The sequence below is a fragment of the Priestia sp. YIM B13491 genome, from assembly GCF_042787605.1.
Lineage (GTDB): Bacteria > Bacillota > Bacilli > Bacillales > Bacillaceae_H > Priestia > Priestia megaterium_E.
The window spans coordinates 228,933-344,275 of sequence record NZ_JBHZOR010000005.1; the positions used below are offsets into that span (position 1 = coordinate 228,933).

General features: G+C 38.3%; 105 protein-coding genes and 4 tRNA genes (2 of these 109 cut by a window edge). 31 read left to right on the forward strand and 78 right to left on the reverse strand.

Going from position 1 to position 115,343, the window contains the following annotated elements:
* The 21 genes from ACFX4E_RS19685 to ACFX4E_RS19785 all read right to left on the reverse strand — a co-directional run.
* Window positions 1-529, reverse strand: partial view of a S8 family serine peptidase gene (locus ACFX4E_RS19685; protein WP_377259152.1) — the start only. Its footprint begins 1,664 nt before the window's first position; only the first 529 of its 2,193 coding nucleotides appear in the window; the start codon lies at window positions 527-529; its stop codon lies off the left edge, out of view.
* Between the two features lie 67 nt (window positions 530-596).
* Window positions 597-1,748, reverse strand: coding sequence for a non-hydrolyzing UDP-N-acetylglucosamine 2-epimerase (gene wecB / locus ACFX4E_RS19690; protein ID WP_016765923.1), 1,152 nt, complete (start codon window positions 1,746-1,748; stop codon window positions 597-599).
* 22 nt (window positions 1,749-1,770) lie between these two features.
* Window positions 1,771-2,400, reverse strand: coding sequence for a uracil phosphoribosyltransferase (upp, locus tag ACFX4E_RS19695; RefSeq protein ID WP_013059810.1), 630 nt, complete (start codon window positions 2,398-2,400; stop codon window positions 1,771-1,773).
* A 213-nt stretch (window positions 2,401-2,613) separates the two neighbouring features.
* A complete protein-coding gene (locus ACFX4E_RS19700) occupies window positions 2,614-3,858 on the reverse strand; it encodes a serine hydroxymethyltransferase (protein WP_013059811.1) in 1,245 nt (414 codons plus the stop codon).
* A 117-nt stretch (window positions 3,859-3,975) separates the two neighbouring features.
* The gene (locus ACFX4E_RS19705) at window positions 3,976-4,527 is read right to left on the reverse strand and encodes a TIGR01440 family protein (RefSeq protein ID WP_028409699.1); all 552 of its coding nucleotides are present in this window, start codon (window positions 4,525-4,527) and stop codon (window positions 3,976-3,978) included.
* Between the two features lie 35 nt (window positions 4,528-4,562).
* Window positions 4,563-5,024, reverse strand: a complete 462-nt coding sequence (gene rpiB / locus ACFX4E_RS19710) for a ribose 5-phosphate isomerase B (protein ID WP_013085468.1) — start codon at window positions 5,022-5,024, stop codon at window positions 4,563-4,565.
* 80 nt (window positions 5,025-5,104) lie between these two features.
* Window positions 5,105-5,533 carry a low molecular weight protein arginine phosphatase gene (locus ACFX4E_RS19715; RefSeq protein ID WP_377259149.1) on the reverse strand — a complete coding sequence of 143 codons (429 nt, stop codon included), beginning with the start codon at window positions 5,531-5,533 and terminating at the stop codon, window positions 5,105-5,107.
* 50 nt (window positions 5,534-5,583) lie between these two features.
* Window positions 5,584-5,739, reverse strand: a complete 156-nt coding sequence (locus tag ACFX4E_RS19720) for a hypothetical protein (RefSeq protein WP_155660731.1) — start codon at window positions 5,737-5,739, stop codon at window positions 5,584-5,586.
* A gap of 22 nt (window positions 5,740-5,761) precedes the next feature.
* The gene (locus tag ACFX4E_RS19725; protein WP_013059815.1) at window positions 5,762-6,322 is read right to left on the reverse strand and encodes a manganese efflux pump MntP; all 561 of its coding nucleotides are present in this window, start codon (window positions 6,320-6,322) and stop codon (window positions 5,762-5,764) included.
* A 67-nt stretch (window positions 6,323-6,389) separates the two neighbouring features.
* Window positions 6,390-7,430: an L-threonylcarbamoyladenylate synthase gene (locus tag ACFX4E_RS19730; protein ID WP_098333907.1), complete on the reverse strand. Its 1,041-nt coding sequence runs from the start codon at window positions 7,428-7,430 to the stop codon at window positions 6,390-6,392.
* Between the two features lie 192 nt (window positions 7,431-7,622).
* The gene (locus tag ACFX4E_RS19735) at window positions 7,623-8,069 is read right to left on the reverse strand and encodes a GNAT family N-acetyltransferase (RefSeq protein WP_013059817.1); all 447 of its coding nucleotides are present in this window, start codon (window positions 8,067-8,069) and stop codon (window positions 7,623-7,625) included.
* 85 nt (window positions 8,070-8,154) lie between these two features.
* Window positions 8,155-9,048 (reverse strand): stage II sporulation protein R, encoded by an 894-nt coding sequence (spoIIR, locus tag ACFX4E_RS19740; RefSeq protein ID WP_028409702.1) that lies wholly within the window; start codon window positions 9,046-9,048, stop codon window positions 8,155-8,157.
* A gap of 121 nt (window positions 9,049-9,169) precedes the next feature.
* Window positions 9,170-10,021: a peptide chain release factor N(5)-glutamine methyltransferase gene (prmC, locus tag ACFX4E_RS19745; RefSeq protein ID WP_060745874.1), complete on the reverse strand. Its 852-nt coding sequence runs from the start codon at window positions 10,019-10,021 to the stop codon at window positions 9,170-9,172.
* The gene (gene prfA, locus ACFX4E_RS19750; protein WP_013059820.1) at window positions 10,021-11,088 is read right to left on the reverse strand and encodes a peptide chain release factor 1; all 1,068 of its coding nucleotides are present in this window, start codon (window positions 11,086-11,088) and stop codon (window positions 10,021-10,023) included. The genes prmC and prfA overlap by 1 nt, the downstream gene beginning before the upstream one ends.
* 138 nt (window positions 11,089-11,226) lie before the next feature.
* Window positions 11,227-11,841: a thymidine kinase gene (locus ACFX4E_RS19755; protein ID WP_226897604.1), complete on the reverse strand. Its 615-nt coding sequence runs from the start codon at window positions 11,839-11,841 to the stop codon at window positions 11,227-11,229.
* 204 nt (window positions 11,842-12,045) lie between these two features.
* On the reverse strand, window positions 12,046-12,246 hold the full coding sequence (gene rpmE, locus ACFX4E_RS19760; protein ID WP_013085477.1) for a 50S ribosomal protein L31: 201 nt from the start codon (window positions 12,244-12,246) through the stop codon (window positions 12,046-12,048).
* A gap of 154 nt (window positions 12,247-12,400) precedes the next feature.
* Complete coding sequence (rho, locus tag ACFX4E_RS19765; protein WP_013059823.1) at window positions 12,401-13,675, reverse strand: transcription termination factor Rho; 1,275 nt, start codon at window positions 13,673-13,675, stop codon at window positions 12,401-12,403.
* A gap of 525 nt (window positions 13,676-14,200) precedes the next feature.
* A complete protein-coding gene (locus ACFX4E_RS19770; RefSeq protein ID WP_013059824.1) occupies window positions 14,201-15,487 on the reverse strand; it encodes a UDP-N-acetylglucosamine 1-carboxyvinyltransferase in 1,287 nt (428 codons plus the stop codon).
* A 207-nt stretch (window positions 15,488-15,694) separates the two neighbouring features.
* Complete coding sequence (gene fsa / locus ACFX4E_RS19775; RefSeq protein ID WP_028409704.1) at window positions 15,695-16,339, reverse strand: fructose-6-phosphate aldolase; 645 nt, start codon at window positions 16,337-16,339, stop codon at window positions 15,695-15,697.
* Between the two features lie 137 nt (window positions 16,340-16,476).
* The gene (locus tag ACFX4E_RS19780) at window positions 16,477-17,334 is read right to left on the reverse strand and encodes a class II fructose-bisphosphate aldolase (protein WP_013059826.1); all 858 of its coding nucleotides are present in this window, start codon (window positions 17,332-17,334) and stop codon (window positions 16,477-16,479) included.
* Window positions 17,335-17,558: 224 nt separating this feature from the next.
* A complete protein-coding gene (locus ACFX4E_RS19785; RefSeq protein ID WP_087944205.1) occupies window positions 17,559-17,933 on the reverse strand; it encodes a response regulator in 375 nt (124 codons plus the stop codon).
* Between the two features lie 237 nt (window positions 17,934-18,170).
* On the opposite strand from ACFX4E_RS19785, the gene ACFX4E_RS19790 reads away from it, so the two are divergent.
* On the forward strand, window positions 18,171-18,701 hold the full coding sequence (locus ACFX4E_RS19790; RefSeq protein WP_060745875.1) for a DUF2529 family protein: 531 nt from the start codon (window positions 18,171-18,173) through the stop codon (window positions 18,699-18,701).
* A 39-nt stretch (window positions 18,702-18,740) separates the two neighbouring features.
* Here ACFX4E_RS19790 and ACFX4E_RS19795 read toward each other — a convergent pair whose 3' ends face one another.
* The 9 genes from ACFX4E_RS19795 to ACFX4E_RS19835 form a co-directional block, all read right to left on the reverse strand.
* Window positions 18,741-20,348, reverse strand: coding sequence for a CTP synthase (locus ACFX4E_RS19795; protein WP_060745876.1), 1,608 nt, complete (start codon window positions 20,346-20,348; stop codon window positions 18,741-18,743).
* A 320-nt stretch (window positions 20,349-20,668) separates the two neighbouring features.
* Complete coding sequence (rpoE, locus tag ACFX4E_RS19800; RefSeq protein ID WP_028409707.1) at window positions 20,669-21,205, reverse strand: DNA-directed RNA polymerase subunit delta; 537 nt, start codon at window positions 21,203-21,205, stop codon at window positions 20,669-20,671.
* 350 nt (window positions 21,206-21,555) lie between these two features.
* Complete coding sequence (icmF, locus tag ACFX4E_RS19805; RefSeq protein WP_028409708.1) at window positions 21,556-24,798, reverse strand: fused isobutyryl-CoA mutase/GTPase IcmF; 3,243 nt, start codon at window positions 24,796-24,798, stop codon at window positions 21,556-21,558.
* Window positions 24,795-25,439 (reverse strand): TetR/AcrR family transcriptional regulator, encoded by a 645-nt coding sequence (locus ACFX4E_RS19810; protein ID WP_014457745.1) that lies wholly within the window; start codon window positions 25,437-25,439, stop codon window positions 24,795-24,797. The genes icmF and ACFX4E_RS19810 overlap by 4 nt, the downstream gene beginning before the upstream one ends.
* Window positions 25,440-25,466: 27 nt before the next feature.
* Window positions 25,467-26,600 (reverse strand): acyl-CoA dehydrogenase, encoded by a 1,134-nt coding sequence (locus tag ACFX4E_RS19815; protein WP_028409709.1) that lies wholly within the window; start codon window positions 26,598-26,600, stop codon window positions 25,467-25,469.
* Between the two features lie 11 nt (window positions 26,601-26,611).
* Window positions 26,612-27,739 carry an acyl-CoA dehydrogenase gene (locus ACFX4E_RS19820; RefSeq protein ID WP_028409710.1) on the reverse strand — a complete coding sequence of 376 codons (1,128 nt, stop codon included), beginning with the start codon at window positions 27,737-27,739 and terminating at the stop codon, window positions 26,612-26,614.
* Window positions 27,740-27,751: 12 nt separating this feature from the next.
* Window positions 27,752-28,606 carry a 3-hydroxybutyryl-CoA dehydrogenase gene (locus ACFX4E_RS19825; RefSeq protein WP_377238082.1) on the reverse strand — a complete coding sequence of 285 codons (855 nt, stop codon included), beginning with the start codon at window positions 28,604-28,606 and terminating at the stop codon, window positions 27,752-27,754.
* Window positions 28,607-28,621: 15 nt separating this feature from the next.
* Window positions 28,622-29,785 (reverse strand): acetyl-CoA C-acetyltransferase, encoded by a 1,164-nt coding sequence (locus ACFX4E_RS19830; protein ID WP_028409712.1) that lies wholly within the window; start codon window positions 29,783-29,785, stop codon window positions 28,622-28,624.
* A 102-nt stretch (window positions 29,786-29,887) separates the two neighbouring features.
* Window positions 29,888-31,999 (reverse strand): (Fe-S)-binding protein, encoded by a 2,112-nt coding sequence (locus ACFX4E_RS19835; protein WP_098332544.1) that lies wholly within the window; start codon window positions 31,997-31,999, stop codon window positions 29,888-29,890.
* A gap of 197 nt (window positions 32,000-32,196) precedes the next feature.
* On the opposite strand from ACFX4E_RS19835, the gene cls reads away from it, so the two are divergent.
* Together cls and uvsE are read left to right on the forward strand one after the other, a co-directional pair.
* The gene (gene cls / locus ACFX4E_RS19840) at window positions 32,197-33,390 is read left to right on the forward strand and encodes a cardiolipin synthase (protein ID WP_051421112.1); all 1,194 of its coding nucleotides are present in this window, start codon (window positions 32,197-32,199) and stop codon (window positions 33,388-33,390) included.
* A 24-nt stretch (window positions 33,391-33,414) separates the two neighbouring features.
* A complete protein-coding gene (gene uvsE, locus ACFX4E_RS19845; RefSeq protein ID WP_043977511.1) occupies window positions 33,415-34,368 on the forward strand; it encodes a UV DNA damage repair endonuclease UvsE in 954 nt (317 codons plus the stop codon).
* 31 nt (window positions 34,369-34,399) lie between these two features.
* Here uvsE and argS read toward each other — a convergent pair whose 3' ends face one another.
* The 4 genes from argS to speE form a co-directional block, all read right to left on the reverse strand.
* A complete protein-coding gene (gene argS / locus ACFX4E_RS19850) occupies window positions 34,400-36,070 on the reverse strand; it encodes an arginine--tRNA ligase (protein WP_014457737.1) in 1,671 nt (556 codons plus the stop codon).
* The gene (locus tag ACFX4E_RS19855) at window positions 36,067-36,507 is read right to left on the reverse strand and encodes a YwiB family protein (RefSeq protein WP_225049788.1); all 441 of its coding nucleotides are present in this window, start codon (window positions 36,505-36,507) and stop codon (window positions 36,067-36,069) included. Before ACFX4E_RS19855 ends, argS begins: the two co-directional genes overlap by 4 nt.
* Window positions 36,508-36,694: 187 nt before the next feature.
* Window positions 36,695-37,573 carry an agmatinase gene (gene speB / locus ACFX4E_RS19860; RefSeq protein ID WP_013059842.1) on the reverse strand — a complete coding sequence of 293 codons (879 nt, stop codon included), beginning with the start codon at window positions 37,571-37,573 and terminating at the stop codon, window positions 36,695-36,697.
* A gap of 75 nt (window positions 37,574-37,648) precedes the next feature.
* On the reverse strand, window positions 37,649-38,476 hold the full coding sequence (speE, locus tag ACFX4E_RS19865; RefSeq protein ID WP_377238083.1) for a spermidine synthase: 828 nt from the start codon (window positions 38,474-38,476) through the stop codon (window positions 37,649-37,651).
* A 266-nt stretch (window positions 38,477-38,742) separates the two neighbouring features.
* On the opposite strand from speE, the gene ACFX4E_RS19870 reads away from it, so the two are divergent.
* Window positions 38,743-40,809, forward strand: a complete 2,067-nt coding sequence (locus ACFX4E_RS19870) for a transglycosylase domain-containing protein (RefSeq protein WP_098333902.1) — start codon at window positions 38,743-38,745, stop codon at window positions 40,807-40,809.
* Window positions 40,810-40,849: 40 nt separating this feature from the next.
* Here the strand turns inward: ACFX4E_RS19870 and ACFX4E_RS19875 are convergent, their stop codons facing one another.
* Together ACFX4E_RS19875 and ACFX4E_RS19880 are read right to left on the reverse strand one after the other, a co-directional pair.
* Entirely contained in the window at window positions 40,850-41,362 is a 513-nt protein-coding gene (locus tag ACFX4E_RS19875) for a YwhD family protein (RefSeq protein WP_025752469.1), read from the reverse strand.
* Window positions 41,363-41,381: 19 nt separating this feature from the next.
* The gene (locus tag ACFX4E_RS19880) at window positions 41,382-42,026 is read right to left on the reverse strand and encodes a site-2 protease family protein (protein WP_016765944.1); all 645 of its coding nucleotides are present in this window, start codon (window positions 42,024-42,026) and stop codon (window positions 41,382-41,384) included.
* A gap of 273 nt (window positions 42,027-42,299) precedes the next feature.
* On the opposite strand from ACFX4E_RS19880, the gene ACFX4E_RS19885 reads away from it, so the two are divergent.
* Complete coding sequence (locus tag ACFX4E_RS19885; protein ID WP_025752468.1) at window positions 42,300-42,485, forward strand: 2-hydroxymuconate tautomerase; 186 nt, start codon at window positions 42,300-42,302, stop codon at window positions 42,483-42,485.
* 46 nt (window positions 42,486-42,531) lie between these two features.
* On the opposite strand, the gene ACFX4E_RS19890 is transcribed toward ACFX4E_RS19885, so the two are convergent.
* The 3 genes from ACFX4E_RS19890 to ACFX4E_RS19900 all read right to left on the reverse strand — a co-directional run bounded on the left by ACFX4E_RS19890 (window position 42,532) and on the right by ACFX4E_RS19900 (window position 44,790).
* A complete protein-coding gene (locus ACFX4E_RS19890) occupies window positions 42,532-43,041 on the reverse strand; it encodes a YwgA family protein (protein ID WP_013059848.1) in 510 nt (169 codons plus the stop codon).
* A 23-nt stretch (window positions 43,042-43,064) separates the two neighbouring features.
* The gene (locus ACFX4E_RS19895) at window positions 43,065-44,372 is read right to left on the reverse strand and encodes an HD domain-containing protein (RefSeq protein WP_013059849.1); all 1,308 of its coding nucleotides are present in this window, start codon (window positions 44,370-44,372) and stop codon (window positions 43,065-43,067) included.
* Between the two features lie 193 nt (window positions 44,373-44,565).
* Window positions 44,566-44,790, reverse strand: coding sequence for a YuzB family protein (locus ACFX4E_RS19900; protein ID WP_013059850.1), 225 nt, complete (start codon window positions 44,788-44,790; stop codon window positions 44,566-44,568).
* A gap of 201 nt (window positions 44,791-44,991) precedes the next feature.
* Between ACFX4E_RS19900 and ACFX4E_RS19905 the strand changes: the two genes are divergently transcribed.
* Window positions 44,992-45,666 (forward strand): RsfA family transcriptional regulator, encoded by a 675-nt coding sequence (locus ACFX4E_RS19905; protein ID WP_028409719.1) that lies wholly within the window; start codon window positions 44,992-44,994, stop codon window positions 45,664-45,666.
* A gap of 127 nt (window positions 45,667-45,793) precedes the next feature.
* Window positions 45,794-46,645 carry an octanoyl-[GcvH]:protein N-octanoyltransferase gene (gene lipL, locus ACFX4E_RS19910; RefSeq protein ID WP_028409720.1) on the forward strand — a complete coding sequence of 284 codons (852 nt, stop codon included), beginning with the start codon at window positions 45,794-45,796 and terminating at the stop codon, window positions 46,643-46,645.
* 31 nt (window positions 46,646-46,676) lie between these two features.
* On the opposite strand, the gene pta is transcribed toward lipL, so the two are convergent.
* Window positions 46,677-47,648, reverse strand: a complete 972-nt coding sequence (gene pta, locus ACFX4E_RS19915; RefSeq protein WP_013059853.1) for a phosphate acetyltransferase — start codon at window positions 47,646-47,648, stop codon at window positions 46,677-46,679.
* A 276-nt stretch (window positions 47,649-47,924) separates the two neighbouring features.
* Between pta and hemQ the strand changes: the two genes are divergently transcribed.
* The 3 genes from hemQ (at window position 47,925) to gerQ (ending at window position 49,774) form a co-directional block, all read left to right on the forward strand.
* Window positions 47,925-48,668: a hydrogen peroxide-dependent heme synthase gene (gene hemQ, locus ACFX4E_RS19920; protein ID WP_013059854.1), complete on the forward strand. Its 744-nt coding sequence runs from the start codon at window positions 47,925-47,927 to the stop codon at window positions 48,666-48,668.
* Between the two features lie 177 nt (window positions 48,669-48,845).
* Window positions 48,846-49,268 (forward strand): cell wall hydrolase, encoded by a 423-nt coding sequence (locus ACFX4E_RS19925; protein ID WP_016765947.1) that lies wholly within the window; start codon window positions 48,846-48,848, stop codon window positions 49,266-49,268.
* Window positions 49,269-49,294: 26 nt separating this feature from the next.
* On the forward strand, window positions 49,295-49,774 hold the full coding sequence (gene gerQ / locus ACFX4E_RS19930; RefSeq protein ID WP_013059855.1) for a spore coat protein GerQ: 480 nt from the start codon (window positions 49,295-49,297) through the stop codon (window positions 49,772-49,774).
* 24 nt (window positions 49,775-49,798) lie between these two features.
* On the opposite strand, the gene ACFX4E_RS19935 is transcribed toward gerQ, so the two are convergent.
* The 3 genes from ACFX4E_RS19935 to ACFX4E_RS19945 form a co-directional block, all read right to left on the reverse strand.
* Window positions 49,799-50,170 (reverse strand): DUF423 domain-containing protein, encoded by a 372-nt coding sequence (locus ACFX4E_RS19935; protein ID WP_013059856.1) that lies wholly within the window; start codon window positions 50,168-50,170, stop codon window positions 49,799-49,801.
* 15 nt (window positions 50,171-50,185) lie between these two features.
* Window positions 50,186-50,503 carry a YwdI family protein gene (locus tag ACFX4E_RS19940; protein WP_028409722.1) on the reverse strand — a complete coding sequence of 106 codons (318 nt, stop codon included), beginning with the start codon at window positions 50,501-50,503 and terminating at the stop codon, window positions 50,186-50,188.
* 103 nt (window positions 50,504-50,606) lie between these two features.
* Window positions 50,607-51,281: a uracil-DNA glycosylase gene (locus ACFX4E_RS19945; protein WP_028409723.1), complete on the reverse strand. Its 675-nt coding sequence runs from the start codon at window positions 51,279-51,281 to the stop codon at window positions 50,607-50,609.
* A 177-nt stretch (window positions 51,282-51,458) separates the two neighbouring features.
* Between ACFX4E_RS19945 and ACFX4E_RS19950 the strand changes: the two genes are divergently transcribed.
* Window positions 51,459-51,905, forward strand: coding sequence for a staygreen family protein (locus ACFX4E_RS19950; RefSeq protein ID WP_060745884.1), 447 nt, complete (start codon window positions 51,459-51,461; stop codon window positions 51,903-51,905).
* Between the two features lie 305 nt (window positions 51,906-52,210).
* Window positions 52,211-53,713 (forward strand): glucose-6-phosphate dehydrogenase, encoded by a 1,503-nt coding sequence (gene zwf, locus ACFX4E_RS19955; RefSeq protein WP_013059860.1) that lies wholly within the window; start codon window positions 52,211-52,213, stop codon window positions 53,711-53,713.
* Window positions 53,714-53,755: 42 nt separating this feature from the next.
* Here zwf and gndA read toward each other — a convergent pair whose 3' ends face one another.
* Window positions 53,756-55,168: an NADP-dependent phosphogluconate dehydrogenase gene (gndA, locus tag ACFX4E_RS19960; RefSeq protein ID WP_028409726.1), complete on the reverse strand. Its 1,413-nt coding sequence runs from the start codon at window positions 55,166-55,168 to the stop codon at window positions 53,756-53,758.
* 396 nt (window positions 55,169-55,564) lie between these two features.
* Here gndA and ACFX4E_RS19965 point away from each other — a divergent pair, with 396 nt between their 5' ends.
* Complete coding sequence (locus ACFX4E_RS19965) at window positions 55,565-56,800, forward strand: PucR family transcriptional regulator (RefSeq protein ID WP_028409727.1); 1,236 nt, start codon at window positions 55,565-55,567, stop codon at window positions 56,798-56,800.
* 252 nt (window positions 56,801-57,052) lie between these two features.
* Window positions 57,053-58,186 carry an alanine dehydrogenase gene (ald, locus tag ACFX4E_RS19970; protein WP_013059863.1) on the forward strand — a complete coding sequence of 378 codons (1,134 nt, stop codon included), beginning with the start codon at window positions 57,053-57,055 and terminating at the stop codon, window positions 58,184-58,186.
* A gap of 62 nt (window positions 58,187-58,248) precedes the next feature.
* Here ald and ACFX4E_RS19975 read toward each other — a convergent pair whose 3' ends face one another.
* The gene (locus ACFX4E_RS19975) at window positions 58,249-58,938 is read right to left on the reverse strand and encodes a hypothetical protein (protein WP_225049787.1); all 690 of its coding nucleotides are present in this window, start codon (window positions 58,936-58,938) and stop codon (window positions 58,249-58,251) included.
* A gap of 357 nt (window positions 58,939-59,295) precedes the next feature.
* Here ACFX4E_RS19975 and pdxK point away from each other — a divergent pair, with 357 nt between their 5' ends.
* Window positions 59,296-60,120, forward strand: coding sequence for a pyridoxine/pyridoxal/pyridoxamine kinase (gene pdxK / locus ACFX4E_RS19980; RefSeq protein WP_028409729.1), 825 nt, complete (start codon window positions 59,296-59,298; stop codon window positions 60,118-60,120).
* A 33-nt stretch (window positions 60,121-60,153) separates the two neighbouring features.
* Here the strand turns inward: pdxK and ACFX4E_RS19985 are convergent, their stop codons facing one another.
* Together ACFX4E_RS19985 and pgmB are read right to left on the reverse strand one after the other, a co-directional pair.
* Window positions 60,154-61,023 carry a Cof-type HAD-IIB family hydrolase gene (locus ACFX4E_RS19985; RefSeq protein ID WP_014457719.1) on the reverse strand — a complete coding sequence of 290 codons (870 nt, stop codon included), beginning with the start codon at window positions 61,021-61,023 and terminating at the stop codon, window positions 60,154-60,156.
* Between the two features lie 88 nt (window positions 61,024-61,111).
* Window positions 61,112-61,819, reverse strand: coding sequence for a beta-phosphoglucomutase (gene pgmB, locus ACFX4E_RS19990; protein WP_098333899.1), 708 nt, complete (start codon window positions 61,817-61,819; stop codon window positions 61,112-61,114).
* 275 nt (window positions 61,820-62,094) lie between these two features.
* Here pgmB and ACFX4E_RS19995 point away from each other — a divergent pair, with 275 nt between their 5' ends.
* From ACFX4E_RS19995 to ACFX4E_RS20035, 9 genes are all read left to right on the forward strand, one after another.
* Window positions 62,095-63,732 (forward strand): PTS transporter subunit IIBC, encoded by a 1,638-nt coding sequence (locus ACFX4E_RS19995; protein ID WP_060745888.1) that lies wholly within the window; start codon window positions 62,095-62,097, stop codon window positions 63,730-63,732.
* Between the two features lie 4 nt (window positions 63,733-63,736).
* The gene (locus ACFX4E_RS20000) at window positions 63,737-64,522 is read left to right on the forward strand and encodes an endonuclease/exonuclease/phosphatase family protein (RefSeq protein ID WP_060745889.1); all 786 of its coding nucleotides are present in this window, start codon (window positions 63,737-63,739) and stop codon (window positions 64,520-64,522) included.
* A 292-nt stretch (window positions 64,523-64,814) separates the two neighbouring features.
* Complete coding sequence (locus tag ACFX4E_RS20005; protein WP_060745890.1) at window positions 64,815-65,915, forward strand: glycosyltransferase family 4 protein; 1,101 nt, start codon at window positions 64,815-64,817, stop codon at window positions 65,913-65,915.
* Entirely contained in the window at window positions 65,912-66,850 is a 939-nt protein-coding gene (locus tag ACFX4E_RS20010) for a glycosyltransferase family 2 protein (RefSeq protein WP_013059871.1), read from the forward strand. Before ACFX4E_RS20005 ends, ACFX4E_RS20010 begins: the two co-directional genes overlap by 4 nt.
* Before the next feature lie 2 nt (window positions 66,851-66,852).
* Window positions 66,853-68,571 (forward strand): DUF6020 family protein, encoded by a 1,719-nt coding sequence (locus ACFX4E_RS20015; RefSeq protein ID WP_098526038.1) that lies wholly within the window; start codon window positions 66,853-66,855, stop codon window positions 68,569-68,571.
* Window positions 68,571-68,906 carry an EamA family transporter gene (locus ACFX4E_RS20020; protein WP_013059873.1) on the forward strand — a complete coding sequence of 112 codons (336 nt, stop codon included), beginning with the start codon at window positions 68,571-68,573 and terminating at the stop codon, window positions 68,904-68,906. The genes ACFX4E_RS20015 and ACFX4E_RS20020 overlap by 1 nt, the downstream gene beginning before the upstream one ends.
* Complete coding sequence (locus tag ACFX4E_RS20025) at window positions 68,899-69,231, forward strand: EamA family transporter (RefSeq protein WP_060745892.1); 333 nt, start codon at window positions 68,899-68,901, stop codon at window positions 69,229-69,231. Before ACFX4E_RS20020 ends, ACFX4E_RS20025 begins: the two co-directional genes overlap by 8 nt.
* Window positions 69,232-69,261: 30 nt before the next feature.
* Complete coding sequence (gene murJ, locus ACFX4E_RS20030) at window positions 69,262-70,764, forward strand: murein biosynthesis integral membrane protein MurJ (protein WP_016765962.1); 1,503 nt, start codon at window positions 69,262-69,264, stop codon at window positions 70,762-70,764.
* A 25-nt stretch (window positions 70,765-70,789) separates the two neighbouring features.
* The gene (locus ACFX4E_RS20035; protein ID WP_098332536.1) at window positions 70,790-72,166 is read left to right on the forward strand and encodes an O-antigen ligase family protein; all 1,377 of its coding nucleotides are present in this window, start codon (window positions 70,790-70,792) and stop codon (window positions 72,164-72,166) included.
* 29 nt (window positions 72,167-72,195) lie between these two features.
* Here ACFX4E_RS20035 and ACFX4E_RS20040 read toward each other — a convergent pair whose 3' ends face one another.
* From ACFX4E_RS20040 to proB, 12 genes are all read right to left on the reverse strand, one after another.
* A complete protein-coding gene (locus tag ACFX4E_RS20040; RefSeq protein WP_060745895.1) occupies window positions 72,196-73,995 on the reverse strand; it encodes a cation:proton antiporter in 1,800 nt (599 codons plus the stop codon).
* 226 nt (window positions 73,996-74,221) lie between these two features.
* Complete coding sequence (cydC, locus tag ACFX4E_RS20045; protein ID WP_377238087.1) at window positions 74,222-75,967, reverse strand: thiol reductant ABC exporter subunit CydC; 1,746 nt, start codon at window positions 75,965-75,967, stop codon at window positions 74,222-74,224.
* The gene (gene cydD / locus ACFX4E_RS20050) at window positions 75,967-77,679 is read right to left on the reverse strand and encodes a thiol reductant ABC exporter subunit CydD (RefSeq protein ID WP_377238088.1); all 1,713 of its coding nucleotides are present in this window, start codon (window positions 77,677-77,679) and stop codon (window positions 75,967-75,969) included. The genes cydC and cydD overlap by 1 nt, the downstream gene beginning before the upstream one ends.
* On the reverse strand, window positions 77,679-78,695 hold the full coding sequence (gene cydB, locus ACFX4E_RS20055; RefSeq protein WP_098333893.1) for a cytochrome d ubiquinol oxidase subunit II: 1,017 nt from the start codon (window positions 78,693-78,695) through the stop codon (window positions 77,679-77,681). Before cydB ends, cydD begins: the two co-directional genes overlap by 1 nt.
* Window positions 78,682-80,088 (reverse strand): cytochrome ubiquinol oxidase subunit I, encoded by a 1,407-nt coding sequence (locus tag ACFX4E_RS20060; RefSeq protein WP_279620069.1) that lies wholly within the window; start codon window positions 80,086-80,088, stop codon window positions 78,682-78,684. The genes cydB and ACFX4E_RS20060 overlap by 14 nt, the downstream gene beginning before the upstream one ends.
* A 301-nt stretch (window positions 80,089-80,389) precedes the next feature.
* Window positions 80,390-80,845, reverse strand: a complete 456-nt coding sequence (locus ACFX4E_RS20065) for a threonine/serine exporter family protein (protein ID WP_013059882.1) — start codon at window positions 80,843-80,845, stop codon at window positions 80,390-80,392.
* A 14-nt stretch (window positions 80,846-80,859) separates the two neighbouring features.
* Window positions 80,860-81,621, reverse strand: coding sequence for a threonine/serine exporter family protein (locus ACFX4E_RS20070; protein ID WP_013085528.1), 762 nt, complete (start codon window positions 81,619-81,621; stop codon window positions 80,860-80,862).
* Window positions 81,622-81,765: 144 nt separating this feature from the next.
* A complete protein-coding gene (locus ACFX4E_RS20075; protein ID WP_028409738.1) occupies window positions 81,766-82,776 on the reverse strand; it encodes a substrate-binding domain-containing protein in 1,011 nt (336 codons plus the stop codon).
* A gap of 87 nt (window positions 82,777-82,863) precedes the next feature.
* The gene (locus ACFX4E_RS20080; RefSeq protein ID WP_028409739.1) at window positions 82,864-83,649 is read right to left on the reverse strand and encodes an alpha/beta hydrolase; all 786 of its coding nucleotides are present in this window, start codon (window positions 83,647-83,649) and stop codon (window positions 82,864-82,866) included.
* A gap of 257 nt (window positions 83,650-83,906) precedes the next feature.
* A complete protein-coding gene (locus tag ACFX4E_RS20085; protein ID WP_180229530.1) occupies window positions 83,907-84,044 on the reverse strand; it encodes a hypothetical protein in 138 nt (45 codons plus the stop codon).
* A gap of 128 nt (window positions 84,045-84,172) precedes the next feature.
* Window positions 84,173-85,417 carry a glutamate-5-semialdehyde dehydrogenase gene (locus tag ACFX4E_RS20090; RefSeq protein WP_098333890.1) on the reverse strand — a complete coding sequence of 415 codons (1,245 nt, stop codon included), beginning with the start codon at window positions 85,415-85,417 and terminating at the stop codon, window positions 84,173-84,175.
* The gene (gene proB / locus ACFX4E_RS20095; protein WP_014457700.1) at window positions 85,414-86,247 is read right to left on the reverse strand and encodes a glutamate 5-kinase; all 834 of its coding nucleotides are present in this window, start codon (window positions 86,245-86,247) and stop codon (window positions 85,414-85,416) included. The genes ACFX4E_RS20090 and proB overlap by 4 nt, the downstream gene beginning before the upstream one ends.
* Window positions 86,248-86,491: 244 nt before the next feature.
* Between proB and cstA the strand changes: the two genes are divergently transcribed.
* Both cstA and katA read left to right on the forward strand, forming a co-directional pair.
* Entirely contained in the window at window positions 86,492-88,300 is a 1,809-nt protein-coding gene (cstA, locus tag ACFX4E_RS20100) for a carbon starvation protein CstA (RefSeq protein WP_043977578.1), read from the forward strand.
* Between the two features lie 275 nt (window positions 88,301-88,575).
* Window positions 88,576-90,036, forward strand: coding sequence for a catalase KatA (gene katA, locus ACFX4E_RS20105; protein WP_098333889.1), 1,461 nt, complete (start codon window positions 88,576-88,578; stop codon window positions 90,034-90,036).
* Window positions 90,037-90,361: 325 nt separating this feature from the next.
* Here the strand turns inward: katA and ACFX4E_RS20110 are convergent, their stop codons facing one another.
* Entirely contained in the window at window positions 90,362-92,611 is a 2,250-nt protein-coding gene (locus tag ACFX4E_RS20110; protein ID WP_098526034.1) for a sensor histidine kinase, read from the reverse strand.
* Window positions 92,589-93,278 carry a response regulator transcription factor gene (locus tag ACFX4E_RS20115; protein WP_098333887.1) on the reverse strand — a complete coding sequence of 230 codons (690 nt, stop codon included), beginning with the start codon at window positions 93,276-93,278 and terminating at the stop codon, window positions 92,589-92,591. The genes ACFX4E_RS20110 and ACFX4E_RS20115 overlap by 23 nt, the downstream gene beginning before the upstream one ends.
* A 250-nt stretch (window positions 93,279-93,528) precedes the next feature.
* On the opposite strand from ACFX4E_RS20115, the gene ACFX4E_RS20120 reads away from it, so the two are divergent.
* A complete protein-coding gene (locus ACFX4E_RS20120; RefSeq protein ID WP_098333886.1) occupies window positions 93,529-94,980 on the forward strand; it encodes an alpha-amylase in 1,452 nt (483 codons plus the stop codon).
* A gap of 29 nt (window positions 94,981-95,009) precedes the next feature.
* On the opposite strand, the gene ACFX4E_RS20125 is transcribed toward ACFX4E_RS20120, so the two are convergent.
* From ACFX4E_RS20125 to ACFX4E_RS20135, 3 genes are all read right to left on the reverse strand, one after another.
* Window positions 95,010-96,443: an anion permease gene (locus ACFX4E_RS20125; protein WP_028411930.1), complete on the reverse strand. Its 1,434-nt coding sequence runs from the start codon at window positions 96,441-96,443 to the stop codon at window positions 95,010-95,012.
* Window positions 96,444-96,718: 275 nt separating this feature from the next.
* A complete protein-coding gene (locus tag ACFX4E_RS20130; protein WP_098333885.1) occupies window positions 96,719-97,918 on the reverse strand; it encodes a class I SAM-dependent rRNA methyltransferase in 1,200 nt (399 codons plus the stop codon).
* Between the two features lie 192 nt (window positions 97,919-98,110).
* The gene (locus tag ACFX4E_RS20135; RefSeq protein WP_098333884.1) at window positions 98,111-99,148 is read right to left on the reverse strand and encodes a PepSY domain-containing protein; all 1,038 of its coding nucleotides are present in this window, start codon (window positions 99,146-99,148) and stop codon (window positions 98,111-98,113) included.
* Between the two features lie 228 nt (window positions 99,149-99,376).
* On the opposite strand from ACFX4E_RS20135, the gene ACFX4E_RS20140 reads away from it, so the two are divergent.
* Together ACFX4E_RS20140 and ACFX4E_RS20145 are read left to right on the forward strand one after the other, a co-directional pair.
* Complete coding sequence (locus ACFX4E_RS20140; RefSeq protein ID WP_028409748.1) at window positions 99,377-100,060, forward strand: response regulator transcription factor; 684 nt, start codon at window positions 99,377-99,379, stop codon at window positions 100,058-100,060.
* Window positions 100,057-101,505 (forward strand): sensor histidine kinase, encoded by a 1,449-nt coding sequence (locus ACFX4E_RS20145; protein ID WP_377238089.1) that lies wholly within the window; start codon window positions 100,057-100,059, stop codon window positions 101,503-101,505. The genes ACFX4E_RS20140 and ACFX4E_RS20145 overlap by 4 nt, the downstream gene beginning before the upstream one ends.
* A gap of 41 nt (window positions 101,506-101,546) precedes the next feature.
* Here the strand turns inward: ACFX4E_RS20145 and ACFX4E_RS20150 are convergent, their stop codons facing one another.
* Window positions 101,547-102,389, reverse strand: a complete 843-nt coding sequence (locus tag ACFX4E_RS20150) for a PepSY domain-containing protein (RefSeq protein ID WP_098333882.1) — start codon at window positions 102,387-102,389, stop codon at window positions 101,547-101,549.
* 381 nt (window positions 102,390-102,770) lie between these two features.
* Here ACFX4E_RS20150 and ACFX4E_RS20155 point away from each other — a divergent pair, with 381 nt between their 5' ends.
* Together ACFX4E_RS20155 and ACFX4E_RS20160 are read left to right on the forward strand one after the other, a co-directional pair.
* On the forward strand, window positions 102,771-104,669 hold the full coding sequence (locus ACFX4E_RS20155) for a PhoX family protein (protein WP_098333881.1): 1,899 nt from the start codon (window positions 102,771-102,773) through the stop codon (window positions 104,667-104,669).
* A gap of 409 nt (window positions 104,670-105,078) precedes the next feature.
* Complete coding sequence (locus ACFX4E_RS20160) at window positions 105,079-106,077, forward strand: tRNA dihydrouridine synthase (RefSeq protein WP_028409752.1); 999 nt, start codon at window positions 105,079-105,081, stop codon at window positions 106,075-106,077.
* A gap of 169 nt (window positions 106,078-106,246) precedes the next feature.
* On the opposite strand, the gene rlmH is transcribed toward ACFX4E_RS20160, so the two are convergent.
* The 13 genes from rlmH to ACFX4E_RS20225 all read right to left on the reverse strand — a co-directional run.
* Window positions 106,247-106,726, reverse strand: coding sequence for a 23S rRNA (pseudouridine(1915)-N(3))-methyltransferase RlmH (gene rlmH / locus ACFX4E_RS20165; protein WP_016765982.1), 480 nt, complete (start codon window positions 106,724-106,726; stop codon window positions 106,247-106,249).
* 83 nt (window positions 106,727-106,809) lie between these two features.
* Window positions 106,810-106,968: a CxxH/CxxC protein gene (locus ACFX4E_RS20170; protein ID WP_063611556.1), complete on the reverse strand. Its 159-nt coding sequence runs from the start codon at window positions 106,966-106,968 to the stop codon at window positions 106,810-106,812.
* Window positions 106,969-107,040: 72 nt separating this feature from the next.
* Window positions 107,041-108,273 (reverse strand): S1C family serine protease, encoded by a 1,233-nt coding sequence (locus tag ACFX4E_RS20175; RefSeq protein ID WP_377238090.1) that lies wholly within the window; start codon window positions 108,271-108,273, stop codon window positions 107,041-107,043.
* A 57-nt stretch (window positions 108,274-108,330) separates the two neighbouring features.
* Entirely contained in the window at window positions 108,331-109,125 is a 795-nt protein-coding gene (locus tag ACFX4E_RS20180; protein WP_028409754.1) for an MBL fold metallo-hydrolase, read from the reverse strand.
* 18 nt (window positions 109,126-109,143) lie between these two features.
* Window positions 109,144-109,923, reverse strand: coding sequence for a two-component system regulatory protein YycI (locus ACFX4E_RS20185; RefSeq protein ID WP_098333880.1), 780 nt, complete (start codon window positions 109,921-109,923; stop codon window positions 109,144-109,146).
* Entirely contained in the window at window positions 109,910-111,271 is a 1,362-nt protein-coding gene (locus ACFX4E_RS20190; protein WP_225049784.1) for a YycH family regulatory protein, read from the reverse strand. The genes ACFX4E_RS20185 and ACFX4E_RS20190 overlap by 14 nt, the downstream gene beginning before the upstream one ends.
* Window positions 111,268-113,175 (reverse strand): cell wall metabolism sensor histidine kinase WalK, encoded by a 1,908-nt coding sequence (gene walK / locus ACFX4E_RS20195; protein WP_097824955.1) that lies wholly within the window; start codon window positions 113,173-113,175, stop codon window positions 111,268-111,270. Before walK ends, ACFX4E_RS20190 begins: the two co-directional genes overlap by 4 nt.
* Window positions 113,176-113,181: 6 nt before the next feature.
* Window positions 113,182-113,889: a response regulator YycF gene (yycF, locus tag ACFX4E_RS20200; RefSeq protein ID WP_013085552.1), complete on the reverse strand. Its 708-nt coding sequence runs from the start codon at window positions 113,887-113,889 to the stop codon at window positions 113,182-113,184.
* Window positions 113,890-114,151: 262 nt separating this feature from the next.
* Window positions 114,152-114,224: transfer RNA gene (locus ACFX4E_RS20205), tRNA-Phe, on the reverse strand.
* Window positions 114,225-114,228: 4 nt separating this feature from the next.
* Window positions 114,229-114,304, reverse strand: a tRNA-Asp gene (locus tag ACFX4E_RS20210).
* A gap of 35 nt (window positions 114,305-114,339) precedes the next feature.
* Window positions 114,340-114,411: transfer RNA gene (locus tag ACFX4E_RS20215), tRNA-Glu, on the reverse strand.
* A gap of 15 nt (window positions 114,412-114,426) precedes the next feature.
* Window positions 114,427-114,499 (reverse strand) — tRNA-Lys (locus ACFX4E_RS20220).
* 168 nt (window positions 114,500-114,667) lie between these two features.
* Window positions 114,668-115,343: the 3' portion of an adenylosuccinate synthase gene (locus tag ACFX4E_RS20225; protein ID WP_028409757.1), read on the reverse strand. The gene runs 611 nt beyond the window's last position; only the last 676 of its 1,287 coding nucleotides appear in the window; its start codon lies beyond the right edge, outside the window; its stop codon occupies window positions 114,668-114,670.

Sequence of the window (115,343 nt, forward strand, 5' to 3'; positions counted from 1 at the left end):
GCTCTCCTTGCTCCCGAGTGGTTTCCATCGGCTCATAATCTTTATCTATTACATCATACCCTCCCCTGTAGGTTTGTTTTAAATCGGGATGAGAATAATCAACACCGGTATCGATGACGCCTACTTTGATCCCTTTTCCTGTTAAGCGCTGATTATGAGTATCAAATAAGCCTCTTACCTGTTCTGAGCCAATGAAGGTTACACTATTTTCTTCTGCAACCTGGTAGTTTTTAATAGAATGTGAACCAATAATAGAAGGATTATGAGATAGTTTTTCCAAATCCGAGATGGAGCCATTTAATGAAAGTCCTGTAAATACCGTGTGAAATTCGCTCTTAATCTTTATATTAGGATAATTTTTTTGTAGCTGACTTTTAAATTCCGCGAATTTTTCTTTTTCAACCATGACAATTATTGATTTTTCCTGATGATTCATTTCTTGTTTTATAGAAGGAAATGTCGGATTGAGCGACATTTGCCCTCCCCCGCTCCCTAATATAAAACTAAGCATTAACCATTTAATCCACATAAAAAAACACCTCTCACACTATCGTGTCTCAAAGAGACACTTTTCATGTGAAAGGTGTTTAGAAATCTTACGAAAGCGGATTAAAAGCTTCCGGTCTGTTTTCCCGGCGGTTGAAATAGTAGCTAATAGCATCACAAATACGTTTAGAAGCTAAGCCATCTCCGTAAGGATTCGATGCTTGTGACATTTGCTTATATACGTCTTCATCTATTAACAGCTCTTTTGCTAGCGTATAAATTGTTTCTTCTTCCGTTCCTGCTAGTTTGAGCGTTCCTGCTTCAATTCCTTCCGGTCGCTCTGTTGTATCACGAAGTACCAATACAGGTACGCCTAATGAAGGAGCTTCTTCTTGAACACCGCCCGAATCTGTCAAAATAATATGAGCGCGCTCAGCGAAGTTATGGAAGTCAATTACATCTAACGGTTCAATTAAATGAATGCGTGGGTCATTTCCTAAGATATCGTTTGCTGTTTCTCTAACTACCGGATTCAAATGAACAGGATACACAACTTGCACATCTTCATGTTCATCCACAATACGTTTAACAGCACGGAACATGTTTTTCATTGGTTCGCCTAAATTTTCGCGGCGATGCGCCGTTAATAAAATGAGACGATCATCTCCCAATTTCGTTAACACTTCATGCTCATATGTCTCTTTTACTGTCGTTTTTAACGCATCGATAGCTGTGTTTCCAGTCACAAAGATCCGCTCTTCTTTTTTATTCTCTGCTTGCAAATTAGCTGCAGACTTATCGGTTGGAGCAAAGTGCAAATCAGCGAGAACGCCTGTAAGCTGACGGTTCATTTCTTCCGGATATGGAGAATATTTATTCCATGTGCGCAAACCTGCTTCAACATGTCCCACCTGAATTTGATTATAAAAAGCTGCTAGTCCGGCAATAAACGTCGTAGTTGTATCGCCGTGTACAAGTACGATGTCCGGCTTTACTTTTTTCATTACGTCGTCCAAACCTTCTAATCCTCTGGTCGTTACGTCCATAAGAGTTTGGCGATCTTTCATAATGTTAAGGTCATAGTCAGGCTGAATGTCAAAAATGCTCAATACTTGGTCTAACATTTCACGGTGCTGAGCCGTTACCGTAACAATCGCTTCGAACTCCTCCGGTCGCTTTTTAAGCTCTAGAACTAGAGGGGCCATTTTAATTGCTTCTGGTCTTGTCCCGAATATCGTCATTACTTTAATTGGCTGCTTCATGTTCATCACCCGAATCTACAAATTATTTTGTACCGAATAAACGATCCCCTGCATCACCTAAACCTGGAACAATATATCCATGGTCATTTAATTTTTCATCTAATGCCGCAATGTAAATATCTACGTCAGGGTGTGCTTCTTTTACGATTTCCACGCCTTCAGGAGCAGCAATTAAACACATAAATTTAATGTTTTTAGCGCCTCTTTTTTTAAGAGAGTTGATTGCTTCTACAGCTGACCCTCCTGTTGCAAGCATAGGATCTACTACAATAAAGTCACGCTCTTCTACATCATTAGGCAGCTTTACATAATATTCAACAGGCTGTAATGTTTCTGGATCACGATATAAGCCAACGTGTCCAACTTTAGCAGCTGGCATTAGTTTTAAAAATCCATCTACCATGCCGATACCAGCACGAAGAATTGGAACGATACCAAGCTTTTTCCCTGCAATAACTTTTGACTTTGTTTTGCAAACCGGTGTTTCAATTTCAACGTCTTCTAGCGGTAAATCACGTGTCGCTTCAAAAGCCATTAAGCTCGCCACTTCATCAACTAATTCACGAAACTCTTTCGTTCCCGTTTTTACATCGCGTATGTAAGTTAATTTGTGTTGAATAAGCGGGTGATCAAATACGTATACTTTGCCCATTGATATCTCTCCTTATATATAAAGATGTACACATTAAAATACCATTCAACGAATTGAATGGTACGTACTAGTAAAAACATATCTCTTGCTAATTAAATTTATACATTGCATTCATTTTACAGAAAAAAGTTTTTGAGTTCAAGCATTATTCAAAAAATGATTGAATTGCTACCACTTTCTCCATAAAAAAACAGGCACAAAGGCCTGTCTCTCTTAAAGTGATTTATACATTTCAAACTTGCTTGTTAAAGCTTCAACGCGTGTTTTAGCTTCAGCTAGCTTTTCTTCATCTTCAATATTTTTAAGCGTTAATCCGATGATAGAAGCAATTTCATCCATCTCTTCTAAGCCAAATCCGCGAGTTGTAACCGCAGCTGTACCAATACGGATACCGCTTGTTACAAATGGGCTTTGCTCATCGTAAGGAATTGTATTTTTGTTTGTTGTAATACCTACATCATCAAGTGCTTTTTCAGCTACTTTACCTGTCAAATTCATTGAACTTACGTCGATTAACACAAGGTGATTGTCTGTTCCTTCAGATACAAGAGCAAATCCTTCTTTCTTTAATCCTTCTGCTAAACGATTAGCATTGTCGATGATATTTTGAGCATAGTGCTTAAATTCATCTTGTAGTGCTTCACCAAATGCTACTGCTTTTGCAGCGATAACGTGCATCAATGGGCCACCTTGAATACCAGGGAAGATTGACTTATCAATCTTTTTCGCAAATTCTTCTTTACATAAAATCATACCGCCGCGTGGTCCGCGCAGTGTTTTATGTGTTGTAGTTGTAACGAAATGAGCATGTGGCACAGGATTTTGATGAAGTCCTGCAGCTACTAGACCAGCAATATGAGCCATGTCTACCATTAAATAAGCGCCTACTTCATCAGCGATTTCACGGAAACGCTTGAAGTCGATTGCGCGTGGATATGCGCTTGCACCAGCCACAATTAATTTTGGCTTATGTGTACGCGCTTTTTCTAATACATCATCGTAGTTAATACGATGTGTTTCACGATCTACGCCATATTCGATGAAATTGTACTGAACACCACTAAAGTTAACAGGACTTCCGTGCGTTAAGTGACCGCCGTGCGATAAATTCATACCAAGTACTGTGTCTCCAGCCTCTAAAACAGTGAAGTATACAGCCATGTTTGCTTGTGCACCTGAGTGAGGTTGAACATTCACATGCTCTGCTCCGAAAATTTCTTTTGCACGATCACGAGCTAAGTCTTCTACTACGTCTACGTGTTCACAGCCGCCGTAGTAACGTTTAGCTGGATAGCCTTCAGCATATTTATTTGTTAAAACTGAACCTTGTGCTTCCATTACCGCTGTTGTTACAAAGTTTTCTGAAGCAATTAGCTCAATCTTAGTACGTTGTCTTTGTAACTCATCCTTGATCGCATTATAAACTGCTGGATCTTGTTGCATTAGTTGTTTCTCCATCAAAATCCTCTCCTCATTTCGTATTCGCAATGTTCGTTATTTGTTGATTCAACTACATTGTAACATGATTTATTTAGAATAAAAAAGAAAAAATGTGTATTATTTTAATATATTTAATTACGAAAGTTCGTAAAACGCTCTCATTCCACCAATTAGTTTTGGACGCGTCTTTGCTACAGTAACATGAGCGTGTCCAACTGCGTTTAACGTACAACGAACGGGTACTGCGACATGCTTTAAATGCATACCAATGAATGTATCTCCAATATCAATACCGGCATCAGCTTTAATAAACTCTACCAAAACGGGATCTTTAAGCTGGCCATAGGCCTGTGTAGCCATCGCTCCGCCTGCTTTATGAATAGGCACAACACTAACCATTTCTAAACGCTCTTTGCGAGCTAATTCTCTTTCTACTACCAGTGCTCGATTGAGATGTTCACAGCATTGAAATGCTAAGTGAACACCCGTTTTTTTTCGAAAATCTGATAGCGCATCAAAAATCATTTCTGCGACTTCCATTGCGCCTGCAGTTCCTATTTTTTCACCAATTACCTCGCTTGTACTGCATCCAATGACAAGTGTATGTTCTGAAGACAACTGCACTTGTGCTAAAAAATCAGATAAAACTGTTTCCAACTGCTCTTTCCATTTCGTAAGTTCAGACACGTTTTTCTTCCTTTCTTTCATTGAATACGTTCACATTATACAGTTAATGTTGCATCACTTTGCTGCTCATACTGTTTAATTTTATTCACGCGATTTTCATGTCGGCCGCCTTCAAATTCTGTCATTAACCAAATTTTCGCAATTTCACGTGCAAGTCCCGGCCCAATGACACGTTCACCCATTGCCAAAATGTTGCTATCATTATGTTCTCTTGTCGCTTTTGCACTGAACGTATCATGCACTAGAGCACAGCGAATTCCTTTTACTTTATTAGCTGCTATACTCATACCGATGCCTGTTCCACAAATAAGAATGCCTCGACTTACTTCTTGGCTTGCCACTTTTTGAGCAACGGGAAGTGCATAATCCGGATAGTCTACGGACGCTGTGCATTCACACCCTAAATCCACATATTCAATATTTAATTCTTCCATTAAAGAGATAATTTCCTGTCGCAAATTTATACCGCCGTGGTCAGATGCAATAGCTACTTTCATCTTTGTTTCCTCCTCATACGTACCTTCGTCTTATATTAAATTTCTGTTCATTTTAAGTCAGCAAAAATTTATGGGACCTTTTATAATTTGTCGACTATTTTGTTAATCATACGCTCTAACTCTTCTAAAGTCTGTTCGTACGTCTGTAATGATCCGCCAAACGGATCAGACACTTCACCTTGCTCGTCGGCAAATTCTTTTAGCGTAAATAATTTATCACTTACGTATGGAGCTTGGTTCAAAATCAGCATTTTATGCTGCTCCGTCATCGTAAAAATATAAGTAGCCCACATCAATTGTTCTTCCGTTAATGCTGCCGAAGCATGAGAACAAGCTATGCCTTTCTGGTAAAGGGCAACTTGTGCATGAACAGAAGCTTCACTTCCATTTGAAGCGAATACGCCTGCAGACTTCACGTTTATTCCATCTATCTCTTTAGCTTTGAGCAACGCTTCTGCCATAGGGCTGCGGCACGTGTTTCCTGTACATACAAATAAGATGTTTTTCAAGATACATCCTCCCTTGCTTTCACTATGTTCGACTATGTTGATATTCCACCCTATTGTATCTCTATTGCCTGCATAAATCCAGTTAGCTTTTCCGGGTATTTTTTATCCATTACCGCTTCATCCATCTCGAAAAAACGACTTCGCTTTCCTTCTTTTATCGCTGCAATCCAAAAGAAGCAAAAAAAGACCATAACCTGAATGGTCATGATCCTTTACCTATTTATATAGTTAAAAAGGTAGTAACAATTTGATTCCAAAAGCTAATAAAATGCTTCCGCCCAGTGCCTCACTATATGAACCAAGCCAGCCTTGTACTCTTCTGCCTAGCAGCAGTCCTAACCAAGTTAATAGCATACTTACTACGCCAAAAACAATAATGGTCAAAAACGTTCTTGCTCCAAAAATACCTAAGCTAAGTCCAACAGAAAAACTATCTAGACTCACGCTGAGCGCAAAAAATAACAGTCCAAAGCCAACTGGTTTGATAAACGGCGTATCGTCATGCTTAAAGGAGGAATAAATCATCTGCGCCCCAAGAATCAGCAATAAAATTCCACCGCCATAGGTAGCAAACATTCCAAGTTTATCAGACAAAAGTCGTCCAATAAACATGCCTAACAGCGGCATCCAAATATGAAATACACCGATAACAACACCAATGTAGAAAATTTGGCGAAAGCGTAAACGAATTAATCCCATTCCCAAACCAACTGAGAAAGCATCCATTCCTAAGGCAAACGCCATAATGACTAACGTGATCATTTCACTAATTAACTGAGATACATTCATCTTTACCCTCCTCGGACGTGCTCCTATTTCAAAATATGCACATTCGAAAAGGTTTAGAAGATGAATTTTATTGCTTAATCACGTGATGTCCTGCAGCTTTCATTAATCGGTTCATAACGGCATGACCGACTCCTTCTTCAGAAAAACTTTCACTAACGATAACATCTACGTCGCACTCATTAAATGAACGAAGCGACTCGTATAAGTGGCTAGCAACCGTCTCTAAATTTGAACGAGACCCACATGTGATAACCGCATCGGCTTTATACGCATCTTCATGTTCAGATGTCGTTAATACCCCCACTCGCTTACCCTGATCTTTATAGCGATTGATAATAGACTGAAAAAAATCCGAACTGCCGTCAACGATGACAAGCGGTGCATCAGGTGCGTAATGCGTATATTTCATACCTGGAGATTTTGGCGCTTCTTTATCACTTAATAACGCTCGATCTACTTTTACGGGACCAATTACATTTTCCAACTCTTTCTGAGTAATGCCGCCCGGCCGTAAAATAATAGGAATCTCTTCGGTACAGTCAAGGACCGTTGACTCTACTCCTACCCCTGTTGCTCCTCCATCCACAACTCCACTAATACGCCCTTCTAAATCATTCATCACATGATGAGCTAGAGTGGGACTTGGCTTGCCGGAAAGGTTTGCACTAGGAGCCGCGATAGGCAAAGCCACTTTTTTTAATAATGCGAGGGCTACTGGATGTGAGGGCATTCTCACTGCAATGCTGTTTAAACCAGCCGTAACCTTATCTGAAACTCGATCTTTTTTGGGTAATATGACTGTAAGAGGACCCGGCCAAAAAGTATCGATCACTTTCTCTGCTTTTGAAGGAATCGACTCTACAAATGTATGAAGCTGCTCTTTATCTCCAATATGAACAATAAGAGGGTTATCACTAGGACGTCCTTTCGCTGCAAAAATTTTATCCACAGCTTTATCCGATGTTGCGTCTCCTCCTAATCCATACACCGTCTCTGTAGGAAAAGCAACTACTTCGTGATTGCGCAGCAAATCTGCTGCTTCTTCTATCTGTGGATAAATATCTTTTTCGTGCGTAAAATTATCCACAACCCATAACTTAGTTTCCATCTTCTTCAACTCCTTTTTCTTTCTATATCTAGGTTTTTTTTACTTTAAAAGTACAATATGTATCAAAGATAGTAAAATACATGCATTCATTATATCAACAAACAAGCTTTATCCACAAAATGTGGATAAAGCTTATGTTTTTGTGAATAACATTGTGGATACCCCATTAAAATGATTTATCCACATTTTCTTTTAACTAGCTGCATAAAACATCACATAGACATCCTGAGGGTTTGGTAACTTTTTTAAATAAGAATGTTCTTTTAACAACTCAGGCAGTGCACTGTAAGATGTTTGCTGAAAATTCATCATTTGAAAAAAATGTAGAGAAGATGCCTTATTTGTTAGTAAATATAGTTGCTTTACGCCATGCTTTTGAGCCAGCTGGACGATGCTTTTAAATAGCAGCAGAATATCAGATTGCATTAAAGAAGGAGACACGACAAGGGAGCGGAGAATTCCATCCACACCTTCTTTTTCAAACCCAACTGTTGCTAGCAGCTCGCCTTCTTCATTTTCCATTATGACAAATTGATGAATATGCTCTTCCACACCAGCTGTGCTGATGCCCGCTTTTTGCAAGAACTGCTGAATTCGAATATAATCATTTTCACTGGCAATTTTTAATTGTTCTCTCATTTTAATCACCTCAACTTGTTTTCTAGTAACAAATCTATGAGATGATTAAAAGAAGTAGAACTGAATTTTATTTTTAATGATTCTATTAATTAAATACTGACGATACCCATTCTACTACAAAAAACTTAACTTCTACAGAATCTTCTTTTGATTTAGAATCAGCTTTTTTCTTAGATGAAACAGACTTTTCAGCTTCTTTACTTTCCTTTTTTTCAGCCTTAGCACTTGTCTCTTCCTTTACTGTGCTGCTTGTATCTTTTGCAATTACTTCTTTAGAAGATACTGTTGATTGAGAAGATTCCTCAGCTTTCTGCTCAATAGAATCCGATGTAATAGTTGCAGATTGAATTTCTGTTTTCACTGCAGGCTCTTTACTTTCAGCCGATTTGTCATCTGTTTTGTCTGCAGATTTTGATTCAGAAGCTGCTGGTTTCTCTTTTTCTTCCGTTGGCTCTTCTTCAGATGGCTCCGGCGCTTTTACCGCTTCACCGTTTGAGAAATCTAAGAAGCATAAAGGAGGAAATAGTACACACCACCAGTTTGCTCCCTCTCCTTTGCCAAGAGTAATAAGCACGGCTTCATACTCCCCTGCTGGATATAAGAACTGACCGTACAACTTAGTAGGAAACTCTACTTTTCCGAATTTAACATGAACAGATTCATTTACGCCTTCTTCTTTTAACACTTCTTTCGCAATTGTTTCAAGCGCCGGCAAATTTTCTTTAATCGTTTTTCGAGCTACAGTTACAGATGTTAAATCTTTTACCCATTCTGTAATTTGTTCGTTCACCCGGTCACGAATCAGACGTTTTACGTACTGGTCTTTTTCACCGTCGCTGTTTGCTAAAATGCGCAGTCGAATCGCCTCGTCTGGAATGACGGCAGGCTGATCTGCCTGCACTTGGTTATGTGTATATATAAGTTGAGCATTTGCTCCAATAATTAATAAAATAAAATAAATGATAGCATATTTCTTCATTTCGGCCACCGCCCTTTCATAGGAACAGTATGGCCGAAAGCAAGATATCTTAAACTAGTAATTTAGTAAAAAAATGCATGATTTTCAAAAACCAAAGGGAAAATCATTCCCTCTGATTTTTTTAGTTCTCGCGAAGTTTTGCAAAAACCATTCGATCTTTTCCATTAATATCATATACACATTCTACAAAAGCTGTGGGAAACGTTTTTTGCAGCATCTCAGCTACATCTTTTGTCTGTCCGGCCCCGACTTCAAATCCAATAATACTATTTGACTTCGTCACATATGGCAGCTCTTCCATGAAACGCCGATAAAAATCCAGGCCATCTTTTCCACCAAAAAGAGCTCGGTTTGGCTCGTGATCTTTTACCACTGTGGACAACACATCATCTGCTGGAATATAAGGCGGATTAGACACAATCACATCAAATTTCTGATTTGATAATAGAAATGGTTGTAATAGATCTCCCTGTATAAACGTGACAGCAGCGTCCAGGTTTTGAGCATTTTCTTTGGCTACGCTTAAAGATTCTATAGCTATATCGGTTGCTGTAACTTCCACTCTGTCAAGTTCCAAAGCTAAAGTGATAGCAATTGCCCCACTTCCCGTTCCAATATCTACAAGCTCAATAGGCTGGTGTTGAAATTCTTTTTTTATTCGAGAAATCATTCCGTATACCAGCTCTTCCGTTTCGGGTCTTGGAATTAATACATGTTCGTTTACAATAAATGAACGCCCGTAAAATTCTTCTGTCCCGATTAGATATTGTACAGGCATACCTGCTTTATGAGCATGGACATCTTGTTCAAACCTTTTTAGACTTTCTTCTTCTAGTTCTTCCTGCAGAGCACCTAGCAAATGAGTTCTCGTCATCTGCAAGTGATGGCGAAGCAAGAGTTCTCCCGCGTTTTCATCTCGCTTTGCCTCTTTCAAAAAAGAAGAAGCCCACTTAAGGGCTTCAAATACTTTCATTAGTTCGAATCTTCCATTCGGCGCGCTTGGTCTTCCATGACTAATGCATCGATAATTTCATCAAGCTTGCCTTCTAAGATTTGATCTAGCTTTTGAATCGTCAGACCAATACGGTGGTCCGTTACGCGATTTTGCGGGAAGTTATACGTACGGATACGCTCGGAGCGATCTCCTGATCCAACTGCTTGTTTGCGCGTTGCATCGTACTCTGCTTGTGCTTCTCGCTGAAACTTATCGTACACGCGAGCACGCAATACTTTCATTGCTTTTTCTTTATTTTTAATCTGAGACTTTTCATCTTGACATGATACCACTGTATTTGTTGGTAAATGCGTTAAACGAACGGCTGACATCGTCGTGTTAACACTTTGCCCACCAGGTCCACTTGAAGCAAATGTATCTACACGGATGTCTTTTTCATGAATGTCCACTTCGACTTCTTCTGCTTCAGGAAGACATGCTACCGTTGCTGTAGATGTATGAATACGACCGCCTGATTCTGTTTCAGGAACTCGTTGAACACGGTGTGCGCCGTTTTCAAATTTCATCTTTGAGTACGCACCTTTACCGTTAATCATAAAGATAATTTCTTTATAACCGCCTACTCCAGTAGTCGTTGCTTCCATTACTTCTGTTTTCCAGCCTTGTGATTCAGCAAAGCGCGAATACATGCGGTACAAATTAGCTGCAAATAATGCTGCTTCATCTCCGCCAGCAGCTCCACGAACTTCCATAATTACGTTTTTATCATCGTTTGGATCTTTTGGAATTAATAAAATACGTAGCTTTTCAACTAGCTCTTCTTGCTGCGTTTCTAACTCGGCAATTTCTTCTTTTACCATGTCACGCATATCTGCATCAAGCTTATCTTCAAGCATCGTTTTCGCTTCTGATAACTGCTCTTTTACATCTTTGTATTCTTGATAAGCAGCTACCGTTTGTTGTATATCTGATTGTTCCTTCGAATATTCTCTCAACTTAGAGGGGTTGTTTACGATCTCAGGGTCACTCAGAAGTTCGTTTAACTTCTCATAGCGCGCCTCTACCGCTTCTAAACGATCAAACACGTCATTCACCTCATTCTTTATCCATAACATTGTAATTATAGTATAGCTTTAAAATAGAGTCAAAACCTTGTTAATACACGTATATGAACAAAAAAACAGAACTGCGCGTTCTGTTTTTATCATCATAAAATTCTTGCTTTATTTTTCGACCATTTCGCTTGAGTCCACAGACACAGCTTGTCCTTTAGACTTTTGCACAACGTGGCAATGACGACATCTTGGTTCGTAAGATTCAGACGCACCGACTAAAATAATAGGGTCGTCATAAGAAGCAGGCTCACCGTTAATTAAACGCTGCGTACGGCTCGCAGGAGAGCCACATGAAGCGCACACAGCCTGTAGCTTTGTTACTGACTCTGCAATAGCCATTAACTGCGGCATTTGTCCAAAAGGTTCACCTTTGAAGTCTTGATCTAACCCCGCTACAATCACACGAAAGCCTTGATCCGCTAAAGATTGAACAATTTCTAAAATATCTGTGTCAAAAAACTGTACTTCATCTATCGCTACTACGTCTGTCTCTTCATCTACTCGCTTTAAAATATCGCGCGATGCCGAGATTGAATAAGCCATAACAGATGTACCATTATGTGAAACGACCGCTTCTTCGCTATATCGATTATCGATTGCAGGCTTGAACACTTGTGCTTTTTGTTTAGCAAACTGCGTACGGCGCACACGTCGAATTAACTCTTCTGATTTCCCTGAAAACATACTGCCACAAATTACTTCTATCCAACCGCTTTGTTTCATTACGTACACCACTGCGGGACTCTCCCTTCTTCTCGTTCCGTTTCTGAGCGAACCGCTACTAACTTAATCTACGTCTTCTATGTAGATCTTATTCCTATGATAAAGTACCCACTTTTTTATCAAGCAGACACTGTTTTTCTACTTTTATAAGCAAAAAAACAGGCAAGAAGTTAAGCTACTTGCCTGTTTGTTTCGACAATGTGATTATTTAAGACCGTATTTTTTGTTGAAGCGATCAACACGGCCACCAGCTTCAGCGAATTTTTGACGACCAGTGTAGAATGGGTGACATTCAGAACAAGTCTCAACGCGGATCTCTTCTTTTACAGAACCACTTTCAAATTCGTTTCCGCAAGTACATTTAACCATAACTGTTTTATAGTTTGGATGAATTCCTGTTTTCATTCGTTTCATCTCCTTCCGCCCTGAATCATTCTGAAACAGAGTTTATTGATAAAGATAGTGATGAAATAGTAACTATTTCACTGTGTACTTTATCAACACACATGATGAAATTATAACAAGGGTTGTATGCTTTTGCAACCACATGTTTTATAACTTATCGTTTATTTGCTAGAAGCGTTTTTTTCTCTTCCGTTAACATCGAGAAGAACTCTTCATTTGTCTTTGTTTGACGTAAACGTTTTAAGAATTTTTCTGCAAAATCAGGAGCATCTGCCATTGATTTACGAATTGCCCATAAGTGGTCTAAATGCTCTTTTGGAATTAACAGCTCTTCTTTACGTGTGCCTGAGCGACGAATGTCAATCGCAGGGAAGATACGTTTTTCAGCTAGTGAACGATCTAGATGCAGTTCCATGTTACCTGTACCTTTAAATTCTTCATAAATAACATCATCCATACGAGAGCCTGTATCAATTAAGGCTGTTGCTAGAATGGTTAAGCTGCCTCCATCTTCAATGTTACGAGCAGCTCCAAAGAATCGTTTTGGACGGTGAAAAGCAGCCGGGTCAATACCCCCTGATAGTGTACGACCGCTCGGTGGAATAACTAAGTTATAAGCACGAGCAAGTCTTGTGATGCTATCCATCAAAATGACAACATCTTTCTTATGTTCGACTAATCTCATCGCACGTTCAAGGACAAGCTCCGCTACTTTAATGTGGTTTTCTGGCACTTCGTCAAATGTAGAACTGACAACATCACCGTCAACCGAACGCTCAATGTCCGTCACTTCCTCAGGACGCTCATCAATAAGAAGGACAATCAATTCTGCATCAGGATGATTTGTTGTAATGCTATTGGCAATTTCTTTTAACAGCATCGTTTTACCTGCTTTTGGCGGCGCGACAATTAGTCCCCTTTGCCCAAATCCAATTGGTGAAATCAAGTCAATAATACGCGTAGAGAAACTTCTTGGCTGAGTTTCTAGCAGCATTTGCTCATTTGGGTAAATCGGCGTTAGCGCTGGAAAATGCACGCGATCTTTTGACGTTTCCGGATCTTCTCCGTTTACTGCTTCTACATGTAATAATCCGTAGTAGCGCTCATTTTCTTTTGGAGGACGAACTTTCCCCGATACCTTGTCTCCATTACGCAGATCGAAGCGACGAATTTGTGAAGCTGAGATATAAATATCTTCTGAACTCGGTGAATAGTTAATTGGTCGTAAGAAACCGAATCCTTCTGACTGAATAATTTCAAGAACGCCTTCCATAAATAAAAGCCCATCTTGTTCAGCTTGAGCCTTTAAAATAGCAAAGACAAGTTCTTTTTTCGTTAATTTACTATAGTACGAAACTTTATACTCACGAGCATGTTCATATAGCTCTTTTAATTTCATATTTTCTAAACTGGATAATGTTAAGTTCATTAGGACACCACGCTTTATAATGAATAATTTTTAACCGTTCCTCCCATATTAAATTCAAATATAAAATTGAGAGATGATATGGATGGAATAAATCTGTGAAAATGGAGAATATAACCTTTGAAGTATAATAAGTAGAATCAATTGATTAACTATACACTTTTAGAAGAATAATTCCGACATAAAACCATTTATATTATCTTGATAAATTTAACGTAGCAATTTATATTCTAACCTTTTTCTATCTTTTTAATCAATCTTTTTTTACTTTAGAAGATGAATAAAAAAAAGGAAATTTAATAGCTTACGAGAAGCGAGGAAAACCTTTTCATAATTTCACATTAAAGGAAATAAACTGGACGTTAAAATAAGAAATGAAATTTATCTTTTAGCTTCCCTTTTTATTTATTTACCCTATTCATAAATATATAAGCTACACAGACATAGAAGAACGCTCCTACGCCTGTGTAGCTTATTAAAAAGCTCATTCCTAAACTTTGCTTTCATGACTGTGGCACCGATTTGCCTTTATGAATTTTGAAATTGCTCAATTTCCTCTTGAGTCATCTCTTCACGCCAAATCATTGCCCCTAAATCCGATAACTTGTCTACTAAATGACTGTAACCACGGTCAATGTGCTCTAAACCCGTTACCTCTGTAATCCCTTTGGCCATTAAGCCAGCGGTTACGAGAGCTGCTCCTGCTCGTAAGTCCGACGCTTTCACACGCGCACCTTGTAAGTGAATAGGACCATTAATAATAGCAGAACGTCCTTCTACCTTAACAGATGCATTCATTCGTCTCAGCTCATCAATATGCTTAAACCTTGCACCGTAAATTGTATCCGTCACAACGCTTGTACCAGACGCTCTTGTTAGAAGCGTCGTAAATGGCTGCTGTAAATCAGTTGGGAAACCTGGATATACTAGCGTCTTAATATCTACAGGCTTCAATAGCTGACGAGTCGCTACAAGAATCTGATCTGAGCTTGTTTCGATATGAATACCCATCTCACGCATTTTAGCCGTTAATGACTCCAAATGCTGAGGGATAACGTTGTCAACAACAACTTCTTTTCCCATACTCGCTCCCATGATCATATACGTGCCTGCTTCAATTCGGTCTGGAATGATAGAATGACGGCATCCTTTTAATTGATCTACTCCATCAATTCGAATAACATCCGTACCTGCACCTTTAATACGGGCACCCATACTTGTCAGTAACGTAGCTACATCAATAATTTCAGGCTCTTTAGCAGCATTCTCAATAACGGTACGCCCTTTTGCTCTTACAGCAGCGAGCATAATATTGATTGTTGCTCCTACGCTAACAACGTCTAAATAAATTCGAGCACCAATTAATTCCTCAGCTCGAATGTAAATAGCTCCTTGCTCATTTGTTACTTTAGCGCCAAGAGCTTCAAAGCCTTTAATGTGCTGATCGATTGGTCTAGGACCAAGGTAACAGCCTCCTGGAAGCCCAACTACCGCTTTTTTAAAGCGTCCCAACATCGCCCCCATTAAATAATAAGAAGCGCGTAATTTTTTTACTTTTCCGTTCGGTAAAGGCATTGCAACCATTCCGGATGGATCTACTGTTAATTCGTCGTTATCAATGGTTACTTTCCCACCAATTTCTTCAACTAAATCCCCTAATAACTGCACGTCTGAAATATCGGGCAGACCTTCAATTGTAACAGGTGACTCGGCTAAAATTGTTGCTGGAATAAGCGCAACGGCACTATTTTTAGCACCACTGACGCGGACGGATCCACTTAAGGTAAAGCCACCTTGTATTTTTAACTTTTCCATTTATAGCTCCCTTCTAGTGAAAGAAAGTTTCTCACCTAGTAATTGAGGAAAATTTTGGTACAAAGAATACCTAAAAGAATGGTTATTTTTCCTATTACCTACTAGTGTACACGAAAATGAAAAAATCATGTATAGTTTCGACAAGATAAAAGAAAAATATGGCATTCACCTGTCAGGATGGTAAACGCCACACAAATTTATACATGTTTAGACATTTCGTTTTTCCCAATCCGCCAAAAATTGGTCAATTCCTGCGTTTGTTAACGGATGTTTGAACAATTGCATTAAAACTTTGTAAGGAATTGTCGCAATATGTGCTCCATTTTTTGCAGCTTCTGTTACGTGCATCGGATGACGAATAGATGCTGCAATAATTTCTGATGGAATGTCATGAATCACAAAAATATCTGCGATATCTGAGATTAAATCGAGACCATTAAAACCAATATCGTCTAATCTTCCTAAGAAAGGCGATACGTAAGTAGCACCTGCTCTTGCTGCCATTAACGCTTGGTTAGCTGAGAAAATAAGCGTAACGTTTGTCTTAATACCTAAACTAGTAAATTCTTTTACTGCTTTTAAGCCATCTGGAGTCATCGGTACCTTGATTGTAATATTCGGCGCAATCGCGGCAAGCTCTTTTCCTTCGCGAATCATGCCTTCTGCATCAAGCGCAATCACTTCTGCACTTACAGACCCTTCAACAAACTCTGTAATTTCACGAAGACGATCTTCAAACGTGATGTTCTCTTTAGCTACTAAACTAGGATTTGTTGTAACCCCCGCTAACAAACCTAATGAATGCGCTTCCTTAATTTCGTCTAAGTTAGCCGTATCAATAAAAAACTTCATGAATGCCATCCCCCTGTGTTATGTATTCAGAATGATAAGAAAATTATAGTGAAAATAAAACCGCCTTACAATAAAAATAAGACGGTTTTATTTTTCAGACTCAACTAATTGCAAACAGGCAATCCGAAGATTTCAAATTATGCTTTGTTAGAAGAACCGAATTCACGCATTTTACCTTGAACCGTTTCTTTGATTGCTTCGCGAGCAGGTCCTAAGTATTTACGTGGATCATATTGTTCAGGTTGCGCAGCTAATACTTCACGAACAGCTTTAGCTGAAGCAATTTGGTTTTCAGTGTTTACGTTGATTTTAGCAGTACCTAAAGAAACTGATTTTTGGATATCTTTTGTTGGAATACCAGTTCCACCGTGTAAAACTAATGGTAAACCTGTACGATCTCCGATTTCTTTCATTTCAGCAAAACCTAGGTTTGGTTCACCTTTGTATGGTCCGTGAACTGATCCTAATGCTGGAGCTAAGCAATCGATACCTGTACGGTTAACAAGTTCTTCACACTCGTTAGCATCTGCATAAATAACGCCCTCAGCAATAACGTCGTCTTCTTGTCCACCAACAGTTCCTAGTTCTGCTTCTACAGATACTCCGTGGAAGTGAGCTAGTTCAACTACTTTAGAAGTAATTGCAATGTTTTCTTCAAATGGGTGGTGAGAAGCATCGATCATTACAGAAGTGAATCCAGCATGGATTGCTTTTGCACATGATTCAAAGCTTGAACCGTGGTCTAAGTGAATTGCAACTGGTACTTGAACGTCGTAATCTTCGATTAGAGCTTCAACCATTGCTACAACAGTTTTGAAACCGCCCATGTAGCGTGCTGCACCTTCAGATACACCAAGAATAACTGGAGAGTTTTCTTCTTTTGCTGCTTGAAGAATAGCTTGAGTAAACTCTAAGTTATTTAAGTTAAATTGACCTACTGCATAGCCTTGTTCTTTTGCTGTAATAAGCATTTCTTTCATTGATACTAAAGGCATATTGAAATCCTCCTTAAAATCAACCTTAGATTAGATGCTAACCAAAAGGCACACTCAAATAGTATGCTCTTGAATTGAGTGTTTCATGTAGAAACAACGCGCATCTTTACATAATAGATTGTCGAATTATGAATACAGTAATTAGGATACCAACTAACAATGAAAACAGCAACATTTTTAGGCTGATATTCAAAATTTGTTAGGATGAAAACCCTACCAAAACCTTAATTCGACTTTACTGGTATATATTCCCTAACAACTTTTCGGATTTCATCAATATCAAACGGTTTTGCAAAGTGTGTTAATGCTCCTAAATCTTTTGCTTCTTGAATCATATCCAATTCACCATAAGCGGTCATAATGATGACTTTAATCGTTTCATCGTGCTGCTTTAACCTTTTTAAAATTTCAATTCCATCCATTCCTGGAATTTTCATATCTAATAAGACAAGATCCGGTGCTTGCTCTTTTGTAATATCAATCGCCTGGAAGCCGTTCGCCGCTTGAAATGTTGTATAGCCTTCTTTTTGCAGCACTTCCGTTAATAAAATACGTATACCATACTGATCATCAACAATTAAAATTTTCTCTGCCAATATAATCCCACCTTTTATATTCCTCTTCTACAGACAAAACTAACATATGTATTTCGCCTTTAAAACAAAAATCCCTGCTAATTAGAGAAATTGTTACAAAACATAGCTTTTTTTGTCATCCATCCAATTTCATTGCACTTTACTTTCATTGTAGCTCATTTCAAGATAGAATACAGATAGCTTTTTTCGTTATAATGTGTAGATAGACGGCTTTAGCCGCTTAAATCGAAGGGAGATTCTATGCTTAAAATTTTCACAACTCAACTTTCAGGTTTTTTTAAACGAATTGAAGAACAAGAAGAATTCCAATTTGAAGATGCCGCGCGTATTTTAGCACAAGCCTCTGTCGGAGAAGGATTTATTTATATTTATGGCGTAGAAGAAATGCACGCCATTACGCTTGAAGCACTAAGCAGTGCAGAACCTTTAAGTCAGGCAAAAGCTTTGCCTTTACATGAATTAGATCAGCTGACTAGCGTTGATCGCGTACTGCTTGTCTCTCGATTTTCAACAGATAATAAAGCAGTGGAAATAGCTGAACGTTTAAAGAAACACGATATTCCATTTGTTAGCATTGCTGCTGCTCCTAAAGAGATAACCGAACCTTCTTTAACAGCACTCGCAGATGCGCATATTGATACAAAATTGTTAAAGCCGCTTATTCCTGGAGAAGACGGCTCAAGATTTGGTTTTCCAGCAATGATGGTCGCTTTATACGCGTACTACGGTTTAACTTTCACATTAAAAGAAATCGTAGAAGAATATGAATAAAAAACACGCTGTCTAAAGACAGCGTGTTTTTTATTTCACTTATTTGTTTTGACTTGATTCCATTGATGCGCGAATAAATTCTTTGAACAATGGTTGCGGTCTAGTTGGACGAGAAGTAAACTCTGGGTGGAATTGTGAAGCCAAGAACCATGGGTGGTCTTTTAGCTCTACAATTTCAATTAAACGGCCGTCTGGGCTTGTACCAGAGAAGATAAAGCCTTTCTCTTCCATTTGTTGACGGTATTCGTTATTGAATTCATAACGGTGACGATGACGCTCATATACCACTTCATCTTGATATGCTTTATATGCAAGCGTATCTTCAGACAATTTACAAGGGTATAATCCTAAGCGCAGTGTACCACCTAGGTCTTCTACGTCTTTTTGTTCTGGTAATAAGTCGATAATTGGATAGTTTGTTTCAGGTGCAATTTCTGCTGAATGTGCGCCTTCTAAGCCTAATACATTACGCGCAAACTCAACTGATGCCAGCTGCATACCTAAGCAAATACCTAAGAATGGAACTTTTTGCTCACGTGCATATTGTGTTGCTACAATTTTACCTTCAATTCCACGATCACCAAATCCACCTGGAACTAAAATACCGTCTACATCACCAAGTAAATCTTGAACATTTTCTTTTGTTACAAATTCCGAGTTTACCCACTTGATGTTTACATCTGCATCGAATGCATATCCAGCATGTTTCATTGCTTCTACGACAGAAATATAAGCATCTTGAAGCTCTACATACTTACCAACCAATGCAATTTTTGTTGTATTTGAAAGTCCTTTTACTTTCTCAACCAGTGCTTTCCACTCAGTCATTTCTGCTTCTTTGCAATCTAATTTCAAGTGATCGCATGTGATTTGATCTAGGTGCTGCTCTTGTAGAGATAGTGGAATTTCATATAATGTTTCAGCGTCTGCACACTCAATAACCGCTTTTGGATCAATGTCGCAGAATAAAGCTAGCTTGTCTTTCATATCTTCAGAAATTGGCATTTCTGTACGAACAACGATAACATTTGGCTGAATACCTAAGCTACGTAATTCTTTTACACTATGCTGTGTTGGTTTTGTTTTCATTTCACCAGCAGCTTTTAAATATGGCACAAGTGTACAGTGGATGTACATAACATTGTCACGGCCAATATCACTTTTAATTTGACGAATAGCTTCTAGGAAAGGAAGTGATTCAATATCTCCTACCGTTCCGCCGATTTCAGTAATAACAACGTCCGCATTTGTTTCTTTACCTGCACGGAAAACGCGTTCTTTAATTTCATTTGTGATGTGCGGAATAACCTGAACTGTTCCGCCTAAATAATCACCGCGACGCTCTTTTTTCAATACTGTTGAATATACTTTACCTGTTGTTACGTTGCTGTAGCGATTTAAGTTGATATCGATAAAACGCTCATAGTGACCTAAGTCTAAGTCTGTTTCCGCGCCATCATCCGTTACGAATACCTCACCGTGTTGGTATGGACTCATTGTTCCCGGGTCTACGTTAATGTATGGATCAAACTTTTGAATCGTTACGTTCAACCCACGGTTTTTTAATAAACGGCCTAAAGAAGCTGCTGTAATCCCTTTTCCTAGAGATGATACAACACCGCCTGTTACGAAAATATACTTTGTCATCTATACTTCCCCCTCTAAATAATTTGAACTGTACAATATTAAAAGTTTTCACATAAACAATCACAATTCATTCATTGTGCATGCGAAATTATAAGAAACCTTATGAATGTGAAACGTTCAAGAACCAAAAGAAAGTTTCTATCAAGGATTTATAAGAACATATCGGGGTGTAAAACATGGATAGATAAAATAAAAAAATTGCTCCCAATACCAAAACTGGATTGGGAGCAATAGTCTATTTTAAATAAAAACTTTTTAAATGCTTGTTTAAAGAGCCCAAAAAAGATTCTACCTACTTCGCTTGAAAAAGTCAAGAAGGATTATTTTTCTTTGTCGTCCTCATAATCTTCTTCTTCATCTTCATCATCATCTTCTAGATCATCTTCTAAATCGTCAAAATCGTCTTCCGCAAGATCATCTTCATCTTCTTCTAGCTCGTCAATGTCTTCAAAATCTTCTTCTTCCTCTAGATCATCAACATCTTCATAATCCAAATCTTCTTCTAAATCATCAAAATCTTCAACTTCTTCAACAACAGCTTTTTTCGCTTTTTTCTTTTTAGGTTTTGCAACCGGAATAACTTCTTCTTCAGCTTGGTCAAAAGGATACCATCCACGAAGACCCCAGTGGTTGTCCCCTACTGTTAAAAAGCGACCATCAATATTAATATCTGTATAAAACTGAGCTAATCTCGTTTTTAATTCTTGATCTGACATTTCAGCTGCTGCTTTAATTTCAGCAATAATTTCTTGGAATGACATTGCTTGACGATCTGTTTTTTCTTCTAGAAGCGCATAAGCAATCTCAATCATCGACATTTCTTTTAAATCCGTTTTTGAGTACTGTGCTAAACTCAAATCTGGCACATCCTTTCTATGGCTATGTATATCGAAAATCTATTAAATCAATTCATCATATGTGTAAATGATGGAAACGAATAAATACATACCATTCATTATAAACAAATTCAATACATTTATGCTAGCCTCGTTTCTAAAATTCTCGAGAATTTCGCATAAAACAACGAAAAAATAGACATTTTTTCACTATAATACATTCTACTTAATACGCCAACAACATCCTTTAATCAAAAGGAATTCACCATCCGTTATTCTGACTCCGCTAAGGTTAAGTCTATAAAAGCCGAGATGACCCACAAACAGTCATCTCGGCTTTTAATATATCACTATATACTAACGATACATTATTACATATTTCGGCGATATTGCCCACCGCATTCATATAAAGCTCGCGTAATTTCTCCTAAGCTGGCTACTTTAACGGTCTCCATTAACTCTTTGAAAATGTTCTCTCCTTCTGTTGCAGCTTTCTTTAACCTTTTCAGCGCATCTTCTCTTTTTTCTTCATGCTGCTGTTGAAACTTCTGAAGCTGATTAATTTGATGATTTTTTTCTTCTTTTGATGCGCGGGCTAACTGCATGTCATCAACTGAGGAATTTTCCTCTTCATTTGGATTAATATACGTATTTACTCCTATAATAGGTAAATCTCCCGTATGTTTTTGCATCTCATATTCCATCGATTCATCTTGAATCTTACCTCGCTGATACTGCATTTCCATCGCACCTAAAACGCCGCCTCGATCATTTAAGCGTTGGAACTCAGCCAATACCGCTTCTTCTACCAAGTCTGTTAGTTCATCAATAATAAAAGAGCCCTGTAGTGGATTTTCATTTTTAGTTAATCCATGCTCTTTTGTAATGATTAATTGAATGGCCATCGCTCTTCGTACAGATTCCTCTGTCGGCGTTGTAATTGCTTCATCATACGCATTGGTATGAAGAGAGTTGCAATTGTCATGAAGAGCCATTAAGGCTTGCAACGTCGTACGTATATCATTAAAATTAATTTCCTGTGCATGAAGCGATCGGCCGGATGTTTGAATATGATACTTAAGCTTTTGACTGCGTTCATTCGCGCCGTATTTATCACGCATCACAATTGCCCAGATTCTTCTCGCTACACGTCCAATAACCGTGTATTCAGGGTCAAGTCCATTACTAAAGAAAAACGATAAATTAGGAGCAAAATCATCAATGTGCATGCCTCGACTCAAGTAATATTCCACGTACGTAAAACCGTTGGCCAATGTAAAAGCTAGCTGAGAAATCGGGTTAGCCCCTGCTTCAGCTATATGATAGCCTGAAATAGAAACAGAATAATAGTTGCGCACTTTCTCGTCAATAAAGTACTGTTGAATATCTCCCATCATTTTTAATGCAAATTCTGTGGAAAAAATACACGTATTTTGCCCTTGGTCTTCTTTTAAAATATCCGCTTGAACAGTTCCTCTCACTTGTTTCAACGTACCCGATTTTACTTCCTCGTATTCCTCTTCCGTTAAAGGACGCTTCAGCTCCTCTTCCTTCTTTTCCACCTGCTGACTGATAGCTGTATTCATAAACATAGCTAGTAATATTGGAGCCGGCCCATTGATGGTCATCGAAACGGAAGTCGACGGATGGCAAAGATCAAATCCTTTATACAGGAGTTTCATATCATCAAGGGTACAGACATTTACGCCGCTTTCGCCAATTTTCCCGAAGATATCTGGCCTTGGATCTGGATTTTCTCCATAAAGCGTTACAGAATCAAATGCTGTACTTAAACGCTTAGCCTCATCATCTTTTGACAAATAGTGAAAGCGACGATTTGTTCGTTCTGGTGTTCCTTCGCCTGCAAATTGACGCTTAGGATCTTCACCTTTTCGTTTGAAAGGAAAAACACCTGCTGTATAAGGAAACGCACCTGGCACATTTTCTTTATAAAGAAAACGAAGAACTTCCCCATATTCTTTAACTTTTGGAAGAGCCACGCGCGGAATACGCAGTCCTGATAGGGTATCAACTTGCAGAGAGGTTTTAATTTCTTTATTTCTTATCTTTGTAATAAGTTCTTCTTTCCCGTACTGACTTTTTAATTTAGGCCAGTTTTCCAGCTTTTCAATCGATTCAGCCGTTAGCTGTTTTTGATATTTCTCCTTTAGCTGAGTGAGCTCTTGCTTGGCCGTTTCTGTTTCCACTTCTTCCAGAGCACCCTCTAGCTGATAAAATTTACGCGCTATTTGTACTTGAACATCCGTATTGCGGTGATAAGAGCGAACGCTGTTTACAATCTCCTGTAAATATTGCTGTTGATCATTAGGAATGATGGTATATTTCTTTTCACTTACGCGCTCTGATGATTTTTCTACGTGCCAAGACGTACGGCATGTTTGATGCAGATGATTTACAAGATCTTCAAATAAAATATTTGTTCCCCCGTCGTTGAACTGGCTCGCAATTGTGCCGTAAATTGGCATCGTAGAGAGATTATTTTCAAACAGCTGATGATTACGCTGATATTGACGCTGCACTTGTTTTTTTGCGTCTTCAGAACCTTTTTTTTCAAATTTATTGATTACAATAAAGTCTGCGTAATCAATCATTTCAATCTTTTCTAACTGCGACGGCGCGCCAAATTCGCTTGTCATTACATACAGAGAGACGTTTGCAATATCTTTGACTTGAGCATCAGCTTGCCCGATGCCGCTTGTTTCGACAATGATAATGTCGAAACCCGCTTTTTTCACGACAGCAATTCCATCTCGAATGGCCGCCGATAGCTCATGTCCAGATGAACGCGTGGCCAAACTTCTCATATACACACGAGGAGACGCTGCGATGTTCATGCGAATTCGATCCCCAAGAAGCGCTCCTCCGGTTTTTTGTTTAGTTGGATCGACGGATAAAACAGCTACATGAATATCTGGAATATGTTCAATAAACCTTCTTACTAATTCATCCGTAAGCGAACTTTTCCCCGCTCCTCCTGTTCCTGTGATTCCAATAACCGGTATTTTTTGATCCGTCTCGCTTTCGATTACACTTTCTCGGATTTCTTCAAGAGCAGCTGCGTGCTCTTTTGTGTATTCATAGGCTTCATTTTCAGCGCATGTAATAAGCTGGGCAATTAAACGGTCATTAGCCGGCGTTAAGGTTCGATCCTTCGGCAGTGCAGGGGGATTTGTGTAATAACAATCATCGATCATAAATTGAATCATGCCTTCTAACCCCATTTTTCGTCCATCTTCCGGAGAAAAGATTTTAGAAATGCCGTAATCATGAAGCTCTTGAATCTCACTCGGAATAATGACCCCTCCTCCTCCGCCATAAATTTTAATATGAGAAGCCTGTTGTTCTTGGAGTAAATCGTACATATACTTAAAATATTCTACATGGCCGCCTTGATAAGAAGAAATGGCAATCCCCTGAACATCCTCTTGTATGGAAGCGTTAACAATTTCTTCGACAGATCGGTTATGCCCCAGGTGAATGACTTCTACCCCCTTGGCTTGAAGAATTCGTCTCATAATATTAATGGACGCGTCGTGGCCGTCAAACAGGCTAGAAGCGGTTAAAAAACGAAGCGGTCTTTTGCTTGTATTCAAACTGTCTCCCCCTCACACAGTTGTTGAAATGAAAAATTTTTAAGTAAAAAATCTAACTGCATATTTGTATATTCTTCTAATGAATAATGCTTTTGCAGCCACCATCTGCGAAATGCCCACATCTGACCTTGAACAAATAAATGATGAGCAAACAGCGAAATTTCTTTATCCGTAAGTGCAAATTGATTGTTTTCTACGCAGCCTTCGATAATAACCTTAAACATCTCAACCATATCCAGCTCTTTTTTTAATACATATGGAAGCGCATCTTTAGACAGTGATTTCGCTTCTTGGTACATGACTAATACTTCATCTTGAAGCTCATCCACAACTTTAAAATAGTGCTGAATCGCTTGTTGAAGCTCAGCGATTGTATAACGATCCACCACCATCTCTTCTAATCGCTCTCTCACTTCATCGTAAATATTGTCACATACAAGATATAAAACATCTTCTTTAGATTGAATATATTCGTAAAGTGTACCGATACTGAACCCAGCTGCTTTGGCAATTTCCCTTGTTGTTGTTCGGTGAAAACCTTTTTCCTTAAATAGCGTGACGGCCCCTTTAATCATTTGATTACGACGCTCTACAATCAGCTTTTCATCTTTAATGGATGTGAGAACTTCTCTCTTTTTCATTTTTTCACCTCTCCTACAACAAGTGTTTTATTTAGCAAGATACCTAGAAATGACGAGACGCTGAATCTCTTGTGTGCCTTCATAAATTTGCGTGATTTTTGCATCTCTCATAAAACGTTCTACTGGATAATCTTTTGTATAACCGTATCCTCCAAATACTTGAACAGCTTCTGTCGTTACTTTCATTGCTGTATCCCCAGCATATAATTTTGACATGGCTGATTCTTTGCCATATGGCAGCCCTTGGGACTCCAACCAAGCAGCTTGATAGGTTAACAGTCTTGCAGCTTCTATACTCGTGGCCATGTCGGCTAACTTAAACGCAATTCCTTGCTGAGAAATAATTGGCTTACCAAATTGCTGACGTTCCTTCGCATAAGCTACGGCCGCATCTAACGCCCCTTGGGCAATTCCTACAGCCTGCGCTGCAATGCCATTTCGGCCGCCATCTAGTGTCATCATCGCAACTTTAAATCCTTCTCCTTCATTTCCTAGCAAATTTTCTTTTGGAACACGGCAGTCCTCGAAAATAATTTCTGTGGTAGGTGAAGAGCGAATGCCCAGTTTCTTTTCTTTTTTACCAACTGAAAATCCCGGCATATCTTTTTCAATAATAAAAGCGCTCGTGCGTTTTTCATTGGGGTCGATGCGAGCAAATACGACGTAAATATCCGCTTCGCCGCCGTTTGTAATAAAGATTTTAGAACCATTTAAAATATAATTTTCTCCGTCTTTTACAGCGAGCGTTCTCATTCCTCCTGCATCTGATCCAGCACTCGGTTCGGTTAACCCATAAGCACCTATTTTCTCACCCGTTGCCATAGGTTTCAGGTATTTTTGTTTTTGTTCTTCTGTTCCGAATGTATAGATTGGCCAGCCGGCAAGAGAAGTATGAGCCGACAAAGTAACGCCTGTTGATGCACATACTCTAGACAGTTCTTCAACAGCAATGCAATAAGCTAGATAGTCACTGCCAATTCCTCCGTATTGCTCCGGCCATGGAATACCTGTTAATCCTAGATCAGCCATTTGCGTAAAGATTCCTCTGTCAAAACGCTCTTCTTCATCTCGTTGTGCAGCTGTCGGAGCCACTTCGTTTTTGGCAAAGTCCCGCACCATTTTTCGAATCATTTCGTGTTCTTCTGAAAGTTTAAAAAACATGATTATTCCCCCTATAATTGACTGCTAATGACGATGCGCTGAATTTCGCTTGTACCTTCGTAGATTTCGCATACTTTGGCGTCACGAAAATACCTCTCTACTGGATAATCTTTCATATAACCATAGCCTCCCAAAACTTGAATCGCATCGATTGCTACATTCATGGCCGTTTGGGAAGCAAATAATTTCGCCATTGAGGCTTCTTTTTTACAAGGAAGTTTTTGATCATATAAAAAAGCGGCTCTATACATTAAAAGCTTCGCTGATTCAACAGCCGTTTCCATATCAGCCAGCTTAAAGGCAATACCCTGCTGAGATAAAATCGGTTTTCCGAATTGATATCGTTCATTTGCATAGTTTTTAGCTGCCGTTAACGCACCTTCAGCAATTCCTACCGCCTGAGCAGCAATACCAATTCTTCCGGCATTTAAATTAGCCATCGCAATTCGAAAGCCTTCACCTTCTTCTCCGAGACGATTTTCTACAGGCACCTGTATATTTTCAAAGTGAAGTTGAACCGTTCGAGAACCATGAAGGCCCATCTTATGTTCATCTTTTCCTACTGAAAATCCCTCCATCGTCTTTTCAACGATAAAAGCGCTCATCCCTCTCGACCCGCGTTCGGGATTCGTTTTAGCAAATACAATATACGTATCTGCTTCGCCGCCGTTTGTAATGAAAAGCTTTGAGCCATTTAAAAGATAGTGGTCTCCTTTTCGTTCTGCCTTTGTTTTTAAGCTTGCAGCATCAGACCCTGCACTAGGTTCTGTTAAACAAAAAGCACCTAGATATTCACCTGTCGCCAGTTTTTTTACATACTTTTGTTTTTGATCTTCCGTCCCAAATACGACAATAGGATTCGTACCTACAGAAGTATGAACAGACAAAATGACGCCTAGGGCTGGACTTACTTTTGATATTTCGTGGATGGCAATCATGTACGATACAAAGTCCAGTCCGCCCCCTCCGTATGCTTGAGGAACGGGAATGCCCATCAGGCCAAGATCAGCCATCTGCTTTAATAAACCTCGAGGAAATTCACCCTTTTCCATGTTTGGCACAGCCGCAGCGACTTCTTTTTCACTAAAATCAGCTACCATCTTTTTAATCATGTGTTGTTCAGACGTAAAAAAGATCATTTCGCCACTCCTTTATGTTTCGTACGTAAAAAATCCTTTTCCTGTTTTTCGACCAAGCCACCCTGCCTTTACATATTTCCTAAGCAATGGACAAGGACGATATTTGTCATCACCAAACCCTTTATGAAGCGTTTCCATAATAAACAAACATGTATCGAGGCCGATGAAATCTGCTAATGTCAAAGGTCCCATTGGATGGTTCATTCCTAGTTTCATCACTTGATCAATATCCTCTTCGCTTGCTACACCTTCATAGAGCGTAAACACAGCTTCGTTAATCATTGGCATTAAAATTCGATTTGAAACAAACCCTGGAAAATCATGAACTTCCACCGGGGTTTTATTTAATTTTTTCGTTGTTTCATAGACTGCTTGATACACTTCATCGGTAGTAGCCAGCCCTCTAATAATTTCAACGAGTTTCATCACCGGAACAGGATTCATAAAGTGCATGCCAATTACTTTTTCAGGTCGAGTGGTCACAGCTGCAATTTCAGTAATAGGAAGCGAAGACGTGTTGGTTGCTAAAATAGTATGACTCGGGGCTAACGAATCCAACTCCGCAAAAATGGCTTGTTTGACTTCCATCTTTTCCACAACCGCTTCGACGATTAAATCTGCTTTTTGTGCTGCCGTTATTTCATTTGCCAGCTGAATGCGCTCCATAATCCCTTCATGTTCCTTAGCTGAGAGAGAACCTTTTCCCACCTGCTTTTTCAGACGTTTATCAATACCTTCTATTCCTTTTTGCATATTTTTTTGATCAACGTCATACAAAGAAACTTGGTATCCGCTCGCAACAAATACTTGCGCAATGCCTGCTCCCATCTGACCTGCTCCAATAACCATAACTGTTTCAATATTCAAGTTGGTATCCCCCTTTTACACTTCTACCATAATGGCATCACCTTGGCCGCCGCCGCTGCAAATAGAAGCAATGCCTAGTCCGCCGCCTCGTCGTCTTAATTCATGAATGAGCGTTACAACAATACGGGCGCCGCTTGCTCCAATCGGATGTCCAAGTGCTACAGCCCCGCCGTTCACATTTACTTTTTCAGCCGGAAGCCCTGCAATTTCCATACTCATCAACGCTACCGCTGAAAAAGCTTCATTGATTTCAAACAGCGCAATATCGTCTACTGTTTTACTTGTTTTTTGCAATAGCTTATTAATAGCAAACCCGGGCGTTTTCGGAAATTCCCTTGGCTCCATCGCAAGAGAAGTATGGTTTACAATCGTAGCCAACGTCTCATAGCCATTTGCTTTTGCCACATCTTCATCCATTAGCATGAGCGCAGCTGCTCCGTCATTCACGCTAGGTGCATTTCCTGCTGTAATGGTTCCGCTGTGACCAAATACAGGCCGAAGAGAAGAAAGTTTTTCTAACGACGTGTCTTTTCTTGGTCCTTCATCTTTTTGAACCGTTATCGTTCCTTTTTTAGACGGAATATCAACTGAAATTCTTTCTGCGGTCCATCTCCCTTTCTCTTCTGACTCTACCGCTAATTGATGACTGCGAAGGGCCCATTCATCCTGCTTTTCTCGGGAAATATCCATTTCAGAAGCTATTTCATTTCCATACGTACCCATTTGGACCCCTGTAAAGCTGCATGTCAAACCGTCATGAACCATCAAATCCGTCACAACGCTATCTCCCATACGGAACCCCCACCTTGCTTTTGGAAGAAGATACGGCGCGTTACTCATCGATTCCATTCCACCTGCAATGATTGTTTTTGCTTCTCCTAATCGAATCAGCTGATCAGCAGTTGTAATGCTGCGCATACCCGATGCACAGACTTTATTAATGGTTTCCGTCTCTACTTGCCACGGTAAACCTGCATAATGCATGGCTTGCCTAGAAGGCAGCTGCCCTTGGCCCCCTTGCAGCACGCACCCCATAATAACGGAATCAATTTCTGTACGTCCTTTTGATGCTGCTTGAATCGCTTTCCCGCCTAGTTCTGCCGCTTTTAGTCCACTTACGCTGCCACCTAATTTTCCAAAAGGTGTTCGAACTGCACTCACAATAACTGTTTTCCCCACTGTTGTTTCCTCCTTTTTCTTCCTCTTTGTCCTCGCCGATTGAACGCTTGCTCAATTTCCTTTCTGTAAAAAGTAGAGATGAAGACCATCTCTACTTCTCCTTTATGAAACCTGTTCTTGCACGTCGCCATAAATTGACTTTTCAAGCAGTTCTGCTACGTCATACGTATGAACCTGTTCTTCTACTTCTTTTGCTTTTGTTCCGTCACTTAGCATCGTTAAGCAGTATGGGCAACCTGAACTGATAATGCTTGGGTTAACAGCTAAGGCCTGTTCGGTGCGCGCTACATTAATGCGCTGGCCGGTCGTTTCTTCCGTCCACATTAACCCTCCTCCTGCTCCACAGCACATACCATTTTCACGGTTGCGATCCATTTCAATCAAACGAACACCTGGAATCGCTTTCAAAATTTCTCTTGGCGGACTGTATACTTCGTTATATCTTCCTAAATAACAGGAATCATGGAAGGTAATTTTTTCATTAACCGCATGTTTTGGTGACAGCTTACCTTCTTTCACCAACATAGCTAGTAATTCTGTGTGATGATACACTTCTCCTTCAAAACCGAAATCTGGATATTCATTTTTAAAAATATTGTAAGCATGTGGATCAATTGTAACAATTTTTTTGATTTCATTTTTTTCAAATTCAGCGATATTTTTAGAAGCTAACTCTTGGAATAAAAATTCATTGCCCAACCTGCGCGGCGTGTCACCAGAATTTTTTTCTTTATTTCCTAAAATCGCAAATGAAACACCCGCTTCATTGAGAAGCTTTGCAAACGATAGAGCGATTTTTTGACTGCGGTTATCATAAGATCCCATCGAACCTACCCAGAACAAATACTCAAACGTTTCACCGGCTTTACTTACTTCTTTAACAGTAGGAATGTGAACATCTTCTCTTACATGTCGCCATTCTTCACGCTCTTTTCGGTTTAATCCCCAAGGGTTTCCTTGACGCTCAATATTCGTCATGGCACGCTGAGCATCCGCGTCCATCTTTCCTTCAGTTAATACTAAAAAACGTCGTAAATCTATGATTTTATCTACGTGCTCGTTCATTACGGGACATTGATCTTCACAGTTTCGGCACGTTGTACATGCCCAAATTTCTTCTTCCGTAATGACATCTCCAATTAAAGCGGGATTATATTCCGCTGTTGCTGCGGCTTCTTCTCCGCCTTGGCTGGCCGCCATCATCGCCAGCTGATTTCCTTTTGTTTTGGAGAATGCATACGTAGGAACCCAAGGAGCCTTAGATGTCACAACCGCTCCTTTTTCTGTTAAGTGATCGCGCATCTTTAAAATTAAATCCATTGGAGATAAAATTTTCCCTGTACCCGTTGCCGGACACATATTCGTACATCGACCGCATTCCACACAGGCATATAAATCAATAAGCTGATGCTGCGTGAATTCTTCAATCTTTCCAACCCCAAACGTCTCCTGGGTCTCGTCTTCAAAATCAATCTTTTCAAGCTTACCTGGCTTAGAAACACGGTTAAAAAATACATTAGCCGGTCCAGCCAGTAAATGAGCATGTTTTGATTGAGGAACATATACTAAAAACGTCAATAACACGGCTAAGTGGATCCACCATGAAACATAAAAAATGGAGATAGCGGCAATATCATTGATTCCCTTAAACAAGATCGCAATCGATGACGCAACCGGTTCTGTCCATGACGGTTCATGATTATGCCAGATGATTGACATACCGTTTCCGACAAGCACTGACAGCATAAGTGCTCCAATAAAAATCAGTACTAAACCAGATTTAAACCCTCTTTTTAAACGCACAAGCTTTTCGACGTAGCGGCGGTGAAAAGCCCAGACCACTGCTACTAAAATCAAAAGCGTCACAATTTCTTGAAAAAATGTAAAGCCGGGATATAAAGGTCCAAGCGGCAAATGTTTACCTGGAAGCAAACCTTTTATAATAAAGTCTAACGCGCCAAACTGAACTAAAATAAACCCATAAAAAAACATGACGTGCATAATTCCACTTTTTTTATCTTTTAACAGCTTCTTTTGTCCAAACACGTTCACCCAAATTTTTTGCAGTCTTTCTTTTAACCGCTGATCAAATTCTACTTTTTTCCCTAATTGAATATACTGAATGCGTGTGCGAATCAAATATACAAACAAAGAAACAGCGTAAGCGGTTACAATAATAAAAAAGAGAAAATTCACCCACAGCAACCCTGTCATCTCGTCCCCTCCTTGAATAATTTGTTACCTTTTTTCCTCCTGACGACTAAATTTTCTGATAATATATCTACTTTCATTGTATATAATGAATGAGCATTCAGTCAATATCTTTTCGTTCTTTTGTTCATATTCTATTTAAACAAGGTGACACTAAGAACAACATAAAATGTATTTACATCGGGAAAAGAGGTGACGTGATGAGCGGCATGGTTGTAATTTTACTTTTTATTATTTTTATTGCTTGGCTTGCAATTGACCTTGGCGTTGGAAAGAAAGTATTTTCTCAGGCTGAAAATACATTTCCAAAGCGACGTGCTTCTCTTTTTTTGTTCGCAGACGGGAATGTCTTGTATAAAGATTTATTTCATGAAATAGAAAATGCCTCTTCATTTATCCATTTATCGTTTTACATCGTACAAAATGATGAAATTAGCCAAGATTTTTTAGATTTACTAGTCCAAAAAGCACAGCAAAATATTGAAGTCCGGTTATTGGTAGACCGTGTGGGAAGCTATAAAATCAAGAAAAACAAAATTGCATTCTTAAAGAAACAAGGCGTTCATTTTGCTTACAGTCGAACGCTACGGTGGCCTTATTTGTTTTATACACTCAACGCACGCAATCACCGTAAAATGGCCGTTATTGATGGGAAAGTTGGCTACATTGGCGGTTTTAATATCGGCAGAGAATATTTAGGACTCGACGCCAAGCTTGGGGTGTGGAAAGATTACCACCTGCGTATGGAAGGTGAAGGTATCCAAGATCTTCAAATGCAGCTGTTGAGCGACTGGTATGCTGCTACCGGCATAGACCTGCGTAAAGTGGAAAGATACTTTCCAGCAGCCTCTGAAGGAGACTATGTTATTCAGCTACAGTCGACTGAAGGTTTTTCACTTGAAGAAAGCTTTTTATCGATTATCAACCAAGCCAATAGGGAATTGTACATAGGTACTCCTTATTTTATTCCAAGTGAACCTTTGATGAATGCGTTACTGCAAGCTCGCGCACGGGGAGTACAAGTTCATATTTTGATTCCAATGCGTGCAGATCAACCGCTTGTTCATCATGCTGCATTTGCCTATCTTCCTACATTACTTCAAGCAGGCTGCATGATTTATCAATATTATTACGGTTTTTACCACGCAAAAGTATTAATTGCAGACAATGTTATCTGCGATGTAGGAACGGCTAATTTTGATAAAAGAAGCTTGTTCTTAAACGCTGAAATCAACTGTTTAATCTACGATGCCATATACATTGAAGAGGTAAAGAACAGCTTTAAAGCTTGTATGGGGGAATGCCCCATTTTGTCTTTAGAAGATGTCAAAAACCGAAAATGGAGTGAAAAACTAAAGCAAGGATTTGCAACCTTTATTTCTCCGTTGCTTTAATGAACGAAAAGAGGAAAATTTATAATGAAAATTAGATTTGGCTATGTATCACATGCCCTGTCGCTTTGGGACTGCTCACCTGCGAAAACCCTCACGTTTACCAGATGGGAAAAAATGAAAAAAGATGAGAGGCTGGATAAGCTTCATTACGTCACAAAACAAAATTTAAATCATACTAAGCGCGCTTTACATTTTAATATTGCCCATGAAATTATGCTGTATCGATTATCATCTTCTCTTGTCCCTTTAGCTACTCATCCTGAAGTAGATTGGAATTACATTGATGCGTTCCAAGACGATTGGTCAGAGATAGGAGAATTGATTCGGAATCATCAGCTGCGCGTGAGTTTTCACCCCAATCAGTTCACATTATTTACAAGCGACAAAAAACATATTACAGAAAATGCGGTAAAAGATATGAATTATCACTATAGAATGCTTGAAGCGATGGGAGTAGCCGATCAAGCTCTTATTAATATTCACGTAGGTGGAGCCTATGGCAATAAAGAAAAAGCGATCGGTCGATTTCATGAAAACATTCAAACGCTGCCACCTGTCATTAAAAAGCGCATGACTCTTGAAAATGATGATAAAACATACACAACTGAAGAAACATTAGCTGTATGCGAAAAAGAGAAAGTCCCTCTCCTCTTTGATTATCACCACCACAAAGCAAATGAAGGAGAAGAACCTCTTGCATTATTGCTCCCTCGTATCTTTGACACGTGGAAACATATCGGGTTAAAACCAAAAGTACATATCTCTTCTCCTAAATCTGAAAAAGAATTTAGAAGTCACTCTGATTATGTCTCAACTGATTTTATCGCACCTTTTTTGCAAATGGCTAAAGATATTGGACAAGATTTTGACGTAATGATAGAAGCAAAGTTAAAAGATAAAGCGCTGCTAAAATTAGTGGAAGATTTAGCATCAATGAGAGGAGTAAAGCGTACAGGAGGTGCCACGCTTGTTTTTTAAATAAAAAAGAGCCAAGAGGCTCTTTTTTTTGTTACATTTTTTCAGGTGCTGAAACACCAATTAGTTTTAAGGAGTTTTGAAGCGTTACTTGAACAGCTTTCACTAGTTCAATACGCGCTTTACTTGTTTCTACATTATCGCTGTCTAATACTTTTTCTGCATTATAGAAGCTATGGAACGTAGAAGCAAGATCAAATACATAGTTTGTAATGCGGTGCGGAATACGTTTTGTTGCTGCTTCCGCTACGGCCTGAGGGAACTCTCCGATTTTCTTCAGTAGTTCCATTTCTTTTTCTGCACTAATTAATGAAAGGTCAGCGCCAGATGTTGATTGAATCCCCATCTCTTCACCTTGACGAAGAATACTGCAAATACGGGCATGAGCATATTGCGCGTAGTATACAGGATTTTCATTAGATTGAGAAACAGCTAAATCTAAATCAAAGTCTAAATGTGTATCCGCACTTCTCATCGCAAAGAAGTAGCGAGTTGCATCAAGTCCTACCTCTTCTACTAGATCACGCATTGTTACTGCTTTACCTGTACGTTTGCTCATCTTCATTTTTTCGCCATTTTGATACAGTTGAACCATTTGAATGATTTCTACTTCAAGCGTATCTTTTTCATAACCAAGCGCTTGAATCGCCGCTTTCATACGAGGAATATATCCATGGTGGTCGGCTCCCCAAATGTTAATTAGCTTATCAAATCCACGTTGAATTTTGTCTTGGTGATACGCAATATCTGGTGTTAAGTACGTAAATGAACCATCATTTTTAATTAACACACGGTCTTTATCATCACCAAATGTCGTAGAACGGAACCACGTAGCACCTTCTTCTTCATATACATGGCCTTGTTTTTTCAGCGTTTCAAGTGCAACTGAGATTTTATCATTTTTATAAAGAGACGTTTCAGAATACCATACGTCAAATTTCACACGGAACTGTTCAAGATCACGCTTTAATTTAGCTAACTCGTAATCTAACCCGTATTGACGGAAGAATTCAAAACGCTCTTCTTCAGAGGCATTTACATACTTGTCTCCGTGCTCTTTTGCTAGCTCTTTTCCGATGTTTATAATGTCAGCACCATGATAGCCGTCTGCAGGCATTTCTTTCTCCAAACCAAGAGCCTGCATGTAGCGTGCTTCTACTGAATAAGCCAGGTTATTAATTTGGTTACCAGCATCATTGATATAGTATTCACGTGACACATCGTAACCTGCTTTTTCAAGAACATTACATAATGAGTCTCCAACTGCAGCACCTCGGGCATGTCCTAAATGTAAATCCCCTGTCGGATTAGCTGAAACAAACTCAACCTGTACTTTTTGTCCGTTCCCTACGTTTGTTTGGCCATACGCTTCACCAGCTTTTACAATCGTTGGAATAAGCTCTGTTAAATAAGAGTTATTCATATAAAAGTTGATGAATCCAGGGCCTGCAATGTCAATTTTCTCGATAGATGCTTTTGATTTATCGAAGTTTGCTACAAGCTCTTCAGCGATAACACGCGGTGCTTTTTTGGCAATACGAGCTAGCTGCATAGCCATATTGGTAGAATAATCACCATGTGTTTTATCTTTTGGGGTTTCTAATAGAACTTCTGGAAGTTCTGCTTTTTCAGCAAGTCCTGCTTTGACCACAGCATCTTGAATTTCAGCTTTTAATTTTTGCTGCACTTGTTCGACGATGTTCATTTTTTCTCCTCCTTGAATGTAATGGTTAACGCATAGTTCCCGGTAGGCTGACCCTGTACTTCTAGATCATACGTTAAAAATAATCGACCCTTTTGAGTCATTTGTTTATATTCAATGTTATGAGCGAATGTTAGTAAATCCATACGTCCATAAGGGCTTATATAAGTTCCTTCGATCTGTACCTTTTTACGAAACGATTGCTTCATTTGAACAGCACCGGTTCGATTAATTGATACTTCATCTTCGCTAATTTTCACCATTGTTCTAATATCTCCGATTTCCTCTTGGCGCTCTGTGTATGTAAGATAAATTTTAGATCCTTTTTCATAATACATACCTTTTGCATTTACCGATGTTGTCTCTTTTCGGTGACCATCGCGGATATCCGTCACAATTTTAACTTCAATGGGTTTCTTGACTTCTGAAGCGTTACTCACAAAAGACACTTCCTTATTAAAATGAATACGTTATAACTTAAATAGTATAAACATTCTAAAGAAAGAATTCAATAATACTTCAAAGGAAATATGATAGATACGCCGAGAATTCACCTTTTTACAGTACGTGACGCATTCACATATTCCAAATAAAAAAGGCAGCCACAGCGGCCGCCTTTTACTTTATTTATTTCTTTTGCACCCAGCCTAAGATCATTTCGCGAATAAGCTTGCTTGCTGTATTAGCGGTTTGTTCAGACGGATCATAAATTGGAGCTACTTCTACTAAATCTCCTCCGACAATGCGAAGATCTGATTTAGCAATTGCGTGAATAGAAGCTAAAAGCTCTTTTGATGTGATACCGCCTGCATCTACTGTTCCTGTACCAGGAGCGTGCGCTGGATCTAATACATCGATATCAATTGTTACATAAACAGGACGACCTGCAAGTGTTGGTAGAATCTCTTTTAACGGCTCTAGAACTTCAAATTTTGAAATGTGCATGCCGTTTTCTTTTGCCCATTGAAATTCTTCTTTCATTCCTGAACGAATACCAAATGAATAAACATTCTCCGGTCCGATTAGTTCTGCAACTTTACGAATCGGAGTGGAATGAGAAAGTGGTTCTCCTTCATACTCTTCACGAAGGTCTGTATGAGCATCCATATGGATAATGGCCAAATCCGGATATTTTTTATACATAGCTTTCATAACAGGCCAAGAAACCAAATGCTCTCCGCCCATACCTAATGGGAACTTGTCTGCTGCTAAAAGCTGGTCGATATACTCTTCAATCATATTTAAGCTGCGCTGAGGATTCCCAAATGGAAGTGGAATATCTCCTGCATCAAAATATTTTACTTCCTCTAGCTCTCGATCTAAATACGGGCTGTATTCTTCTAATCCAATTGATACTTCACGAATACGAGTTGGGCCAAATCGTGAACCTGGACGATAGCTAACTGTCCAGTCCATTGGCATTCCATAAAGAACCGCTTCACTTTCTTCAAAAACAGGGTGACTGCCGATAAATACATTACCTGAATAAGCTTCATCAAAACGCATATTTTGTTCCTCCTTCATTATTCATAGAAAAGATGCCAGTCTTAAATCTCTGGCACCTCACTTGTATGTGATAACTTATTTAATAAGATCTTGCACAAATTTAGGTAAAACAAATGCGGCTTTGTGCAATTCTTTTGTGTAATACTTTGTATCAATATCGAAGAAACGATCTTCACTTACTTCTAATGGATCATGTTTCTTTGAACCCATTGTAAATGTCCATAAACCGCTTGGGTACGTCGGAATATTTGCTACGTATAGACGTGTAATCGGGAAGATTTCTCTTACGTCACGCTGAACATTTGAGATAAGTTCTGGCGTAAACCAAGGGTTATCCGATTGAGCAACAAAGATACCATCTTCTTTAAGTGCTTTTGAGATACCTGCATAGAATCCTTTTGTAAATAAATTCACAGCTGGACCTACTGGCTCTGTTGAATCCACTAAAATGACATCGTATTCGTTCTCGCTTTTAGCGATGTGCATAAATCCGTCATCTACTTGTACATCAACACGAGGATCTTCTAGTTTGCCCGCAATTGAAGGTAAGAATTTTTTTGAGTACTCAATAACTTTTCCATCGATATCAACTAACGTCGCTTTTTTTACGCTTGGGTGTTTTAAGATTTCACGGATTACGCCTCCGTCTCCTCCACCTACAACTAGTACGTTTTCTGGATTTGGATGCGTAAATAACGGTACATGCGCAACCATTTCATGATAAACGAACTCATCTTTTTCCGTTGTCATAACCATACCGTCAAGTAGGAGCATGTTACCAAACTCTTCTGTTTCAACCATGTCTAATTTTTGAAACTCCGTTTGCTCTGTATGTAAAGTGCGATTAATTTTAGCTGTAATACCAAAGTTCTTTGTTTGCTTTTCTGTGAACCATAATTCCATTTCAAACTCTTCCCTTCTATTTTGAGAATTAACCTATGCATAGATTACCCTAACATAATTTATACAAACATGAAAAAAGTATAGATGAATTCAGCAAAAAAGCAAGTAAAATTTTTAGCAATGGAGGTTTAAAACCTCCTTTTCTATTTCATACTGATGATAGATACAAGCTTTAGAATCTACTTGCACCGCTCTTTTAATAGAATTTTGTTGTATTGAAAACAACATGCATGGTGCATAGTGACACATATTGGTGGTGAATAGAAATGGAAACGGTATTAACCGAACATTTAAAAAAGGCAAGACGCATCTTCCGAATTCTTCTCGTCCTTGGTATATTAGCGGGGGCTTTATTGTTGTTTGCCTACATAAGCATCTTTCTCTACGCCAAAATCTCTGGCCCCCCTCCGCTAAACGTTTCTCAAACAGCTGTTTTCTACTCAGCAAATGGTAAAGTTCTTGATGAAGTTCACAATGGACAAAAGCGCTACTGGGTTTCACTTAATCAAATTTCACCTTACGTAAAAGATGCGACTTTAGCCGTTGAAGATAAGCGCTTCTATGAGCATCACGGCTTTGATATGCATCGAATCGCCGGAGCAATTGTAGCTGATATAAAAGCTATGGGAAAAGTACAGGGTGCGAGTACCATTACTCAGCAGTATGCACGAAACTTGTTTCTAGAGCACGACAAAACGTGGACTCGAAAGCTTCAAGAAGCTCTGTATACAATTCGGTTAGAAATGAATTATAGCAAAGATGAAATTCTAGAAGGCTACATGAATACGATTTACTACGGCCATGGAGCTTATGGAATTGAAGCGGCAGCTAGGTTGTATTTTGATAAGCATGCCAAAAATTTGACGTTAAGTGAAGCGAGTATGTTAGCAGGTATTCCAAAAGGCCCTAGCTACTACTCTCCTCTTATTCATCAAGAAAATGCAAAAAAACGACAAAATATCATTTTATCTCTCATGAAAGAGGATGGAATTATTACAGCTAAGCAAGCAACAAAAGCGCTTGTAACACCTCTAGCATTCGCAAAGCCTGCTGAAAAAGATCCTAATAAAGAAGATGCTTCTTACTTTATGGATGCAGCGCTAGCAGAATTAAAGCAAGATTTAGGCATTGATGAAACCATGATTTATACAAATGGACTTCGCGTTTATACAACGCTGGATGAAAAGATGCAGCGAACGGCCGAAGAAAAAATGAAGGATGTTATCAGCAGCTCTTCAGACGTACAAAGTGCATTTGTTGCGATGAATCCTAAAAATGGACAAGTGAAAGCTCTTATTGGTGGAAGAGATTATGAAAAGAGCCCGTTTAATCGCGCGACTCAAGCAATAAGACAGCCTGGCTCAACGATGAAGCCATTTTTATACTATGCGGCGTTAAAAGACGGTTTTACTGAATCTACTCCAATGAAAAGTGAAGAAACGACGTTCAAATTGGAAGATGGCGTTTCGACATACACGCCTAGTAACTATCACAATTATTATGCAGATGCTCCTATTACAATGGCTCAAGCCATCGCACTTTCAGACAATATTTATGCCGTAAAAACGCATTTGTTTATTGGGGAAAACCGCTTGATTGAAACCGCTAAAACACTTGGAATATCATCACCTTTAAAGAAAGTTCCATCTTTAGCTCTTGGAACTTCACCTGTCAAAGTCATTGATATGGTTAATGCGTACGGCATCTTTGCTAATGGCGGAAAAGAAATTCGTCCAACATTTATTAAACGAATTGAAACCCATGACGGAGAAGTTGTTTATCAAGCTCCTTCGGAACGGAAACAAGTCATTGATAAGCGCTATGCTTTTCTTACTACTCATTTAATGACAGGCATGTTTAATCAAAAGCTAAATGGCTATACAACCGTCACAGGAAAGCCTATTTCTAAATATGTATCTCGTCCTTATGCAGGAAAATCCGGCACAACCTCCACGGACAGCTGGATGATTGGCTACTCTCCTCAGCTCGTTTCAGGCGTTTGGGTTGGATATGATCAAGGAAGGACAATGGATGATGTAGCTGAAAAAGGATACGCAAAAAAAATGTGGGCATTATTTATGGAAGATGCTTTACAAGGGAAGAAAAAAGAAAAGTTTAAAGCACCAAACGGATTAATGAGCGTAAACATTAATCCTCAAAATGGAAAGTTAGCATCCAAATCATGCCCTGTTCAATATAAAGCTTATTATTTAACTGGAACACAGCCAAAAACATATTGTACTGATCACATCGATCATGCAGCAAAAACGAAGAAAAAAGAGCGTGAAACAGAAGATAAAAAGTTTCACTGGTTACCCAAATGGTTTGATTAAAAAAAAAGCTTAAGGCCAAGGCCTTAAGCTTTTTTTAGCATTACGATGTTTGAAGCGCTTCTTTTAAGTCATCATTAGATAACGTCCAAACTTCTTCATTATGAGACTTCAAAAACTCACGAAGCAAATCCTTAGACTTGTTATCCATTTCTTCTACCATAATGCGTCGTTTTAAAGATTTATCCATTTTATTTACGTGTTCAGGAAGTGACTTATAGCCGCGGCGAATTTCACGATCAACGGTCATTTCACATGCTGTCATACCTGCGTAGTAAGGTCCTTCTTGCTTGCGATCAATCGTTACCCACACAAGCCAATATAACTTGCCGTTTGGCACCTCGTCTTTATTCGGTAAGAACTTAATTCCTTTTTCCACTACACTTCTTGCATGCATCGCACCGATATCCACAAAGACTTCTTCGTCGCTCGGACAAACAAAAACAGGTGAAATGTTTTCTAAACTTAACGCTCCAACCCCGTAACCGCCGTGGCCGTCGGTTGAATCGTCTTTTATGATATTAAATCCTATACTTTTCTTTTTTGGCTGAGTCATAGTAAGCCTCCTCTATTCATTAAATCAGTGGTGCTAATATCTGCTGAAAGATATTCATAACAAATGTTGCTGCTCCGTTTAGAAGCGGCCAGATCACAATGCGATCCAGAGGTGTAATCACAAGAATCAAAAATACAAAAATGCCCCAAGACTCATACTGCGTCATCTTGGCTCGCGTAGACGGCGGAACGAGGTCTTCAATCACGCGGTAGCCGTCTAAAGGTGGAAAAGGCAACAAGTTAAATACACCTAGTGTTAGGTTTATTTGAATAAATAATGTAACAAAACGATAAAGCGCATCGTTGTCCACTGCGGCGTTATTCATCAAATAGTAAATAAGCAAGCCGATAAATGCCAACACCAAGTTGCTAAACGGTCCCGCTATCGATACTAGAATACCAGCTAAACGAGGCTTTTTAAAGAAATAGCGATTAACAGGAACCGGCTTCGCCCACCCAAAACCTGCGATAATTAACAAAAGCGTTCCAAATGGATCTAAATGAGCCAGCGGAGAAAGCGTTAGCCTTCCTTGCTTTTTAGCCGTGTGGTCTCCAAATAAATAAGCTACATACGCATGTGCAAACTCATGCAGCGTGAATGCAACAATAAGCGTCATTACCACGTAAGGAAGGTCTTGCAATGAAAAAGCTAAAAAATGTTCCACTCTTTATCTCCTTTATTTTAAAATAATTTCTACCTATCACATCTACTAGATGAATCTTTTTTTGCTGTAAGAAAGATACAAGGCTTCTTCAAATATGCCCTAAAAATTCTCAAAGACCAGCGATGAGCTTCCTTTGGACACAGCTGTTTTTTATATCGATGTTATTATAAAAGTATACTACAGATTATGGCCTCCATCACTATCTCATACTGTCATTTTATTCAGAAAACGGGTACACTAATCATATAATGACCAAAAAGGAGTGTACACATTATGCCAGTTGTAACTGTTAAAATGCTTGAGGGCCGTACAGATGATCAAAAAAGAGCTCTTGTTGAAAAAGTAACGGATGCTATTGTGGAAACAACAGGTGCAGCACCTGAAAAAGTATCTATTATCATTGAAGAAATGTCTAAAAACCATTACGCTGTAGCGGGCAAGCGCATGAGCGATCAATAACGCCTACATAAAAAAGATGCCATAGGAGTGAACCTATGGCATCTTTTTAATGGACAGACAGCGTTGCCTGAAGTTTTTCAATATATTTGTATGCTTCTGAAATGTCTTCTTCTGTATAGTTTTGCTTACGCTTTAGCGTAAACACTTTTTCTTTTACTTCTTCTTTCGGTAAATTATCGAAATATAAAATCGTGGAGACAAGCTCCAAAAATTTCGAGCTTTGTTCGTTCATATCCTTCATACATTCCTGCAAGTGAGGAAGTTCTAAATCATAGTGGCTTAGAAATCCTTCCCCCGCTTCTGTTAATACGTAGCGATACTGCATATACCCGCCTTTTTTCTCTTTAATTTCACTTAAAAAGCCTAAGTTGCACAGCTCTTCAATTCGAAGCGTTAATTCCTCAGAATAAGGTCCAAAAAAGTGAAAATTATACTTTTCATAAAAAGGAAACTTCAGCTTTTTTCCGATAAATATCATCTTTTGTAACTTTTTTCTGCCAACAACTTCTCCCGCCGCGGAAAATACTTTCACAATCTTTGCGTGATCGTTTAACACAGCCCCTTCAACTCCTATACTATTTAACTCTGATCTCCTTTTAGTAAGTTTATAATCTGATCTTTAACTTTTCGCTTAGACGACAATTGATCAATGAGATCTTGTGGAAAATATAATTTATGATCGGTTCTCTTTTTCCCTGAAATTGCTTCAACAATCTCCGACTGACGTGATAATTCACGCACTTCATTATTTGGCATCAACAGATGAATCGGCAAACGTTCTTCCTCTTCACCCGGTCGATAAAAATCGTATGGTAAGTCGCTTGAAGAATCGACGACTAAATAATAATCTGGATTAATACCCGCTTTTTTAAATAATGTTGTAAGCTCCATCCACATCTTCATTTGTGAATTCGGATTAAACTCAATGTATTTAAAAAGCTGACGATTCATAAATCTTCGGCATAGATCAGATAAAATTTCATCCTCTTCTTCTTCCCACGCTTGAAAATAAAATAAAATCACAGATTCATCTAATTTCAAATACTCTTTTAGCGATATTTCTTCTTCAAAAATCGAATAAAAATGAGTTGGCTCCTGCTTGAACTCATAGTAATGATGATGGAGCTCTTTTGCACGATGTAAAATTTTTGTCAAAATCACTTCAGCACTTCTCGTAACAGGATGAAAATACACCTGCCAGTACATTTGATAGCGGCTCATAATATAATCTTCAACCGCATGCATACCGCTGTGTTTAATCACGGCTTGGTCTTCCCTAGGACGCATAACGCGCAGAATTCGTTCCATATCAAAGTGACCGTAGCTTACTCCTGTGTAATACGCATCACGCTGCAAATAATCCATGCGATCTGCATCAATTTGACTGGAAATCAAACTAACGACAAGCTTATTTTCATATGTTTTCGCGATTACTTCAGCCACTTTTTTAGGAAAATCCTTTCCTACTTTCGTTAACACTTGATTTACCTCTGTGTCACCTACGATAATGGCTTGTGTAAATTCTTCATGGTCTAAGTGGAAAACCTTCTCAAACGAATGTGAAAACGGACCGTGACCTAAATCGTGCAGTAAAGCAGCACAAAGACAAAGAAGACGCTCATCTTCATTCCATTCAGGGCGTCCTTGAAAACCGTCATCAATAATGCGGCGCACAATTTCATAAACACCTAGGGAATGACTAAAACGGCTGTGCTCAGCCCCATGAAACGTTAAGTATGTCGTTCCTAGCTGTCTAATACGACGCAGCCTTTGAAATTCGGCTGTCCCAATTAGCTCCCAAATAACACGATCTCTTACATGGATATAGCGGTGAACAGGATCTTTAAATACTTTTTCTTCACTGAGTTTTTCATTAGGATATGTCATTTACATACCTCTCTATCTTCACTTTGTTGTTGCTATAATTTTTCGACATTCACTTCCTATTTTCCTATTCAGAATAAAAAATCACCTCGTCAAGCAACCAAGGTGATTTACTTAACAAACAAGGCGATTCTGTTTGTAAGAAGCTCGTTCGACAAATAAGTAGCAGAAAAGCAGCTATTTATTGTTTCACTATCTATTTTTTTACTTTTTTCTCAATCTTCTCGATTAATTCATCCTCTGTTGGCGCTGCTACAGGACGATTGTTTACAAATGCAAATGACTTTTTACGTCCGGGTCCACAGTAAGACTGGCAGCCGATTTGTACTTCAGCTTGTTCATCTATTTTTTTAAGTCGAGGTAACAACGTTTTGACGTTTGTTGCCTGACAATCATCACAAATTCTAAATTCATTTGCCATGTTGACACAATCCTTTCAAAATTGGTTCATCATTTTGTCTAAGGGGTATTTTACCCCTATTTGAAGTCCGATGCAAGTTAAAGAAGGAAGCAAAATCTATCATACTCCTAGAAGAAATGGTATAAAGTATGGATTTTTTGTACATGATGATACTACAAAACATGATTACTATGAGTCATGGAAAATAGAGGAGTGAACAAAGTGAAAGATAGACAAGATGCTTGGACAGAAGAAAACGACTTATTATTAGCTGAAACAGTATTGCGCCATGTCCGCGAAGGAAGTACGCAGCTGAATGCGTTTGAAGAAGTTGGAGATGAATTAAATCGCACTTCAGCGGCATGTGGATTCAGATGGAATGCTGTGGTACGCCATCAGTATGAAAAAGCACTTCAGCTAGCCAAAAAACAGCGAAAACAGCGCATGCGTGCACTTGGACAAGAGCAAGGCAAAAAGAAATTATTATATACACCACCAGCATCTGTAGAGCATGTGGAACAAATGATGTCCGCACCTACAGCAACATATAGCTTATCTGAAACACAAGTAGAAAAAAGCAGCAGCGAGGAGCTTTCAATGGCTGATGTTATTCGCTTTTTGCAAACAATGCCAAATCAAGCGAGCAGTTTACAAGCATTGCAAAGCGAAAACAAACGCTTGATGCAAGAAAATGCAGAGCTAGCTAAGAAAAACACAGAGTTGGAAAAACAAATCAAACATCTCGAGGCAAATGCTACTACTATTCAAGAAGACTATGAAACATTAATGCAAATCATGAACCGTGCGCGAAAGTTAGCTCTATTCGATGAAGAAGAACGTTCTTCTACTACATTTAAAATGGATCGCAACGGAAATCTTGAGAAAATGGCTGAATAAGCTACATGAACGAAGAAAGAGGATGTCAAACTTGGCTCTTCTTTCTTCTTTTTCTATTTTACAGTCAATGACACGACGCCTTTATGCTATAATATGTTCGTTTACTGTTTATAAAGGGGTTTGAGATATGCAGCAGAATAGTTTGAAGCTTTTAGCACAGCCCGCTTGGCGTATTATTGATCAATCCAGTCTAGGTCCTCATTTTGATGCCCGTCATTCTTTTGCCATCGATGACACGCTTTGTACAACCGTTGGAAGAGGTGAATCTCCAGCTGTCATGCGCTCATGGGTGCATCACGATACGATTGTATTAGGCATCCAAGATACAAAGCTACCTCATTTAGCTGAAGGTGCAGCTTATTTACACGAACAAGGATATAAAACAATCGTCCGCAATTCAGGCGGCCTCGCTGTCGTACTTGATCAGGATGTTCTAAACATTTCTTTAATTTTTCCTGATGCAGAAAAAGGAATTGATATTGATCGTGGATATGAAGCCATGTTTGATTTGATTAAGATCATGTTTGCATCTTACGGGACAGCAATTGAAGCGAAGGAAATCGTAGGCTCTTATTGTCCCGGCAGCTTTGATTTAAGCATTCGCAATCAAAAATTTGCAGGCATTTCACAGCGACGCGTTCGCAGCGGAGTGGCTGTACAAATTTACTTATGCGTTAAAGGAAGCGGTTCTAAACGTGCTTCTCTCATTCAAGAGTTTTACAAAAAAGGTCTCCAAAACACGGAAACTAAATTTTCATACCCAGATATCGAGCCTCACACAATGGCTTCGCTATCTGAACTATTACAGATTGATTTAACCGTTTCTGATGTCATGCTGCTTTTATTGCAAACACTGAATAGTATGAGCTCTTCTCTTGTGAATATGCCTTTAAATGCTACCGAACAAGAGCTGTTTGAGACGCAGCTGCAGCGCATGTATGACCGCAACGAAAAAGCATTAGGTTCATTAGCCGAATAAAAAAACTCCGCCCTAGGACGGAGTTTTTTTATTACAACGCTTGAGCTGCTGTGATTAAAGCAAGCTTGTACACATCTTCTTCGTTACAACCGCGAGATAGATCGTTTACCGGTTTGTTTAGACCTTGTAAGATTGGACCTACTGCTTCGAAGTTTCCTAGGCGCTGTGCAATTTTGTAACCAATGTTACCTGCTTCAAGGCTTGGGAATACAAATACATTTGCATCTCCTTTAATCACTGAACCTGGTGCTTTCTTTTCAGCTACAGAAGGAACAAATGCTGCGTCGAATTGGAATTCGCCGTCTAATGTTACGCTTGGTGCTAATTCTTTTGCAATTTCTACTGCGTTTGCTACCTTTTCTGTTTCCGGAGATTTTGCTGATCCTTTTGTTGAGAAGCTTAGCATAGCAACACGAGGATCGATATCGAACATTTCAGCTGTACGAGCACTTTCGATAGCAATTTCAGCTAAATCTTGGCTGTCAGGTGAGATGTTGATTGCACAGTCAGCAAATACGTATTTTTGATCGCCGCGAACCATAATAAATACGCCAGATGTTTTCTTAACACCTTGTCTTGTTTTGATAATTTGTAGAGCCGGACGTACTGTGTCTGCTGTAGAATGAGCAGCTCCGCTTACAAGACCGTCAGCTTTGTTCATATGAACAAGCATTGTGCCAAAATAGTTTTCATCTAATAAAATTTTGCGAGCATCTTCTTCTGTTGCCTTACCTTTACGACGCTCAACAAACGCTGCTACCATTTCATCAAATTCAGAGTAGCTTTGAGGATCTAGAACCTCAACACCGTCTAGTTTTACGTTTAGTTCTGCTGCTTTTGATGCTACAGCGTCTTTGTTTCCAACAACGATAGGCTTTAAGATATTGTCGGCAGCTAAACGAGAAACAGCGCCTAATACGCGCTCATCTAATCCCTCTGGGAATACGATTGATACATCGCTAGCTGATACTTTTTGTTTTAAACCTGTAAATAAATCACTCAAAGTAAATCCTCCTCGATATGTAAAAAACTTTTCTCATAATAGGATACTCCACTTTTTTTAAAAATCAAAGGCATGTCCTTCAAGAATCCATGATTACGAAAAAGTCTTTTAATTCTTAATTTTCCACTAACACCTAAAATGAAACCTGTTTTTACTTTGCGACAATTGTTTAAAGTTTAGTCACAAAATCACAGGTTTTTCATTCCAGTTCTTCGGACAAACTATGATATAGTAGAATTGGAATTTATCATAATCGGACAATAGGAGTGAAACGAAATGGCAGAAGCAGCACAAACATTAGACGGTTGGTATGCACTTCATGATTTCCGTTCAATCGATTGGGGCGCTTGGAAGCAGTTATCAAGCGACGATCGCCAAGCGGCTATCCATGAATTTTTAGGATTGATTGAGAAATGGAAAGGAACTGAAGCTGAGAAGCAAGGCAGTCATGCTTTATATACCATTGTCGGCCAAAAAGCGGACTTTATGCTAATGCTTGTTCGTCCTACTATGGAAGAACTAAATGAAATTGAAACAGAATTTAATAAAACAAAGCTTGCTGAGTTTACCATTCCTACTTATTCATACGTATCAGTAGTTGAATTAAGCAATTACTTACCTGCTGGGGAGGATCCTTATGAAAATCCTCAAATCCAAGCTAGACTATATCCAACTTTACCAAAAGCTAGTCATGTTTGCTTTTATCCAATGGATAAACGTCGTCAAGGAAATGACAATTGGTACATGCTTCCTATGGAAGAGCGACGCAGCTTAATGCGCAGTCATGGAATGATTGGACGTCAATACGCTGGAAAAGTAAAGCAAATCATTACGGGTTCTGTTGGTTTTGATGATTACGAGTGGGGCGTTACTCTTTTTGCAGATGACGTACTTCAATTTAAAAAATTAGTATACGAAATGCGTTTTGACGAAGTAAGTGCTCGCTACGGGGAATTTGGCAGCTTCTTTGTCGGAAATTTATTAAAAGAAGAAGCTATTGCACGCTTTTTACACGTTTAAACTAAGCCGCAAAAGCGCTCATCGCTTTTGTAACGCCTAGAGCAATAAATATCAATGAGCTTTATCTAAAAAACCTGTTTCCAAGTGGAAACAGGTTTTTTATTTTCTAGCCATGGCATATTCGCACTTACAGGACCATATATATACAACAGTGTCACAAGTAAGCGAGGTGGGATAATGGCAGTCGTTGCACACAACGAAGAAGATGTTAAGCTCCTAGCCAGACTCATTCGAGCTGAAGCCGAAAGTGAAGGAAAACAAGGGATGTTACTGGTAGGAAATGTAGGCGTGAACCGCGCTAAAGCTCCCTGTTTAGATTTTAGAAATATAAGAACCATTCGTCAGATGGTGTTTCAAAACCCAGGCGGATTTGAAGCAACTCAAAAAGGCTACTTTTATCAGCGTGCTCGCCAGTCTGAAATTACACTTGCACGACGTGTATTAAGAGGGGAACGTTTTAACCCCGCGGAAAACTCACTGTGGTTTTTCAAGCCCAGCGGCGACTGTCCTGCTCAATGGTATAACCAAAATAACACAGGACGATTTAAATCTCACTGTTTCTTCGCACCAACTCAAGCTGATTGTCCAGGAGTTTACTAATTTCTTTTTGTTTGAAGGAGGTTCCTATGAAAAAACCAAAGTCTAATCAACCGCAACAGCAATATATGCAAAATCCGTATATGAGTCCAAACTACCCTTATTATATGCCTCAGCCGCAGCAGCCCCAGCCAGGCGGCCAGCAGGTTCAAGGGCAAAGTCAAGGAGGTCCGCCCCCTACCTCTTCTGGAGGCAGCGGTGCCCCGCAAGACCCGAATCAACTGCCCATTGAAGAATCATATATTGAAAATATTTTACGTTTGAATCGAGGAAAAATAGCGACTGTATATATGACGTTTGAAAATAACACGCAGTGGAACGCTAAGGTCTTTAGAGGGGAAATTGAAGCAGCCGGACGCGATCATATCATTTTAAGTGATCCACAAACTGGCACTCGTTATTTACTACTTATGGTTTATCTCGATTACATCACTTTTGAGGGTCCAATCAAATATAACTATCCGTTTAGCGGTGGAGGCCAGCAGTTGAGCAATTATTCTCCGCGTTAAAAAAACCCCTTTTCAGGGGTTTTTTTATAGCCATTTTACAGCTGCAACAACAATTAAAATCCAAGCCACAATAAATGCAACTCCACCTAGCGGCGTAATCGCGCCGAGAACTTTAATACCGGACGTACTTAATACGTAGAGACTGCCCGAAAATAGCACAATCCCCGCGAACATAATCCAGCCCGAAGCTGTTAACAAAGAAGATTGAGGAAATTTGCTTAATAGAAACGCAATGACAAACAGCCCCATTGCATGGAACATTTGGTACTGCACTCCCGTTTTCCATACCTCTAAATACTTCTCTGAGATTTTCCCTTCTAACCCATGCGCTCCAAAAGCACCAAGAGCAACCGCTAACATTGCATTGATTGCACCGATTATTAAAAATAGTTTCATGTTTTTCTCCTCACTTTAGAAATCAAACAGACTATCGCCGTTTGCATCATCTGATTTCAATTTCGTTCCTTCAAAATTAGGTTTGGATGACTGAATAATCTGTTGCTGCATAATCTCAGGCGATTGCACAATTTCCGGTGAAGACATTACAACAGGTTTTGAAACCGAGACAGGTTTCGATAGTGAAACCTCTCCATTTTGATCTAATGCAAGCTCACATAGTGCTTTTATGGCAACCAATTGATCTCGAACGTTCGCACTATTCGAATGGTGCTTTGCTTTTTGTACTTCTGCACTAATTTTATCAAGGAGCTGCGCCATTTTTATATCCATGTAGACACCTCATCTTACATTCAATATGACTTTATACAGCTATTTTATCAAAAGATGAAATAGGAGGCTATGTCTGAAGCTAATCTTCATGAAATGCTCACTTTTACACATCGTCAATTTGCCAATCAATAGATTGACGTCCTTGTTGAAGCAAAAACTCATTTGCTCGTTGAAAGTGATTATTGCCAAAAAAGCCTCGATTAGCCGAAAATGGGCTAGGGTGCGGGCTTTCCAAAATTAAATGGTGCGAATGATGAATAAGCTCTTTTTTAGCTTGTGCATGCTTGCCCCACAGCAAAAACACGACTGGCTCCTCTTTTTGTGCCACTAATTCAATAATGCGGTCCGTCAGCTGTTCCCACCCTTTTCCTTTGTGAGAATTCGCTTCTCCTCTTCTAACTGTTAAAACAGTGTTAAGCAAAAGAACACCTTGTTCTGCCCATTTGACTAAATAACCGTTATTCGGAATATGATAATCCATTTCATTTTTCAGCTCTTTGTAAATATTCACTAAAGAAGGCGGTGTTTTTACTCCTGGTTGAACAGAGAAGCTCAGTCCATGCGCTTGATTTGGTCCATGATAAGGATCTTGTCCCAATATGACGACTTTTACATTTTTATAATCCGTATAGTGTAAAGCATTAAAAATATCATATTTATCAGGGTAAATGGTGTGGTGATTATATTCATCCACTAAAAATTCTCGAAGCTGTATGTAATAGTCTTTTTGAAATTCTTCTTCTAATAAAGGAGCCCAGTCATTTTTTAAAATACTCATCGCTTATCACCTCATAATAATCTTTTTTGTTATTTTATCGTAAACTCTGCCTCCTGCTCAAACGTTGCCTGCTTTAAATATGCTGAGAGCCTGGGCATATTTTAATATTGTCATGTTCAATGAAACTTTGTATACACTTATAAAGAGTGTATTTTTATATTAAAGGAGGGATTCCATATGATCATTAGCAATCCCCACCAAATAGATGTAACCTACAGCCTGGGTGTTACACCCGTTGAACCGATGATACCAAGAAAATACACCGTTTTCCCAGGTCAACACACTTCTGTTCCTTCCATTCAAATCGGCATTGAATTTGCCTACGATCATATGCAAAAAGAGCGGAACGAATATTTAGCATCCTTCGTCTTTGATAAAGGCTTTTATTCCCTTACTGTGTATTATTACATCGGTGCGCATACATCAACAGATGAAACCATTACACGCTACCTTCACTTTTTAGAACAGCTCCCTGTTATTCTATCGTCCATCTATCACGCTGATGCTTCTTTTTTCGAAAAATATCCACTTTTAATGCACTGTCCTATTTTTATCATTGCCGATAGCCCTGACTTGCCATTTTTAACAAAAAAATCTATCGGTTCCCTGTATCAATATAAATAAATGAGAAAAGCTACTGTTAAAATAACGGTAGCTTTTTCTCCGTATTCGAAACAAAATACTTTTAAACTTGTTAAAAACATGGAATAATAACTACAAATTGTTTTAATCTATTTGCGTTAACCCTTTAAAATCGTTACAATTTATTAGTAGTTCTATACATAAAGGAAAAGGTAAACAAGCAATCATTCGTTTGTTTATAAAGGCCGAGTTTAACGGGCAATGAATCCCCAGATTTCATTTAAGTGTTGTCTGTTAAAGCGGAAAAAAATTGAACGTAACTACGACAAAGTGAGGTCCTAGAAGTAATGACAAATGTACAACCAAAATCCATTATCGTAATTTTTGGCGCTACAGGTGATTTAGCAAAACGTAAGTTATTCCCCTCTATTTTCCGCTTATATAAAGCGAACAAACTATCGGAAGATTTCGCTGTTGTTGGTGTCGCAAGAAGACCTTGGACTAATGACGAATTACGCGAAAATGTAAAAAAATCAGTGAGCAGTTTCAAAAACAGTGACGCTGACATTGAAAAGTTTGCTTCACATTTTTATTACCAACCGTTTGACGTAACAGATGTCGCTTCTTATCAAGAATTAAAAAGCCTAACAGAAAGCCTTGATGAGCAATACAACGTGCCTGGAAATCGTATTTTCTATCTAGCAATGGCACCTGAATTTTTCGGAACAATTGCTTCAAATTTAAAAAATGAAGGTTTAACACAAACAGACGGTTGGAGTCGCCTAGTCATTGAAAAGCCGTTTGGCCATGATTATCCTTCTGCTAAAGAACTAAATGAACAAATTCGCCATGCATTTAAGGAAGATCAAATTTATCGTATCGACCACTACCTCGGTAAAGAAATGGTGCAAAATATCGAAGTTATTCGATTTGCAAATGCTCTATTTGAACCAATGTGGAACAATCAATACATTTCAAACATCCAAATTACGTCTAGCGAGACGCTTGGTGTAGAAGACCGTGGCCGTTACTATGAGTCTTCAGGTGCCCTTCGAGACATGGTACAAAACCATATGCTTCAAATGGTGGCATTGCTTGCAATGGAACCGCCAATTAAATTAACACCGGAAGAAATTCGCAGTGAAAAAGTAAAAGTATTGCGTGCTCTTCGCTCTTTATCAGTAGATGAAGTAGATGATTATTTTGTACGAGGCCAATACGGCAAAGGTGTACTTGAAGGAGAAGAAGTGATCGGCTACCGCGAAGGAAATTCGGTTGATCCTGAGTCTAATACCGCTACATTTGTATCTGGTAAGCTTATGATTGATAACTTCAGATGGGCTGGCGTACCAATTTATATCCGTACAGGTAAACGCATGAAAGAAAAAGCAACGACAATTGTTGTACAGTTCAAAGACTTACCAATGAACCTGTACTTCAATAAAGATAAAGAAATTCATCCAAACTTGCTTGTCATTCATATCCAACCGGAAGAAGGTATTACGCTTCACTTAAACGCGCGTAAAACTCCGGGTGCAACATCGTCCACACCAATTAACTTGAACTATTGCAATAACTGTGGAGATAAAATGAATACACCGGAAGCTTATGAGCGCCTTATTTATGATTGCATGCTTGGAGATGCAACGAACTTTACTCACTGGGATGAAGTAGCCCTTTCTTGGAAGTTTGTTGATACCATTTCAGAAGCATGGGAAAGCACAAAAGCACAAAACTTCCCGAACTACGAGTCAGGTTCAATGGGGCCAAAAGAATCAGACGCATTGCTTGCTGAAGACGGTTTTCACTGGTGGCCAGTCGGAGAAGACAACTTCTCCCCTAAAGAATAAATAAAAAAAGCAGCTGTAGTATACAGCTGCTTTTCTTGTTTTTTATTTTAACCACTCAGTATGGAATACGCCCTCTTTATCAACACGTTGATATGTGTGAGCTCCGAAGTAGTCACGTTGCGCTTGTAAAAGGTTCGCTGGTAACGTTTCTGTACGGTAGCTGTCATAGTAAGCTAATGCACTTGAGAAACTTGGTACAGGAATACCTTGTTTAACCGCAATTGAAATAACTTCACGAAGAGCCGACTGATAGCCTTCTACGATATCCTTGAAGTATGGGTCTAATAATAAGTTTGTTAGATCTGCATCGCGATCGTAAGCTTCTTTAATTTTTTGTAAGAATTGTGCACGGATGATACAACCACCACGGAAGATCATTGCAATATCACCGTACTGTAAATTCCAGTCATATTCTTCAGAAGCTGCTTTCATTTGAGCAAACCCTTGCGCATATGAACAAATTTTACTCATGTACAATGCTTTACGAATTGCTTCTACTAATTCGGCTTTGTCACCTTCAAATGCAGCTGCATTTGGACCGCTCAATACTTTGCTTGCTTTTACACGTTCTTCTTTCATAGCTGAAATAAAGCGCGCAAATACAGATTCCGTAATGATTGGTAGTGGTACACCTAAATCAAGCGCACTTTGGCTTGTCCATTTACCTGTACCCTTTTGACCTGCAGTGTCTAAAATAACGTCTACAAGTGCTTTACCTGTTTCTTCATCTTTTTTCGTAAAGATATCCGCTGTGATTTCAATTAAGTAGCTATCTAGCTCGCCTTTATTCCATTCAGCAAATACTTCATGTAGTTCATCTGTTTCTAAACCTAATACGTTTTTCATAATGAAGTATGCTTCACAAATTAACTGCATATCCCCATACTCGATGCCGTTATGAACCATTTTTACGTAGTGACCTGCACCATTTGGTCCAATGTATGTGCAGCAATCATCGCCTTCAACTTTTGCTGAAATAGCTGTTAAGATTGGTTTTACAAGTTCATATGCTTCTTTTTGTCCGCCAGGCATGATTGAAGGTCCTTTTAATGCGCCTTCTTCTCCGCCGGATACGCCTGTACCGATGAAATGGATACCTAATTCTTCTAGCTCTTTGTTACGACGAATTGTATCCTGGAAGAATGTATTTCCGCCATCGATTAAAATGTCGCCTTTTTCTAAGTATGGTTTTAACGAATCAATTGTTGCATCTGTAGCAGCACCAGCTTTAACCATTAATAAAATTTTACGCGGTTTTTCAAGAGAATTAATAAACTCTTCCACACTGTATGTACCTGCAAAATTTTTACCTTCTGCTTCTGTTTTTAGGAACTCTTCTGTCTTTTCAGGAGAGCGGTTATAAACTGAAACAGAATAGCCTCTGCTCTCAATGTTTAGCGCCAAGTTTTTCCCCATAACCGCTAAACCGATAACACCGATTTGTTGTTTTGCCATGTTAAATTCTTCCCTTCATGTGTAATATGAATTGGTCAACCTAATCGTAACTGAACATATCATAAAGAAAGTTACAGATTCAAGTTTGATATAACCATAATCATACGTTTTATTATACACACTTGAAAAGAATCATGCTCACCGAACATTGATTATTTTGAAGAAAATTTCGATAAAATAAGTGAAATGAACGCAGTTACGAATCATACGTACATTCTTAACTACCTTTAGACGCATTTTAACATTTTCTTAAACAATTACTTTTGTTAAAATATTAAGCAGTTAATCATTTCAATGAATTGACAATCAACACGGTTGTTACCGTTTTACTATATTTATTGCAGCTAAAAAAGCTGCACTAGTACTTATTTTGTTTTATGAAGAGGGATTTTATATATGACGAAACCAATCAAAGATCCGTTCAAGGAAAATTTTGATACGCTTGAAGAATTCGCTGATCGCATTAGCGAAGTATTGAACTGTCCTATTACCATTGAAGATGCTAATCATCGCTTATTAGCTTATAGCACCCATGACGAAAGAACGGACCAGGCGCGTATTGCCACAATTATTGGAAGAAGAGTTCCGGAAAAAGTCATCAACAACTTATGGAAAGAAGGCATTATTCCTAAACTGCTTGAGACAAATGAACCTGTGCGTGTGAAAAATATAAATGAAATTGGGCTTGGAGATCGTATAGCTATTTCCATCTGGAAAAATGAAGAAGTTCTAGGATTCATCTGGGCTGTTGAAATTGAGAAAGCCTTAGGCGACGAAGAAGTAGAGCTATTAAAAAAAGCTGCGAATGTATTAAAAAATAAATTGCTACAGCTTCAAATTCGAAAATATAAACGAGAAGAACGTTCACAGGAATTTTTCTGGAAATTATTAACTGGTCACATTAAGTCTCGCCAAGAAATTTCAGAAGCGTTTTATGAAGCTCAAATTACAGCTCCATCAACGTTTTCCATTGCTATCTTCCGCTTCCAAGAAGATATTACGCCTGAAGCTGAACGTCAAATCTCGTATATGCTAAAAACGATGCATCGCTTAAAAATCGTTCTTTATACGATTGATTGCAATGACTTAATCTTACTGCTTTCTTTGGATGCGGTTGAAAACCCTCTTGATGAACAGCGAGATTTTGTAGACTATTTTAGAGGCAACATGTATGAACGCTTTGATGTTACTCAAATTAAAGCCAGCTGCAGCAGTATTTATTCATCGCACGATCATATCGAAAAAAGTTATAAAGAAGCCTTGAACGTATTAGATATGAAAAGTAAGTTTCCAGAAGAAACGAAAGAGATTATTAACTATCAGGAATTAGGTATTTATCAATTTCTTGATGTTATTTTAGAAAAGCGCGTGCAAGATCAATTTGAAAACCATTCTTTAAAGAAGCTAACTGATTACGATCTTCGTCATAATAGCAACTTGGTGGAGACTCTCGAAGTATTTTTAAATAATGATAATAACATTAACGAAGCAGCAAAAGAATTAAATGTGCATATGAATACCCTTAGCTATCGATTAAAGCGAATTTCAGAGATTGGTGATATTAACTTAAAGGACGTTAATCAAAAAATGACTCTTTATATTGATATTAAGTTAATGAAATATAAAAAATAACAAATAATGTGACTTTTTTTAACATCGAGCTATTCATTTATTTTCTAATAAACGAATAGCTCTTTTTTTCACTTTTTATTTCTTTATGATGTTAGATTACCTTACATAAAAATTAAAAATTCTGATAAGTAAGCGTTTACATTTGTGTGTTTAAACAAAAACCACTTCTTCGATTCTTCTTTCTAGACAAAGAAATTTCACAAAACTTTCTTTATACTAAAGGTACACAAACGACCAAGGGGGAAATTAATCATGATTATTGGCGTACCAAAAGAAATCAAAAACAACGAAAACCGAGTAGCGATTACACCAGCAGGCGTAGCATCATTTGTTGGTACAGGTCATCGTGTATTAATTGAAAATGAAGCGGGTATTGGAAGTAACTTCACAAACGAAGATTATGTAAAAGCTGGAGCTGAAATTGTTGAGACAGCAGCTGACGTTTGGGCACAAGCCGAAATGGTTATGAAAGTAAAAGAACCACTAGCAAGTGAATACGGCTATTTTAGACCAGGTCTTATCTTATTCACATACCTTCACTTAGCAGCTGAACCAGCACTAGCAAAAGCATTAAAAGATAGCGGCGTAACAGCCATTGCTTATGAAACAGTAGCAGTAAATCGTACATTGCCTCTATTAACGCCTATGAGCGAAGTAGCAGGACGTATGGCTGCTCAAATCGGTGCACAATTCCTTCAAAAATCAAACGGTGGAAAAGGAATTTTACTAGCGGGTGTTCCTGGAGTTAGCCGCGGAAAAGTAACGATTATCGGAGGCGGCGGTGTTGGTACAAATGCTGCAAAAATCGCAATCGGTCTCGGTGCTGATGTAACAATTATTGATTTAAGTCCTGAACGCTTACGTCAATTAGACGATATCTTTGGCAACCAAATCAATACGCTAGTGTCAAACCCTTATAATATTGCGGATGCAGTAGCGGAGTCAGATTTAGTGATTGGCGCAGTATTAATCCCAGGTGCAAAAGCTCCAAAACTAGTAACAGAAGAAATGGTGAAAACAATGAAGCCAGGTTCTGTTATTGTTGACGTAGCAATCGACCAAGGTGGTATTGTTGAAACAATCGACCACATTACAACACACGATCAGCCGACTTATGAAAAGCACGGCGTTGTACACTATGCAGTTGCAAACATGCCGGGAGCAGTTCCTCGCACATCAACGATTGCTCTAACAAATGTAACGGTACCTTACGCACTTCAAATTGCTTCTAAAGGTGTTCACAAAGCAATCGCTCAAAACGAAGCGTTAAAATTAGGAGTGAACGTTGCAAACGGAGCCATTACGTACGAAGCAGTTGCACATGATTTAGGTTATGATTATGTATCAGTAGACGTAGCTCTTGAAAAAGAATTAGCTTCTATCTAATAAAAAGTGAAAAACGTCCTTAACCCGCTGTTAAGGGCGTTTTTATTTTGCATGAACAACAATTAGCTATAAAAAACACGACTATTTAAAGCTTTGTGTATCTGTTCACTGGTAATCTCTGGTACTATTGGCCAGAATTCAGGAGTAGGAAACATAAGGTTACTAGGCGTTTTATTATGATTTCCATCTAGTTCATGAAAAGGTTCTGGATCATCCGTCTCGTTAAATCGATTCGTAATAAACATAAAATGACCCAATTCATGTGCGAGAAGATACTCATCTGTACTTGCATTTGTCATAATAATAAGCGGAAAAGAGTTATAAGTTACAGCGAGAGTAGATGAATAGTCAAAATTAACAGGCCCAAATCTATTTCCATTCATGTAAAATACATACACATCAGCATTTTGACAAACCTTTCGGCCAGTTTTAAGCATTGCTTGTACCATTGTAAGATGACTAGCCCCTCCAACTGGAAAATTTTCCGCATTACTAACAATGCCACTGATGTTTTCCAAAAAAACAACTGAACGTGTAATAGTAAATGTAACACCTTGGATTAATCGGTTTTTCTCATATTGTTTCCATATTTTATTAGCAGCCGCTATGTCTCTTTTTACACGATTGGGAACTATAGACTGATTATCTTTGGAGTTTCGATCAACTTTAGCTCCTGGTAATACAATTATACAAACATTTAAAGTGCCTGCCTTAACAGTTCTGAAGTGATCGTTTGTTAAATTTGAATTCATATAATAATCTTTGTGGTTTTTTTTGCGAGGTTGTGATTTATTGAAAGAATACGAATCGTCTTTATAACTGTCATGATTAGAATGTTTTTTTATGTGAACCACCCTTTCTTAAGTTTCTCTTTATTTTATTCATGAAAAGAAAGAGTGCTTGTACCATAAGGTAAAAGAGGCTAAGACAAAAGTATACACTTACGATTCATACAGTTTTTAGAAATTGAATATCTACATTAAAAGCGATAAAATATAAGAAAAAGTGAATGGAAGAAATTTATCTAAAACACATTGGGCAGCTAAAACCCGACCGGTGGAAGTTTTACTCTATTTTCTCTATGAACTTAAAATACGGGAGGATTTTTTATGACAATGAATAAAGCATTAACCATTGCTGGTTCTGACAGCAGCGGCGGAGCTGGCATTCAAGCGGATTTAAAAACATTCCAAGAACTTGGTGTTTACGGAATGACAGCTTTAACAACAATTGTAACAATGGATCCCGATAACAGCTGGTCTCATAACGTATTTCCACAAGAAGTTTCAACTGTTGAACAACAGTTAAAAACAATTGTAAAAGGCGTAGGCGTACAAGCTCTCAAAACAGGTATGCTTGGCTCAGTGGAAATTATTGAACTAGCGGCAAAAACAATTGAAGAATATGATCTAAAAAATGTCGTAGTAGATCCTGTGATGGTATGTAAAGGAGAAGACGAAGCGCTTCACCCTGAAACAACTGTCAGCTTGCGTGATGTACTAGTTCCAAAAGCAACAGTGGTAACGCCTAATTTATTTGAAGCTAGTCAATTAAGCGGACTTGGTCCTATCAAAACGGTCGATAAAATGAAAGAAGCGGCCGTGAAAATTTCTGAACTTGGTGCCGAATATGTATTGATTAAAGGCGGAAGTAAATTAGAGCACGAAAAAGCAATCGATTTACTTTATGATGGAAAGACGTTTGAAATCTTAGAGTCTGAACGTATTGAAACGACATTTACGCACGGTGCTGGATGCACATACTCAGCTGCGATTGCTGCTGAATTGGCAAAAGGCAGTGACGTTAAACAAGCTATTTATACAGCAAAAGAATTTATTACAGAAGCAATTCGTCATTCGTTTGCTTTAAATCAATACGTTGGACCAACAAATCACGGTGCGTACCGTCGTAAAAAAGAAAAGGTAACAAACTAAAAAGCATGCCTAAAGGCATGCTTTTTAGTTTGCTTATTGTTTAACTGTTTCAAGCGCATTTAAAATAGCTTGAGCTACGCCGTGCTCGTCATTTGTTCCTGTTACGATATGGGCAAACTCTTTAATTTCTTGAGGTGCATTTCCCATCGCTACAGCACGTCCAACTCTCTGAAACATTGATACATCATTATAATTATCTCCAATGGCCATCGTTTCTTCTAAAGAAATATGGCGTTCTTGAACAAATGATGTAACTGCAATTCCTTTTTGAGCATTTTCATCATTTATTTCAATATTTTCTTTACCAGATGCACTGACTGCAATCGAATCTAACTTCACAAGTTCTATTTTTGCCTGTTCTAACTTTTCTTCGTCAAAAGAGAAAGCAAGCAGCTTATAAATGTCCTTGTTTGGATCTTGAAACAACGCTTCATACTCTTCAATAAGCTTTACTCTGCCGCTATTGAAACGCTCTTTTGCCGCTTCTAACGATTTTTCATAATTATCTTTTAAGCTAGCGCTTAAATAAATATCCATTAATACCGACAAAGCTTTTTCATAGTCATTTGAATACGTGCCTTCACTTGTATAGACTTCAAAGTACAGCTGAAACTTCTTAAAAATATCCTCTACTTCGCGAATAGATTCCATCGTCATGCCTACTGAATATTGTTTTTCCCCTTGTGGATTCCGAAGCTCTGCTCCGTTTGCACAAATTAAATATGTATGAAGTCCTGCTTCTTCTAAAACATAGCGGGCCTCTTCATAAGAACGTCCCGTAGCAACAACAACTTCCACCCCTGCCTTTTGAGCTGTCTTAATCGCTTGGGCATTTTCTTTACTTACAACTTGTTCACTATTTACTAACGTTCCATCCATATCGATCGCAATACATTTAATCATGATGTACCCCTTCCTATGTATCTTTGCTCTCTTACTTTATTCTAGCATATGTTTTTTTGCGCTTTGCTACTTGCATGTAAAAGATTTACTAATTTTTTGTATACGCGCTGTTATAATCTGTTCCTTTTCTTGCTTTTTCGAAAACCTCTTTGATCATCTTTAAATGCAAATCAGCTGTTGAATATACGTGAAAATTCACATCCTCTTCCTTCAGATGCTTACCAACGCCGATAGAAACCATATCTGTTTGATTAATAGCTTTTATACCGGCCTCTCCGTCTTCTATCGCCACACATGCATAGGGTTTTACTTGTAATTGATCGGCAGCTGTCAAAAATATTTCTGGATCTGGTTTTCCCTTCTTTATTTTTCTCACATCCACAATGCAATCAAAAAAAGAACGTATTCCTAGCGAATCTATTACAGTATTTGCATTTGAACTAGAAGAAGCAATCGCCATTTTAATACCTTGTTTTTTACAATCCTCTAACAACAATTGTATTCCTGGAAGTAAGTGACTCTTTGTCATTTCCTTTATTAATGCTTGATAATGCTTATTCTTTTCATCAGCAAGCTGTTCTTTTTTTTCCACTGTGAGACGTACGTTGCCTTGTGCAGCAATGAGCTCTACAGTTTTCACTCGGCTGATCCCTTGCAGCTGCTGATTCAGTTCTTCAGAAAATGAAACGTTAAGTTGATCTGCTACTTTTTTATTTGCTTTATAATATAAATGTACCGTATCTGCAATAACACCGTCTAAATCAAAAATAATCGCTTGTACCCCTTCTTTTTTCATATTATCCTCCTCTGCACTTGTCTTTATGCCATTACTTGAATGCTTTGATTACATTCCATCATGTTAAAATACCGTTGATATCGTTCACTTTATCATAAATTTTTTTTCATCATTTATGATTTATGAATAAATTTTTCAAAAAAAGAGAAATTACAGTCTTGCATTATGAAAGCCCTTTTATTACAATAAGGTTATGCAAACGGTTGCACTATCTTAGAAATATAGTTTATCAAAAAATAAAATGAAAACCCATACATAGGGGAAGGGGAAAAACTATGAAAAAGTTCTTTTCATTTGATTTTTGGCAGAAATTCGGTAAGGCTTTATTAGTAGTAGTAGCGGTTATGCCCGCAGCTGGTATTATGATTTCACTTGGAAAGCTAGTTGCAATGACTGGGGGAGACATCACTGCTGTACAAACAATTGCACGCGTGATGGAAGATATAGGCTGGGGTATCATTACAAATCTTCACATCTTGTTCGCTGTTGCTATCGGGGGGTCTTGGGCTAAAGAACGTGCTGGAGGTGCATTTGCTGCACTTATTGCATTCGTTCTTATTAACCGAATTACAGGAGCTATTTTCGGAGTTCAAGCAGAAATGCTTTCAGATCCAAAAGCAACGGTTCAATCACTGTTTGGACAAGAGTTAGTAGTAAAAGACTACTTCACATCTATTTTAGGATCTCCCGCTCTTAACATGGGAGTATTCGTAGGAATTATCGCTGGTTTTTTAGGCGCAAATTTATTCAATAAATATTATAACTATGATAAATTGCCTGAAGCCCTTTCGTTTTTTAACGGCAAGCGCTTCGTACCATTTGTGGTCATCGGTGGTTCAGTTGTAACGGCACTGCTTTTATCCATTGTATGGCCGTTTATTCAAGGTTCATTAAACAGCTTCGGACAGTGGATTGCAACATCTAGAGATACAGCTCCTATTCTAGCACCATTTATTTTCGGAGCATTAGAACGCCTGCTTCTTCCATTTGGTCTTCATCATATGCTGACAGTTCCTATGAACTACACGGAGCTAGGCGGAACGTACAAAATTTTAACAGGTTCTGGAGCAGGTTCCACGGTGGCCGGTCAAGATCCTTTATGGCTTGCTTGGATTGCAGATTTAAATAACTTCCGCGCTGCAGGAGATATGGAAAGCTACAAGCAGTTATTACATGACGTTACACCTGCACGCTTTAAAGTAGGACAGATGATTTTGTCTTGTGCGTCGCTAATTGGAATCGCTTTAGCAATGTATCGTAACGTAGATCCTGACAAACGTTCAAAATATCGTTCAATGTTCCTTTCAGCTGGACTAGCTGTTTTCTTAACAGGCGTAACAGAACCGATCGAATTTATGTTCATGTTCGCAGCACCTCTTTTATATGTCGTATATGCAATTATGACGGGACTGGCTTTTGCCATTGTTGATATTGTTCATGTTCGCGTACACTCATTTGGCGTAATTGAACTATTAACACGTACACCAATGATTATCAAAGCCGGACTATGGGCTGACTTAATGAACTTTGTCATCGCCTGCCTTGTATTCTTTGGCTTAAATTTTGGAGTGGCAAACTTCTTAATTAAACGTTTTAACTTCCCAACGCCGGGACGTAACGGAAACTATATTGATGAAGAAACAACTGCAACAAGCAGCAAGAAGGTGAAAAATGATTCGCTTGCACCAGTCATTATTGGACTGCTTGGCGGAGAAAACAATATTGAAGATGTTGATGCTTGTATGACTCGCTTACGTGTAACGGTAAAAGATATACATGCCGTTGCAGGAGAAAGTGAGTGGAAACAAAACGGAGCCCTTGGTTTAATCTTGAAAGATAAAGGGGTACAAGCTATTTATGGACCTAAAGCGGATGTTTTGAAATCCGACATTCAAGATTTGTTAGGAGCTTAACATAATGAAGCTATTAACGTTAAATTGCCACTCTTGGCAAGAGGAAAATCAGCTAGACAAGTTATCTTGTCTAGCTGAAGTAATTAAAAAAGAAAAATATGATGTCATTGCTTTACAGGAAGTAAGCCAAAAAGTAGACGCACCTTATGTATATGACTACATTCGCAGCGATAATTACGCTTGGCTTTTAGCAAAAGAACTGGGTAAGCAAGGTGAAGACTATCAATTGGTATGGGATTTATCTCATATAGGCTATGAAGTGTATGAAGAAGGAATTGCCATTTTAACGAAACACCCGATTATTGAAGAGCATTCATTTTTTGTTTCACAAACGTCAAATATTGACTATTGGAAAACGAGAAGAATTGTTGGAGCCACAATCGAATATGAAAAAGAACTTCTTACGTTTTATTCTTGTCATCTTGGCTGGTGGGATGACGAGGAAGAGCCGTTCAAGCAGCAAGTTGATACGCTGCTAGCTCATGTACACAAAGATAACCCATTTTTCCTACTCGGAGACTTTAATAATGACGCTCATAGACGAAATGAAGGTTACGACTACCTGTTGAGCCAAGGCCTCTATGATACGTATAATCTATCGAACAAAAAAGACAGCGGTATTACAGTTAAAGGTAACATTGCTGGATGGGATGATAATGAACGGGCACTGCGCCTTGATCTAATTCTATCGAGTCATGCGCAGGATATTCATTCATCAACTGTGGTGTTTAACGGCATACATTATCCCGTTGTTTCCGACCATTTTGGGGTAAGCGTTGAAGTGAAATAAGTAACATAAAGCGAACGAATAGCGTTCGCTTTTTTTTCGTGTGATTATGATGATGTGAAAATCATCTTCTTTACTGCTTTATCTATCGTTTTAGAAGTGTCCGATAAACTTTCGCATTTTAAAAAGTAGGTGTGCTATAATATTGTGATGTTGGCGATATGCAACCCATTTTTGCATGTTTATCAATGAAATCGCTCAACTTAATAGTAAGACGATACATGTAAGCTCTATTTAAATGAACACCCGTTGTCATTATCATAAACTAATAAAGAAAAATAGGTGTGAAACAATCATGAAAATTTTGTTGATTTCAAATATGTATCCTTCGGAACAATTCCCGAGCTATGGTGTATTTGTTCAAAACACTGAAAAAATTTTAGTTCAACATGGTATTCAAGTTGATAAAATTGTCATGCAAAAAAAGACAAGTAAATTAAGCAAGCTTTTTAGCTATGCTTCTCATTATGCTAATGTCGTCTTGACGGGCTTGACAAAAAACTACGACTACCTTTACGTACATTATGCATCTCATAATGCTCTTCCGCTGCTGATTCTTAAAAAGCTAAAGAAGAATGTGAGGATTGTGACAAACGTTCATGGTTCAGACGTTGTACCTGAAGTACCTTCACAGGAAAAGTATCAGCCAAGAGTAAATGACTTATTGCAACATTCCACTAAAATTATTACTCCTTCTCCTTATTATAAAGGGCTCGTTGAAGAGAAATATAAGGTTCATAACCCAATTTATATTTTTCCAAGCGGAGGAGTGAATAAAGATCTGTTTCACCCTTATGCAGATAAAAGCAAAGCTTATCAAGAACTAAACTTGGACCCTACTATCCGTTATCTTGGATGTGTAAGCCGCATTGATGTAGGTAAAGGATGGGAATACTACCTGCAAGCAATTGCAAAAGCTGAACAACAAATGCCCACTTCTTACAAATACCTATACGTTGGAAGCGGAAAAGATGAAGCGGCCTTTAAGGAAATGATCAAGACTCTAGGTCTAGAGGAAAAAGTCATCCATTTCCCTCTCCTTCCTCAGTCCTCTCTTGCTTACGTATATAATGCGATTGAAGCATTCGTGTTTCCGACCGTAAGAAAAGGAGAAAGTTTGGGCTTAGTCGGCCTCGAAGCTATGGCTTGCGGAGCACCCGTAATTGGGAGTCAGATTGGTGGTCTAAAAGATTACATTATAGACGGAAAGAATGGTCTATTCTTTGAGCCTAAAAATGTAGAGGAACTAGCTTCACAGCTACAGGCTTTTATTAATCTTCCTGAAGATGTGAAACAGCAAATGTCTCAACAGGCGTTACAAACAGCAAACCGCTACACAGTAGATGTAATTGCTGAACAACTCCCAACAATTTTTTTTGATGAGGTGGAAAAATGAAAGTCGCAGTTTTAATTCCTTGTTATAACGAGGAAGTAACAATTGGAAAAGTAATTGACGATTTCAAACGCGAACTGCCTAGTGCAGATATTTATGTGTACGATAACAATTCAAAAGATCGCACAAGTGAAATTGCACTTGAACACGGGGCAATCGTCAAAAAAGAATTCAAGCAAGGAAAAGGAAATGTTGTACGTTCGATGTTTCAAGAAATTGATGCAGATTGTTATGTCATGGTAGATGGAGATGACACGTATCCTGCAGAATTCGTTCATCAATTAATTGAGCCTATTAGAAATCGAGAAGCTAACATGGTCATTGGAGATCGTTTATCAAACGGAACGTATCTCGAAGAAAACAAACGTGCTTTCCATAATTTCGGTAACAACTTGGTACGTTCTTTAATTAATGGCCTGTACAAAAGTAACATTAAAGATATCATGACAGGTTATCGTGCGTACGATAAATTATTTGTAAAATCAATACCTGTGATGAGCCCGGGATTTGAAATTGAAACAGAGATGAGCCTTCACGCGTTAGATAAACGCTTCCGTCTCAAAGAAATCGCGATCGATTATCGCGATCGACCTGAAGGCAGCGAATCGAAACTTAATACGTTCTCTGATGGATTTAAAGTGTTACGAATGATTTTTACGTTATTTAAAGAGTACAAGCCGCTTCAGTTCTTCTCCATTTGGACAGTGTTATTTATTGTCGCAGGATTAGCTGTTGGTGCTCCGGTACTTTATGAATTTTTTGATACAGGCTTCATTACCAAAGTACCGTCATCTATCTTAGCAACTGGATTGATGGTGTTAGGTGTTTTATCTTTCGTCTGTGGATTAATTCTAGATACAATCGCTTCATTAAACCGCAAGCAATATGAATTAGAACTAAATAAAAAAATTGAACAGATTGAACAAGTAGGAGAATAACAATGATGAAGAATAAAAAAAGTATTTTACTGCTTACAGTAACAGCTTTAATTATTCTTATCGGTTTAAGTATTGGTAATCCAGACGGTGTTCACTATCTTTCCCTTTTTGCTGCACTTGTATTTACCATCATAAGCTCTATTTTTATTTATAAAAATAGAGCTTATGCTTCATTTAAACCGCTAGAATGGCTATTGCTGATTGTTTTTTCGTTTATCGTACAGTTTTCACTTTTAGATAACTTACATATGACGAGCTCAACTATTTTCTTACTCGTTTTATATGCCATCAGCCGTACTCTATTAGCAATGCTGCTGACGGCCGCTGTACTCAGCGCTATCAAGCAAATAAACGATTTTCACTATACATTTGCACACCCAAAGCGTTACCTAGGAATTGTTACGATTCTTATTTTAGCTGTTAGTCTATATTACTGGTTCGCCTTTTTCCCAGCGGCCATGACTCCCGATTCATTAGCACAGTGGAGACAGGCACATAACGGAGAATTTAACGATTGGCACCCTATTATGATTACGTGGCTGATTATGCTGCTGACAAAAATATGGGATAACCCAGGAATTGTAGCGTTCACGCAAATTGTTGTTGTAGTAAGCATATACGCCTATACGTTTGACTTTTTCATTAAACGCAAAGCACATCCTGTTATGATTGGACTTTTAACAGCTATTATTGTCATTATTCCAAGCTTTTTAATCTTTTCAATTATTATTTGGAAAGATATTTTATACAGTGCTTTTCTGCTGTTTTTTACAGTGAATATTGCAAAAATCTATTTATCAAAAGGTGCTTGGATTAAAAGCAAAGCAAGCTTTTTCTTACTTTTACTTTCCGCATTTGGAGTAGCTTTCTTTAGACATAATGGTTTTCCTGTATTTATTTTGACTTTCCTTTTAATGATCGTCTTATTCAGAAAAAATTGGAAACCTCTTGTCACGATTTTCTTAGTTATTTTTATTTTACAAAAGATTGTTACAGGCCCTGTGTTCACGTGGCTTGATGTACAGCCTTCGGATCCAAATGAAGCTTTGTCTATTCCAACTCAACAAATTGCAAACATCATTTCAAATGATGGGCAGATGTCAAAAGAAGAGCGTGAATATTTTAATAAAGTGCTCCCTATTGAATTGTGGAAAGAAAAGTACAATCCATATAAAAGCGATCCTATTAAATTCACTTGGAAATACTACGACCGCAAGTTTATTTTTAATGATTTAGGTCTTTACTTTAAGAATTATGCTAGCATTGTTATCAAAAATCCTTATCTAGCAACGGAAGGCTTTCTCAAACAAACAGCTTTAGTATGGCAAATCAATCCTTTTAAAGATGGCTACACAGATACGTATGTAACGAACATTTATTACGGCAATGATTTAGGTCTTAAAAATAAAGTAATTGAGCCGTTTATTACGCATACTGCCAATGCTTACTTAGCTATTTTTAAGCACCCTGTTTTTACATTCTTATGGAAACCAGCTTTTTATCACTGTGTCATTTTATTATTTTCATTAATGCTAGTGATTCGAAGAGGAATTACGTCACTTATTATCGTCATTCCTTGGGCTCTTAACACGCTTTCTGTTCTTGCGGCATTGCCGGCTCAAGATTTTCGATATTTATTAGCAAGCGTATTTGTGTCTTTCTTCTTTATTGGTCTTCCTTTTATCCGATTTGATCAGAAAGAAAAGGATGTGACCTCCTGATGGAGAGCAATTACAACAAAAAGCTAGGAATCACACTCATTATCGTGGCTTCCCTGTTTACAGCTGTTGGACAACTTTTTTGGAAGTTGTCCGAAGCTTCATTTAACTTAAATTTAATTATTGGTTTTTTTCTTTATGGATTAGGAGCGGTTTTTATGATTGCCGCTTTTAAATTTGAAAGAGTTTCCTTACTTCATCCATTTTTAAGCCTAGGATACGTAATCAGCATTGCTCTTGGTTTCTTTCTATTAAATGAAACCATTAGCCCTATGAAGCTGGTCGGTACTCTTATTATTATCGTAGGTGTAATTTTAGTAGGTGGCCAAGATGAATAGTATCCCGCTTTTACTTATTATGACCCTTTTAGGTTCAGTTGGAGCTGTCTTTTTCAAGTATATTTCTACGTATTTAAATGAAAAAAAGATAAAGCTAGCGGTTATTTGCTTTGTGGGTGGCGGCCTTTTTTACGGGGCGGCAGCTCTGCTTAATGTGTATGTTTTAACGCTGTTACCTTATTCTATTGTATTTCCGCTCACGTCTATTACGTATATTTGGACATTAACATTCGGTTACTTTTTAATTAAAGAAAAAGTTACAACAAAACAAGTTATCGGCTGTATTCTTTTAATTGTTGGATGCTTCTTTATTGCTAATAGTTGATGAGATAACTTGAAAAGGTAGGAGTTTCGCATGAAAAACTTAAAATTCGCGAGCATTTTACTGCTCATATCAACATTATTTTTGAAATTTTCTAGTATGATTCGTGATTTAGTTATTGCTAACTATTTCGGTACAAGTTATATCGTCGATTCATACAACGCAGCAATGATTATTCCAAACGCTTTTATTTTATTTATGTTAACGGGGATGAAGGATGCATTTATTCCTAGTTATTTACGCTATGAAAAAGAAAATAAAGGAAAGGTTCATTTGACTAATATTGTTAAATCAACCTTTCTTATTTGTTTCATTATTTCGGTTCTCGGATCAATTGCTGCTTTCTTTTACTTTCCCGCTTCGTACTCTAATTTTTCCAAAGCAGCAATTGAACTAGGAATTTATACGGGCGTTATGTACTTTTTATCTCTTTCACTAGTTGGAGTGAATGCCGTATACGAAGGTGTATTTGATGCACGAAGCCAATATTCTTTCTCCGTGTTTTCTCAGACGGTTGTTGTACTATTTACGATTTTAAGTACAATCCTATTACATTCAATCATGGGCGGCTATGCAATTGCTCTTGGCTATTTTGTAGGAACAATTGCTTCTTTCTTAATTAAAGTTGTCTATTTTAAACCGCAGCATCTGCTGTTATGGAAGCAAAAAATTGACCGTGATGAAGTAGTGGCTTTTTATAAAGTATTCATCCCTGTCGGTGTGACCATTATGGTCGGTCAAATTAATTTAACTGTAAACTTCTTCTTTGCTGGCTCCTTTGGTGAAGGTGTTATTTCATACTTAAATTACGCCTTCAGACTTGTAAGTATTCCCCAGGCAATATTCGGGGTTACGGTCGCAACCATTATTTATCCACTGATTGCAAGAGCCATTTCTGAAAAAGATGAAGAACGCTTTAAATCAGGAATTGAAAAAGGGATTACGTTTATGCTGATGCTGCTGATTCCAACGATTGTTATTATGATCTTTTATATGAAAGACATTGTAATGATTGCTTATCAGCGCGGTGCATTTGACGCAAATTCAACTTTAAAAACAACGGATGTATCTTATTATTACCTAGGTTCAGTGTTTTTCTATTCGCTGCAAGCTGTTCTTGCAAAAGGATTTTATTCTCTTCAAAAAGGTTATCTTATTATGAGAGCAGGCTTATTATCTATTGTGTTAAATATCATCTTTAACATGATTTTTACTAAATTTATGGGATACCAAGGATTAGCACTTTCCATGTCAGTGGTTGCCTTTTTCTACACCGCCATCGTATTCGTTATGCTGGCAAAACAAATCAATCACTTCCATTACGGATATCTAGTGAAAGAAACAGGAAAAATTCTTTTAGCTTCCGTACCTGTTGCTATCCTCATGTTCTTCTTGAAGGACATCGCATTTTTGAATTCATTACATGTTATCTTACGATTTGGTATTGTCTGTCTTGCAGGTGGTTTAGTATACTTAATGTCGACGCTATTATGCAGAGTAGAAGGTGTTATGCTTTTAGTTAAAAGAAAACGTTAATTCACGTAAAACAGGAGAGTACTATATGAAGAACACATACTGGTTATTTTTTCTGTTCGTTGGTTTTATTTCAATTCAGCCAATTATTGATATGCTAACGACGTACATGGTTTTGAACATGGATAGTGGTCTCTCAATTGGGGTTGTTATTCGCTTTCTATATATGATTTTTGCGGGTGTCCTACTTTTAGTGTTTGCCAAACAATCAAAATGGGCTAGATATTCGATTATCTACCTTATTGTTTTTGCACTCTTTCTTGGACTCAATATCTACTTAAATCATCAATGGAAAGATCCTTATTATATTGGGCAAGAAATTAAATTTTTCAATAAGGTTGTTTATATGAACGTTACCTTACTTGGAATGATTGTGATGTTTTCACATTATCGATCGTCTGTGGATGTAAAAAGAATACTGAGCAAAAACTTATTGACTGCTTCACTCATCATCAGTATTGTTTTTATTGGTACAATGCTAACAGGTACAGCACTAGAGAGTTATCAGTATAATAAAATCGGATTCAAAGGCTGGTTTTATGCAGCGAATGAGCTAGGAGCAACCATTGCTATTTTGCTTCCTCTCACACTGCTTTTAGCTTTAGATAAAGTACGTTCGTTTTCAAAAGCTTATTACTGGATTCCTTTTATCTTGTTAGCTGTTTCGTCCATCATGCTTGGAACGAAAGTAGGCTTAGGTGCCGTTATTCTTTCTTTAGTTGTAGCAACAGTTGTCTTATTTGCAAAATTATTTACGAATAAACGCAGCTTAATTAAAGCCAACTTAGTAATCTCAATTCTGCTTTTAATTGTAACAGGAGCAACCACTCCGATTTCTCCAGCTTATAAAAACACATATACGCACATCGATATGTTAGAGGCTAAAAAAGAGAAAACAAAACAAGAAAAGCCGGAAAAGAAAGAAAAAGAAAAGCCGGCTAAAAAGAAAAAGCAAAAGGAATCAAATTTAGATGACAAAGATATTCAAAATCTGATTCTAAGCAGCCGTGAGCAATTTTTAGCTCATCATAAGGAAGAGTATGCAAAAGCACCTATTGCAAGAAAAATGATAGGTATGGGCTTTTCTGGTGACTATACAAAACAGCTTCCGCCAAAGATGATTGAAATGGATTTTTATGATCTGTTTTTCTCTTTAGGTATCATCGGATTTTTACTATGGGTTCTTCCACTTCTAGTAGTTGGTTTAACTGTATTGGTTCGATTATTTAAAGACCCGTCACAGCTTCTTGATGAAAGCTTTATGATGTATAGTACAGCAATTGTATTAGCTCTTGGAATTGCTTTTGTAGCTGGGCATGTCTTCACCGCACCAGCCGTTACCATCTATTTTGCAGCTGCTGCTGCTTATCTGTTCGTCATTCATTTTAAACAAAGACAAGCATAAAAAAAACAGGCCATTGAAGGCCTGTTTTTTTATCTTTTTAATGGCTGAAGGCTTAACACCGTATCACCCGCATTAACGTTTATTTCTTGATCATGAGCAAAAAAACTCAATGCCTTTCCTTGCTTGCTTACTGCTAGTAAAAGAGAATCATCGCTTTTCTCCTCAAGATATGTTTCATACGTATATTCATCCGTAATTTTTGTATTGTAAATCGTATATCCGTGCTCCATTTTATGATGCAGAAACTCCCACGTAATTCCTTTCTTAAAGAGCATGCGTCCTCTTACAGTGTGCATAATTTCATCGACATCTTCTCTTGAATCTTCTTGATCACGAATACTCAATTGAAAAACATTGTTCCGTCCCATATCTTGAAGAAAAGCAGTACAAACAAGTGCATTATATGCATCTAACTCAGTTGCAGCAATCACGTATTCATAAGGAGTTAAATCTAGATGATATTCCGTTTGCTCAGCTAGAACTTCTCCGTGATACACATCTACTTCCGCTCTGCGCGCAACTCTTAACCGCTCCCACGAAGAATCAGCAACTAACACTGGATAGCCCAGCTGCTCTAACTTAGAAGCAAAGGCAACCGTAAAATCATTGCTTCCTACAAGCAAAATACCAGGTTCTTCTCCAATTGATAAATCAAGCTTCTTAGCTAGCCATGAAAGGGAAAAACCGTGTGCACAAACCGTAGCAAACACTAAAGCAAATGTCAGCGTTGTTAGAATGGAAGCATCTTTAAATCCTTCATCAATTAGTACTTTCGCAAAGTAGCTTGAGACCGTTAACGCTACAATTCCACGCGGGGCAATCCAGCCAATCAGTATTTTTTCTTTTATAGATAAATCTGTCCCTACCGTTGATAAAAAGATGGAGACAGGTCTGACAATAAAAAGCATAAGTAAAACAAACAAAATGATATTCCAATGAAAAATTTCAGTAATGGTCTTCATCGTCAGTCCAGCCGTTAACATGATAAAAATAGTAGAAGTCAATAGAACTGAAATGTTCTCTTTAAAATGTCGCATATCACTAATAGATGAAATATGCATATTAGCAAGGGTAATCCCCATCGCTGTTACTGCTAGAAGACCTGTTTCATGCTTAATTTCATCAGCTATCGTAAAACAGGCAATAACGACAATAAATACGACCGGGGATTTTAAATACTCTGGAATATGCCCCTTTTGAAACATCCATCCTATTCCGCGGCCAAGAAGCCATCCTATTAAAACAGCAATAATAGAAGCTGCAAAGAAAAAGAGAATTGTTTTTCCACTCACTTCTCTCAGCACTAAAAATTGAACAATTTCAAACGAAAAAACGGCCAGCAGTGCACCAAATGGATCAACAATAATACCTTCCCATTTTAAAATCGCTGCTGGTTTTGGTTTTAATTTAGCTTGTCGTAAAAGAGGTAAAATCACGGTTGGACCCGTTACAATAAAAAGCCCTCCGATAACAATTGCCACTGCCCATGATAAATCTGCTATATAATGAGCAGCTAAAGAGCCTAAAATCCAAGCTAGCATGGCTCCGAGCGTCACAATGCGAAACACGGGCTTTTCGATTCCCCTTACCTCTCTCATGTCTAAATTCAAGCTGCCTTCAAATAAAATAACAGCTACAGCAATCGACACAAAAGGATCAAAAAGCTGGGCAAACTGTGCTTTAGGATCAATTAAACCTAAAATAGGGCCTGTTAGCAGTCCGATAATTGACATCACGACAATTGCTGGTAACTTAAATCTCCAAGCCAGCCACTGAGATAGAACTCCTAGTCCCACTACGAGCGTGATATGTATAAGCATAGGTTCCATTGTATCTTCCTTCTCTCGTTCGCATAATGTGTATATATTTTCCCTAAAATAAACCGATGTTATACAGGAAGAAACAAACACTACCTTGTTTTACCACTTTTTCAAAAATGCTAAACGCATACTCTTTTCTTTGAATCCAAGCTATTTTCTTTCATTCGACACATATTTTACTCGTGTTTGTCGAATTTCACTTTATGATCAAATAATAAAAAGCCTTTAGCTTCTGCTAAAGGCTTTTTGCCGGATGATCCAATTCATATAGCTTTTGATAGTGACTGTTCGTCGCAAGCAATTCGTCATGCGTTCCTCGAATAGCTATCTTACCATCTTGCAAAAATAAGATTTCATCCATTTTTTCCATCCCAACTAAATTATGCGTAACCCATATTAAGGTTTTGTCTTGAAGAGTTTCAAAGATAGTGGATAACAAGCGCTTTTCAGTCATAGCATCCAACCCTGCAGTTGGCTCATCTAGCATAACAATTGGCGTATGCTGAAGCAGAACACGTGCTAACGCAATCCGCTGACGTTCACCTCCTGAGAAGCGCTGACCTGTTTCAAGCATCGGCGTTTGATATCCTTGGTGCAAACCTTCCACAAGGGAGTGCATATTCACTTGCTTCATGACCTCAATTACTCCTTCTTTTGTGGCCTCTTCATTAGCTAGTAATAAATTGTTGGCTACGCTTGTATTAAATAAATAAGGATTTTGATTTAATACAGAGATGAGTTTTGGTACATCTTCACGAACTTCAGCAACAGACTGACCGTTTAGCTGAACTGTACCTTCTGTAGGTACTAAGGAGCCTTGCAGCAACTTTAATAGAGTCGATTTTCCAGCTCCACTCTTGCCAAGAATCGCAATTTTTTTCCCTTGCTCGACTTGAAATGAAAGATCATGAATGACTGACTTCTCCTCATTACTATAGCGAAAGCTTACATGCTCAACTTTTAATCTAACCGAATTCCATGAACCTTTATAAGGTAGAGAAAGAGTATGTTTTTTCTTTTCGTTCACAGCTTCCCAGTTCTTTTCCATTGTCTGTACTCTATTTAATGATTCTTCAAACTGAGGAATCTTTTCTACCGCATTAGATACTGGCAGCAGCGCTTCAGATAAAGGAAATACTACTAAAATAAAAGCAGCAATAAACACACCTGCAAGCTCTTTATCTGCAAAAAGAGAAGCCCCAAACCAAATCATTGTGACAATTAAACCTGCTACAATAAGTTGTCCAAACAATTCTCGGTAATACGTCCATAGTTTAAGCTTGCGATCCATGCCGTCTAACTCATTTTCTGTTTTGTTATACGAATGAAAAAATGATTGCTGCTGACCGCTTAACACCCAATCAGCCACTCCTAAAAAGCCGTCTGTGACCTTGGCATATAACTGTGCTTTGCTTGATTTATATCGCTGATTGGCTGCCTTCATATGCCAAAGGGAAAAAAGCGGCATCACTACTACTAATAAAAATAAATAGATGGCAAGCAAACATGCAAACTTTAGGCTAAAGAATCCTAAAGCTACAATCGAAATAACGTATAAAATAACAGCTGAAATTGTTGGAAGAATGGTACGCAAGAACAAGTCTTGTAAACTTTCAATATCTTCCGCGAGAACGCCTAAAACATCTCCTGTTTGATAGCGAGATGTAGCAATTAACGGTTCAATCAAATGATAAAGACGTGTACGCATTTTAGCTAAAATGCGAAGAATAAAATCGTGACTGACAAGACGCTCCGCATAACGGAAAGCGGCTCGGCTTAAACCAAATGTACGCACAAGTACAATTGGAACATACACCAATAAAATCGTTTCTGGCCGTAAGGAAGAAGCTGAAATCAAATAACCTGACGTGAACATTAGCGCGCAAGCAGAACCAATCGTTAACATGCTTAGTAATAAGATAGAAAAGATACGATATTTATATGTTTTAAAGTAGTGCCATATCCAACTTTTATATTTCATCATATCTCCTCCTCTTCATGTAAAAATTGATAGTAAGCTCCTTTTTTTTGAATCAGTTCTTGATGATTACCGATTTCTGCAACCTTTCCGTCCTCTATTACAACAATGAGATCCATGTCTTTCATCCAATGCAGACGGTGCGTAGCTAAAATAAATAACTTATCCTGGAACATCGTTAAAATATCTTGCTTTAATTCATATTCCGTTTCAATATCGACTTGTGCCGTTGGTTCATCAAGCATAATAATAGGACGGTCGCTTAGAAATGCCCTTGTTAGAGCAATCCTTTGAGCTTGGCCGCCGCTAAGCTGTCGTCCCCCATCCCCTATCATTTCATTTTCCTTCTTAGGCATCTGTTGAACCGTTGATAAAAGTCCTGCTTTCGTTAAAGCATCTTCATAATCATATGAGCCGCCTCTGTCTTGATAAAATTCAATATTTTCTTTTACTGTTCCATTAAAAATAAATGGGTGCTGAGGGATATACGTAATCTGCTTTTGCCAAGCATCTGAGCGTAAATCAATTGGCACGCCGTTTACTTCAGCAGAGCCTTCTGTAGATTGTACAAAGCCGCTTAGTATATCAATAAGCGTCGATTTTCCAGCTCCGCTTTTTCCGATGATTCCAATTTTCTTCATTCCTTTAACATGCAGTGACACATCTTCAAGAGAAGGTGGATGCTCTTCGTCATATTTTACAGTGATATGCCTTAATTGAAGTTCACTGTTTTCAGTCCAACTAGGAACATCTTCTTTTTTAGCCGGCGATTTTTCAGCCTGCTTCACAATCTTAACTAATGCATCTCCGGATTCTTTTCCATCTAATGTTGCATGGTAATCATTTCCGACTTCTCGTATCGGCAGGAAATATTCAGGCGCCAGCAATAAAATCATAAGTGCAGGCTCTAATGTCATAGACCCGTTTATGAGCCGCAAACCAAGCATAACAGCCACGATGGCTACAGATAACATCGTAAAGAAATCTAAAGCAAACGTAGATAAAAAAGCAATTCGGAGCGTTCCCATTGTCGCTTTTCGATAACGGTCACTGACTCTTTCAATCGTTTCAGCATGTTTCTTACTTTTCCCGAGAAATGTTAAAGTTTCTAACCCTCGAAGCGAATCTACAAAGTGGTTGGACAACACGTGATATGTCTCCCATTGGCTATCTATTTTTTTTTGTGCAGCCAATCCAAGCAAAATCATAAATAAAATTAAAATTGGCATGGTCACAAGTAAAATAATGCCTGAAAGCCGATCATGGTACCAGACGAAAGCAAGCACTAGCCAAGGTGTAACGCTAATGGCGGCCAATTTAGGCAAAAACAGCTCGAGATAAGCGCGAAGCTTCTGTAGGCCTGTGGTGATGAGCGTCACCAAGTTTCCTGTTCCTTCATCTTTGGTAAAACGCGGTCCTAATGAAAAAATGCTTTGCATGACTATCAAACGAAGTTCCTGCGTCGTTTTGACTCCAAATTGATATGCTGTTTTTTTTACTATAAAACTTACGATCTGACGAATCATAAAGGCAGACAAAAACAATCCGATTGCTTTTGTCTGCGAAGTTAAACTTTCACCATGAAAAAGAGCGGTAATTACTTCGGCGAGCCACTTAGCTTGAAAAATAATGGCTACACTTTGAATAGTAATAAGCCCTATTAACATGGCAAGAACCATTTTTATTCCGTTGTAAACCATTAAATTTCTACCCATTAATACTCCATATGCTCCTTATGATCTACACGTTTTCTGAAAACGTAGTAGCTCCAAATTTGATAACCTAACACAAAAGGCAGTAATGCAATAGCAGCGTAAGACATAATTTTTAAGGAATAATTCCCTGATGCTGCATTATGAATCGTTAAACTATAGCTTTCATTGATTGAACTAACCAAAACGGTTGGAAACAATCCTACAAATATAGAGGAAATTGATAAAATTAAAATTAAGCCAGACATAGCAAATGCCCATCCATCTTTTTTACGTGTAAGGAAAAATCCTGCTAGTAAATACACGAAAATACCGATGAAAAATGTATATAGCATCAAGCGGCTATGATTACTGAATATATCTGTTTCAAAAAACGTCATGCCTGAAAAGATAAGAAGTAATAAGGCATTTATAGGCAAAAGCTTCATAGCGACTTTCCGTGAACGATCTCTAATATCGTCCATCGTACGGATCGTGGCAAAAATAAGTCCGTGCCATAAGCAAAGCATTGTTAACGTAACGCCGCCTGTGATGGTATATAGATTAACAATATCCGAAAAGCCCGCATTCATTTGCATGTTGCGCTCAACAGGCAGTCCTTTCATTAGCGCTGAAAATAAGATACCAAAAATGAGCGGTGGAAAAAGACTTCCAAAGAAGATAACCCAATCCCATGCATTTTTCCACGCTTGTTTTTCAACTTTCCCTCGAAATTCAAATGCTACACCGCGGCCAATAAGCGAAAGCAAAAGAAGAACAAAAAGAACATATGACCCGCTTAATAGCGTTGCATACCAGTTTGGAAAAGCGGCAAACATAGCACCGATTGCTGAAATTAGCCAAACTTCATTTGCATCCCAAAAAGGACCGATTGTATTAATAAAAGCTCGTCGCTCTAAGTCGTTTCTTCCTAAAAAACGAGACACCATTCCAATCCCAAAATCAAAGCCTTCTAAAAAGATAAAACCAACAAACAGAATGGATACTAGTAAATACCAGAATTCATTAAGAGAAAACATTGTATCCCTCCTTTGTAAATGGATCAGTTGATACTACTTTTGTATGTGCTTCGTGATCATGATCTGGACCTTTTTTAATTTCTTTAACAAACAAGAACACCATAATCACAGCTAAAATTAAATAAAAGAACGAAAACGAGATAATAGAAAACAGCAATTCACCTGCTGTTACACCAGGAGACACGGCATCTTCCGTTTTCATATAGCCAAATACAACCCAAGGCTGGCGGCCAATCTCTGTCATAATCCAACCTGCTGAGCTTCCAAGGAACGGAAAGGCAATGGCAATCGTCATAATACGTAAAAATAGTTTGCTTTCTTGAAGTTTTTTACGAGAAAGCAAGTACGTGCCCCAAATGCCTAATGCACATAATACGCCACCTAGACCAGCCATAATGCGGAAACTCCAAAATGTTGTCCGAACGGGTGGAATATAATTTCCTTCTCCATATTTCGCCGTATACTGCTCCTGCAGCTCGTTCATCCCAGGAACGGAACCTGAAAATTTCCCGTATGATAAGAAGCTTAATAAATAAGGTATTTTGATTTCCCCCGTATTTTTCTTTTCATCGGGGTGAATATTTGCTGTCACCGTCCAAGCGCCTGGACTTCCGCTGTTTTCCCATAATCCTTCACTTGCGGCCATTTTCATCGGCTGTGTTTTAACTAAGTATCCAGCCTGTTCATGACCAGATAACGCAATTCCTACGCCTGAAACTAACCCTACAATAATGGCAACTTGAAATGATTTTTTGGCAAAAGCCAAATGTTTTTTCTTCAAGAGCATAATGGCACTGACACCCGTGATAAAAAAGGCGCCTGTTGCAAACGAACCTAAAATGGTATGAGGGAATTCAACCCACAGCTGACCGTTTGTTAACAATTTAAAGAAGTCATTCATTTCTAAACGGCCATTATTTAGCTCCATTCCAACCGGATGCTGCATAAAAGAATTAGCCGTTAAAATAAAGAACGCCGAAAAAATAGTACCTAGACTAACAAGCCAAATACATAGACAGTGCAGCCATTTAGGCAAACGATCCCACCCGAAAATCCACAGTCCAAGGAAAGTGGACTCCATAAAAAACGCGAGCAGTGCTTCAATAGCAAGCGGCGCACCGAATACATCTCCTACAAACCTTGAGTACTCTGACCAGTTCATGCCAAACTGAAATTCTTGTAAAATACCTGTTACGACTCCGACAGCAAAGTTAATCAGGAATAAGTGCCCCCAAAACTTTGCCATCTTTTTATACTGTTCATCTTTTTTTACTACGTACATCGTTTCCATGATCGCTACTAAAAAGACAAGGCCGATAGATAGCGGTACAAAGATAAAATGAAACAGCGTCGTTGATGCAAATTGAATACGTGATAGTATAACTGTATCCATCTTTTTTCTCCTTTCATATATAAGAACATTCATCATTTCCATAGATACTTTGCTCATTTCTGAGCATCTTTTACTTACATTGTGAAACATTGAGCATAATAATTCGAGAGATATGCTCAATGTTTCACATACATATGTAATATCTCTCTTTCTATTTACATAGTATAGTCTATTTTTTTAGCTATGCACGTACATTTTTTGAACGTTTTTAGACTAAAACGTGACTTTCTTGTGACAAAAAAGTGAAGGATCTCTTTATTTTTCTCATAAAAAAAGCACGCTCTGATTTGAGCTTGCTTCTCTACGGTCGATATTTTGCTTTGGCATTTAATTTAGACTGACGAATGATTTGGTTGATGACTTCAGAAAACACAATACCAATGGCAATTGAACCTGAAATCATAAAGGCTTTTGCTGCAAGACTAATCGCTTCATTATAGTTATTTTCTACAAAGTTACGCATGGCATCGTATGCTGTTCCTCCCGGAACTAGCGGAATAATACCTGCTACGGTAAAAATAATGATCGGCGTTCGATAAATTTTTGCGTAAATTTGACTAATAATAGCAATAAAGAAGGCCGATGCAACTGTGCTTGGAATTTCATCTACGCCATAGAACGTTAGCAAATAGTAAATGAGCCAGCCAATCATTCCGACAAAGCCACTTTTTAATAATGATTCACGTGGAACATTAAAGATGATCCCAAATGCTGCTGAAGCAATAAAACTTGTAATTATCTGCTCTACGATATGCATATGATGCCTCCCTTCTATAGAAGCGTAAATACAATGGCAATACCTGCACCGATAGCGAATGCCGTCAGAAACGCTTCTGCTCCTTTTGATAATCCAGACAGTAAATGTCCCGCCATTAAATCTCGCACTGCATTGGTAATGGATAAGCCAGGAACGAGTGGCATAACGGACCCAATAATAATTTTATCAATTTGCGTGCCTAGTCCTGAAGCGACTAAAAGAGCTGATAAAAGTCCAATAACTAACGAAGCGGTAAACTCAGCAAAAAAGCGAATCGGAATAAGACGGTGGAAATACACCACGGTTAAAAATCCGAGACCTCCTGAAAACATAGCTGGAATAAAGTCCGTCCATAAACCTTGAAACATGATTAAAAAGCATCCGCTAGAAATGGATGCAGCTGCAAGTTGAACCCATAGTGGAAAAGCTACGTTGGTTGCTTCAATTTCTTGTAGCATTTCATACGCTTCCTCCAAGGAAATGTTTCCTTGACTGATTGTTCTTGAGACGCTATTTACCATGGTTACTTTTTTTAAATCCGTCGTTCGTTCGGAAATACGAATTAACTTCGTTTTCGTCGGTTCTTTCGTTTCAAGTGAAAACATAATCCCTGTTGGCGTCACATAGCTGTGGGATTTTTTTATACCGTAAGACGCTGCAATCCGCATCATTGTATCTTCTACTCGATACGTTTCTGCTCCGCTTTCTAACATAATTTTACCTGCTAGTAAGCTAACGTCCATAATTTCATATTTATCTAATTTTTGTTGTGTCATCAAATCGCTCCAAACATATTAAAGCTTGGTTTTTTCCCCTACAGCATACAGTGTATAAGAAAGAGGGAAGTGGACGCAATGGTTAATGCAAAAAAGTGTGGACTTTTTGTCTCACACTTTCAGGAATAGTATATACATTCCTTATCAATTCATACGTTTTGTGGTCTCACGCTCTACTAATACAGGTGCCATTTTATACTGTATCTGATCTATTTCTTGCTGATCCTGAATTTGCTGAAGTAAGAGGTTTACTGCTTTTTCAGCCATTTTTTCCATCGGTTGATGGATAGTTGTTAGTGGAGGATGCGCTTCACTAGCTTCTGTAATATCATCAAACCCTATAACAGACAAATCTGCTGGAACGTGAAGCCCGTTTTGCCACGCACAGTGTATCACTTTCAGAGCGATGTAATCCGTAGCACAAATAAGCGCAGTTGGAGGCTCTGGATGATGAGCTAGCTCATTTATAAACTGATATAGTTCATCTGAGTTATTCATATCTTCTTTCACAAACATTGCGTTTGCTGACGGTACATACTGATAAAAAAGAGACAGACGGTGCTCGACTCCGCTTACAGCTTTTCCAACGAACCCTATATTCTTATGACCAAGGTCCGTTAAGTGAGCAACAGCTAACTGCATTCCCACCGCATCATCTACATGTACAATCGGCCAAAGTGCAGAAGAGGCGTCTCCTGTAAGAGAAACGTAAGGCGTTTGATATTGTTTTAATACATCTACAAACGGATGCTGAGCAGCTACATAGTCTAATAAAATGACCCCATCAAACCAATGGTTCATCATAACATTTAATTGACGCTCAGCCGTTGTTTCTTCGTAATCCGTGTGTCCAATAAGAACGTCCATCCCTCGACTTTGGACTTGTTGCTGTACCTTTTTTAATAGTTCAATTAGAAACGGATCTTTTAAATCTCTAATTAATATCCCGATAATCCCTGTTTTTTGGGCCCGAAGAGCTGCCGCAAATGGATTCGTCTGATACCCCAAATGAGCTGCTGCTTTTAGTACTTTTTGTTTAGTTGTTTCACTAATTTTAATTTTACCTTCTTTATTATTGAAGATTCTTGATACCGTAGCTAATGAAACACCCGCTTCTTTTGCTACTTCTGTAATCGTGACTTTTTTTCTCCCCATTCGTACTGACTCCCATTTCCTTTTAGTCTATCGACCAAGTAAACATTTTTCTTTATTATACTACTAGAAGCCGGCACCACTGAAAAACTACCTTCCCTGCTTTTCACTAAACAGCCACTTTAACACATCTTGAATTTTTTGATCCCAATATGCCCAGTCGTGACTTCCTTTTCCTTCTTCATATGTAAAACAAATAGGCTCTTGCTTACAACGCTCGGAAAAACGTTTATTTTCCTGATATAAAAAATCTTCCGTTCCACAGCATTGATAAATACGCGGAGTCACTTCTCCATAGCGCCGGCGATTTTCAAGCAGCCAGAAAAGATCGTCCTCAGGTCTAATAACAGGGGGCATGCCAAAAATCAAAGGATAATCTAAGAACTGAACTTCTCCTCGCCCTCCAAGCCCTTCAACGTCCATCACTCCTGATAAACTGGCAGCTGCAGAAAATTGATGTGGTTTGCGAAACGCCCATTTTAAAGCCCCGTACCCTCCCATAGAAAGGCCAGCTACAAAATTATCTTCTCTTTTTTCCGATAACGGAAAGAATGATCTAGCCAAGTGAGGAAGTTCTTCTGTTACAAACGTCCAATACTTCTTTCCATAAGCCATATCTCTATAAAAGCTGCGATCTACATTTGGCATTACAACTGCAAGTCCTAATTCTGATGCGTAGCGTTCAATCGAAGTTCTTCTCATCCATATCGTATGATCATCAGAAAGACCGTGTAATAAATAGAGCGTAGGATGTTTCTCACTTCTTGTATTGGTTTGTAAACCAATTTGAGATTTTGTTTGCTGCGGTATCAAAACGTTCATTGAAGTACTTATTTGCAATACTTCTGAAAAAAAATCACATTGCATAAACGCCATATTTCTCTTCCCCCTATTTTTTCTTCCCTATTGGTTGATAACAAAACGTACATAATTCATATAAAAGTTAAAAAATAGTTTGATTATTTACAATTTTTAATTTAACATAAAAACATCTTTTATGAAAACGTTTTACGTATAACGTTTTTCAAATTGAAATAGTGAACCTGATTCAATGAAAATGAAGGGGGGAGTTTAGGATATACTAAATGAATCCCATCTAAAGACGAACAAATGGGATACATGAGCTAAACGGCTTATGACACCGTAGTTGATTTCCGTGCAAGACTTCGCTTTTCGCGGGCGGCCGCTGAGCCTCCTCGTCGCTTGCGCTCCTGCGGGGTCTCATCTATTCCGCTTTTCCCCCAGGAGTCTTCGTCTCGCCCTCCAATCAACTACTAGAAGAATTTAAACAGAGGAAAACTATGTTCACCCCAACAAAAAAACGAACCACTGATTAAAAATTTTGATCAGTGGTTCGTTTTTACTTTGTCTAAAATACTTTCGTCCCAGCCTCTTCTTTTTATCGAATTTGTCCATCTCCGTAAATAATATATTTTAGCGTTGTTAATTCCTTTAATCCCATCGGTCCACGCGCATGAAGCTTTTGTGTACTAATTCCGATTTCTGCCCCGAAACCAAACTCTTCTCCGTCCGTAAATCTCGTTGAAGCATTCACATAAACAGCGGCTGAATTAACGCGCTGTAAAAAACGCTGAGCATGAGCATAATTTGTTGTTACAATCGCTTCAGAGTGATGTGAACTATGAACATTAATATGAGAAATCGCTTCATCGATATCATCTACGATTTTAACCGCCATGATAAAATCCAAATACTCTTTTTTCCAATCCTCATCCCCTGCGGGAACAAGATCTGGAACGATTGTTACCGCACGTTCATCACCGCGTATTTCTACATCTTTCTCTCGTAGCGCTTGAACAATAATCGGCAAAAATTCATGAGCCGCTCGTTTATGGATAATCAGCTTTTCGGCTGAGTTACACACCGCTGGACGAGATGTTTTTGCATTAATGACAATATTGGCCGCCATGTCACCGTCATATTCTTCATCGACATAAATGTGGCAATTCCCAGTTCCTGTCTCAATAACGGGAACCGTTGCATTTTTTACCACTGCTTCAATTAAACCAGCACCGCCTCGAGGAATTAATACATCGATATATTCATTTAATTTCATTAACTCCAGTGCTGTTTCTCTCGACGTATCTTCAATAAGCTGTACGCTATGCTCAGGCAACCCTGCACTTGCCGCAGCTTGAGATAATACAGAAACAATCGCTTGATTCGAATAAAACGCCTCGCTGCCTCCGCGCAAGATAACTGCATTTCCTGCTTTTAAGCATAAGCCTGCTGCATCACACGTAACGTTTGGACGCGCTTCATAAATAATTCCTATGACACCAATAGGTACACGCTGCTGCCCAATTTGTAAGCCATTTGGTCGCTTCGCCATAGACAGCACTTCTCCGACTGGATCTGCAAGCGCAGCTACTTGGCGCAGGCCGTCTGCCATTCCGTGAATCCGCTCTTCATTTAAAGATAGGCGATCTAACATCGCTTTTGACGTGCCTTTTTGAACGGCTTTTTCTACGTCTAATTTATTTGCTTTTAAAATCGCCTCTTGTTGACTCAATAGAGCAGCCGCCATTTTATAAAGTGCCTGCTGTTTTTGTTCGCTCGTTACATTTCCTAAGAAATAAGAGGCTTCTTTTGCCTGCTTTCCTTTAAGCTGCAATTCACTCATTTCATTACTCCTTCAGCTTGTTTTAAGAATAACGTTCCAATTTCTTGGCCTTCAATAATATCTCGCAAAATACTTGGTTCTTTACCATTTGCTAGGATTAAGCTCACGCCTGCACTTGTAGCTGTTTTAGCAGCGGTAAGCTTTGTGACCATTCCGCCTGTTCCAACGTCAGTTCCACTATCTCCAGCAAAATTTTCAAGTTCCGGTGTAATGCCATCTATTACTTTCATTAACTTAGAGTTAGGGTTTTTTGTGGGGTCTGAATCAAAGAAACCGTCAATGTCAGATAAAATAACGAGTAAGTCTGCGTGAATCAAAACCGAAACAATGGCAGATAAATTATCGTTATCGCCGAAGCGCACGATGTTTTCAATCTCATCGATGGCAACCGTATCGTTTTCATTCACAATAGGAATCACTTTATCTTCAATTAATTTTTCAAACGTGTTTACAACGTTATTGCGCACATGTTCATCTTCGATTACATCCTTCGTTAACAGTACTTGACCAACGATGTGGCTGTACTCACCAAAGAATTTACTATAGATATGCATAAGCTCACACTGCCCAACAGAGGCTGCTGCTTGTTTTTCTCGAATAGAAGTTGGCTTTTCTTTTAACTTTAGTTTTTTTACTCCTACTTGAACAGCACCTGATGTAACAAGCACAACTTCTTTTCCTGCATTCATTAAATCAGATAACACACGCGCTAGTTTTTCAATGCGTGCTAAGTTAATATCTCCGTTATCATAGGTCAACGTAGATGTCCCTACTTTGACTACGATACGCTTGCTATTTTGTAACTCTTGACGATGGTTCACTCTTTTCATCTCCCTAACTAAAAACACCTAAATGCGTACTAATTTTTTTAAAAATTATAGCAGAGATTATGCGAAAAGTCTTATAGTTTTTCAAAGGGAATTTGAACTTTCTAATTTTTTAAATAATTAAGGGAAAAACTGGTGATAAAAGCGCTTTCTTCTTTTATAATGAAAGTTGTAAGGGGAACACACAATTACATAACGTTGTGTAGTAGTACAAACATCAGACAACTAAGGGATAGGGGGATTTGTAATGAATGCGGTTACGATTGTTATTGGATCTATCTGTATTTTAATGATTGCGTATCGGCTATACGGAACATTCATGGCTGTTAAGGTCTTGAAACTAAACGATTCGCAAAAAACGCCAGCACATGAGTTTGAAGATGGGAAAGATTATGTGCCAACCAACCGATGGGTAACATTTGGTCATCACTTTGCAGCTATTGCAGCTGCTGGTCCGCTTGTTGGACCTATTTTAGCAGCTCAGTTTGGCTATTTGCCCGGACTGCTCTGGCTTTTAATCGGAGCTGTAATCGGAGGAGCCGTTCACGATGCAGTTGTGTTATTTGCATCTATGCGCCAAAAAGGCCAGTCGCTTTCCGAAGTGGCTAAAAAAGAGCTAGGACCGGTCGCTGGTTTTTGTACAGGTTTAGCTATGCTTTTTATCATTACCATCACAATGGCCGGTTTATCTATGGTCGTGCTACACGCACTTGAGAAAAACCCTTGGGGTACATTTGCTGTTGGAATTACGATTCCGATCGCAATGGGGGTGGGTATTTACCACAAAAAAACCGGTAATTTAAAAGCGGCTTCTACCGTCGGCTTCATTTTAATTTTAATCGCCGTATTTAGCGGTCCTTATATTCAAGGAACAGCTTTAGGAGATTTTTTAACGCTAGATATTAAAACACTTTCAATTATTCTTCCCGTTTATGCATTTTTCGCAGCGGCCTTGCCCGTTTGGCTGCTTTTAGCACCTCGAGATTATTTAAGCAGCTTTATGAAAATTGGTGTCTTTATCGCGCTGATCGTAGGCGTGTTTTTCGTAAACCCAGCAATTCCATTTCCTGCAGTTACTGAATTTATTCACGGAGGCGGCCCTATTTTAGCAGGACCTGTGTGGCCGTTCATTTCCATTACGATCGCCTGCGGTGCTATTTCCGGCTTCCATGCATTTGTTGGTTCAGGAACAACTCCTAAGATGCTCGACCGTTGGAGTGACATTAAAGTTGTAGGCTTCGGCGCGATGTTAGTCGAATGCTTAGTAGGAATTATGGCGTTAATTGCCGCAACAGCTTTACATCCTGGAGACTATTTTGCAATCAACTCTACACCTGAAGTGTTTAAAACGCTCGGCATGAACGTGACAGCTCTTCCTCAGCTTAGCCAAGAGATTGGTCTAAACTTAGAAGGCCGTACAGGCGGCGCTGTTACACTGGCTGTAGGAATGACATATATCTTTACAGAAATTCCTTGGTTCAGCCACCTGTCTTCTTACTTTTTCCAATTCGTCATTATGTTTGAAGCAGTGTTTATTTTAACTGCTATCGACGCGGGTACACGCGTTTCTCGCTATTTAATTCAAGACTTTTTCGGTGAATTTTATAAGCCATTGAAGCGAGTAGACTGGCTTCCCGGTTCCATTTTTGCAAGCGCCCTAGCCTGTTTTATGTGGGGGTACTTATTGTTCTCAGGAGATATTGGCTCAGTTTGGGCGCTGTTCGGCGTATCCAATCAGTTAATGGCCTCTATTGGTTTAATTATTGGTGCAACCGTTATTCTTAGAATTGCAGATAAACGCTCCTATATGCTTACTTGCCTTATTCCACTAGCCTACCTTTACGTAACGGTTAACTACGCAGGTTATTGGATGGTTAAGAATGTCTATTTAAATGAAGCTGCGGCAGGTTACAGCATATTAAATGCGACTCTTTCAATCATCATGCTTATACTCGGTCTCATTATTATGATTGCTGCGATTCAAAAATGGACGCAGCTTTGGCGCACGCCTCAGGCTGAACTGGCAGCGAAAGCAAACTTATCACAAAATATATAAAACAAACACGCTTGCTTATATAAGCAAGCGTGTTTTTGATAGGGTAATAGCCGGTCAAAATAATTGCACACCAGGCATTTTTATTATTAAACTAAATATACTATACAGAAAATTTTTTAAATAGTTCGTACACTTCACATGTTATATACCCCTTTGACTACATCTTAAAATTAACACTTTAAATTATAATAATTATAATTTAGTATTGATTTTTTATTTAAAAATGTTATTATTATTTCTAACATAATAAAATTCAAATAAGAGGTGGTTCTAAGATGACAACAAACAAGAATAACCTAACGACTAGTTGGGGAGCTCCGGTTGGAGATAATCAAAATTCAATGACCGCTGGTTCACGCGGACCTACTTTAATTCAAGATGTTCACCTTTTAGAGAAATTAGCCCATTTTAACCGAGAGCGAGTTCCTGAACGCGTCGTACACGCAAAAGGCGCCGGTGCCCACGGCTATTTTGAAGTGACAAACGATGTTTCAGCCTATACAAAAGCAGCTTTCCTTTCTGAAGCAGGAAAACGAACACCTCTATTTGCTCGCTTTTCAACAGTAGCTGGTGAAAACGGCTCAGCAGATACCGTTCGCGACCCTCGCGGATTTGCTGTTAAATTTTATACAGAAGAAGGAAACTACGACTTAGTCGGAAATAATACACCTGTATTTTTCATCCGAGATGCGATTAAATTTCCTGACTTTATTCATACACAAAAACGCGATCCACGCACACATTTAAAAAACCCGACGGCCGTTTGGGATTTCTGGTCTTTATCTCCTGAATCTTTGCATCAAGTTTCTATTTTAATGTCTGACCGCGGTATCCCGGCAACTTTACGCCATATGCATGGATTTGGCAGCCACACATTTAAATGGGTTAATGCCGAAGGAGATGGCGTTTGGGTAAAATATCACTTCAAAACAGAGCAAGGCGTAAAAAATCTGTCTCCAGACGTAGCTGCAAAGCTAGCTGGTGAAAATCCAGATTATCATACTGAAGATTTATTTAATGCCATTGAAAAAGGCGATTTCCCTTCATGGAAGCTGTACGTTCAGATTATGCCATTAGAAGACGCTGATACGTATCGCTTTGATCCGTTTGACGTAACAAAGGTTTGGTCACAAAAAGACTACCCGTTAATTGAAGTAGGTCGCATGGTCTTGGACCGCAATCCAGAAAATTATTTTGCCGAAGTGGAGCAAGCTACATTCTCACCTGGAACGCTTGTGCCGGGAATTGACGTATCGCCTGATAAAATGCTGCAAGGCCGATTATTCGCATACAGCGATGCACATCGCTACCGCGTGGGTGCTAACCATCAAGCGCTACCGATTAACCGTCCGCGCAGCGAAGTAAATAACTATCAGCGTGACGGCCAAATGCGCTTTGACGATAACGGCGGCCGTTCTGTTTATTATGAGCCAAACAGCTTTGGCGGCCCGACAGAATCACAGGAAAACAAACAAGCAGCATACCCTGTTTCAGGCGTTGCCGATAGTGTTGCATATGATCATAACGACCATTACACACAAGCAGGTGACTTATACCGCCTTCTAAGCAAAGACGAGCGTACACGACTAGTTGCAAACATCGTTGAAGCTATGAAACCTGTAGAAAAAGAAGAGATTAAACTGCGTCAAATTCAACACTTCTACAAAGCGGATCCAGAGTATGGAACACGCATTGCAGACGGTTTAGGATTATCTGTTCCGCAGCAAGTAAAATAAATTTATCTGTTTTCTAAATGAAAAAATAAGAGTATTTTTCTCATTTTAGATTATCATTTATTCTCAATTAGTTTAACATTTTATCAATAAATAAGTATCCATATTTTATGGATACTTATTTAAATTCTTGTAAAAAGAGGAAGGGATGAAGAAATGATTGGACAAGAAATAAGATGTAATCAGTGTGATAGAGAAATAAAAGTACTAAAACACAGTACGCTTTGCGGTTGCGGAATAAAATTACGAACGCTAAAAAAAGAGAAGCAACCAGCATAGTGAGGTTGCTTCTCTTTTTCGCTAGATATGCTGTTTATATTCACTGACATTAAAGAGTAATCGTTACTTTAAATAAATCTCCGTCAATTTTAATATTCAGTTCTCCTCCGTGCAAATCAATAATTGACTTAGCAATAGCTAACCCAAGTCCCGAGCCATCGGTTTGTCTTGAAGTGTCCCCTCTTTTAAATCGTTCAAACAGCTCATCTGCCTGCTCATTTAATTCATATTTACTTACATTTTTAAATGTTAGTTTCACTTGTTCGTTTATTTCTTGAACAGAAATATAGACACGCGTTTGTTCAAGTGAATATTTCAATATATTCTCTATCAAATTGTCAAATACTCTCCATAATTTTTGACCATCTACAGTAGAAAATATTGGATTTCCGAGAGATTGAATACGAAATTGCAGAGTTGAATCTTCAATTGCTTCATTATATTCAGCCAAAGCCTGATGAAGAAGCTGGTTAATATCAATTTTGTCTTTATGCAATTCTACATTTCCACTTGCCATTTTTGACACTTCAAATAAATCATCGATAAGTGTCTGTAACCGTTTTGATTTACGGTCAATAATTTCAACGTAAGCATGTTGTTCGTCCGAAGTAAGATCTTGCGACTTTAGCAACGCTGTATATGTCATAATAGAAGTCAATGGTGTTCTTAAATCGTGACTGACGTTGGTAATTAACTCTGTTTTCAAGCGTTCACTTTTAACTTGAACATGCTGAGATGTTTGAATCTGCTGCTGGATATGATTTATATTTAGCGCTGCTTGAGTCAAAGCTGATTTTCCTTTGATAGGTAACGGCTCTTTCCACTCGGCTGTGGCAATTTGATCAATTGAGATAATAATTTTATTTAAATAATTAACTCGTAGCATAAGCAGTATCAAAGTAACCACTCCTACAACACTGCCTATAGCTAAGTACATTATGGATACTTGTTCTGCAAACATAGATCCACTAGTCAATAGAGCTGCAACAGCAAACACGGCAAACACTAAAAGCAGCACTACAACCATTACATGCATGCCAATATGTCTGATAATAAAAATAGCTTGAAGAAAATAAATTACTTGATAAACACACGTTCTTTTATATTCTTCTTTTATATCATCTATTGTACGTATACGCTGAAACAGTAGAAATACTTGAAGTGCCCATAGAGAAATAGCTATAGATATTGCTATCATATAAAAGAAGAACGTAGCAACATGCTTATATGATTCTAATACAGAAGCAGGATAGCCGTTCAGAACTAGACTTAATGTAAAAAATGAGTATAAAAGAAAAACAATTATACAAATATCTAAAGGTATTTTTTTATAAACCCTCTGTACTGCAGTTTGTCTTGTTATTTCTTTTAAATGTCCAGTTATTGTTTTTTTATAAATAAAGTAACCTAGTAACAGAGCTAGTATCCCTGAAAATGCATACACGAGAAACGCTACATTTTGATGATGATAATAGTTATATTCATCAAATAAAGGACTAATGAAGGTTTCTTTTTCAGGAACAGCAATTATACCCGTAAACTTCTGCTTTAAATACCAGGTTGGGATCTCTGAGTCTACCTCACTGCTTAACGATGAATTTTTATATTCATCTGCTTGGAACACAAGCGGTGATTGAGCTGAATAAGTATGTTTATACAATATATTTTTCTTTTTTACTAATTGATTAACATCTTCTTTTCCTGCGTTTTGGATGTTCGTGTATATTTTGTTTGTGTTCCTATCTTTTAAATAATACACGATGTCTTTTTTATATTGAGATAATGTTTCTTGTCGATCAAAAGCTTCGTCATATAGTTTCTTCATTTCCAGTTTTTTGTTTTTCTCTATTTCTTCTCGAACGAATTGATCATCTTGAAACTTTTTTTGAATGTTTTTAACTTCTAGATCCTGCTGCTTTATATAGGCATCTTCAACGTTTTTGCTCTTGGCCTGCTTAGCGTCTTCTATTTTTTCTTCATATTTATCGTGCACGTTTTTTATTTGTTCTGTTAATGTTCCTTCCGTATATCGATACGACTCAATCTCTTCTCCTGTTATCTTATTCGCATTAACGGTATTCTTATCTTTTTGTGTCAATTCTAAAAGGTAGAGATCATTTGTAAAACGACTTATTTGCTTTTTGAAGTCTTCTGATTTTACATAGCTGCTTTTTTGTAAATAGTTTGTTTTTAATAGATTATGCACGTTGCTAATTGAAGAAATAGTTGCTCCTAAACCAAATAAAAACAAGATAATCCCTATAGCTGAAATGACGCTACTTTTCCATTTTGTATCCAAGTCCCCACACAACCTTTACATACCTCGGATTTTTTGGTTCAATCTCAATTTTTTCTCTTATTTTTCTAATGTGTACCGCTACTGTATTTTCTGCGTTGTAGCCTGGTTCATTCCATACGCGTTCATAAATATCATGTATAGAAAAAACTCTCCCTGCATTTTTCATTAATAACTCTACAATTTTATACTCAATGGGAGTCAGCTTAATGAACACCCCGTCAAGAGTGACGGACTTAGCCTCAATATCAAGTACGAGACCTCGGATATCAATCGTCTTTGTTTCCTCATATGTACCTAATGTTACATATCTTCTTAACTGTGATTTAACTCTCGCTATCAGTTCTAATGGATTAAAAGGCTTTGTCACATAATCATCTGCTCCTACCTGCAGACCGAGCACTTTATCTGCATCTTCGCTTTTAGCGCTCAGCATAATAATCGGGATATTTTTTTGTTCTCGGATTTTAAACGTCGTTGAAATGCCGTCTTGCCTTGGCATCATAATATCAAGAATAATTAAGTGAACTTTTTCTTTATTTAGTATCTCTATGGCTTCGATTCCATCTTTGGCCGTAAAGACTTTAATACCTTCATTTTTTAAATAAATAGCAATGCCATTACAGATTTCTTGCTCATCGTCTACGACTAAAACCACATATTCGTTCATTGATTTCTCACACTCCTTTCAAAAGTATATCATGGGTCATTTCGTCTATGGATTTTATTGTAAACTGCATTTCTTAAGAAAAAGGAAGGGGAAATCTTAAGATTTTCTTAAGCTTCATATGTTGAAAAAGGTTTAAAGAATAGGGATAACAGGAACGTTAAAAGAAAAAATATAATCAATTCCTCATTTGATTCTAAAGAACTATCCGTGAGCGATTATATCTTTTTATTTAAAAGGAGGATGATTTAACTTGGAACGGAATCATACAATTATGCAATTTTTCGAATGGCATGTGCCAGCTGATGGCGAGCATTGGCAACGCCTTAAAGAGCTCGCTCCTCAACTAAAAGAACAAGGAATTGATTCCGTGTGGATTCCCCCGGTTACAAAAGGTGTTTCATCAGAGGATAATGGCTACGGCGTTTACGACTTATACGATCTTGGCGAATTTGATCAAAAAGGAACCGTTCGTACAAAGTATGGAACCAAGCAAGAGCTGCATGAAGCGATTGATGCCTGTCATAATCATGGAATTAATGTCTATGTGGATATTGTAATGAACCATAAAGCTGCAGCAGATGAAAAAGAAACGTTTCACGTCATTGAAGTGGACCCCATGAACCGAACAGAAGAAATTTCTGAACCTTTTGAAATTGAAGGGTGGACAAAGTTTACATTTGAAGGGCGCGGCGATCAATATTCTTCTTTCAAATGGAACTTTAATCATTTTAACGGCACTGATTACGATGATAAAAATGGAAAAGAAGGCGTTTTTCGTATTGCCGGAGAAAACAAAAGCTGGAACGAAAATGTGGATCAAGAGTTTGGCAACTACGATTATTTAATGTTTGCGAATATTGATTACGATCATCCTGAAGTTCGAGAAGAAATGATCAAATGGGGAAAATGGTTAGCAGACACTCTGCAGTGCGACGGTTATCGATTAGACGCCATTAAACATATTAACCACGATTTTATTAAAGAGTTTGCCCACGAATTGTCCTCTTCTCAAGAAAAGCCCTTTTATTTTGTGGGAGAGTTTTGGAATCCAGAGTTAACAGCCTGTCAGGAATTCCTAGACGTGATTGATTATCAAATCGATTTGTTTGACGTATCGCTGCACTATAAACTGCATGAAGCCTCTCAGCAAGGAAGAGATTTTGATTTAACCACGATTTTTGATGATACATTAGTCAAGACTCACCCTTTGAATGTTGTCACATTCGTAGATAACCATGACTCTCAGCCAAATGAATCTTTAGAATCTTGGGTAGAAGATTGGTTCAAACAGAGTGCTTACGCTCTAATTTTACTTCGTGAAGACGGCTATCCTTGTGTGTTTTACGGAGACTATTTTGGAATAGGCGGAGAGCACCCAATTGAAGGAAAAGAAAAAGATATTTCCGCTCTCTTGCATGTACGCTATGACAAAGCATACGGTCAGCAAGACGATTATTTTGATCACCCGAATACCATTGGATGGGTAAGGCATGGTGTAGAGGAATTTGAGAAGTCTGGATGCGCTGTGGTGATATCAAACGGCGAAGATGGCGAAAAGAGAATGTTCGTCGGCGAGCACCGAAGTGGACAAACATGGATTGACTTCACAAACAACCGAGAAGATCAAGTTGTGATTGAAGAAGATGGCTACGGACAGTTCCCTGTCAATGGCGGCTCTGTATCCGTTTGGGCTGAAGCATAAAAAAACAGTGGCCTGCGCCACTGTTTTTTTTACCATAGACCTAGCAGTTTCCACCACAAGCCGCCAATTCCAATCCAAATGATAATATGAATAATTGAAATTAAAAAGCCGAGCGACCACCATTTTTGCTGCGTTACATATCCACTACCGAAGAACACCGGTGCCGGTCCACTGCCGTAGTGAGTTAAACAGCCAAATAAATTGCTAAAGAACGCTAAAATTAATGCTGACAGTAACGGAGGCGCACCAGCGGCCACGATGACAGATAAAAATGCTGCGTACATAGCGCTGACGTGAGCCGTGTTACTTGCAAAAAAGTAGTGAGAATAAAAATACGCAATAGCTAGTACAATCAACGCCGTCATCCAAGACATATGACTAACAGTGCCTTTCATCAGATCACTGAACCAAGGAATCATGCCTAGATCATTTAAGAAAGTTGCCATCATAACCAAAACAGCAAACCAAACTAATGTATCCCATGCTCCCTGTTCTTTTTTGATGTCCGACCAGCTTAACACCTGTGTTAAAAGCAGCGCACATAGACCAATAAAAGCAGTTGTTGTTGCATTAATATTTAAATTAGCTCCAAAAATCCACAGCACAAGAAGAAGTAAAAATACGCCAATCATGTACCATTCTTCTTTCTTCAGTGGACCCATTTCATTTAGTTTTTTTGCTGCAATTTCAGATGCTTCCGGCGTTTCTTTTAATTCTGGCGGATACAGCTTATAAATAACAAGCGGAATAACAATTAAACTAATAATTCCAGGTACAATTGCAGCCGCTGCCCAGCCAACCCATGAAATAGTCTTGCCTGTAATTTGTTCCGTCATTTTAACCGCAAGAGGATTGGCCGCCATTGCTGTTACGAACATAGCGGATGTGATCATATCTCCTTGAAACGATACTTTTGTTAAGAAAGCGCCGACTCTGCGCTCCGTACCGTCTCCAGTTCTCGATCCGTATGTTTCGGATAAAGAACGAATGATTGGAAGAATAATTCCTCCAGCTCGTGCTGTATTAGACGGCATTGCAGGTGATAAAAGCAAGTCACTTACGATAAGAGAATACGATAATCCCAACGTCTTTTTACCGAACAAACGAACGAAGATATAGGCAACCCTTGTTCCTAGACCAGTCTTAATAAAACCTCTAGAAATAAAGAATGCAATAACGATTAACCAAATCGTCGTATTTTGAAAACCGCTGAGCGATTGTTCAAGTGTTAATGTATTAGTTAATACAATAATGGTTAAAGATAAAATAGCTACACTGCCCAATGGCAATGGTTTAATGATAAGCCCTACGATAGTAGCCACAAAAATAGCGAATAAGTGCCAAGCCTTCACATCAAGTCCGGACGGAGGTGTAATAAACCATAAAACAAGTCCGATTGCCAGACAAATTAATAAAGGAATAAATTTCACTTCGCCGGCAGGCTTTTTTGTTGTTTCAGCCATAATCTTTCTCCTTTCATGTTTTTTAATAATAGTAGTATGCTCTTTCTACTTCACACCCAATACTTATCCCATTTAAAATAAAATAATTGTAAAAATACGTTTCGTAAGGATGATATTGTAAATTTGTGAAGTGTTGAGCATAATTCCTTTATTATTTTATCATACATACTGACAATATTTATCTTTTCCCTTCATTTTATTCCCTTCAAAATAGCTTGTAAGCGTTATTTCATCACAATAAATAAGCTGCATGAGTTCATCATGCAGCCTTGTATTTAGCGATTTATTTTTTGAATAAACACGACTTTGAGATAATCACCTGACTTAAATTCTTTTATTGTTTTAAAATCAGCTGGAAGAGAGAACTGCTCCATCATTTTGTAGCGTTCCCCTTTTTCATTAAAAGCTTTTTCAATAAACGAATGGAATTTTTTCATATCAAAGTTACTTGCATTCGTAGATGCTACGATGACACCATTTGGCTTTGTAAGAGCAATGGCTTCTTTTAATAAATCTTTGTAGTCTTTTGCTGCACTGAACGTATGCTTTTTCGACTTAGCAAAGCTCGGCGGATCTAGCACCACAAGATCAAACGTCATGTTCTTCTTGACCGCATATTTAAAATACTTGAAAACATCTTCTACAATAATGTCCTGTGCTTCGTGATCAATTCTATTTACACTAAATTGCTCAATTGTTTTTGCCAAGCTGCGATTGGCTAAATCAACACTTGTTGTTTTCGCAGCTCCTCCAAGAGCGGCCGCCACTGAAAATGCGCCTGTATACGAAAACATGTTTAGCACGGTCTTTCCTTTTGCATATTTATCTCGAATCGTTTTACGGACGTCTCGCTGATCTAAAAAGACTCCCACCATCGCTCCGTCATTTAAGTAAACGGCAAAACGAATACCATTTTCTTTTACAATAAGAGGGAACTCACCTTTATCCCCTGCTACAAAATCATCTTCTTCAATATACTGACCTTTTACGTTAAAACGTTTTTTCTGGTACAGCCCTTTAAAATTAGGCGCAGACTTTAAGGCTTCAATGACGTATTCTTTAAATCGATAAATTCCTTCACTATACCAACTCATGACGTAATATCCGTCATAATAATCAATAATTAAGCCGCCGATTCCGTCACCTTCACTATTAAATACGCGAAAAGCAGTTGTGTCTTCAGACGCATAAAAATCATGACGTGATGAAATAGCTTGCTGAATTTTTCTAGCAAAAAACGCCGCGTCAATTTGCTCATTTTTCTTTTTCGAAAGAATCCATCCGTAGCCTTTGTTTTGTTTTCCATAATAGCCTTTGGCTAAAAATTGATTCTTGGGAGTGACTAAGTTAATAATAACGCCTTCTTCTTGCAGTTTATGACCATCAACAAGCGCATCTTTTTCAATGAGTGGATAACCCTTGTTCACTTTTTTAATAAAAGCTTCTTTGGCTATAACTTGTACTTCTTTTCTCATGTGTACACCCTATCTATTTAATTTATTTCATTCTAGTTCTATCCATTTTACAACAATAATCTACATTTATCTTAACATAGATAAACAGCCCCGTTTCTAGTTATAAATAGAAAAGCAGAAGATGCCTTGAAGCACCCTCTGCTTGATATGAATGAAAAATGAAATGTATGTTTGATGTTTTAAGATAAAAAATTATGAGCACTCTTGTCCCGTATAAGCATCGAACTTAAGCGTCTGCTGCTTGCTTCCGCTCACTAAAGTCACCACGTATACAGTTATTGAGTTTTCTGTTATAAGCTCAATATGCTCTACTTTTCCTTCTTGATGTTTTAAAGCAAGAACTTTTACAGCGGTCTCCGTTAACGGCTGAAGCTTATCATGTTTTACATGTGTGATTTCACCCGAAACCGCATCGACTGTAACGGTGTATTCCGTATTATCTTTGATTATTTTTACTGTGAAAATCGCTGCGTTTTGATCATATTCTACCATTTTCACCTTACCTGCATATGTAGCCAATGCAAGATCTTTTGCATCTTGTCTCGTTAATAGCTTCACTGCTTGCTGAGAAGTATTAACTACTTTTCCTGTGAAAGCATCTAACGTTACCGTATATTGAGTGCTATCTTTAAGAATCACTGCGACATACTGACTAGCGGATTCTTTAAACTCTAGACTATATACGTAACCACTATATTGTTTAACAATTGTTTCTTTTATTTTTTGCTCTGATATTAGCTGCAGCTCTTTTTTATTCTCATGAATGACTTTCCCCGTTAGACCATCCACGGTTAGCGTATATTCTACTTTGCCATCTACTACAGTTAACGTATATTCATTCGTTTCTTTGTTAAATGTAATAGATTGAATCGCTCCTGTATACTGCTTAGAAATGGATTCTTTCACTTGATTTTGTGTCCATAACTTCACTTCTTGTTTCTTCACTACTTTTCCAGTCCTTGCGCTTACTTCTACGATTCTTTTCTCAAGGTTATTCGTTGCAATTGTAATCACATACACACTTGATTCTTGCTTAAATTCCGTAGATGTGACCGTCCCTTTACAATCTTGCAGAGCAATACCATTTGCCTGAGCTTGCGAGATACTCACATGTTCAGTTGTCTCTGCTTTCGCTGTCTTCATCTCTGCAGCGTGACTCGTTGTAATAGAGCTAAATGCAACTGCAGCTCCTAAAGCAGATGTAGACAATACTTTTGCCCATTTAATCATCCTTACATTTCCTCCTCCTTCACCATTAGACTTTCCGTCTATGGCGTTTTATCTAGTACGCCGTTCATTATGCAAAAGATTTCTGAGAATAAGACGAATAGAAGCTTAAAGTTAGCTGAAGATATAAGAATAGCTACTATTTTTCAGCTTGCTTTCAGCTATTATTCAGGGCTGTTTCAGATAAAAAAGCATAATAGAAAGTAGAGGAGCAAAGGAGTTTTCACCATGATGGATCAACTAAAAGGAATTAAAGTCTTGCTTATAGATGACGAACCAACTATTTTACAGTTTTTATCTTTAGGTTTAACGAATGAAGGATTTGATATCAAAGCTGCCCAAGACGGAATGGAAGGAATTAATATAGCCAAAGAATTCAAGCCTCATATTGCTATTGTAGATGTTATGCTTCCGGGAATGGATGGATTTGAAGTATGCCGCTTGTTAAAGAAAATGGGGAATATAGCTGTCATCATGCTAACAGCAAAAGATCAAGTGGACGATCGAGTAAAGGGACTGACTATTGGAGCAGATGATTATATGGTCAAACCTTTCAGTTTTGAAGAACTTCTTGCGCGCATTCAAGCTAGAATCCGTAATCAATTTCCCAACTTATTAGACGAAGTATCCATCGGTCCATTTAAAATTGATGACCGCCGCAAAGAAATTAAATACCTTAATCACATACTTGATTTATCCCCTACTGAATATGCACTCTTAAAATTCTTAGTTATTAATCACGGTCTCGTACTAAGTAAATCCACCATTTTAGATCGAGTGTGGGGATATGATTTTGGAGGAGAAGAAAACATTGTTGAAGTATACATTCGATCACTGAGAGAAAAATTACAGGACCATAGCCGAACCGTTATTCGAACGCTTCGCGGTGTAGGTTACCGGATTGATATTTCATGAAGCACGAACGTTTCTTTCATTTGAACTCTCTTCGCCTTCAGCTTTTATCTAGAAGTTTACTCGTTATTTTGAGTTTACTGATGCTGATAGGCGTTTTTCAATACGTATTTATGAAGCAATTTATTTATACAAATAAAATTAGAAGCATCGAAGACCAAATTCACTTGATTCCCGATGATGTCTGGAAGCACGATATTGAAACAAGCCAGAACGTAAAACAATCATCAAGACCAATGGTTTATTTCCCGGGCGTTAATATTACCTTTATCAATCAAAAAAGCACCTTTTTACGGCTGGCTAAGGATCCACATCATTCTTACTTCCCTAAGCTTTCTGCATCTGCATACAAACAAGTAATGAAAAACAGCAACCAGCCGGACAATACGACGAGCCTCATAAAAAAAATGGATGGTCATCAAGAGCAAGTCATTGTTTTAAAACCCATTATCTTTGATGGAGAAATACAGGGAGTTATTCAAATTAATACTCCCACAGAATCATTAAGAGACCTCTTAATCAGACAAATGCTCATCTTTTTAATGCTTTCACTTACCGCAATGACCATTGCTTTTTTTGTTTTTTCTTCTGTTTTAAAACAGACGTTAGTCCCTTTGTTTACTACTACTAAAAAAGTAGAGCATATTAATGCCGGAAGCTTACATGACCGCTTGCCTGTTAATCAAGGACAAATCGAAATGGATCGCCTTTCTCTTTCTATTAATGAAATGCTTGAACGTCTTGAAAAAGCATTTAAAGCAGAAACAGAAGCCAAAGAACAAATGCGGCGTTTTGTTGCGGATGCTTCGCATGAACTGCGAACGCCGCTTACATCTATTCACGGCTTTTTAGAAGTTTTATTAAGAGGGGCTAGCAGCAATCCCGAGCAGTTAAACGACGCATTAAAAAGCATGTATGGAGAGTCCAAAAGACTGCGCAAACTTATTCAGGATCTTCTGCTTCTTGCTCAGCTTGATCAACTTCCACCGTTTCAAAAAGAGTACTGTTTTATAGATGAGTTGATTTTAGATATGAAACCTCAACTCATACTATTGGCGAGGAACAGAAAGGTTTTATTCGACTTTCCAAGCCGTTTACCATCAGACATTAACAAAGATCAATTTAAACAAGTTGTTTTAAACTTATTTTCCAACGCCGTACAGCATACAAATCCAACTACGGGAGTTATTCAAGTGATAGGAAAAATAAATGAGAAAGAACTTTCGTTAATAATACAAGATAACGGTCATGGTATTCCTCAAGAACACCTTCCTCATTTATTTGAGCGATTTTACAAAGCTGATGCTTCACGCTCTCGGGCATATGGAGGAGCAGGTTTAGGTTTGGCTATCAGCGCATCTATTATAGAATTGCACGGGGGAAAAATACGTGTAAAAAGCAAATTGGATGTAGGAACTGATTTTGAAATTGTATTGCCCTTAACGTAAAAAAGACGATTGCTTTACAGCAATCGTTTTTTTTTATCAAATCAGCATACTTTTCCTGTTTGAGGACTGATTTTCACAGTATGTTGTACGTTGTCTGTTCCTTTAATGACAAACGTGTATGCTTGTTCACTGAATGAGACAGATTGAACTGTTCCTTTGTGCTGTTGAAGAGCAGCTTGTTTAGCTTGTTCTTGTGTAAACTTTACAACTTCGGCTTTGATTACCTTTCCTGTTTCAGCGTTCACTTTCACATGGTGATCTTTGTTATCTTTTCCGTGGATTAAAAATGTGTATACCTCATTTGCATATGAGCTTGATTGAATCGTTCCGCTGCAATTTTTTAATGCAATCGATTGGACCTGTGCTTTTGCAAATGCAGCGCTTTGAATTTGAATCACTTTTCCACTTTGTGCATTGACTTTCACGTGGTGATCGCGGCTATCTTTTCCGTGAATTAAGAACGTGTATACTCCATCGTTGAAGCCTACCGACTTAACCGTTCCTCCACAGTTTTTCAACGCTACTGCTTGTGCCTCACTTCGAGAAAAAGATAGTTTTTCAACCTTTACCACTTTTCCGCTGTGTGCATTTACTTTCACATGATGGTCTTGATTATCTTGTCCGTGAATTAAAAACGTATAGGCGTTATTTTCAAAAGAAACTGATTGAACCGTTCCTCCACAGTTCTTTAAGGCAATTGCTTTTGCTTGAGCTTGTGTATATGTTGCCGCTTCGGTATGAGCCGACGCTTTTGTTGAAGTAATGTGCTGGCCGTCTGAAGCAAATGCACTTGTCATTGAACCGAGAGCGATAGCTGTTCCAATTGTGGCACCTCCCACGGCTTTTGCTACTACTGCTTTTCCTGCTAATACTTTTCCAATCATGATTATACCTCCGCGTAATTTCTAATGTATTTACAGCACGAGTCAAATGTTTTAGCAGCGGTCATTTATCAAAATAGCGCTATTGGAGTAACGTTTTTTTCTGCTAAAATACCTTTCACTTTTGCTGTACGAGCCAAAGCGCTTTTTGTCGCCTTTAGCTATGTGTTTATTGTAAGAACGGAACATGAATTCACTGTGAAGCCCAGCTGAATGCTATCTGAACAAATTCTGAAAGATAGCTGAATAACTTCTAGTTAAACTTGTCATATAAATGTTCAACGTTCTTAACAACAGCTCAACAAATCCAGCGCTTCTCTTTATATTTCCTCAACAATCAAATGATTTAATAAGTATATGAATACGATTTGGAGGTTATCAACCATGAAAAAACGAGTATCTCTTGGACTATCTCTCACTCTCTTAGCTTCTAGCGCCGCTTCTGCTTTTGCAGCAGAGCATCATCCAGTTCAACATCCAAAACAAATCAAAAGCGTCGAGTTTCAGCCAATGAAAGCACCTACTACGATTGAAAATATGATTAAAACGTATACAGAGGCATCTGTAAAAGTAACGTATAAAGATGGAAGCGTTGAAGAAACGCCGCTTAACTATAATCAACTCTTTCTTTCAAAAGATAAAATTGTCGATAATAAAGGAGAATTAATCGCCGCAGGTACACCGATCGATGCAAACGGGGATCCGATTATTGACCGAAGTGTTCCTGATAAGCCATCACCGTACGTATCAGATGCACCGGATTCAAACAGCTTTATCACCATCAACGGTAAGTCTTATATTATTTCACATTATGAATATGAATCTGTTAATAATGCTGGAAAAGAGATTTCCGGTCTTCCTGCTTCAATGACGCTTACACAAGTTGACCGAGATGATAAAACAGGAAAACTAACCGTCAACCATGCTAAAAAAATTGATTTTTCTAATGTAGATGGTTTGTGGACGCCGTGTAATGGCTCTACAACGGATTGGGGTACTCACCTTGGGTCAGAAGAATACGAGCCTGATGCACGTGCTTTTGAAGATCCTTCATCCAGCTCTTATAAAGACGTCACGAACTTCGCTAAGCTTTATTTCGGCGACACGTCAAAAGCAAATCCTTACTACTACGGCTGGATTCCAGAAATTTCAGTGGATGAAAGCGGCAATGCATCCGTCGTAAAACATTACAGCACAGGCCGTTTTTCACATGAAATGATGCAGGTACTTCCAGATAACAAAACCGCTCTTTTTGGAGACGATGGGTCTAATACCATGATGTTTATGTATGTAGCCGATAAGGAGAAAGACTTCTCAGCAGGAACTCTTTATGCGGCAAAGTTTAAACAAACGAACACAGAAAATGGAGGTAAAGGCGACCTTCAGTGGATTAAGCTTGGCCATGCAACAGACAATGAAGTGAAAACAATAATCGACAAAGGCACAAAATTTAGTGATATTTTTGAAACAGCTGACCAGCCTACAAAAGGATTTACAGCTGTGAAAACCGCTGCAAGTAAAAAAGTTGAATATTTAAAAGTAAAGACTGGCATGGAAAAAGCAGCTGCCTTTTTAGAATCACGCCGATACGGTGCAATTTTAGGTGCAACATCTGAATTCAACAAGATGGAAGGACTAACGGTTAACAAAAAAGACAAAAAAGCGTATATGGCTATTTCTTACCAAAATAGTGCCATGCTAAAAGAATCTGGTGCTGTACAAGATGATATCAAGCTTCCAAAATTAGAGTCTGGTGTGACCTACCAGCTGAACTTAGGATCTCATCAAAAAGACCAAGCAAACGGCAATATTAACAGTCGCTACGTTCCCGCAAGCATGGAAGGGCTACTGATTGGACAAGACCTAGAAAAAGCAGATGCATACGGTAATACAGCCGACCCAAATAAAATTGCCAACCCTGATAACCTTACGTATTCAAATGACTTAAATACACTGTTTATCGGAGAAGACAGCTCACTGCATACAAACAACTTCGTATGGGCTTATAATGTAAAAACTAAAAAATTATCACGCATCCTTTCAGTTCCAGTGGGAGCAGAAGCAACAGGACTTCGTGCAGTAGAAAACATTAAAAACTCTCGCTACGTATTAAGCAACTATCAGCACCCGGGCGAGGACATCAGCGACAAAAATATTACCGCTGTTGATAAAGAAGAGCTAGCTAATGCAATGAAAGAAAGCATTGGCATTCAAGAAACAGGTGGTGTAGGATACATTTCTGGACTGCCTTCTAAGGACGGCGCACCTTACAAAAAGCATTAATACGTGATGAAGCCACGTCTGTTGTGCAATGACAGACGTGGTTTTTTATATAGTCGAAGTTATTCATAAAATCGTTTATCGTAATCATAATTATGGTGAATACTTTATAATATCCTTGGAGAAAGTGCCTACACACAAACCAAATGCTTTAGGATATTTATTCGCAGATATCCGTTACATGCCTTCAGGCTCCCTTTTAATTGCTTACACTCCACTAATATTAGATATAAAATTTGTTTCAATAGGTATTTCCAGCAAAACAAAACCACTCGTTCCCTTGCACTTTTCGTTCCATACCATTAAAGTATATATTGGTTGAAGTTTATACTGACATTCAACCTGATAAAAGAAATTACACTTTTTAATTTTGGGAATATGTTTTCCCTAAAAGAAAGGGTTTAGATATAAGATGAAAGATAATTTTTGGCATGAGTTGCCGCGTCCGTTTTTTATTTTGGCACCGATGGAAGCTGTGACGGATGTCGTTTTTCGCCATGTCGTGACCGAAGCAGCACGACCTGACGTATTTTTTACAGAGTTTACGAATACGGAAAGCTACTGCCATCCGAAAGGAAAAGATAGCGTAAAAGGACGTTTGACGTTTACAGATGATGAACAGCCAATCGTTGCGCACATTTGGGGAGACAAGCCTGAATACTTCCGTCAAATGAGTATCGGCATGGCCGAAATGGGCTTTCGCGGCATTGATATTAATATGGGCTGTCCTGTACAGAATGTTGCAGGAAACGGAAAAGGTTCTGGTCTGATTCGCCGTCCAGATACTGCGGCTGAGATTATCCAGGCAGCTAAAGCTGGAGGACTTCCAGTAAGCGTAAAGACTCGTCTTGGCTATACGCAAGTTGATGAGTGGTACGACTGGCTGAAGCACATTTTAGAGCAGGATATCGTGAACCTTTCTATTCACCTTCGTACAAAAAAAGAAATGAGCGATGTTGACGCGCACTGGGAGTTAATTCCGGAGATCAAGAAGCTTCGTGACGAAATTGCGCCTCATACGCTACTAACAATTAACGGTGATATTCCTGACCGCCAGAAAGGTCTTGAACTTGCGGAGAAGTACGGCATTGATGGAATCATGATTGGACGCGGAATTTTCCATAATCCCTTTGCGTTTGAAAAAGAAAAGAAAGAGCACACAAGCGAAGAGCTATTAGAACTTCTTCGCCTGCAGCTAGATCTTCATGATAAGTATTCTGAAGAATTAGAGCCGCGCCCTTTCAAACCGCTTCGACGCTTTTTCAAAATTTACGTTCGCGGATTCCGCGGTGCAAGTGAATTAAGAAATCTACTCATGAGCACGGAAACAACTGACGAAGTGCGTGCGTTGCTTGATGAGTTTAAAGACAGAGCTGGAGTGAAAGAAGACGAAGGTTTTTCTGTTTCTTAAATAAGATCTCGTTTGCTTAAACTCAATTGTTCTAACATTTTATCGGAGAGAAGAACCTCTTGTTCTTTTTTATAGACGTATGCTATTTATCCACATATGATAAAAGCTGAGGCAGAAGGTTTTACATTTCCTTCTGCCTCAGCTTTTAATGAAAAAATATCCACACGATCTATTTATGATAAGGTTCATTTCGAATAATACGAAAAGCTCGGTAAATCTGTTCTACTAATACTAGGCGCATAAGCTGATGAGGAAACGTCATCTTTGAAAAAGAAAGGGCTGCGTTTGAGCGTTTCATTACTTCGCTGCTTAAACCAAGCGACCCGCCAATGACAAACGCTATTTTGCTTTTTCCGTAGGTAGCTAATGAATCAATTTCTTTTGCGAGTTCCTCGGAAGACTTTTGTTTTCCGTTAATAGCTAATGCGATCACATAAGTATCGTCTGAGATTTTCGCTAAGATGCGCTCTCCTTCTTTTTGTTTTACCTGTTCCATTTCAGATTCACTTAAGTTTTCTGGCGCTTTTTCATCTGCAAGTTCAATAATTTCCACTTTTGCATAGCTTGATAAACGCTTTAAATATTCTTGAATACCTTGTTTTAAGTATTTTTCTTTTAGCTTTCCAATGGTTATAATAGAGATATTCACAGGCTATTCTCCTCTCCTTTATCTCTTATCCACAGATATTATCCACATATCCACATGTTATATCCACATTTTGTATAAGAATATTAGTTCCCTACTACATATACAGCTTCATTTTCACAATATTCACAGCTTTTTTTGTCAGTGGAATTTTCTATTTTTTCAAAAACCGGCGCTAGCTCAATCTCATCTACCATTACATCCAGCGCTAGTTCTGTATGTTCTAAACAGCAATATATCTTCATGTATTTATCTTCCTTTCTCTATTCTTTTCATTAAAAAACCACAGGAGTTTATCCCCTGTGGATAACTTTATTTTACTTCATTTGACGCGTTAATTTTACTTCTGTGGATTTCTTTTTGCCATCGCGATAGAACGTTACGTTCATTTTATCGCCAATTTCTTTTTCAATGTAGAGGTGTTTGCGAAGTGTCGCAATGTCCCTTACTTTGCTGTGATCTAACTCAACAATCACATCATATTCCTTTAATCCGGCTTTAGCGGCTGGCGAACCTGGCTCAACTTTTAGAACAGCGACTCCGTTTACTACATCATGCGGTAACTTAAGGGTTTCTTTTAAATGATACCCTGATATCTCACTTAATGATAGTGTACTAACTCCAAGATACGGACGTCTGACTTCACCATATCGTTCTAAGTCATTAATAATGGGCCTAGCCATGTTGATTGGAATCGCAAGACCAATGCCTTCTACTGCTTCTTGAGCAATTTTCATGGAATTAATACCGATTAATTCACCATCAATATTAACAAGAGCACCCCCGCTATTACCAGGGTTAATGGCGGCATCTGTTTGAATAACTTCTGATTGCCAATCAGGATTTCCATCGCCATTCAAATCTTGAGGAATGACACGGTTAACCCCTGAGACAACTCCTTGTGTAACGGAGCCAGAAAATTGAAGGCCTAGCGGGTTTCCGATTGCAATCACTGGTTCACCAGCTTTAAGCTTATCAGAATTTCCGAAGGTAGCCACTTTTGTCACGTGGCCTGCGTCAATTTCAAGAACTGCTAAGTCCATTAAATCATCGCTGCCAAGAATTTTAGCCGATACCCTTGTACCGTTACTGAAGCTCACTTCAATTTCGTTAGCGCCTTTAATGACATGATAGTTTGTCACAATATAAGCTTTGTTGCCTTGTTTTTTGTAAATAACACCTGAGCCCGTCCCGGCATCAGTTCGTTCATCATTCCAAAAGCTTTCAGAGTTCTGAATGTTTACAACTCCTACAACTGCTGCATTGGCTTCAGAAACAGCTTTTGTGACGGCCGTAGTGACGTCAAGAGATACTGACTTTTGAATGGTAGACCCTGTTTGTTCATCTCTATTTTCATCCGTCATCCATCCATCTGGTAAAATCCCGTTCCTCACCAAGGCTGGCATAAGAAGCAGTACAATAAGTGCACCTATAATTGCTCCAATCAGAGCAGAAGCGAAATATCCTCTGCGGCGTTTAGGCGGCCGACTATTTGGCTCTTGGCCTTCATCATAATGTTCCACACTATCACCGAACCCTTCATTTATCATCGTGAATGTCTGCATTCACGTACTAAATGAAGTTATTTTTCGCTTCCTTTCTAGAGACTATACATAAACAATATCTGTTGGTCTTTTTGGATCAGTATCACATAGGAGAATATTGTCCTCTACACTGATGTCTTTCTGTTGTAACACTTGTGCAACCGACATGCGGGCAATTTCCTTCATGTTATTGTCTTGACTCAAATGCGCTAAGTAAATGCGTTTGGTTTGATCTCCAATCACATCTGCCATTGCAAGCGCCGCGTCTTCATTTGATACATGTCCCACGTCGCTTAGAATTCGTCTTTTAATGCTCCAAGGGTATCGCCCCATTCTCAGCATTTCAACGTCATGATTGCTTTCAAATACGTACATATCGCTATTTTTAATCGTACCTTTCATGCGGTCACTTACATAGCCGGTATCCGTAATAAGGGTCAATTTTTTAGATCCTTGATGAAAGACATAAAACATAGGCTCTGCAGCATCATGCGAAACGCCAAAAGACTCCACTTCCAATTGACCAAACGATTTCGTTTGGCCAATTTCAAAGTGAAACTTCTGTTCTGTATCAATGTTGCCAATCAAGCCATCCATTGCGTTCCACGTTTTTTCATTTGCGAAAATAGGGAGCTTATATTTACGTGCCAGAACACCTAGTCCTTTAATATGGTCACTATGTTCATGAGTCACTAAAATTCCTGATAAATCGGGGATATTGCGATTTACTTGTTGAAATAGAGCTTCCATTTGTTTTCCGCTCAGCCCTGCATCAACTAGTAAGGAATGTTCTCCATCACTTACTAAAATCGCATTTCCTGTGCTCCCACTCGCTAGCACGCTGAAATGCAGGCTCATTTATCTCACTCCAAATACTTATTTATTTCCTTTTTTAATAATCTGCCCTTCAAAGGCATTTACAAAATAACTCGTATCTCCATTTACAACAATGTGCCAAGTTGGTGCTAAAACTTGAGAATTTAATAATGGCAGATCAAACGTATAGTATCCAAACTCTACGTCTGTCACTTTATCTTTCTTTTTCAATTCATCCTTTAAAAACAAATTTTCTAATGCTTTTAAAGGAGACAAAACATCCTGCTCATCATCCAACGTTTTCACAGAACCTAGCATCGTTTGTTCATATGAAACAATTTCACCTTTATCATTTAAATGAGCAATAATCATGCCATTTTCATTGTCATAGATTTTGTGCTTATTATATCGTTGAAAGAATGTAACTGTTTTTTTCTCTTTATTAACGTTCCATAGCTCATAATCTTCACCCGAGAGCACATATCTTTTTAGAAATTGACTTAGCTTTGCTTTTGTATTTTTTTCAGGCACTGAAAAAGGTTTGTCTAATACGCTTCGAATTGTTTTTTCCTCAAGCAGCGCTGCTTTTTGTTCTTTAAGCTTTTTTAAATCTTCATCTTTAAACAGTTTGCTTTTAGCATTTAACGACGAAGCTTCCTTCACATCTACAGGTAAATGTTTATATTCAATGCCTTCACTCGTTAATTGTTCTTCAACGCTCGACTCTACAAATAGAGAGTACTGATCTTCTTGATGGGTTTTAAAAATCTGATAGCCTAAGTAAATATTAAGAATCAAGAAAGTGAAAATAAAGATGGTTTTTGTTCTATTCCAATCCATCGTTATCGCCTCCTTCGGTCGGCGGTGCAATTCGATACCACTTGCTATTATAATAATAGAACCAAGAAGGAACGAGTTTGACAGAATTAGAATTAAACTCAACCGTCTTTTCACCGGTTTTTGGCTGCTGTGACACTTCTTCTAGCTGATAGCCTATTGAAATATCTTTTAACAGATTCGGGTCAAAGTTTTGGTGTTTTTCAATTAATTGAATCACCTTTTGAGATGACTGCAGCTTTTCTACACTCGAATCCTGTACTCTCACAAAACGATAAAGAGGACGACGGTAATTTAAAATCTCCGCATTTCCCCATCTCTGATATATTTCAGTCATTCCCTGATTGCTGTACACTGGATAGTTATCTTTATAATAACGGTAGCTAATTTCTTTTGTAATACGATTCCAGCTGTTGAACCTGTAATTAGATTCCGTCCAGCCGCCGTGGTCATTAACGAAGCTAAAGCTGCGATTTATTAAATTATAATCTTCCATTACTTCGGTCGTGGAATTTACAAGATTCACATATTCCATCACATCTGTCTTCGTATTAACATTAATCACCTTTGTACCTTCGGTGTAGACATCTCGGTTTGTAGACGTTTCTTTCCGTGCATAGTCTGGGTTGTTAAAAAGCGCTTCTTTATATTTTTCAATATCTAAATGCCTCATGCTCGTATAGTAGACTTCACTATTCATCGTGATATTATTTTCCGGAAGGAAAATATACCGATTTTTGTTTTCTTTATATACAAAGCTCGGGGCATACGTACGTTTCATTTTATCTTCTAATTCTTTGATATCATCTTTGGCCAAATTCTTGACTGTAACCGAATAAATCTTTTTTTGCTCATAATTCACAAGATACACGCTCACGAAAAAGGAAGGTGTACGCTTAATTTTAATGAGTACACGGTCAAATGTTTGATTAGGCAAAGACGTTTGAGAAAATGAAAAAAGCTGTTGAAACGTTTTCAAAGGTAGCGCGTCTGGATACAACACTTCAATAGAATTACTTCCATGGACATAATTTAAAAATCCATCAGGAGAAATAGCATCCGAAACGTCCGTCACATTCGAAAATTTCCACTTTTTCATTTCATTTACCCATTTGTTTACATCATCTTCGTCGTGAGACATGTAGTGATTATCGTTTCGATGATAGAGAACTTCTGTTGGAAGAATATGATCTTCTATTTTACTTTTTGAACTCACTTCAACTTCCTGCAAATGTTGATTTTTTGAAATGACCTTATAAGAAGGCTGATACGTCCATATATGATACGTCATAATTAAACTGGAAGCGACGAGAACAACTAAGATGGCCGTTTTGATATGTTCATATCTCATTCCCATTCGTCATCATTCTCACTTTCAATCGGAAGAGTAAAGTAAATCGTTGTTCCTTTTCCTTCCTGACTATCTGCCCAAATACGTCCATCATGTGCTTCAATAATTTCCTTGGCAATAGCAAGCCCTAATCCTGTTCCGCCTAATTTACGCGTTCGTGCTTTATCTACACGATAGAAGCGTTCGAAAATTTTAGCTAAATTTGATTTTGGAATTCCCATACCTTGGTCTTTAATGCTCACAACAATTTCATGCGTATGCTGAGCAATTGAAAACGTAATGGTTCCGCCTTCAGGTGAATATTTTATTGCATTGGAAATAATGTTATCTAATACTTGTGTAATTTTATCTTGATCGATAGCGACATAGATTGCTTCATTTGGCAAGTCGCGCACGAACGAAATACCTTGTTCAATTGTCATTTCAAAGCGATCAATGATGTAATGATAGAACTTCACAAAATTGATTGGGTCACGGCTAAATCGGTAGTCTTGGCTATCAAGCTTAGATAATTGAAGCAAGTCGTTAACGAGACGAATCATTCGTTCTGTTTCCGTTTGCGTTACATTTAAAAATGTTGGAGCTAAGTCCTTATCTTCCCATGCTCCTTCTGCAAGCGCATCTAAATAACTGCGCATCGTTGTTAACGGCGTACGCAATTCATGTGAAACATTCGCTACGAATTCTCGGCGATCTTGATCAATTTTCTCCTGCTCTGTAATATCATGCAAGACAATGATAATTCCGTTAATAAAACCGGTCTCTTTTTGAATAGCGGAAATGGTAGCTCTTAAAATAAAAGGATCCGATTTTGTACTAAAGTCCAAAATTAATGACTCTTGATTAGCGAGCAAGCTTTCAAACGTATGCGTTTCTTCAAGATCTAATAGGGAAACAACTGGGTCAGACAAAACCGTTTCACGTGAAACATTTAGCATAGCTGCAGCTGGATCATTAATTAAAATTACTCTTCCTTTTCGATCCGTCGCAATAACGCCGTCCGTCATATGAGCTAATACCGAACTAAGCTTACGGCGCTCCCCTTCTGTAGTTGCCTGTGCTTCTTGAAGCTTTCTTGTTAAGTTGTTGAATGTGAGAGCTAGCTGACCAATTTCATCATATCCGTATACCTTAGCTTTTCTCGTAAAATTCCCTTTGGCCATCTCAAGTGCTTGTTTTCTCATTTCAGACATTGGACGAGTAATCGTCTGAGCTAAAAATACGCCTAAAATTGCTGTAATAAAAAGAGCAATTACCGTACCTGCTTTAAAGATTTGATTGATATTACTCATTTGATCGTAAACAGGCTCCATGGAAGCTGTTAAGTAAATCGCACCTAAGATTTCTTCGCTAGACTGAACTTTTCCATTTTTATTAGTTGAATTTGATTGACTGGCACCTACTTTATCCTGTAAACGAATAGGCTGTATCATAACTCTGATTCGCTGTCCACTTTGATCAACAAATACATTATCAGAGTTCGTTCCTGCTAACAACGCATTTGTAATCGCTAAATCATTAGTCTTTTTACCTATGATCTGTTGAGGATTTGAGTTCGATGTAGCAATGATTCTTCTATTTTGGTCAATGACTCTTACTTCAGAGATGTCATTCATATCATTTGAAGCTAAATTGGGTCTTGAAGCAAAATCTCGTAAAATAGTCTTTAAGTCTTCCTCAAGAGTGGGTGAATCATCATCACGATTTTTCACCATTTCTTGTCCAATGTTATACGTCAGCAAGTCTGTCCGCTCTTGAAGAGACGTTCGAAAGTTGTTAACTAATTCTTTTTCTAATTGTCGTGCAAAATAGACCCCAATAATTTGCATCGCAATTAAAATAAGCAGCACATAAATCAATACAAACTTTAAATGAATAGATTGCAGGAGCCTTACTTTCTTCATCTAAAATTACTCCTGCTCTGGGCTGCGTAAATAATAGCCTACTCCACGTCTTGTTACAATCCACATTGGATGGCTTGGATTATCTTCAATTTTTTCACGTAATCTTCGAACTGTTACATCTACCGTACGCACATCACCAAAATAGTCATAACCCCATACAGTTTGAAGCAAGTGTTCACGCGTCATGACTTGTCCAATGTGCTTCGCTAAATAATGCAGCAGCTCAAATTCACGGTGAGTCAGTTCAATCGTTTCTCCGCGCTTAGACACGATATAAGCATCTGGGTGAATAACAAGTGCTCCAATCGTAATTTCATTCGTTTCGCTTTCTTCCGTTGGAACAGCTACCTGTTGATGTCTACGTAAATTAGCTTTTACACGTGCTAATAATTCACGCGTACTAAATGGCTTAGTTACATAATCATCTGCACCTAATTCTAGACCTAAAACTTTGTCAATTTCAGAGTCTTTTGCTGTTAACATGATAATTGGCATATCATATTTTTTGCGCACTTCTCGGCAAACTTCCATTCCATCTTTCTGAGGAAGCATAATATCTAATAAAATCATTTCAGGCTGTACTTCTTCCACTTTTTCAAGTGCTTCTACGCCATCATAAGCACAAAATACTTCGTAACCTTCTTTTTGCAAATTAAACTTTAAAATATCTGCAATCGGCTTTTCGTCATCTACGACTAAAATACGTTTATCCATGATCATCGTTCTCCTTTATTAGTTGAAGCAAAATATAAAAGATAGTATTCATACTGTTTGAATACCGTAGTTTTATTATACTTGATAACCCTTGAAACGTCACAAGTTCATCCTCTACTATACATGAAGATATATGATTTTCAACCATCTCTAAATACAAAAGTAATATATTACCACAAAAGAGATACAAAGCAAATAACGTTTTCTTTTAAATGTAAATAAAAGAAAAAAGCATGACTTTAAATAAAGTCATGCTTTTTGATGGCTCGGGACGGAATCGAACCGCCGACACAAGGATTTTCAGTCCTTTGCTCTACCAACTGAGCTACCGAGCCAAAATGGCGGTCCCGACGGGAATCGAACCCGCGATCTCCTGCGTGACAGGCAGGCATGTTAACCGCTACACCACGGGACCTCAGTCTATATGCTATGTATTAAAAATATTAAAAATGACCCGTACGGGATTCGAACCCGTGTTACCGCCGTGAAAGGGCGGTGTCTTAACCGCTTGACCAACGGGCCACGTTGTAACAAAAGTGAGCCATGAAGGACTCGAACCTTCGACCCTCTGATTAAAAGTCAGATGCTCTACCAACTGAGCTAATGGCTCATGTTATATCTCTTAGCGACGCTTATTATAATAACATGATATTTAATATGAATGCAATAGTTTTTTTAAAACTTTCTTTTTATTATTGAGCTTTTTTTAAAAATCTTGTTAACAAAGCACCAATTATAAATAAAAAAGGTTAGCTCACGAGGAGCTAACCTTTTTTATTTAGCTATATACACCACGTAATACATTTGTTTGTGTACGATCTGGACCTACAGAGAAAATAGATAAAGGAATACCTGTTAATTGAGACACGCGCTCTAAGTAGTGGCGAGCGTTATCAGGTAACTCATCTAATGTTTTCACACCCGTAATATCTTCTGTCCAACCTGGAAGCTCTTCGTATACAGGTTCACATTCTGCAAGTGTTTTTAAGCTAGCAGGGAATTCTTCCATAACTTCCCCTTTATAACGGTAAGCTACACAAATCTTTAATGTCTCAATTCCCGTTAATACATCAATTGAGTTTAAAGATAAATCTGTGATTCCGCTAACGCGACGAGCATGACGTACAACTACACTGTCGAACCAACCTACACGGCGAGGACGACCAGTTGTTGTACCATACTCACGTCCTACTTCACGGATTTGATCACCGATTTCGTTTGTTAATTCAGTTGGGAAAGGACCATCACCAACACGAGTTGTATACGCTTTTGATACACCTACAACGTGTTTGATTTTAGATGGACCTACACCAGAGCCAATTGTTACTCCACCCGCTACTGGGTTTGAAGATGTAACAAATGGATATGTTCCTTGGTCGATATCTAACATAACACCTTGTGCGCCTTCAAATAGTACACGACGTCCTTCGTCTAACGCATCATTTAATACTACT

Coding starts and splice junctions, on each gene's coding strand:
- ACFX4E_RS19815 (WP_028409709.1), bottom strand. CDS start 26,600: ATGTTTTTTAAACTTTCAGAAGAACACGAAATGATTCGAAAAATGGTG.
- ACFX4E_RS20065 (WP_013059882.1), bottom strand. CDS start 80,845: ATGCATATCGTAGAGCAGATAATTACAAGTTTTATTGCTTCAGCAGCA.
- gndA (WP_028409726.1), bottom strand. CDS start 55,168: ATGGCAAAACAACAAATCGGTGTTATCGGTTTAGCGGTTATGGGGAAA.
- rpiB (WP_013085468.1), bottom strand. CDS start 5,024: ATGAAAGTAGCTATTGCATCTGACCACGGCGGTATAAATTTGCGACAG.
- ACFX4E_RS20170 (WP_063611556.1), bottom strand. CDS start 106,968: ATGAAGATATATTGCTGTTTAGAACATACAGAACTAGCGCTGGATGTA.
- ACFX4E_RS20070 (WP_013085528.1), bottom strand. CDS start 81,621: ATGACACAACAAAAATTAGATAAATATGAAATTATGGACGTTAGCTTA.
- ACFX4E_RS20125 (WP_028411930.1), bottom strand. CDS start 96,443: ATGGCTGAAACAACAAAAAAGCCTGCCGGCGAAGTGAAATTTATTCCT.
- ACFX4E_RS19885 (WP_025752468.1), top strand. CDS start 42,300: ATGCCAGTTGTAACTGTTAAAATGCTTGAGGGCCGTACAGATGATCAA.
- hemQ (WP_013059854.1), top strand. CDS start 47,925: ATGGCAGAAGCAGCACAAACATTAGACGGTTGGTATGCACTTCATGAT.
- ACFX4E_RS19935 (WP_013059856.1), bottom strand. CDS start 50,170: ATGAAACTATTTTTAATAATCGGTGCAATCAATGCAATGTTAGCGGTT.
- zwf (WP_013059860.1), top strand. CDS start 52,211: ATGACAAATGTACAACCAAAATCCATTATCGTAATTTTTGGCGCTACA.
- ACFX4E_RS20075 (WP_028409738.1), bottom strand. CDS start 82,776: ATGGGGAGAAAAAAAGTCACGATTACAGAAGTAGCAAAAGAAGCGGGT.
- ACFX4E_RS20000 (WP_060745889.1), top strand. CDS start 63,737: ATGAAGCTATTAACGTTAAATTGCCACTCTTGGCAAGAGGAAAATCAG.
- ACFX4E_RS19925 (WP_016765947.1), top strand. CDS start 48,846: ATGGCAGTCGTTGCACACAACGAAGAAGATGTTAAGCTCCTAGCCAGA.
- ACFX4E_RS19945 (WP_028409723.1), bottom strand. CDS start 51,281: ATGAGTATTTTAAAAAATGACTGGGCTCCTTTATTAGAAGAAGAATTT.
- ACFX4E_RS19965 (WP_028409727.1), top strand. CDS start 55,565: ATGACGAAACCAATCAAAGATCCGTTCAAGGAAAATTTTGATACGCTT.
- cydC (WP_377238087.1), bottom strand. CDS start 75,967: ATGAAATATAAAAGTTGGATATGGCACTACTTTAAAACATATAAATAT.
- ACFX4E_RS20090 (WP_098333890.1), bottom strand. CDS start 85,417: ATGAGTGAATTGCAGCTTAAAGGAAAGCAGGCAAAAGAAGCCTCTTAT.
- ACFX4E_RS20035 (WP_098332536.1), top strand. CDS start 70,790: ATGAAGAACACATACTGGTTATTTTTTCTGTTCGTTGGTTTTATTTCA.
- ACFX4E_RS20190 (WP_225049784.1), bottom strand. CDS start 111,271: ATGAGATATGAACATATCAAAACGGCCATCTTAGTTGTTCTCGTCGCT.
- ACFX4E_RS19975 (WP_225049787.1), bottom strand. CDS start 58,938: ATGAATTCAAATTTAACAAACGATCACTTCAGAACTGTTAAGGCAGGC.
- walK (WP_097824955.1), bottom strand. CDS start 113,175: ATGAAGAAAGTAAGGCTCCTGCAATCTATTCATTTAAAGTTTGTATTG.
- ACFX4E_RS20185 (WP_098333880.1), bottom strand. CDS start 109,923: ATGGATTGGAATAGAACAAAAACCATCTTTATTTTCACTTTCTTGATT.
- ACFX4E_RS20080 (WP_028409739.1), bottom strand. CDS start 83,649: ATGGCGTTTATGCAATGTGATTTTTTTTCAGAAGTATTGCAAATAAGT.
- ACFX4E_RS20015 (WP_098526038.1), top strand. CDS start 66,853: ATGATGAAGAATAAAAAAAGTATTTTACTGCTTACAGTAACAGCTTTA.
- ACFX4E_RS20025 (WP_060745892.1), top strand. CDS start 68,899: ATGAATAGTATCCCGCTTTTACTTATTATGACCCTTTTAGGTTCAGTT.
- ACFX4E_RS20060 (WP_279620069.1), bottom strand. CDS start 80,088: ATGGATACAGTTATACTATCACGTATTCAATTTGCATCAACGACGCTG.
- spoIIR (WP_028409702.1), bottom strand. CDS start 9,048: ATGAAGAAATATGCTATCATTTATTTTATTTTATTAATTATTGGAGCA.
- ACFX4E_RS19870 (WP_098333902.1), top strand. CDS start 38,743: ATGGAAACGGTATTAACCGAACATTTAAAAAAGGCAAGACGCATCTTC.
- katA (WP_098333889.1), top strand. CDS start 88,576: ATGACAACAAACAAGAATAACCTAACGACTAGTTGGGGAGCTCCGGTT.
- ACFX4E_RS19820 (WP_028409710.1), bottom strand. CDS start 27,739: ATGATCTTTTTTACGTCTGAACAACACATGATTAAAAAGATGGTAGCT.
- wecB (WP_016765923.1), bottom strand. CDS start 1,748: ATGAAGCAGCCAATTAAAGTAATGACGATATTCGGGACAAGACCAGAA.
- ACFX4E_RS20020 (WP_013059873.1), top strand. CDS start 68,571: ATGGAGAGCAATTACAACAAAAAGCTAGGAATCACACTCATTATCGTG.
- proB (WP_014457700.1), bottom strand. CDS start 86,247: ATGAAAAGAGTGAACCATCGTCAAGAGTTACAAAATAGCAAGCGTATC.
- speE (WP_377238083.1), bottom strand. CDS start 38,476: ATGGAATTATGGTTCACAGAAAAGCAAACAAAGAACTTTGGTATTACA.
- rpmE (WP_013085477.1), bottom strand. CDS start 12,246: ATGAAAACAGGAATTCATCCAAACTATAAAACAGTTATGGTTAAATGT.
- ACFX4E_RS20150 (WP_098333882.1), bottom strand. CDS start 102,389: ATGATTGGAAAAGTATTAGCAGGAAAAGCAGTAGTAGCAAAAGCCGTG.
- argS (WP_014457737.1), bottom strand. CDS start 36,070: ATGAACATCGTCGAACAAGTGCAGCAAAAATTAAAAGCTGAAATTCAA.
- ACFX4E_RS19985 (WP_014457719.1), bottom strand. CDS start 61,023: ATGATTAAATGTATTGCGATCGATATGGATGGAACGTTAGTAAATAGT.
- ACFX4E_RS20115 (WP_098333887.1), bottom strand. CDS start 93,278: ATGAACGAATATGTGGTTTTAGTCGTAGACGATGAGCAAGAAATCTGT.
- ACFX4E_RS20160 (WP_028409752.1), top strand. CDS start 105,079: ATGAAAGATAATTTTTGGCATGAGTTGCCGCGTCCGTTTTTTATTTTG.
- prmC (WP_060745874.1), bottom strand. CDS start 10,021: ATGAAAGTATTTGAAGCCCTTAAGTGGGCTTCTTCTTTTTTGAAAGAG.
- ACFX4E_RS19700 (WP_013059811.1), bottom strand. CDS start 3,858: ATGGAGAAACAACTAATGCAACAAGATCCAGCAGTTTATAATGCGATC.
- ACFX4E_RS19730 (WP_098333907.1), bottom strand. CDS start 7,430: ATGGAAACTAAGTTATGGGTTGTGGATAATTTTACGCACGAAAAAGAT.
- lipL (WP_028409720.1), top strand. CDS start 45,794: ATGCAGCAGAATAGTTTGAAGCTTTTAGCACAGCCCGCTTGGCGTATT.
- ACFX4E_RS19895 (WP_013059849.1), bottom strand. CDS start 44,372: ATGACATATCCTAATGAAAAACTCAGTGAAGAAAAAGTATTTAAAGAT.
- ACFX4E_RS20130 (WP_098333885.1), bottom strand. CDS start 97,918: ATGAGAAAAGAAGTACAAGTTATAGCCAAAGAAGCTTTTATTAAAAAA.
- rho (WP_013059823.1), bottom strand. CDS start 13,675: ATGAACTTAACATTATCCAGTTTAGAAAATATGAAATTAAAAGAGCTA.
- uvsE (WP_043977511.1), top strand. CDS start 33,415: ATGAAAATTAGATTTGGCTATGTATCACATGCCCTGTCGCTTTGGGAC.
- ACFX4E_RS20010 (WP_013059871.1), top strand. CDS start 65,912: ATGAAAGTCGCAGTTTTAATTCCTTGTTATAACGAGGAAGTAACAATT.
- ACFX4E_RS19810 (WP_014457745.1), bottom strand. CDS start 25,439: ATGAAAAAGAGAGAAGTTCTCACATCCATTAAAGATGAAAAGCTGATT.
- ACFX4E_RS19780 (WP_013059826.1), bottom strand. CDS start 17,334: ATGCCTTTAGTATCAATGAAAGAAATGCTTATTACAGCAAAAGAACAA.
- ACFX4E_RS19770 (WP_013059824.1), bottom strand. CDS start 15,487: ATGGAAAAGTTAAAAATACAAGGTGGCTTTACCTTAAGTGGATCCGTC.
- ACFX4E_RS19735 (WP_013059817.1), bottom strand. CDS start 8,069: ATGAGAGAACAATTAAAAATTGCCAGTGAAAATGATTATATTCGAATT.
- ACFX4E_RS20175 (WP_377238090.1), bottom strand. CDS start 108,273: ATGATAAATGAAGGGTTCGGTGATAGTGTGGAACATTATGATGAAGGC.
- ald (WP_013059863.1), top strand. CDS start 57,053: ATGATTATTGGCGTACCAAAAGAAATCAAAAACAACGAAAACCGAGTA.
- ACFX4E_RS19995 (WP_060745888.1), top strand. CDS start 62,095: ATGAAAAAGTTCTTTTCATTTGATTTTTGGCAGAAATTCGGTAAGGCT.
- ACFX4E_RS19875 (WP_025752469.1), bottom strand. CDS start 41,362: ATGACTCAGCCAAAAAAGAAAAGTATAGGATTTAATATCATAAAAGAC.
- ACFX4E_RS20145 (WP_377238089.1), top strand. CDS start 100,057: ATGAAGCACGAACGTTTCTTTCATTTGAACTCTCTTCGCCTTCAGCTT.
- ACFX4E_RS19795 (WP_060745876.1), bottom strand. CDS start 20,348: ATGACAAAGTATATTTTCGTAACAGGCGGTGTTGTATCATCTCTAGGA.
- cls (WP_051421112.1), top strand. CDS start 32,197: ATGAGCGGCATGGTTGTAATTTTACTTTTTATTATTTTTATTGCTTGG.
- ACFX4E_RS20140 (WP_028409748.1), top strand. CDS start 99,377: ATGGATCAACTAAAAGGAATTAAAGTCTTGCTTATAGATGACGAACCA.
- gerQ (WP_013059855.1), top strand. CDS start 49,295: ATGAAAAAACCAAAGTCTAATCAACCGCAACAGCAATATATGCAAAAT.
- ACFX4E_RS20155 (WP_098333881.1), top strand. CDS start 102,771: ATGAAAAAACGAGTATCTCTTGGACTATCTCTCACTCTCTTAGCTTCT.
- cstA (WP_043977578.1), top strand. CDS start 86,492: ATGAATGCGGTTACGATTGTTATTGGATCTATCTGTATTTTAATGATT.
- ACFX4E_RS19720 (WP_155660731.1), bottom strand. CDS start 5,739: ATGACCATTCAGGTTATGGTCTTTTTTTGCTTCTTTTGGATTGCAGCG.
- ACFX4E_RS19950 (WP_060745884.1), top strand. CDS start 51,459: ATGATCATTAGCAATCCCCACCAAATAGATGTAACCTACAGCCTGGGT.
- ACFX4E_RS19900 (WP_013059850.1), bottom strand. CDS start 44,790: ATGGCAAATGAATTTAGAATTTGTGATGATTGTCAGGCAACAAACGTC.
- ACFX4E_RS19790 (WP_060745875.1), top strand. CDS start 18,171: ATGCTTAAAATTTTCACAACTCAACTTTCAGGTTTTTTTAAACGAATT.
- ACFX4E_RS19835 (WP_098332544.1), bottom strand. CDS start 31,999: ATGACAGGGTTGCTGTGGGTGAATTTTCTCTTTTTTATTATTGTAACC.
- pgmB (WP_098333899.1), bottom strand. CDS start 61,819: ATGAAAAAAGAAGGGGTACAAGCGATTATTTTTGATTTAGACGGTGTT.
- ACFX4E_RS19940 (WP_028409722.1), bottom strand. CDS start 50,503: ATGGATATAAAAATGGCGCAGCTCCTTGATAAAATTAGTGCAGAAGTA.
- ACFX4E_RS20005 (WP_060745890.1), top strand. CDS start 64,815: ATGAAAATTTTGTTGATTTCAAATATGTATCCTTCGGAACAATTCCCG.
- ACFX4E_RS20180 (WP_028409754.1), bottom strand. CDS start 109,125: ATGAGCCTGCATTTCAGCGTGCTAGCGAGTGGGAGCACAGGAAATGCG.
- ACFX4E_RS20135 (WP_098333884.1), bottom strand. CDS start 99,148: ATGATTAAATGGGCAAAAGTATTGTCTACATCTGCTTTAGGAGCTGCA.
- ACFX4E_RS19755 (WP_226897604.1), bottom strand. CDS start 11,841: ATGAAACAAAGCGGTTGGATAGAAGTAATTTGTGGCAGTATGTTTTCA.
- cydD (WP_377238088.1), bottom strand. CDS start 77,679: ATGGGTAGAAATTTAATGGTTTACAACGGAATAAAAATGGTTCTTGCC.
- speB (WP_013059842.1), bottom strand. CDS start 37,573: ATGCGTTTTGATGAAGCTTATTCAGGTAATGTATTTATCGGCAGTCAC.
- ACFX4E_RS19725 (WP_013059815.1), bottom strand. CDS start 6,322: ATGAATGTATCTCAGTTAATTAGTGAAATGATCACGTTAGTCATTATG.
- pdxK (WP_028409729.1), top strand. CDS start 59,296: ATGACAATGAATAAAGCATTAACCATTGCTGGTTCTGACAGCAGCGGC.
- cydB (WP_098333893.1), bottom strand. CDS start 78,695: ATGTTTTCTCTTAATGAATTCTGGTATTTACTAGTATCCATTCTGTTT.
- fsa (WP_028409704.1), bottom strand. CDS start 16,339: ATGAAGTTTTTTATTGATACGGCTAACTTAGACGAAATTAAGGAAGCG.
- yycF (WP_013085552.1), bottom strand. CDS start 113,889: ATGGATAAACGTATTTTAGTCGTAGATGACGAAAAGCCGATTGCAGAT.
- ACFX4E_RS20040 (WP_060745895.1), bottom strand. CDS start 73,995: ATGGAACCTATGCTTATACATATCACGCTCGTAGTGGGACTAGGAGTT.
- murJ (WP_016765962.1), top strand. CDS start 69,262: ATGAAAAACTTAAAATTCGCGAGCATTTTACTGCTCATATCAACATTA.
- upp (WP_013059810.1), bottom strand. CDS start 2,400: ATGGGCAAAGTATACGTATTTGATCACCCGCTTATTCAACACAAATTA.